The organism is Ramlibacter alkalitolerans (assembly GCF_016722765.1).
Lineage (GTDB): Bacteria > Pseudomonadota > Gammaproteobacteria > Burkholderiales > Burkholderiaceae_C > Ramlibacter > Ramlibacter alkalitolerans.
This window is the reverse complement of sequence record NZ_JAEQND010000009.1, coordinates 165001-277892: the sequence shown is the minus strand read 5'-3', so window position 1 is coordinate 277892 and position 112892 is coordinate 165001. Positions and strand designations below refer to the sequence as shown.

Annotated in this window: 101 protein-coding genes (2 of these 101 only partly in view); 53 read left to right on the top strand and 48 right to left on the bottom strand. The window is 70.2% G+C overall.

Features of this window, described 5'->3' with window-relative positions:
- Nucleotides 1–486, bottom strand: the 5' end (the start) of a protein-coding gene (locus JI746_RS17830) for an LVIVD repeat-containing protein (RefSeq protein ID WP_201691421.1). It extends 759 nt beyond the left edge of the window; only the first 486 of its 1245 coding nucleotides appear in the window; its start codon is at nt 484–486; its stop codon lies off the left edge, out of view.
- A gap of 114 nt (nt 487–600) precedes the next feature.
- Between JI746_RS17830 and JI746_RS17825 the strand changes: the two genes are divergently transcribed.
- Both JI746_RS17825 and JI746_RS28035 read left to right on the top strand, forming a co-directional pair.
- Nucleotides 601–1590 carry a Bug family tripartite tricarboxylate transporter substrate binding protein gene (locus JI746_RS17825; RefSeq protein WP_201691419.1) on the top strand — a complete coding sequence of 330 codons (990 nt, stop codon included), beginning with the start codon at nt 601–603 and terminating at the stop codon, nt 1588–1590.
- Nucleotides 1587–2522: an NAD(P)-dependent oxidoreductase gene (locus JI746_RS28035; RefSeq protein WP_201691417.1), complete on the top strand. Its 936-nt coding sequence runs from the start codon at nt 1587–1589 to the stop codon at nt 2520–2522. The genes JI746_RS17825 and JI746_RS28035 overlap by 4 nt, the downstream gene beginning before the upstream one ends.
- 69 nt (nt 2523–2591) lie before the next feature.
- On the opposite strand, the gene JI746_RS17815 is transcribed toward JI746_RS28035, so the two are convergent.
- Both JI746_RS17815 and JI746_RS17810 read right to left on the bottom strand, forming a co-directional pair.
- On the bottom strand, nt 2592–3395 hold the full coding sequence (locus JI746_RS17815) for an NUDIX hydrolase (protein WP_201691415.1): 804 nt from the start codon (nt 3393–3395) through the stop codon (nt 2592–2594).
- Nucleotides 3395–4378 carry a quinone oxidoreductase family protein gene (locus JI746_RS17810; protein ID WP_201691413.1) on the bottom strand — a complete coding sequence of 328 codons (984 nt, stop codon included), beginning with the start codon at nt 4376–4378 and terminating at the stop codon, nt 3395–3397. The genes JI746_RS17815 and JI746_RS17810 overlap by 1 nt, the downstream gene beginning before the upstream one ends.
- Nucleotides 4379–4490: 112 nt before the next feature.
- On the opposite strand from JI746_RS17810, the gene JI746_RS17805 reads away from it, so the two are divergent.
- Nucleotides 4491–5390: a DMT family transporter gene (locus JI746_RS17805; RefSeq protein ID WP_201691411.1), complete on the top strand. Its 900-nt coding sequence runs from the start codon at nt 4491–4493 to the stop codon at nt 5388–5390.
- A 138-nt stretch (nt 5391–5528) separates the two neighbouring features.
- Here JI746_RS17805 and JI746_RS17800 read toward each other — a convergent pair whose 3' ends face one another.
- The 7 genes from JI746_RS17800 to JI746_RS17770 all read right to left on the bottom strand — a co-directional run bounded on the left by JI746_RS17800 (nt 5529) and on the right by JI746_RS17770 (nt 13166).
- Nucleotides 5529–6326 carry an SDR family oxidoreductase gene (locus JI746_RS17800; RefSeq protein WP_201691409.1) on the bottom strand — a complete coding sequence of 266 codons (798 nt, stop codon included), beginning with the start codon at nt 6324–6326 and terminating at the stop codon, nt 5529–5531.
- 59 nt (nt 6327–6385) lie between these two features.
- Nucleotides 6386–7675 carry a DUF3422 family protein gene (locus JI746_RS17795; protein ID WP_201691407.1) on the bottom strand — a complete coding sequence of 430 codons (1290 nt, stop codon included), beginning with the start codon at nt 7673–7675 and terminating at the stop codon, nt 6386–6388.
- A gap of 62 nt (nt 7676–7737) precedes the next feature.
- The gene (locus JI746_RS17790; RefSeq protein WP_201691406.1) at nt 7738–8193 is read right to left on the bottom strand and encodes a hypothetical protein; all 456 of its coding nucleotides are present in this window, start codon (nt 8191–8193) and stop codon (nt 7738–7740) included.
- 89 nt (nt 8194–8282) lie between these two features.
- Nucleotides 8283–9794, bottom strand: coding sequence for a tripartite tricarboxylate transporter permease (locus JI746_RS17785; protein WP_201691405.1), 1512 nt, complete (start codon nt 9792–9794; stop codon nt 8283–8285).
- 13 nt (nt 9795–9807) lie between these two features.
- Nucleotides 9808–10296, bottom strand: coding sequence for a tripartite tricarboxylate transporter TctB family protein (locus tag JI746_RS17780; protein WP_201691404.1), 489 nt, complete (start codon nt 10294–10296; stop codon nt 9808–9810).
- Between the two features lie 134 nt (nt 10297–10430).
- Nucleotides 10431–12221 carry a GspE/PulE family protein gene (locus JI746_RS17775; protein WP_201691403.1) on the bottom strand — a complete coding sequence of 597 codons (1791 nt, stop codon included), beginning with the start codon at nt 12219–12221 and terminating at the stop codon, nt 10431–10433.
- Between the two features lie 189 nt (nt 12222–12410).
- Nucleotides 12411–13166 (bottom strand): class I SAM-dependent methyltransferase, encoded by a 756-nt coding sequence (locus tag JI746_RS17770; protein WP_201691402.1) that lies wholly within the window; start codon nt 13164–13166, stop codon nt 12411–12413.
- A gap of 193 nt (nt 13167–13359) precedes the next feature.
- Here JI746_RS17770 and JI746_RS17765 point away from each other — a divergent pair, with 193 nt between their 5' ends.
- Nucleotides 13360–14214 carry a hypothetical protein gene (locus JI746_RS17765; RefSeq protein ID WP_201691401.1) on the top strand — a complete coding sequence of 285 codons (855 nt, stop codon included), beginning with the start codon at nt 13360–13362 and terminating at the stop codon, nt 14212–14214.
- On the opposite strand, the gene JI746_RS17760 is transcribed toward JI746_RS17765, so the two are convergent.
- Nucleotides 14211–15041 (bottom strand): TatD family hydrolase, encoded by an 831-nt coding sequence (locus JI746_RS17760; RefSeq protein ID WP_236599934.1) that lies wholly within the window; start codon nt 15039–15041, stop codon nt 14211–14213. The two genes, JI746_RS17765 and JI746_RS17760, sit on opposite strands and share 4 nt — an antisense overlap.
- 136 nt (nt 15042–15177) lie before the next feature.
- Between JI746_RS17760 and JI746_RS17755 the strand changes: the two genes are divergently transcribed.
- The 4 genes from JI746_RS17755 (at nt 15178) to JI746_RS17740 (ending at nt 19305) form a co-directional block, all read left to right on the top strand.
- Nucleotides 15178–16173: a S1C family serine protease gene (locus JI746_RS17755; RefSeq protein ID WP_201691398.1), complete on the top strand. Its 996-nt coding sequence runs from the start codon at nt 15178–15180 to the stop codon at nt 16171–16173.
- Nucleotides 16174–16270: 97 nt separating this feature from the next.
- The gene (locus tag JI746_RS17750; protein WP_201691397.1) at nt 16271–17278 is read left to right on the top strand and encodes an AAA family ATPase; all 1008 of its coding nucleotides are present in this window, start codon (nt 16271–16273) and stop codon (nt 17276–17278) included.
- On the top strand, nt 17259–18248 hold the full coding sequence (locus JI746_RS17745) for a DUF58 domain-containing protein (protein ID WP_201691395.1): 990 nt from the start codon (nt 17259–17261) through the stop codon (nt 18246–18248). The genes JI746_RS17750 and JI746_RS17745 overlap by 20 nt, the downstream gene beginning before the upstream one ends.
- Before the next feature lie 16 nt (nt 18249–18264).
- Nucleotides 18265–19305 carry a VWA domain-containing protein gene (locus JI746_RS17740; protein WP_201691393.1) on the top strand — a complete coding sequence of 347 codons (1041 nt, stop codon included), beginning with the start codon at nt 18265–18267 and terminating at the stop codon, nt 19303–19305.
- 165 nt (nt 19306–19470) lie between these two features.
- On the opposite strand, the gene lolD is transcribed toward JI746_RS17740, so the two are convergent.
- Entirely contained in the window at nt 19471–20199 is a 729-nt protein-coding gene (gene lolD / locus JI746_RS17735) for a lipoprotein-releasing ABC transporter ATP-binding protein LolD (protein ID WP_408004111.1), read from the bottom strand.
- The gene (locus JI746_RS17730; protein ID WP_201691391.1) at nt 20192–21448 is read right to left on the bottom strand and encodes a lipoprotein-releasing ABC transporter permease subunit; all 1257 of its coding nucleotides are present in this window, start codon (nt 21446–21448) and stop codon (nt 20192–20194) included. Before JI746_RS17730 ends, lolD begins: the two co-directional genes overlap by 8 nt.
- A 79-nt stretch (nt 21449–21527) precedes the next feature.
- On the opposite strand from JI746_RS17730, the gene JI746_RS17725 reads away from it, so the two are divergent.
- From JI746_RS17725 to JI746_RS17715, 3 genes are read left to right on the top strand one after another with little or no spacing between them, the layout of a single operon-like run.
- Nucleotides 21528–22466, top strand: coding sequence for a phosphoglycerate mutase (locus JI746_RS17725; protein WP_236599917.1), 939 nt, complete (start codon nt 21528–21530; stop codon nt 22464–22466).
- Nucleotides 22463–24172, top strand: coding sequence for a single-stranded-DNA-specific exonuclease RecJ (recJ, locus tag JI746_RS17720; protein ID WP_201691387.1), 1710 nt, complete (start codon nt 22463–22465; stop codon nt 24170–24172). The genes JI746_RS17725 and recJ overlap by 4 nt, the downstream gene beginning before the upstream one ends.
- A 44-nt stretch (nt 24173–24216) precedes the next feature.
- Entirely contained in the window at nt 24217–25473 is a 1257-nt protein-coding gene (locus tag JI746_RS17715; RefSeq protein WP_201691385.1) for a 6-phosphofructokinase, read from the top strand.
- A 13-nt stretch (nt 25474–25486) separates the two neighbouring features.
- Here the strand turns inward: JI746_RS17715 and JI746_RS17710 are convergent, their stop codons facing one another.
- From JI746_RS17710 to JI746_RS17695, 4 genes are all read right to left on the bottom strand, one after another.
- Nucleotides 25487–25807, bottom strand: coding sequence for a hypothetical protein (locus tag JI746_RS17710; protein WP_201691383.1), 321 nt, complete (start codon nt 25805–25807; stop codon nt 25487–25489).
- Nucleotides 25808–25814: 7 nt separating this feature from the next.
- On the bottom strand, nt 25815–26129 hold the full coding sequence (locus JI746_RS17705; RefSeq protein WP_201691382.1) for a hypothetical protein: 315 nt from the start codon (nt 26127–26129) through the stop codon (nt 25815–25817).
- Between the two features lie 550 nt (nt 26130–26679).
- Nucleotides 26680–27246, bottom strand: a complete 567-nt coding sequence (gene dcd, locus JI746_RS17700) for a dCTP deaminase (protein ID WP_201691380.1) — start codon at nt 27244–27246, stop codon at nt 26680–26682.
- Nucleotides 27247–27335: 89 nt separating this feature from the next.
- Nucleotides 27336–28040: an ArsR/SmtB family transcription factor gene (locus JI746_RS17695; RefSeq protein ID WP_201691378.1), complete on the bottom strand. Its 705-nt coding sequence runs from the start codon at nt 28038–28040 to the stop codon at nt 27336–27338.
- 83 nt (nt 28041–28123) lie between these two features.
- On the opposite strand from JI746_RS17695, the gene JI746_RS17690 reads away from it, so the two are divergent.
- The gene (locus JI746_RS17690) at nt 28124–29017 is read left to right on the top strand and encodes a DMT family transporter (protein ID WP_201691377.1); all 894 of its coding nucleotides are present in this window, start codon (nt 28124–28126) and stop codon (nt 29015–29017) included.
- 3 nt (nt 29018–29020) lie between these two features.
- Here the strand turns inward: JI746_RS17690 and guaD are convergent, their stop codons facing one another.
- From guaD to JI746_RS17670, 4 genes are all read right to left on the bottom strand, one after another.
- Complete coding sequence (gene guaD, locus JI746_RS17685; RefSeq protein WP_201691376.1) at nt 29021–30304, bottom strand: guanine deaminase; 1284 nt, start codon at nt 30302–30304, stop codon at nt 29021–29023.
- A 64-nt stretch (nt 30305–30368) separates the two neighbouring features.
- On the bottom strand, nt 30369–32513 hold the full coding sequence (locus JI746_RS17680; RefSeq protein ID WP_201691375.1) for an nSTAND1 domain-containing NTPase: 2145 nt from the start codon (nt 32511–32513) through the stop codon (nt 30369–30371).
- A complete protein-coding gene (locus tag JI746_RS17675; protein WP_201691374.1) occupies nt 32510–33637 on the bottom strand; it encodes a TIR domain-containing protein in 1128 nt (375 codons plus the stop codon). Before JI746_RS17675 ends, JI746_RS17680 begins: the two co-directional genes overlap by 4 nt.
- A gap of 121 nt (nt 33638–33758) precedes the next feature.
- Nucleotides 33759–34832: a BMP family ABC transporter substrate-binding protein gene (locus tag JI746_RS17670; RefSeq protein WP_201691373.1), complete on the bottom strand. Its 1074-nt coding sequence runs from the start codon at nt 34830–34832 to the stop codon at nt 33759–33761.
- A 211-nt stretch (nt 34833–35043) separates the two neighbouring features.
- Between JI746_RS17670 and JI746_RS17665 the strand changes: the two genes are divergently transcribed.
- Nucleotides 35044–36090: a UDP-glucuronic acid decarboxylase family protein gene (locus tag JI746_RS17665; RefSeq protein WP_201691372.1), complete on the top strand. Its 1047-nt coding sequence runs from the start codon at nt 35044–35046 to the stop codon at nt 36088–36090.
- Nucleotides 36087–37070 (top strand): glycosyltransferase family protein, encoded by a 984-nt coding sequence (locus tag JI746_RS17660; protein WP_201691370.1) that lies wholly within the window; start codon nt 36087–36089, stop codon nt 37068–37070. The genes JI746_RS17665 and JI746_RS17660 overlap by 4 nt, the downstream gene beginning before the upstream one ends.
- A gap of 85 nt (nt 37071–37155) precedes the next feature.
- On the opposite strand, the gene JI746_RS17655 is transcribed toward JI746_RS17660, so the two are convergent.
- Genes JI746_RS17655 through JI746_RS17645 form a run of 3 tightly spaced genes read right to left on the bottom strand, consistent with a single transcriptional unit; the run spans nt 37156 to nt 39852 of the window.
- Nucleotides 37156–37755 carry a histidine phosphatase family protein gene (locus JI746_RS17655; RefSeq protein WP_201691368.1) on the bottom strand — a complete coding sequence of 200 codons (600 nt, stop codon included), beginning with the start codon at nt 37753–37755 and terminating at the stop codon, nt 37156–37158.
- Nucleotides 37752–38687: a glycoside hydrolase 5 family protein gene (locus tag JI746_RS17650; protein ID WP_201691366.1), complete on the bottom strand. Its 936-nt coding sequence runs from the start codon at nt 38685–38687 to the stop codon at nt 37752–37754. Before JI746_RS17650 ends, JI746_RS17655 begins: the two co-directional genes overlap by 4 nt.
- Before the next feature lie 7 nt (nt 38688–38694).
- Nucleotides 38695–39852: an inositol-3-phosphate synthase gene (locus JI746_RS17645; protein ID WP_201691364.1), complete on the bottom strand. Its 1158-nt coding sequence runs from the start codon at nt 39850–39852 to the stop codon at nt 38695–38697.
- A 187-nt stretch (nt 39853–40039) separates the two neighbouring features.
- On the opposite strand from JI746_RS17645, the gene JI746_RS17640 reads away from it, so the two are divergent.
- Genes JI746_RS17640 through JI746_RS17600 form a run of 9 tightly spaced genes read left to right on the top strand, consistent with a single transcriptional unit; the run spans nt 40040 to nt 49483 of the window.
- Nucleotides 40040–41155: an NAD-dependent epimerase/dehydratase family protein gene (locus JI746_RS17640; protein ID WP_201691362.1), complete on the top strand. Its 1116-nt coding sequence runs from the start codon at nt 40040–40042 to the stop codon at nt 41153–41155.
- Nucleotides 41156–41160: 5 nt separating this feature from the next.
- Complete coding sequence (locus tag JI746_RS17635) at nt 41161–42249, top strand: SDR family NAD(P)-dependent oxidoreductase (RefSeq protein WP_201691360.1); 1089 nt, start codon at nt 41161–41163, stop codon at nt 42247–42249.
- Nucleotides 42249–43220 carry an MDR/zinc-dependent alcohol dehydrogenase-like family protein gene (locus JI746_RS17630; protein WP_236599916.1) on the top strand — a complete coding sequence of 324 codons (972 nt, stop codon included), beginning with the start codon at nt 42249–42251 and terminating at the stop codon, nt 43218–43220. Before JI746_RS17635 ends, JI746_RS17630 begins: the two co-directional genes overlap by 1 nt.
- Nucleotides 43217–44227, top strand: a complete 1011-nt coding sequence (locus JI746_RS17625) for a Gfo/Idh/MocA family protein (protein ID WP_201691358.1) — start codon at nt 43217–43219, stop codon at nt 44225–44227. Before JI746_RS17630 ends, JI746_RS17625 begins: the two co-directional genes overlap by 4 nt.
- Nucleotides 44228–44246: 19 nt before the next feature.
- On the top strand, nt 44247–45341 hold the full coding sequence (locus JI746_RS17620) for a glycosyltransferase family 4 protein (RefSeq protein WP_236599915.1): 1095 nt from the start codon (nt 44247–44249) through the stop codon (nt 45339–45341).
- A complete protein-coding gene (locus tag JI746_RS17615) occupies nt 45332–46492 on the top strand; it encodes a CgeB family protein (RefSeq protein WP_201691354.1) in 1161 nt (386 codons plus the stop codon). Before JI746_RS17620 ends, JI746_RS17615 begins: the two co-directional genes overlap by 10 nt.
- The gene (locus JI746_RS17610; protein ID WP_201691352.1) at nt 46489–47583 is read left to right on the top strand and encodes a CgeB family protein; all 1095 of its coding nucleotides are present in this window, start codon (nt 46489–46491) and stop codon (nt 47581–47583) included. The genes JI746_RS17615 and JI746_RS17610 overlap by 4 nt, the downstream gene beginning before the upstream one ends.
- On the top strand, nt 47580–48653 hold the full coding sequence (locus JI746_RS17605) for a CgeB family protein (protein ID WP_201691350.1): 1074 nt from the start codon (nt 47580–47582) through the stop codon (nt 48651–48653). The genes JI746_RS17610 and JI746_RS17605 overlap by 4 nt, the downstream gene beginning before the upstream one ends.
- 17 nt (nt 48654–48670) lie before the next feature.
- Nucleotides 48671–49483, top strand: a complete 813-nt coding sequence (locus JI746_RS17600; RefSeq protein ID WP_201691348.1) for a TIGR04290 family methyltransferase — start codon at nt 48671–48673, stop codon at nt 49481–49483.
- Between the two features lie 45 nt (nt 49484–49528).
- On the opposite strand, the gene JI746_RS17595 is transcribed toward JI746_RS17600, so the two are convergent.
- Entirely contained in the window at nt 49529–50554 is a 1026-nt protein-coding gene (locus JI746_RS17595) for a D-alanyl-D-alanine carboxypeptidase family protein (RefSeq protein ID WP_201691347.1), read from the bottom strand.
- A gap of 159 nt (nt 50555–50713) precedes the next feature.
- Between JI746_RS17595 and JI746_RS17590 the strand changes: the two genes are divergently transcribed.
- Both JI746_RS17590 and JI746_RS17585 read left to right on the top strand, forming a co-directional pair.
- A complete protein-coding gene (locus JI746_RS17590; RefSeq protein ID WP_201691346.1) occupies nt 50714–52408 on the top strand; it encodes a thiamine pyrophosphate-binding protein in 1695 nt (564 codons plus the stop codon).
- Between the two features lie 31 nt (nt 52409–52439).
- Nucleotides 52440–53411, top strand: coding sequence for a Bug family tripartite tricarboxylate transporter substrate binding protein (locus JI746_RS17585; RefSeq protein ID WP_201691345.1), 972 nt, complete (start codon nt 52440–52442; stop codon nt 53409–53411).
- A 105-nt stretch (nt 53412–53516) separates the two neighbouring features.
- Here JI746_RS17585 and JI746_RS17580 read toward each other — a convergent pair whose 3' ends face one another.
- The 5 genes from JI746_RS17580 to JI746_RS17560 form a co-directional block, all read right to left on the bottom strand.
- Nucleotides 53517–54542, bottom strand: a complete 1026-nt coding sequence (locus JI746_RS17580) for an adenosine deaminase (protein ID WP_201691344.1) — start codon at nt 54540–54542, stop codon at nt 53517–53519.
- A 189-nt stretch (nt 54543–54731) separates the two neighbouring features.
- Complete coding sequence (locus JI746_RS17575; RefSeq protein WP_201691343.1) at nt 54732–55901, bottom strand: BMP family ABC transporter substrate-binding protein; 1170 nt, start codon at nt 55899–55901, stop codon at nt 54732–54734.
- A 38-nt stretch (nt 55902–55939) separates the two neighbouring features.
- A complete protein-coding gene (locus JI746_RS17570) occupies nt 55940–56860 on the bottom strand; it encodes an ABC transporter permease (RefSeq protein ID WP_201691342.1) in 921 nt (306 codons plus the stop codon).
- Between the two features lies 1 nt (nt 56861).
- Nucleotides 56862–57935: an ABC transporter permease gene (locus JI746_RS17565; protein WP_201691341.1), complete on the bottom strand. Its 1074-nt coding sequence runs from the start codon at nt 57933–57935 to the stop codon at nt 56862–56864.
- Nucleotides 57928–59514, bottom strand: a complete 1587-nt coding sequence (locus JI746_RS17560) for an ABC transporter ATP-binding protein (RefSeq protein ID WP_201691339.1) — start codon at nt 59512–59514, stop codon at nt 57928–57930. The genes JI746_RS17565 and JI746_RS17560 overlap by 8 nt, the downstream gene beginning before the upstream one ends.
- A 131-nt stretch (nt 59515–59645) precedes the next feature.
- On the opposite strand from JI746_RS17560, the gene xdhA reads away from it, so the two are divergent.
- The 7 genes from xdhA to JI746_RS17525 all read left to right on the top strand — a co-directional run bounded on the left by xdhA (nt 59646) and on the right by JI746_RS17525 (nt 69803).
- Nucleotides 59646–61157 (top strand): xanthine dehydrogenase small subunit, encoded by a 1512-nt coding sequence (gene xdhA / locus JI746_RS17555; RefSeq protein ID WP_201691337.1) that lies wholly within the window; start codon nt 59646–59648, stop codon nt 61155–61157.
- Nucleotides 61154–63463 (top strand): xanthine dehydrogenase molybdopterin binding subunit, encoded by a 2310-nt coding sequence (gene xdhB, locus JI746_RS17550; protein WP_201691335.1) that lies wholly within the window; start codon nt 61154–61156, stop codon nt 63461–63463. The genes xdhA and xdhB overlap by 4 nt, the downstream gene beginning before the upstream one ends.
- A 139-nt stretch (nt 63464–63602) precedes the next feature.
- A complete protein-coding gene (locus JI746_RS17545) occupies nt 63603–66425 on the top strand; it encodes a DUF2339 domain-containing protein (RefSeq protein ID WP_201691333.1) in 2823 nt (940 codons plus the stop codon).
- On the top strand, nt 66422–67816 hold the full coding sequence (locus tag JI746_RS17540) for a DUF3999 family protein (RefSeq protein WP_201691331.1): 1395 nt from the start codon (nt 66422–66424) through the stop codon (nt 67814–67816). Before JI746_RS17545 ends, JI746_RS17540 begins: the two co-directional genes overlap by 4 nt.
- Before the next feature lie 117 nt (nt 67817–67933).
- Nucleotides 67934–68746: a dioxygenase family protein gene (locus JI746_RS17535; protein WP_201691329.1), complete on the top strand. Its 813-nt coding sequence runs from the start codon at nt 67934–67936 to the stop codon at nt 68744–68746.
- A complete protein-coding gene (gene ypfH / locus JI746_RS17530; protein ID WP_201691327.1) occupies nt 68743–69366 on the top strand; it encodes an esterase in 624 nt (207 codons plus the stop codon). The genes JI746_RS17535 and ypfH overlap by 4 nt, the downstream gene beginning before the upstream one ends.
- Nucleotides 69363–69803, top strand: coding sequence for a hypothetical protein (locus JI746_RS17525; RefSeq protein WP_201691325.1), 441 nt, complete (start codon nt 69363–69365; stop codon nt 69801–69803). Before ypfH ends, JI746_RS17525 begins: the two co-directional genes overlap by 4 nt.
- 6 nt (nt 69804–69809) lie before the next feature.
- On the opposite strand, the gene JI746_RS17520 is transcribed toward JI746_RS17525, so the two are convergent.
- Complete coding sequence (locus tag JI746_RS17520) at nt 69810–70112, bottom strand: hypothetical protein (protein WP_201691323.1); 303 nt, start codon at nt 70110–70112, stop codon at nt 69810–69812.
- 56 nt (nt 70113–70168) lie between these two features.
- Nucleotides 70169–71308, bottom strand: coding sequence for an alpha/beta hydrolase (locus JI746_RS17515; RefSeq protein WP_201691322.1), 1140 nt, complete (start codon nt 71306–71308; stop codon nt 70169–70171).
- Between the two features lie 115 nt (nt 71309–71423).
- Here JI746_RS17515 and JI746_RS17510 point away from each other — a divergent pair, with 115 nt between their 5' ends.
- Complete coding sequence (locus JI746_RS17510; RefSeq protein ID WP_201691320.1) at nt 71424–71879, top strand: helix-turn-helix domain-containing protein; 456 nt, start codon at nt 71424–71426, stop codon at nt 71877–71879.
- 79 nt (nt 71880–71958) lie between these two features.
- Nucleotides 71959–72276, top strand: a complete 318-nt coding sequence (locus JI746_RS17505; protein ID WP_201691318.1) for a hypothetical protein — start codon at nt 71959–71961, stop codon at nt 72274–72276.
- Here the strand turns inward: JI746_RS17505 and JI746_RS17500 are convergent.
- Nucleotides 72251–73141, bottom strand: coding sequence for a LysR family transcriptional regulator (locus JI746_RS17500; protein ID WP_201691316.1), 891 nt, complete (start codon nt 73139–73141; stop codon nt 72251–72253). The two genes, JI746_RS17505 and JI746_RS17500, sit on opposite strands and share 26 nt — an antisense overlap.
- A gap of 87 nt (nt 73142–73228) precedes the next feature.
- Between JI746_RS17500 and JI746_RS17495 the strand changes: the two genes are divergently transcribed.
- The 6 genes from JI746_RS17495 to JI746_RS17470 all read left to right on the top strand — a co-directional run bounded on the left by JI746_RS17495 (nt 73229) and on the right by JI746_RS17470 (nt 80461).
- Nucleotides 73229–75382: a thiamine pyrophosphate-dependent enzyme gene (locus JI746_RS17495; RefSeq protein ID WP_201691314.1), complete on the top strand. Its 2154-nt coding sequence runs from the start codon at nt 73229–73231 to the stop codon at nt 75380–75382.
- A gap of 11 nt (nt 75383–75393) precedes the next feature.
- The gene (locus tag JI746_RS17490; RefSeq protein ID WP_201691313.1) at nt 75394–76980 is read left to right on the top strand and encodes an indolepyruvate oxidoreductase subunit beta family protein; all 1587 of its coding nucleotides are present in this window, start codon (nt 75394–75396) and stop codon (nt 76978–76980) included.
- 99 nt (nt 76981–77079) lie between these two features.
- On the top strand, nt 77080–78099 hold the full coding sequence (locus JI746_RS17485) for a TRAP transporter substrate-binding protein (RefSeq protein ID WP_201691312.1): 1020 nt from the start codon (nt 77080–77082) through the stop codon (nt 78097–78099).
- 126 nt (nt 78100–78225) lie between these two features.
- Nucleotides 78226–78744 carry a TRAP transporter small permease gene (locus JI746_RS17480; RefSeq protein WP_201691311.1) on the top strand — a complete coding sequence of 173 codons (519 nt, stop codon included), beginning with the start codon at nt 78226–78228 and terminating at the stop codon, nt 78742–78744.
- Nucleotides 78741–80042, top strand: coding sequence for a TRAP transporter large permease (locus JI746_RS17475; protein ID WP_201691310.1), 1302 nt, complete (start codon nt 78741–78743; stop codon nt 80040–80042). Before JI746_RS17480 ends, JI746_RS17475 begins: the two co-directional genes overlap by 4 nt.
- A 2-nt stretch (nt 80043–80044) precedes the next feature.
- Nucleotides 80045–80461 (top strand): acyl-CoA thioesterase, encoded by a 417-nt coding sequence (locus JI746_RS17470; RefSeq protein ID WP_201691309.1) that lies wholly within the window; start codon nt 80045–80047, stop codon nt 80459–80461.
- 160 nt (nt 80462–80621) lie between these two features.
- Here JI746_RS17470 and JI746_RS17465 read toward each other — a convergent pair whose 3' ends face one another.
- The 5 genes from JI746_RS17465 to JI746_RS17445 all read right to left on the bottom strand — a co-directional run bounded on the left by JI746_RS17465 (nt 80622) and on the right by JI746_RS17445 (nt 85739).
- Nucleotides 80622–81188 (bottom strand): cysteine hydrolase family protein, encoded by a 567-nt coding sequence (locus JI746_RS17465; protein ID WP_201691308.1) that lies wholly within the window; start codon nt 81186–81188, stop codon nt 80622–80624.
- A gap of 70 nt (nt 81189–81258) precedes the next feature.
- Nucleotides 81259–82215 carry a tripartite tricarboxylate transporter substrate binding protein gene (locus tag JI746_RS17460; RefSeq protein WP_201691307.1) on the bottom strand — a complete coding sequence of 319 codons (957 nt, stop codon included), beginning with the start codon at nt 82213–82215 and terminating at the stop codon, nt 81259–81261.
- 52 nt (nt 82216–82267) lie between these two features.
- Complete coding sequence (locus tag JI746_RS17455; RefSeq protein ID WP_201691305.1) at nt 82268–83338, bottom strand: tartrate dehydrogenase; 1071 nt, start codon at nt 83336–83338, stop codon at nt 82268–82270.
- Nucleotides 83339–83360: 22 nt separating this feature from the next.
- Nucleotides 83361–84359 carry a hypothetical protein gene (locus JI746_RS28030; protein WP_201691303.1) on the bottom strand — a complete coding sequence of 333 codons (999 nt, stop codon included), beginning with the start codon at nt 84357–84359 and terminating at the stop codon, nt 83361–83363.
- Between the two features lie 63 nt (nt 84360–84422).
- Nucleotides 84423–85739 carry a glycerate kinase type-2 family protein gene (locus JI746_RS17445; protein WP_201691301.1) on the bottom strand — a complete coding sequence of 439 codons (1317 nt, stop codon included), beginning with the start codon at nt 85737–85739 and terminating at the stop codon, nt 84423–84425.
- A gap of 81 nt (nt 85740–85820) precedes the next feature.
- Between JI746_RS17445 and JI746_RS17440 the strand changes: the two genes are divergently transcribed.
- Together JI746_RS17440 and JI746_RS17435 are read left to right on the top strand one after the other, a co-directional pair.
- The gene (locus tag JI746_RS17440; protein WP_201691299.1) at nt 85821–86123 is read left to right on the top strand and encodes a hypothetical protein; all 303 of its coding nucleotides are present in this window, start codon (nt 85821–85823) and stop codon (nt 86121–86123) included.
- Entirely contained in the window at nt 86120–86749 is a 630-nt protein-coding gene (locus JI746_RS17435; RefSeq protein ID WP_201691297.1) for a 3'-5' exonuclease, read from the top strand. Before JI746_RS17440 ends, JI746_RS17435 begins: the two co-directional genes overlap by 4 nt.
- Nucleotides 86750–86758: 9 nt before the next feature.
- Here JI746_RS17435 and JI746_RS17430 read toward each other — a convergent pair whose 3' ends face one another.
- A complete protein-coding gene (locus tag JI746_RS17430) occupies nt 86759–87952 on the bottom strand; it encodes a urate hydroxylase PuuD (RefSeq protein WP_201691296.1) in 1194 nt (397 codons plus the stop codon).
- A 9-nt stretch (nt 87953–87961) separates the two neighbouring features.
- A complete protein-coding gene (gene xdhC / locus JI746_RS17425) occupies nt 87962–88765 on the bottom strand; it encodes a xanthine dehydrogenase accessory protein XdhC (RefSeq protein ID WP_201691295.1) in 804 nt (267 codons plus the stop codon).
- 125 nt (nt 88766–88890) lie between these two features.
- Between xdhC and JI746_RS17420 the strand changes: the two genes are divergently transcribed.
- A complete protein-coding gene (locus tag JI746_RS17420; protein ID WP_201691294.1) occupies nt 88891–89415 on the top strand; it encodes a hypothetical protein in 525 nt (174 codons plus the stop codon).
- A 158-nt stretch (nt 89416–89573) separates the two neighbouring features.
- Here the strand turns inward: JI746_RS17420 and uraH are convergent, their stop codons facing one another.
- Nucleotides 89574–89930 carry a hydroxyisourate hydrolase gene (gene uraH, locus JI746_RS17415; RefSeq protein ID WP_201691293.1) on the bottom strand — a complete coding sequence of 119 codons (357 nt, stop codon included), beginning with the start codon at nt 89928–89930 and terminating at the stop codon, nt 89574–89576.
- A gap of 77 nt (nt 89931–90007) precedes the next feature.
- On the opposite strand from uraH, the gene JI746_RS17410 reads away from it, so the two are divergent.
- From JI746_RS17410 to JI746_RS17380, 7 genes are all read left to right on the top strand, one after another.
- Nucleotides 90008–90673, top strand: a complete 666-nt coding sequence (locus JI746_RS17410; protein WP_201691292.1) for a GntR family transcriptional regulator — start codon at nt 90008–90010, stop codon at nt 90671–90673.
- Nucleotides 90670–91614: an allantoinase PuuE gene (gene puuE, locus JI746_RS17405; protein ID WP_201691291.1), complete on the top strand. Its 945-nt coding sequence runs from the start codon at nt 90670–90672 to the stop codon at nt 91612–91614. The genes JI746_RS17410 and puuE overlap by 4 nt, the downstream gene beginning before the upstream one ends.
- Nucleotide 91615: 1 nt before the next feature.
- Nucleotides 91616–93424: a 2-oxo-4-hydroxy-4-carboxy-5-ureidoimidazoline decarboxylase gene (uraD, locus tag JI746_RS17400; protein ID WP_201691290.1), complete on the top strand. Its 1809-nt coding sequence runs from the start codon at nt 91616–91618 to the stop codon at nt 93422–93424.
- The gene (locus JI746_RS17395; RefSeq protein WP_201691288.1) at nt 93421–94644 is read left to right on the top strand and encodes a M20 family metallopeptidase; all 1224 of its coding nucleotides are present in this window, start codon (nt 93421–93423) and stop codon (nt 94642–94644) included. The genes uraD and JI746_RS17395 overlap by 4 nt, the downstream gene beginning before the upstream one ends.
- Nucleotides 94645–94728: 84 nt before the next feature.
- Nucleotides 94729–96210: an NCS1 family nucleobase:cation symporter-1 gene (locus JI746_RS17390; RefSeq protein WP_201691286.1), complete on the top strand. Its 1482-nt coding sequence runs from the start codon at nt 94729–94731 to the stop codon at nt 96208–96210.
- A gap of 105 nt (nt 96211–96315) precedes the next feature.
- On the top strand, nt 96316–98277 hold the full coding sequence (locus tag JI746_RS17385; protein ID WP_201691284.1) for a cytochrome c/FTR1 family iron permease: 1962 nt from the start codon (nt 96316–96318) through the stop codon (nt 98275–98277).
- Nucleotides 98278–98495: 218 nt separating this feature from the next.
- Nucleotides 98496–100418: an MDR family MFS transporter gene (locus tag JI746_RS17380; RefSeq protein ID WP_408004110.1), complete on the top strand. Its 1923-nt coding sequence runs from the start codon at nt 98496–98498 to the stop codon at nt 100416–100418.
- Nucleotides 100419–100429: 11 nt separating this feature from the next.
- Here JI746_RS17380 and JI746_RS17375 read toward each other — a convergent pair whose 3' ends face one another.
- From JI746_RS17375 to arfA, 4 genes are all read right to left on the bottom strand, one after another.
- Complete coding sequence (locus tag JI746_RS17375; protein ID WP_330893023.1) at nt 100430–101239, bottom strand: phytanoyl-CoA dioxygenase family protein; 810 nt, start codon at nt 101237–101239, stop codon at nt 100430–100432.
- Nucleotides 101240–101244: 5 nt separating this feature from the next.
- A complete protein-coding gene (locus JI746_RS17370; protein WP_201691282.1) occupies nt 101245–101514 on the bottom strand; it encodes a hypothetical protein in 270 nt (89 codons plus the stop codon).
- A gap of 70 nt (nt 101515–101584) precedes the next feature.
- Nucleotides 101585–102520: an aldose 1-epimerase gene (locus tag JI746_RS17365; protein ID WP_201691281.1), complete on the bottom strand. Its 936-nt coding sequence runs from the start codon at nt 102518–102520 to the stop codon at nt 101585–101587.
- On the bottom strand, nt 102502–104061 hold the full coding sequence (gene arfA, locus JI746_RS17360) for an arabinosylfuranosidase ArfA (protein WP_201691279.1): 1560 nt from the start codon (nt 104059–104061) through the stop codon (nt 102502–102504). Before arfA ends, JI746_RS17365 begins: the two co-directional genes overlap by 19 nt.
- A 140-nt stretch (nt 104062–104201) precedes the next feature.
- On the opposite strand from arfA, the gene JI746_RS17355 reads away from it, so the two are divergent.
- From JI746_RS17355 to JI746_RS17345, 3 genes are all read left to right on the top strand, one after another.
- Nucleotides 104202–105398, top strand: coding sequence for a glycosyltransferase (locus JI746_RS17355; protein WP_201691277.1), 1197 nt, complete (start codon nt 104202–104204; stop codon nt 105396–105398).
- Nucleotides 105399–105464: 66 nt separating this feature from the next.
- Nucleotides 105465–106670 carry a UDP-galactopyranose mutase gene (gene glf / locus JI746_RS17350; RefSeq protein WP_201691275.1) on the top strand — a complete coding sequence of 402 codons (1206 nt, stop codon included), beginning with the start codon at nt 105465–105467 and terminating at the stop codon, nt 106668–106670.
- The gene (locus JI746_RS17345) at nt 106671–108857 is read left to right on the top strand and encodes a sugar nucleotide-binding protein (protein ID WP_201691273.1); all 2187 of its coding nucleotides are present in this window, start codon (nt 106671–106673) and stop codon (nt 108855–108857) included.
- A gap of 158 nt (nt 108858–109015) precedes the next feature.
- Here JI746_RS17345 and galK read toward each other — a convergent pair whose 3' ends face one another.
- The 3 genes in view from galK to JI746_RS17330 are tightly spaced (each overlapping or abutting the next) and all read right to left on the bottom strand, a layout consistent with a single transcriptional unit that may run on beyond the window.
- Nucleotides 109016–110071: a galactokinase gene (gene galK / locus JI746_RS17340; protein ID WP_201691271.1), complete on the bottom strand. Its 1056-nt coding sequence runs from the start codon at nt 110069–110071 to the stop codon at nt 109016–109018.
- The gene (galT, locus tag JI746_RS17335) at nt 110068–111153 is read right to left on the bottom strand and encodes a galactose-1-phosphate uridylyltransferase (RefSeq protein ID WP_201691269.1); all 1086 of its coding nucleotides are present in this window, start codon (nt 111151–111153) and stop codon (nt 110068–110070) included. Before galT ends, galK begins: the two co-directional genes overlap by 4 nt.
- Nucleotides 111153–112892: the 3' portion of a glycoside hydrolase family 2 protein gene (locus JI746_RS17330; RefSeq protein ID WP_201691268.1), read on the bottom strand. It continues 42 nt past the right edge of the window; 1740 of the gene's 1782 nt are visible here — the last part of the coding sequence; the start codon falls outside the window, past its right edge; it ends in the stop codon at nt 111153–111155. Before JI746_RS17330 ends, galT begins: the two co-directional genes overlap by 1 nt.

Here is a 112892-nt window from a genome sequence, read left to right as displayed (position 1 = left end):
ATTGCGCGGCGTGAAGTCGGGTGCGCCGGCCGCCATGTGGATCGTCCTGCCGTCGACGAACCACAGCGCGTGCACGCCGCGCGAATGCGGCCCCGAGCAGTCGAAGTGCGAGATCAGCTTCGGCGCTTCGGGCGTGCAGACGTCGAACAGGTCCACCCCCGCGGGCGTGAGGCCGACCGTGCTGGTCTGGTAGGCCACCGCGAGGATGTCGCCCACGAGGTCGAGCGAATTGGAACGCACCTTGTTGTGCGGCAGCTCGGTCTGCACGACCAGGCGCGGTGCGCGCGGGTCCGTCACGTCGACGCCGGAGAAGTTCTTCGGTGCCGATTCGTGCGCGAGCCACAGGATGCGCCGGCCGTCACGGGTGAGCTGCAGCGCCATGCCTTCGCCGATGCCTCCGTGCCCCTGCAGCTCGTGCTGCGCGAGCAGCTTCATGTTGAAGGAAAGCGTCTGGTCGGCGCGGGCGCCGGGAGCGGAATGCAGCATGCGGGAAAGTACGGGAGTGCAGTGCAGCGATCGATCTTAGAGTGCATCGCGACAGGGCGCCACGCCGTGTTTTCCCCGGGGGCGCACACCGTGTTGCAACAAGGAGTGAATCGGATGAGAGCCCTCTTGCCGTCCCGCCGCCATGCACACCGCCTCCTGCTGGCCCTGGCCTGCGCATGCATCGCACCCGTCGCAGCGCACGCGCAGGCCTTCCCCACCAAGCCCGTGCACCTCGTCGTCACCTATCCCGCCGGCGGCAGCTCCGACCTCATGGCGCGCATCATGGGACAGAAGCTGCAGGAACACTGGGGCCAGCCGGTGGTGATCGAAAGCAAGCCGGGCGCGGCCGGTTCCATCGGCATGGAATACGCGGCGCGCCAGCCGGCGGACGGCCACACCTTCGTGGTCGGCAACCTCGGCCCCGTGGCCGTGAACCCGCTGATCAGCAAGGTGCCCTACAGCATGGAGAAGGACTTCGTCCCGGTGGCGCTCACCGCCACCGGCGCCAACATCCTCGTCGTGCCGGCCAACTCGCCCTACAAGTCGCTGCAGGACATCCTCACCGCCGCGCGCGCGAAGCCGGGGCAGGTGAGCTTCGGCACCAGCGGGCCGGGCAGCATGGCGCACCTCGGTGGGGAGCTGATCATGCGGCAGGCCAAGGTCAGGATGAACGGCATCAACTACAAGGGCGGCGGCCAGGCCGTGAACGACCTGCTGGCCGGGCACATCGACATGATGGTGGCCGATGCGCTGCCCGTGTCGCAGTTCATCAAGACCAGCAAGCTGCGCCCGATCGCCAGCACCGGCGCCGCGCGCTCGAAGATGTTCCCCGAGATCCCGACGTTTGCCGAGGCGGGGCTTTCCGGCATCGTGGCCGAGAACTGGTGGGGCGTGTTCCTGCCGGCGGGCACGCCCAAGGCGATCGTCGACAACTACCACGCGGCGCTGGTCAAGGTCATGGCGGATCCCGAGCTGAAAGCGAAGTTCGCGGACCTGGGCGTGGAAGCGCAGGCCAGCACGCAGGATGAATTCCGCGCCTTCCTGGCGGCGGAGACATCCAAGTACACGAAGCTCGTGGCCGACAACAACATCAAGGGCGAGTGAAGAACAGCAGGAACGGCAAGGCCGCGGCGGGCACCGCCGTCGGCGTGGTGGGGCTCGGCATCATGGGATCGGCGATGTCCGCCAACCTCCTGAAGGCGGGCTTCGCGGTGTTCGGCAGCGATCCGGTGGCGCGCGCGCGGCGCAAGCTCGCGGACGCCGGCGGCACGGCCTTCGCCAGCGCCACGGAGGTCGCGCACGAGGCCCGCTTCATCGTGCTCTCGCTGCCCAGCGAAGCAGCGCTCGAGGCGGTGTGCGGGGAGCTGATCGCCTCGTCCACGAAACGCCTGGTGGTCGCCGAGACCAGCACCCTGCCGGAAAGCGCGAAGCGGCGCGCGCACGACCTGCTGGCGGAGCACGGCATCACGCTGCTGGACTGCCCCTTGTCCGGAACGGGCGCGCAGGCCGTGAATCGCGACCTCGCGGTGTACGCGAGCGGCGAGGCAGCAGCGATCAAGGCCTTCGCGCCGGTGTTCGAGGGCTTCGCGCGGGCCCGCTACGACGTCGGCGCCTTCGGCAACGGCACGCGCATGAAGCTGGTGGCCAATCTGCTGGTGGCGATCCACAACGTCTCCACCGCCGAGGCCATCCTGATGGGCGCGCGCGCCGGGCTCGATCCGGCGCAGATCGTCGAGGTGGTGGCCGACGGCGCCGGCGGCTCGCGCATGTTCCAGGTGCGCGGCCCGGTGATGGTGGACCGCTCGTGGGACAAGGCGACCATGAAGGTCTCGACCTGGCAGAAGGACATGCGCCTGATCAACGAGCTGCTGCAGGGCACCGCCACGCCGGCACCGTTGTTCGCAGCCTGCCTGCCGGTCTACAACGCGGCGATGGCGTTGGGGCACGGAGATGCGGACACGGCCGCGGTGTTCGCGGTGCTGGAGCAGATGGTGGGCGGCGCGCCCGCGACGGGGCGCAAGCGGGCGCGCTCGTAGGTGGCGCGGTTTGGGCTGTCGCGGCCCGTAGGCTGGCGGTGACGCGCGTCAGCGCCGGAACCCCAGCGTTCAGCGCGAAGCGAAAGCCGCCTCCAGCACCAGCGATGCATCGATCGTGAAGCCTTCCGCTTCCAGCCGCCCCTCCACCTCGGCCGGCTCCATGCAGCGAAAACCCGCCACTTCGCCGTCCTGGTTCGCGGGCGCCACGCCGGGGGGCAAGGTGCACGCATACCACTCGATCGCTTCCACGACATAGCCGTGCGCCAGTTCGCGAAACGGCCGGCGCGTCAGCAGCCGGCCGCCGTAGCGCAGGTCGCGCACCTGTTCGAGCCGCAAGCCGGCCTCCTCCCAGGTTTCGCGCGCTAGGGCCTCTTCGACCGAATCCCGCGCCGGGACCATGCCGCCGACCAGCGTGTCCCACAGGCCAGGGTCGGTTGCCTTGTCGAAGGCGCGTTGTTGCACCCAGTGGGCGCCGCCCCGGCCGATGGCCACGAGGTGCACCGCCTGCGTGGCGATGCCCAGCGGCCGCACCACGGCCCGCTCCACCGTACCGAGCACCGCGCCGGCCTCATTGCGCACCGCGAGCTGCTCGTCGCGCCACGCGTGGGCGAGTCCGCGATCACGCAGCGCAAAGGCGATCCAGGCCAGCGACGCGCTCAGCTCGCCGACCACCTCCCACGTGCCCTGCACGTCCCGCCAGCGCAGCAGGGGACTGCCGACCAGGGCCGCGCGCTCGAACAACTCGGGCTCCACCGAGCCGATGCGTTCGCCGCGCCAGGTCAGGGGCACGCGCGGCCGCCGCGGCGGACAATCCGCGGCCGCGTGCAGGTGGGCGCGCCACGCGGGTGCGAGCCGCAGCGCGCCGGCGCGCATCAGACCGTGAGGATGGTGCAACCGGTGGTCTTGCGCGCTTCCAGCGCCTGGTGGGCTTCGCGCACCTGCGCCAGCGGGAAGCGCTGGTCGATGCGGATCTGCACCTTGCCGCTGGTGACGGCCTCGAACAGGTCGTCGGCCATTTCCTGGTTCGCCTCGCGCGTGGCGATGTGCGTGAACAGCGTCTGCCGCGTCACGTACAGCGAACCCTTGTTGCCCAGGAGGCCGGGCGCGAAGGGCGGCACCGGGCCCGACGCATTGCCGAAGCTCGCCATCAGGCCGAAGGGCCGCAGGCAGTCGAGCGACTTGTCCCAGGTGTCCTTGCCGACCGAGTCGTAGACCACCTTCACGCCCTTGCCGCCGGTGATCTCCTTGACGCGCGGCAGGAAGTCTTCCTTGCTGTAGTTGATCATGAACTCGGCGCCCAGCGACTTGGCAAGCTCGCACTTCTCGTCGCTGCCGGCGGTGCCGATCAGGCGCAGGCCCATCGCCTTGGCCCACTGCACGGCGATCAGGCCGACGCCGCCGGCGGCCGCGTGGAACAGCACGAAGTCGCCCGGCTGCAGGCCGCCCTGCGGCTGCGTGCGCTTGAGCAGGTACTGCGCCGTCAGGCCCTTGAGCATCATCGCAGCACCGGTCTCGAAGCTGATCGCATCGGGCAGCTTGCAGACGTTCTTCGCCGGCATCACGCGCACTTCCGAATAGGAACCGGGCGGATGGCTGGCATAGGCCGCGCGGTCGCCGGCCTTCAGGTGCGTGACGCCTTCGCCCACCGCCTCGACGATGCCGGAGCCTTCCATGCCGAGCGTCAGCGGCATCTGCTGCGGGTAGAGGCCCGTGCGCTGGTAGACGTCGATGAAGTTCAGGCCGATGGCCTTGTGCCGGATGCGGATCTGGCCGGGGCCGGGCTGGCCCACCTCGATGTCCACCAGTTCCATCTGCTCGGGGCCGCCATGCTGGCGGATCTGGACTGCCGTGACCATGTGAGAGTCTCCTTGCCTTGGGCTGTGCACGAATGGCGCGCATCGTGCCACGATTTCGTCAGCGCCGCCTCAGCGCGCCGCGCCGGCGCGGGCGTACAGTCCCGGGCTGCCGATGACCCAGCGCCTGACCTTCCCGACCGCCATGCTGCTCACGCTGCCGCCCATGCTGTGGGCGGGCAATGCGGTGGTGGGCCGGGTGGTCGCGCCGCTGGTGCCGCCGCTGGCGCTGAACTTCCTGCGCTGGGGCCTGGCCTTCCTGCTGCTGCTGCCGTTCGCGTGGCGCCTGTTGCGCGCCACCAGCCCGATCTGGCCGCGCATGCGGCGCTATGCGGTGCTGGGGCTGCTGGGGGTGGGCTGCTACAACGCGCTGCAGTACATGGCGGTCAAGACCTCGACGCCGATCAACGTGACGCTGGTGGCTTCGAGCATGCCCTTCTTCATGCTGGGACTGGGGGCGCTGTTCTTCGAGCACCGCATCACGCGCCGCCAGGTGGTGGGCGCGGCGCTGTCGATCGCGGGCGTGCTGGTGGTGCTGTGCCGCGGCGATGCGGCCCATCTGGCCGAAGTGCGATTCGTGCCCGGCGACCTCCTGATGCTGCTGGCCACCGCCGCGTGGTCGGTCTACAGCTGGCTGCTCACGCGCCCGGGCGATCCGCCGGAGGTGCGCTCCGACTGGGCCGGTTTCCTGATGGCGCAATTGGTGCCCGGCGTGGCGTGGTCGGCCTTGTTCGCCGCCGGCGAGGCCGCCGTCACGACGCAGCAGACGCAGTGGGGCTGGCCGCTGGCCGCCGCTCTGGCCTATGTGGCCATCGGCCCGGCGCTGCTGGCCTACCGCTGCTGGGGCCTGGGCGTGCAGCGCGTGGGCCCGAACATCGCGGGCTTCTTCTCGAACCTCACGCCGCTGTTCGCCGCACTGTTCTCGGCCGCCTTCCTGGGCGAACCCCCGCGCCTGTTCCACGCCCTCGCCTTCGCCCTGATCGTGGCCGGCATCGTCATTTCTTCGCGGCGGTGAAGGGAAGGAATCGGACAGCCGAACGCAGAAGCCGCAAAGGTTACGCAAAGACCGCAAAAGGAATCCACTTGGAAGGATGTTCTTTTGCGGCTTTTGCGCAACCTTCGCGGCTTTAGCGTTCGGCTGTCCGCTCCCGATTCAGTACGTCCCCGGGTACGCGCCGCCGTCGATCAGGAAGTTCTGGCCGGTGACGTAGCTGGCCTGGGCGCTGCAGAGGAAGGCGCAGGCGGTGCCGAATTCGTCGGGCGTGCCCAGGCGGCGCGCGGGGATCGCGTTCACGCGCAGCTGGCGCACTTCGTCGACCGACTTGCCCGTTTTCTTCGCGCTGCCTTCCAGCGTCGTCTTGATGCGGTCGGTGTCGAAGGTTCCCGGCAGCAGGTTGTTGATCGTCACGTTGTTCGACGCCAGCTTCGTGGTGCGCGCCACGCCGGCGACGAAGCCGGTCAGGCCGCTGCGCGCGCCGTTCGACAAGCCCAGGATGTCGATCGGCGACTTCACCGAGCTCGACGTGATGTTCACGATGCGGCCGAAGCCGCGCTCCGCCATGCCGTCCACCGTCGCCTTGATCAGCTCGATCGGCGTCAGCATGTTGGCATCCACCGCCTTGATCCACGCCTCGCGGTCCCAGTCGCGGAAGTCACCCGGCGGGGGCCCGCCGGCGTTGGTGACGACGATGTCGTAGTCCTTGCGGAACGCGAACACCTTCGCGCGGCCTTCCGCCGTGGTGATGTCCACCGCGATCGGCTCCACCTGCGTGCCCTGCGGCACTTCGGCGTCCTGGCGCAGCCGCTCGGCGGCGGCCTGCAGCGCCTCGGCGCCGCGCGCCACGATCACGACATGCGCGCCCTCGCGCGCCAGCGCCTGCGCGCAGCCGTAGCCCAGTCCCTTGCTGGCGCCGCAGACCAGCGCCCATTTGCCCGTGATGCCCAGGTTCATGTGATCCTGCCCTTGTGGAATGAAGGCCGCATGATATCGGTGCCGCGCCCGCCCCGCCCTCAGCGGTGCGCCAGCAGGCGGGCGTGCAGCCGCCGCAGCGACAGCCACACGCCGCCGGCCACGATCGGGATCGCGCAGGCTGCCGTCGCCTCCGGGCTGAAGGGCCAGCCGATCGCGCCCGCGCCCTTGGCGACGTAGCTGACCAGGCCCACGATGTAGTAGGTGATCGCCGCCACCGACAGGCCTTCCACCGTGGCCTGCAACTGCAGCTGCAGGTCCTGCCGGCGGTTCATCGTGGCCAGCAGGGCCTGGCTGCTTTGCTGCTGCTCGATCTCCACCCGGGTGCGCAGCAGGTTGCTGATGCGCGAGACGCGCTGCGACAGCGCATCCTGCCGCCGCACCGACCAGGCGCAGGTGGCGCGCGCCGGGGACAGGCGCCGCTCGAAGAATTCGCCCAGCGGCTGCAGGCCCGCGATGCGCTGCTCGTGGATGTCCTGCAGGCGCTGGTCCACCAGCTCGAAATAGGCGGCGCTGGCCGAGAAGCGCGAGTGGGTGGCCGCGTAGTGGCTCTCCACCTGGCCGGCCAGGCGCGTGAGCCGGTCCAGCAACTGGGGCTCCTCGTGGCGGCCGGCCAGGCGGATCGCCTCCGCCAGCGCCGCGAGTTCGCCCTCGGCGACGGCCAGCAGGGCGGACGATTCACGCGCAGCCGGCAGCCCCAGCAGGGCCGCCATCCGGTAGGTGTCGATCTCCAGCAGGCGCTGCACCAGCCGGCCGAGTCGCCGCGGCGCCAGGCCGTCGGCCATCAGCACCATGCGCGACCAGCCGTCGGCATGCAGCGCGAAATCGGTGAACACGCGCGCCTGGCCGTCGGCCACCGCGGAGCCGACCAGCGTCTCCTCGTGCAGCACGTGGCGCGTGAGCGAGAGCTCGCCGGCCTCGGCGTCGCCGGCCAGCACCCACAGGTGCAGGGCCGCCAGCATCTGACCCGGCAGCCCGGCCAGCCAGTCCTGCGGCACCGATTGCACGGCGGCGACGGGCTCGTGCTGGCCGAAGCCCGCGGCATCGAAGGCGCGCGAGAAGGTCCAGGTCACGAATTCGGTGTGCAGCTCCCAGCGGATGCGCACGCCCGCTACCTCGAGCCGCACGTGCGTGCTCTGGGCGTCCGGTTGCGGCAGGTGGTGGTCGCGCAGCAGGGCCGCCAGGTGCGCGCGGCTGGCTTCCCGGTGCGCGGTGTCGCCCACCATGACGATGTGCGACAGCGCCAGCGGCGCGGCCATCGCTTCCGGCGGGCGGGCGTGGATCTCGTTGTGCAGCGCCACCCGTTGCGGGTGGGCGGAAGGCTGGTGCATGGGGGCCGTTCGCGGAGGGACGCGGCCATTGTCGCGGAAAGCCGAGTCGGCCTTCCGCCGCCTCAGTAGTCCGCGGTGCGCCCCGTGGGAACGCCCCAACGGAGCAGCATCCAGCGCCACTTGGAGACGGCGCGGAACGATTGCGTCCGGCCGGTCGCATCGTGCGTGGCCTGCCCGTGCTCCAGCGACAGCGTGATGGTCCGCGGCGCATCGGCGCTGGGCGGGCAGGTCCAGTTGCGGCCGTCCTCGATGCGGCAATCGATGAAGCGGCCGGACGGCTCGTTCTTGCCGGGCGTCCAGAACAGCACTTCCTTGCGCCGCGGCAGCGCGCGGAAGCGGAAGCGGCCGCTCGCCGCGAGCGCGCCGGTGCAGGTGTCGCCGCGCCACTCGCCGTTGTTGCAGGCCACCGTGTAGATGGTCGACTCGCCCTGGATCGTCACGAAGTCGGTCACCCAGGCCCAGGCCCCCAGCAGGACGATGATCGGGGAGAACAGGATGGAAACGGTCGAGGTACGCACGATGGCCCGCATGCTAGCGTCAGCCGGGCCGTCGGGGGAAAAAAAGAACGGCCCTGAAGGGCCGTTCCGTTGCGGTGCGGGGACGCGCGTCAGTCCTCGACGAAGGCTTCCTCGCGCTTGCTCTTGACCGCGGGCAGCGCCACGATGATCACCAGCAGGGCGGCGGCGGCGAGCAGGCCGGCGGACAGCGGGCGCGTGACCAGCACGCTCCAGTCGCCGCGCGACAGCAGCAGGGCGCGCCGCAGGTTCTCCTCCATCATCGGGCCGAGGATGAATCCGAGCAGCAGCGGCGCCGGTTCGCACCCCAGCTTGATGAACATGTAGCCCACCACGCCGAAGATCGCGACCATCCAGATGTCGAACACGTTGTTGTTCGTGGAGTACACGCCGATGGCGCAGAACAGCACGATCGAGGGGAACAGCCAGCGATAGGGCACCGTGAGCAGCTTGATCCACATGCCGATCAGCGGCAGGTTCAGGATCACCAGCATCGCGTTGCCGAGCCACATGGAAGCGATCAGGCCCCAGAACAGCTGCGGGTTGCTGGTCATCACCTGCGGGCCCGGCTGGATGTTGTGGATCGTCATGGCGCCCACCATCAGCGCCATCACCGCGTTGGGCGGGATGCCCAGCGTCAGCAGCGGGATGAAGGAGGTCTGCGAGCCGGCGTTGTTGGCCGATTCGGGCGCCGCGACGCCGCGGATGTTGCCCTTGCCGAAGGGCACTTCGCCCGGGTGCAGCTTGGTCTTCTTTTCCACCGTGTAGGCGGCGAAGGCGGACAGCAGGGCGCCGCCACCGGGCAGGATGCCCAGCGCCGAGCCGAGCGCGGTGCCGCGCAGCACGGCCGGCAGCATGCGCTTGAAGTCCTCCTTGGTGGGCATCAGGCCGTGCACCTTGCTGGTGAAGACCTCGCGATGCTCATCGCTCTTGCCCAGGTTGCTGATGATTTCGCCGTAGCCGAACACGCCCATGGCCAGCGTGATGAAGCCGATGCCGTCGGTGAGTTCGGGGATGTCGAACGAGAAGCGGGCGACGCCGGAGTTCACGTCCGTGCCCACCAGCCCCAGCAGCAGGCCCAGCACGATCATGGCGATGGCCTTGACCAGCGAGCCGGAAGCCAGCACCACGGCGCCGATCAGGCCCAGCACCATCAGCGAGAAGTATTCGGCCGGGCCGAACTTGAAAGCGACTTCGGTCAGCGGCGCGGCGAAGCCGGCCAGGATCAGGGTGCCCACGCAGCCGGCGAAGAAGGAGCCCAGGCCGGCGGCCGCGAGCGCTGGGCCGGCACGCCCCTGGCGCGCCATCTGGTAGCCGTCGATCACGGTCACCACCGAGGACGATTCGCCCGGCAGGTTGACCAGGATGGCGGTGGTGGAGCCGCCGTACTGCGCGCCGTAGTAGATGCCGGCCAGCATGATCAGGGCGGAGACCGGCGGCAGCGCGTAGGTGGCGGGCAGCAGCATGGCGATCGTGGCCACCGGGCCGACGCCGGGCAGCACGCCGATCAGCGTGCCGAGCAGGCAGCCGATGAAGCAGTAGAGGAGGTTGATCGGCGTGAAGGCGACGCCGAAACCGAGCGAGAGGTTGCTAATGAGGTCCATGTTGTTCTTCCTCTCAGCCGCTGATGAAGCTGGGCCAGACCGGGAACTGCAGCTTGAGCAGGACGATGAACGCGAGGTAGCTGCCAACCGCGAGCACCGTGGCGAGCACGGCCACTTCCTTCGTGTTGTGCTCCTCGCCGGCCAGGCTGGAGACGAAGGTGAGCGCGTAGATGGCCACGATCAGGCCCATGGCCGGCAGGCCGATCTTGGGCAGGCCGGCGAGCAGGATGCCGAAGATCAGGTTGGCGCCGATGATGAAGCCCAGAGGCTTCCAGGCCCACTTGCCGATCGGCTCGCCGTCCTCGGTCTCGACCACGAGCGCCTCGAACGTGATGAACACGCCGATCAGCGTGAGCAGGATGCCGAGCACCAGCGGGAAATACCCCGGGCCCATCCGGGCGCCTTCGCCGATCGTGTAGTTCGTGGCGCCCCACGCGAACGCGATGCCGACGCCCATGAACATGAGCCCGGACCAGAAATCCTTTTGGCTCTTGATTCTCATGTTGTCTCCTGAGACTTGGATTTGCGACCGGCGGATTGTGGAGGATCAAACGTGCCCCACTGATGTGGGTATCACCTACAACCCGTTACCCGCGGCCGGGCCTCGCCATCCGGCGAGCGGACGGTGCGCAGCTGTCACTCGAGCGACGGTGTCGCGGCCAGGACTTCCTCGAGCGTCGTCAGGCCCTCGGCCACGCGCAGCGCGCCCGCCAGCCGCAGTGGGCGCATGCCGTCGGCCACCGCTTGCCGGCGCAGCGCATGCATGGAGGGGTCGCGCGTCACCTGCTCCTTGAAGCCTTCGGTCACGGCCAGCAGTTCGTAGAGGCCCATGCGGCCGAGGAAGCCGGTCATGCGGCAGTCGACGCAGCCGACCGGCCGGTACGGCTGCCAGGTGCCGGTGATCTTCCAGGGCTTGACCACCTCGTCCAGCGCGCTGCGGGGTGACTCCGGGTCGGGGCTGCGGCACTGCCTGCACAGGGTGCGCACCAGGCGCTGGGCCAGCACGCCGACCAGCGTGGCGTTGATCAGGTAGGCCGGCACGCCGAGCTCCATCAGCCGGGTGACGGCCGAGGGCGCATCGTTGGTGTGCAGCGTGGAGAACACGAGGTGGCCGGTGAGCGCGGCCTGCACCGCCATGTCGGCCGTGGTGAGGTCGCGGATTTCGCCCACCATGATGATGTCGGGGTCCTGCCGCATCAGCGCACGCAGCCCTTCGGCGAAGCCGAAGTCGATCTGCGTCTGCACCTGCGTCTGGTTGAAGGAGGGCTCGATCATCTCGATCGGGTCCTCCACGGTGCTGACGTTCACCTCCTCGGTGGCGAGGCGCTTGAGCGTCGAATAGAGCGTGGTCGTCTTGCCGGACCCCGTCGGCCCGGTCACCAGCACGATGCCGTGGCCGCGCCGGACCAGCGCTTCCCAGCGCTGCGCGTCGTGCGGCGCGAAGCCCAGCGCGTCGAGGTCCTTCACCGCCGTGTCGGGATCGAAGATGCGCATCACCATCTTCTCGCCGAAGGCCGTGGGCAGCGTCGACAGGCGCATCTCGACCTCGTCGCCGCGCGGGTTGCGGGTCTTGATGCGGCCATCCTGCGGCCGGCGCTTTTCCACCACGTCCATGCGCCCGAGCAGCTTGATGCGGGCCGTCATCGCATTCAGCACCGCCGGCGGCATCTGGTAGACCGGGTGCAGCACGCCGTCGATCCGGAAGCGGATCACGCCCTGCTCGCGCCGCGGCTCCAGGTGGATGTCGCTGGCGCGCTGGTCGAAGGCGTACTGCCACAACCAGTCGACCACCTGGACCACGCCCTGGTCGTTGGCATCGAGCTGCTTGTTGGACTTGCCCAGTTCGACCAGCTGCTCGAAGCTGGCGGCGGTGGCGCTGCTGCCGGCCTTCTGGGCCGCGCGCACCGACTTGGCCAGCGCGAAGAATTCGGCCGTGTAGCGGGTGATCTCCTGCGGGTTGGAGACCACCCGGCGCACGCTGCGGCGCGACTGCCGCTCGACCTCGTCGACCCAGTCGGCGACGAAGGGTTCGGCCGTGGCGACGACGATCTCGTTGCCCGTGACCTGCACCGGCAGCACGCGATGGCGCTCGGCATAGGCGGCGCTCATCGTGTCGGCGACCTTGGCCACGTCCACCTTCAGCGGATCGATGCGCAGGTAGTCCATCTGCGCGCGGGCCGCCAGGTACTGCGTGAGCATCTCCAGGTCCAGCGGCTTGCCATCCGAGGCCCGCGTCATCGCGACCGCGGCCAGCCGCACGAGCGGATGCTGGGCGCTTTCGGCCTGCGAGCAGCGCGCGATGGTGCGCCGTGCTTCCTCGGGCGAGATCACGCCGTCCTCGCTGAGCCACTCCACCATCTGCCGCCACTGCAGCGGCCCGCGCGGCGGCGTGCGGGCGGAGATCTTCAGCTTGGGGTGCGCGCTCATGGGGGTGAATGGTAGCCGTGGGCGGTGGGGGGGGAAGGGCCGGGGAGAGATGAACGCAGAAGCCGCGAAAGCTACGCAAAAGCCGCAAAAGGACATCCCATGATGAATTTCTTTTTTGCGGTTTCTGCGTAGCTTTCGCGGCTTCTGCGTTCGGCTGTCCGGCTGTCCGGCTGTCCCGGCTGTCCGCCTTCATCCAGCCGGCTTGAACACCCGCAGCCATTTCCGCGCCGGCAGCCCCCAGCGGTCCGCGATCGCGTCGGCGCGCAGGGCCAGTTCGCCGCGCCGCGGGTGCACCGGCTCGCGCAGGGCCAGCACCACCGTGTTGCCTTCGCGCGTGGGCCGGAACGCCCACACCGCCTCCGCACCGAAGGCCGACTGGATGCGCGCCAGGCTGCGCTCGTAGCTGGAGGAACGGCCGAACAGGTTGACAGTCATGCAGCCATCCTCGGTCAGCAGGCCGCGGCAGTCGCGGTAGAACGCCTCGCTGTCCAGGACCGGGGCGGCCGCTTCGTGGTCGTACAGGTCCACCTGCAGCGCGTCGACCTGGCCGCGCCAGTGATCGTGCGCCACCACCTGCGCGGCGTCGCCCAGGATCACGGACAGGCGCGTGTCGTCCTTGGGCAGCTTGAACCACAGGCGGCAGGCGGCGACCACCTGCGGGTTCAGCTCGATGGCCGTCGTCTTCATGCGCAGCTTGCGGTGGCAGAACTTGGTGAGCGCGGCGGCGCCCAGCCCCAGCTGCATGGCGTGCCGCTTCGCCACCGACTGCGGCTCCACGAACAGCAGCCAGGCCATCATGCGCTGCACGTAGTCCAGGTCGATGTCGAAGGGCTCGTCCAGCCGCATGGAGCCCTGGATCCATTCGGTCCCGAGATGCAGGTAGCGGACGTCGCCGTGGTCGGAGAAGTTGACTTCGGGAAGTTGCAGGTTCGCTGTTCGGGCCACGGCGGCCGATTATCCGGGCGGCGGAGGCCCTGCCCGGCAACGATCGCGCACCGCCTGCGCGCACCACGGCCCCGGCCGTCGCGCGCAGCGGTCCGGATGCGGCGCGCCCCCGGCTCGCGTGCCGTATGTCACGCAGCCGGCCGCGCCAGGCGCCCCAGAATCCATCGCATCCGGGTTTCCCCTGAGTCCAGCGATGACCGAATACACGATGCCGACGCGCTCCGCCTCCTCGCTCGCGGCCGCCGCCCAGCAGGTGCTGCACGGCCTGGCCGGCCGGCGGGTGCCGCGCCTGGCCAGCGTGCGCGAGCGGTTGCAGGACGCCGAAGCGACCTGGACCCTGGGCGAACTGAACCGGGCCTTGCACGCCCTGCAGGACGCGAGCGCGGCGGTCGACTTCCTGCCCGCCCGCGGCCGCGCCTTCCCGTTCGCCGAGTTCCGGCGCCAGGCCGCGGCGCTCGCTGCGGCGGCGCAGCGGCTCGCCACCCTCGGCCTGCATTTCGTCGGCCGCCATGCCGCGGACGCCGCGCTCACGCGCCTGCTGTGGGCCGAAGTGCAGATGGAGTCCCGCTCCATCGACAAGCGGGCGCGCCAGGGCCTGCTCTGGCTGGGCGGCATGGAACAGGCCCTGGCCACGCGCCGGACGCCGGCGACGGCGGAGGTCTCGCGGCGCGCGCTGCAGGAGCTCGGCCGCCGGGGTGAGGCGCTGCAGGACAGGCTGCACCGGGTGCAGGGGCTGTGCGGCGCCGCGCGGGCCGCACGCAACCTGGGCGACCAGGTCCTGGCGCACCGCACGGCCTTGTGCAAGCTGCTGCACGAGGAGTTGCGCCCGGCGAGCCTGCAGTTGCAGCAGCGGCTGCAGGCGCTGCTGGACGGGGCGGACACGCAGCACCCCGAACCGGCGCAGCTGCTGGCCGCCATCGACGCCCGGCACGAGCTCGAAGTGGCGGCGACGCGCACGGTCGCCGAGCTGCAGCACCTGCAGTGCCTGCAGAACGAGCTTCACACCCAGCTCGCCTGGATGGCGCAGAAGGCCAGGCCGCTGGCCTAGTTTCCTGTCCCGGACGCCAGCAGCGCGGCCAGCCGCGGCAGCGCCTCGCCGGCATTGCGGGTGGTGGCGGCCGCCAGTTCGTCCACCGGCAGGCCGCGCAATTGCGCCAGCACGGCGCCGATGGCGGGGAGTTCGCCCGGCTCGTTGCGGCCCTGCGGCTGGCCAGCGGCGCGCTCCTCCGCCGTCCGGTACAGCCAGCGCGGCGGAATGTCGGGCGCGTCCGTCTCCAGCACCAGGGCCTCCAGCGGCAGTTCGCGCGCCAGCCGGCGGATCTGCAGCGCGCGCTCGTAGGTGACGGTGCCGCCGAAGCCGAGCCGCAAGCCGAGCTTCACGAATTCGTGCGCCTGCTGCAGGCTGCCGTTGAAGGCGTGGGCGATGCCGCCCACCGGCGTGCGCCGCAGCTCGCGCAGCAAGCCGTCGGCCGACCGGCGTACGTGCAGCAGCACCGGCAGCGCGTGCCGGCGCGCCAGCCGCAACTGCTCGCGGTAGAAATATTCCTGCTTCGCCGCATCCAGCCCCGGCACGAAATAGTCGAGGCCGATCTCGCCGACGGCGACCAGGCGCGGGTCGTCCCGGGCCGCCGCCAGGGCCCGGTCGAGCAGCGCCAGGTCCTCCTCGCCGGCCTCCCCCGTGCACAGCGGGTGGATGCCCAGGGCATAGCTGTCGGCATGGCGGTGCGCCAGGGCGCGCACCGCCTCGAAGTTGGCCGGCAGCACCGCCGGCAGCACGCAGTGCAGCACTCCCGCGGCGCGGGCCCGCTGCCGCACCGCATCGGTGTCTCGAGCGAACTCGCCGGCGTCGAGATGGCAGTGCGTATCTATCCACATAGAAGGGGTTTCCACATCCGGGATGATCATCGCGCAGGCCGTGCAGAGCCCCGAAAAGCGTGATACCGTGTGTTCACCGCCAGGGCTGCAACGGCGTGGCCCGCGGAGTCTTCACGGACAAGCCCAAGGATCACGGATGCGCAGGCCAGCCCTTTACAGTTCCAGCCGCCCTGCAAGGCCCGCGGCAGCCGACCATCCCGGTACGCCCGTGGACAACGCCGAGGCCCCGCCGGCGCCCGCGGCGCCCGTGCCCCGGCGCCGATTCGGCCTCGCTCCTTCCAGTCCCGCGCTCCTCTGGAGCGCGATCCTTCTGCTGGGCATCGCACTGGCCATGAGCCTGGCGCTGCGGCCCATGCCGCGCAAGCTCACGCAGGACGACATCAACGCCGCCGTGCTCAAGACGATGGAGACGCAGGTCATGCCGTCGGAGTACGCGCGGGCCTACGAGAACATCCGGCCCTCCGTCGTGCGCGTGGTGAGCTACGTCAAGAAGAGCCGGCTGAAGGATACGGAGGCGAAGCTCGCCGCCAAGACCGCCAAGCCGAAGCCGCTCGGCCCGGCGACCACCGACCAGACCGGCGACAGCGACGAGGTCGAGAACGGCGTGGGCACCGGCGTGGTGATCATCGACAAGGGCGTGATCCTCACCAACCTGCACGTGGTGCACGGCGCCGACCACGTCCGCGTGATCTTCTACGACGGGCTCGAAGCCGATGCCACCATCACCGGCGTGCAGGCCGAGAACGACCTCGCCGTGCTGCAGGCCAGCAAGATCCCCGACGACCTGATCGCCGCCACCATGCGCTCCACCAGCGACCTCGCCCCCGGCGACAAGGTGCTGGCCGTCGGCTTCCCGTTCGGCATCGGGCCCTCGGGTTCCGGCGGCGTGATCTCCGGGCTGGGCCGGGTGTTCCGCTCGCCCGAGGGCAAGCAGGAAATGAAGAACCTGATCCAGTTCGACGCCGCCGCCAACCCGGGCAACTCCGGGGGTCCGCTGGTCACGATGGATGGTGAAGTGGTGGGCATCGTCACCGCCATCCTCAACCCGACTTCCGCGCGCACGTTCATCGGCATCGGCTTCGCCGTGCCGATCGAGAACGCCGCCTCGGCCGCCGGACTGCCGCCCTTCTGAGGAAGGGCATCAACGCCATGACGAAATGCACCCCCGTCCTGTCATTCCGTCATTGGGTCATTCCGTCATTTCGTCATTCCCCAGGATCAGGAGCAGCATGACCGAACTTTCACGCACCGACAGCGCCACCGCGCAACTGATGGAACAGATCCTGTACGAGGTCAAGCGCGTCGTCGTCGGGCAGGACAGGTTCCTCGAACGCGTGATGGTCGCCATGCTGGCGCAGGGGCACCTGCTGGTCGAAGGCGTGCCGGGCCTGGCCAAGACGCTGACCGTGAAGACGCTGGCCAACACCATGCGCGGCCAGTTCAAGCGGATCCAGTTCACGCCCGACCTGGTGCCGGCCGACCTCGTGGGCACCCGCGTCTACAACCAGAAGACCAGCGAGTTCGCCACCTCCCTGGGCCCGGTGTTCGCCAACCTGCTTCTGGCCGACGAAATCAACCGCGCGCCGGCCAAGGTGCAGAGCGCGCTGCTCGAGGTGATGCAGGAACGCCAGGTCACGATCGCCGGCGAGTCGCACAAGGTGCCCAACCCCTTCCTCGTGATGGCGACGCAGAACCCGATCGAGACCGAGGGCACCTACCCGCTGCCCGAGGCCCAGGTCGACCGCTTCATGATGAAGGTGCTGGTGGACTACCCCACCGACGAAGAGGAATTCGTCATCGTGCAGCGCGTCACCGGTCCCTCGGTGGACGTCACGCCCGTCGCCACGACCGAGCAGCTCGCGCAGTTGCAGCGCGAGTGCCGCCAGGTCTACGTCGATCCCTCGCTGGTGCAGTACGCCGTCAAGCTCGTCTCGGCCACGCGCACGCCGGAGCGCCACGGCCTCAAGGAGCTGTCGCGCTTCATCACCTATGGCGCCAGCCCGCGCGCGACCATCAACCTCACCGAAGGCGCCCGCGCGCTCGCCATGCTGCGCGGCCGCGGCTATGCCCTGCCGGAAGACATGGTCGACCTCGTGCCCGACGTGCTGCGCCACCGCGTCGTGCTCTCGTACGAGGCGCTGTCCGAGGGCCTGAGCTCCGACGCCGTGGTGCAGAAGATCATGGCCAAGATCCCCCCGCCGGCCAAGCCGCTGGAACATGAAAAGCTGGTGGCGTAAGGGCCGCGAGGCCGCACCCGAGGCGCCGGCGCCGCTGGCGACGGCCGCGCACCACGCGGAGCACGTGCTGCGCCGCCTCGAGTGGAAGGTGATCCGCCGGCTCGATGGCCTGCTGCAGGGCGACTACCGCACGCTGCTGCGCGGCAGCGGGCTCGACCTGGCCGACCTGCGCGAATACCAGGTCTACGACGACGTCCGCCACATCGACTGGAACGTCACCGCGCGCATGCAGTCGCCCTACGTGCGCGTGTTCACCGAAGACCGCGAGATGTCGGCCTGGTTCCTGATGGACCTGAGCCCCTCGGTCGACTTCGGCTCCAGCGAACTGCGCAAGCACAACGTCTCCGCCGAGTTCGTCGCCGTGCTGGCACGCCTGCTCACGCGCCACGGCAACCGCGTCGGCGCCATGCTCTATGGCAGCGGGGTCGACACGGTGATCCCCACCCGCAGCGGCCGCCGCCACGTGTTGCACCTGCTGCACAAGATGCTGGACCGGCCGCCCCACGTCGAAGGCCAGGTCACGCGCCTGAAGGACCTGCTGGGCTCCGCCGCCAGCCTGATCAAGCGCCGCTCGACGGTCTACGTGGTGTCGGACTTCATCAGCGAGCCGGGGTGGGAACAGCCGCTGGCCCAGCTCGCCCAGCGCCACGAGGTGGTCGCGGTGCGCGTGCTCGATCCACTGGAGCTGGACCTGCCCGACCTCGGCCTGCTCACCCTGCGCGACGCCGAGACCGGCGAGCAGGTGGTGGTGGACACGCACGACGCGGGCTTTCGCAAGCGCTTCGCCCGCATCGCCGCGCAGCGCGAGTCGGAGCTGCGCGACGCGCTCACGCGCAGCAGCGTGGACGCGCTCGAACTGTCCACGGACGCCGACCTGGTCGACGCCATCGTGCGCTTCATCGAAATGCGCAAGCGCCGCAGCCAGCTGGCGGCTGGCAGCCTGCCCGCGCACCTGAAGCGCGTCGCCTGAATCCCGGAGATCCGCCATGCAATTCCTCTGGCCCCAGAACCTCTGGCTGCTGCTCGCCCTGCCGCTGCTGGTGGGCCTGTACGTGCTGCTGATGCGGCGCAAGAAGAAGATGGCGGTGCGCTATGCGTCGCTCACCTTCGTGAAGGAGGCCATGGGGCGCGGCCAGCAGGTGCGCCGGCACATACCGCCCGCGCTGTTCCTGCTGTCCATGGTTGCCCTGGTGCTGGCGGCGGCGCGCCCGGTGGCGGTAGTCACGCTGCCGTCCAACCAGCAGACCATCATCCTCGCCATGGACGTGTCGGGCAGCATGCGCGCCACCGACGTCCAGCCGAACCGGCTGGTCGCCGCGCAGAACGCCGCCAAGGCCTTCATCAACGAGCTGCCGCGTACCGTGAAGGTCGGCATCGTCGCCTTCGCCGGCTCGGCCCAGGTGGCGCAGCTGCCCACCACCAACCGCGAAGACCTGGTCACGGCCATCGACCGTTTCCAGCTCCAGCGCGCCACGGCCACCGGCAATGCCATCGTGATCTCGCTGGCCACGCTGTTCCCCGACCAGGGCATCGACCTCGAGTCGATGCAGAGCGGCCGCGAGCGCCAGCGCGGCCTGTCGCTCGACACCGAGAAGAAGCCGAAGAAGGAGTTCCAGCCGATCGCGCCGGGCTCGTATCCCTCCGCCGCGATCATCATGCTGACCGACGGCCAGCGCACCACCGGCGTCGACCCGCTGGATGCCGCCAAGATGGCGGCCGAACGCGGCGTGCGCGTCTACACGGTGGGCATCGGCACGGTGGATGGCGAGACGATCGGCTTCGAGGGCTGGTCGATGCGGGTGCGGCTGGACGAGGACACGCTCAAGCAGATCGCCAACAAGACCTCCGCCGAGTACTTCTATGCCGGCACCGCCCAGGACCTGCGCAAGGTCTACGAGGCGCTGAGCTCCAAGCTGACGGTGGAGAAGAAGGAAACCGAGATCTCGGCGCTGTTCGCCATGGCAGCGGCCTGCCTGGCGCTGTTGTCGGCGGGGCTGTCGCTGGTGTGGTTCAACCGGATCCTGTAATTGGCACCGCGCGGGGTTTGAGCACGTCTTAACGCAGAAGCCGCAAAAGTACGCAAAAGCCGCAAAAGGAAATCCATTTCCAAGTGGATCCCTTTTGCGGCTTTTGCGTAACTTTTGCGGCTTCTGCGTTCAATCTCTCGGACGGATCGGTTCGGGCCGGCCAGCTTACGCTTCCCCGAGCCGACCCAAGGTCAAGCGCAGCATCCGCCCGCAACGCGCCGCCAGCGCCTGGTCGTGCGTGACCATCACGAAAGCGGTGCCGCGCTCGCGCGCCAGGCGCAGCATCAGCGCGAACACCACGTCGGCCGTGCCGCGATCGAGGTTGCCGGTCGGCTCGTCGGCCAGCACGCAGGCCGGATGCGCGACCAGCGCCCGCGCGATCGCGACCCGCTGGCGCTCGCCGCCGGAGAGTTCGGCCGGGCGGTGCTTCATGCGCTCCTTCAGGCCCACGGCGTTGAGCATCTCGGCGGCCTGCTGGTGCACCTGTTCCACCGGCAGCCGGCGGATGCGCAGCGGCATGCCGACGTTGTCCAGCGCGCTGAACTCCGGCAGCAGGTGATGGAACTGGTAGACGAAGCCCAGGTGCTCGTTGCGCATCCGGCCCTGCGTCGCCGGATCCAGCGTCGACAGCTCCCGCCCCATCAGCTGCACCTTGCCGCTGGTGGGCGCGTCCAGGCCGCCCAGCACGTGCAGCAGCGTGCTCTTGCCCGAGCCCGAAGCGCCGACGATCGCCAGCGTCTCGCCGGCGTGCACCTCGAGGTCGACGCCCTTGAGCACCTCGACATCCAGCCCGCCTTCGGTGAAGCGCTTGGTCAGGCCCTGGCAGGCCAGCACGACGCCCGAGTGCGGCTGCACTTCGGCCAGCGCGGCCTGCGGCATCGCGATGTCATTCATAGCGCAGCGCCTCCGCCGGATTGACGCGGCTGGCGCGCCAGCTCGGATACAGCGTGGCGACGAAGGCCAGCACCAGCGAGATCAGTGCGATCGGCACGATGTCGTTGGCCTGCGGATCGCTCGGCATGCGGCTGATCAGGTAGATGTCCTTGGGCAGGAAGCTGGCGTTGAGCGCGTGTTCGAGCGCCGGCACGATCACGTCGATGTTGGCGGCCACCAGCAGGCCGACCAGCAGCCCCGCCATCGTGCCGATCACGCCCACGGCGGCACCCTGCACCACGAAGATCCCCATGATGCTGCCCGGGCTGGCGCCCAGCGTGCGCAGGATCGCGATGTCGGCGCGCTTGTCGGTCACCGTCATCACCAGCGTGCTCACCAAGTTGAACGCCGCGACGGCGACGATCAGCGTCAGGATGATGAACATCATCCGCTTTTCCAGCTGCACGGCCGCGAACCAGGTACGGTTCTGGCGCGTCCAGTCGCGCACCAGGAAGTCGCCGCTCAGCGAGTTGGAAAGTTCGGCCGCCACCTCGCGGGCGCGATTGAGGTCGCGCAGCTTCAGGCGCACGCCCGTCGGCCCCTCGAGGCGGAAGATGCGCTCGGCGTCCTCGATGTGCAGCAGCACCAGCCCGCTGTCGTATTCGAAATGGCCGGAATCGAAGGTGCCCAGCACGGTCATCTGCTTGAGGCGCGGCACCACGCCGGCCGGCGTGACCTGCCCGCCGGGGGCGATCAGCGTGACGGCATCGCCCGCCTGCACGCCGAGGTTGCGCGCCAGCTCCGCGCCCAGCACGATGCCGAACTGGCCGGGCACCAGCTTGTCGAGCGTGCCCTGCGTGGTGGCGGTCGCCAGGTCCGTGACCTGAGACTCCAGCTTGGGATCGATGCCGCGCACGATGGCGCCGCGCATGTCCTCGCCGCGCGCGATCAGCGACTGCGTGGCGATGAAGGGCGCCGCGCCTATCACCTCCGGGTTGCGCCGCACTTCCGCCAGCGTGCGGTTCACGTCCGGTAGCACGCCGCCGCCGGGGCCGTACACCTCCACGTGCGAGACCACACTGAGCATGCGGTCACGCACTTCCTTCTGGAAGCCGTTCATCACCGACAGCACGATGATCAGCGCCGCCACCCCGAGCGAGATCCCGAGCATGGAGACCCCGGAGATGAAGGAGATGAAGCCGTTGCGCCGCGTGGCGCGGCCGGCGCGCGTGTAGCGCCAGCCCAGCACGAGCTCATAGGGAAGCGCCATGGCGCGCCTTCAGACAAGATATAGCATCGGGCCGGATTGTGGCATCCCCGACAATATGGCTGTGTCAGACGGAGTCCACTTGATCGTTCCCTTCGCCCACTGCCGGGCGGAGCCCTGCCGCGAGGCCCTGCGCGGCCTCGCCTTGCCCAATGTCCGCAAGCTGCTGCGCCGCCTCGTCCTGGAGGCCACCGACGAAGGCGATCCGCACAGCCTGTCGCTGCCGCACGAGCGCGTGCTGGCGCGCGCCCACGGCCTGCAGCCGGTGGACGGGCTGATCCCGCTGGCGGCGCTGCAGGTGCTGCAGTCCGGCGGCGAAGCCGGCACCGAGGGCTGGGCCTGGATCACGCCGGCGCACTGGCGCGTGGGCCAGGACCACATCGACATGGGACACCCGCAGGCGCTGCAACTCGATGGCGACGACTCGCAGGCGCTGCTCGCCGCCATGCAGCCGTACTTCGCCGAAGACGGCATCACGCTCGCGTACGAGGCGCCGCTGCGCTGGCTGGCCCGCGGCGACGCGTTCCGCAACCTGCCGAGCGCATCGCTCGATCGCGTCATCGGCCAGCGCATCGCCAACGCCTGGATGCCCTCTGGCCCCGCCGCGGGCCCGCTGCGGCGGCTGCAGCAGGAAATGCAGATGCTCCTCTACACGCTGCCGCTGAACGACGAGCGCGAGCGCGGCGGGCTGCTGCCGGTCAACTCCTTCTGGATCAGCGGCACCGGCGCGCTGCCGCCGGGCCATCCGCCGCGGCCCGCGAACGGGCTGCAGGTCACGCCCTACCTGCGCGACGCCGCCCTGCACGACGACTGGCACGCCTGGGCCGAAGCCTGGCGCCAGCTCGATGCCCGCGACGGCCCGCGCCTGCTCGCCGAGGCGGAGCACGGCACGCCGGTGCGCCTGACGCTGTGCGGCGACGCCAGCGCGCGCACCTGGAGTTCGGTGGCGGCAGGCCGCTGGCACCGCATGGCCGGCTGGTTCGGCAGCACCACGGTCGCGGACCTGATGGAGGGCCTGTGAAGATCGTCACCCGCGACGTGCCGCCGCGCGCCGCCTGGGCGCTGGAGCAGGCCGGCATCCACCCGCTGCTGGCGCGCCTGTATGCGGCGCGCGGCGTGCTCGCCCGCGAAGAACTGGACAACGGCCTGGGCCGGCTGCTGCCGCCCGAGACACTCAAGGGCGCGACGCAGGCCGCCGTGCTGCTGGCCGATGCGATCGCGGCCGGCCGGCGCATCTGCATCGTCGCCGACTACGACTGCGACGGCGCCACCGCCTGCGCGGTGGGCGTGCGCGGCCTGCGCCTGCTCGGCGCCCGCGACGTGGGCTACCTCGTGCCCGACCGCGTGGTCGATGGCTACGGCCTCACGCCGGCCATCGCGCAGCGCGTGAAAGCCGCCGGCGCCGACCTGCTGCTCACCGTGGACAACGGCATTGCCAGCATCGCCGGCGTGGCCGCCGCGCGCGAACTGGGCCTGCAGGTGCTGGTGACCGACCACCACCTCCCTGGCCCCGTGCTGCCCGAGGGCGCACTGATCGTCAATCCCAACCAGCCGGGCTGCGGCTTCGAGAGCAAGTCCATCGCCGGCGTCGGCGTGATGTTCTACGTGCTGCTGGCGCTGCGGGCGGAACTGCGCGAGCGCGGCGCCTTCGACGCGTCGCAACAGCCCCGGCTCGATGCCCTGCTGCCGCTGGTAGCGCTGGGCACGGTCGCCGACGTGGTGAAGCTCGATGCCAACAATCGGCGGCTGGTGGCGCAGGGCCTGCGCCGCATCCGCGCCGGCGCCCTGCCCTGCGGGCTGGCCAGCCTGTTCGCGGTGACCTCGCGCAAGCCGCAGACGGCCACCACCTTCGACTTCGGCTTCGCCCTCGGGCCGCGCATCAACGCAGCCGGGCGCCTGGCCGACATGACCATCGGCATCGAGTGCCTGCTCAGCGACGATGCCGCGCGCGCCGACGAACTGGCGCGCACCCTGGACACCATCAACCGCGAGCGGCGCGAGATCGAAGGCGACATGCGCGAGCAGGCGATCGCCATGGCGGAGGCGCTGTTCGAGGAAGGCGAGCAGCCGCCGCCGGCCATCTGCGTGTTCGATCCGGATTTCCACGAGGGCGTGGTCGGCATCGTGGCCTCGCGCATCAAGGACAAGTTGCACCGCCCGACCTTCGTGTTCGCCGCCAGCCAGGCACCGGGGCGCGAGCACGAGCTCAAGGGCTCCGGGCGTTCCATCCCGGGCTTCCACCTGCGCGATGCGCTGGACCTGGTGGCCAAGCGGCATCCCGGCGTGCTGCTGCGCTTCGGCGGCCACGCGATGGCCGCGGGCTGCACGATCGCCGAGGAGCACCTCGACGTCTTCGAGCAGGCGCTGGCGCAGGTCGCGCAGGAGTGGCTGGACGCCGCCACGCTGCTGCGCCGCCTGCACACCGACGGCCCGCTGGCGCGCGAATACTGCCGGCCGGACCTGGTCGACGCGCTGCACGGCGAGGTCTGGGGCCAGGGCTTCGCGCCGCCGGTCTTCAGCGAGGAAGTCGAGGTGGTGTCGCAGAAGCTGGTGGCCGAAAAGCACCTGTCGCTCAAGCTGCGCCACCAGGGCCAGCCGGTCGACGCGATCTGGTTCGGCCACACCCAGCCGCTGCCGGCCCGGGTGAAGATCGCCTTCCGGCTGGAGGCCGACGAGTGGCAGGGCGCGCGCCGCGTGCGCTTCCTGGTCGAAGGCGCTGAGCTGTAGGGCGGGCTTCCTTTGCGGCCCGGAAGCCGCGATGATCACGCCCCATGGCCCGCAAGAACGCCTTCTACGCGCAATCCGGCGGCGTCACCGCCGTCATCAACGCATCGGCCTCCGGCGTCATCCAGACCGCCCGCGCCTACCGCAACCAGATCGGCAAGGTGTACGCGGGGCGCGACGGCATCATAGGCGCGCTGACCGAAGACCTGATCGACACCAGCAAGGAATCGACGGCCGCCATCGCGCTGCTGCGCAACACGCCCGGCGGCGCCTTCGGCTCCTGCCGCTACAAGCTCAAGTCGCTGGAGAGCCACCGCCGCGAATACCAGCGCCTGATCGAGGTCTTCGAAGCGCACGACATCGGCTACTTCTTCTACAACGGCGGCGGCGACTCGGCCGATACCTGCCTGAAGGTGAGCCAGCTGGCCGAGGCGATGAACTATCCGATCCAGGCAATCCACGTGCCCAAGACGGTCGACAACGACCTGCCGCTGACCGACTGCTGCCCGGGCTTCGGCTCGGTGGCCAAGTACGTGGCGGTCTCGGCGCTGGAAGCGTCGCTCGACGTGCGCTCCATGGCGCGCACCTCGACCAAGGTGTTCGTGCTGGAAGTGATGGGCCGCCACGCCGGCTGGATCGCCGCCGCCGGCGGGCTGATCGAGGACCACGGCGTGCCGGTGGTGGTGCTGTTCCCCGAGGTTCCCTTCGACGAGCAGAAATTCCTGGCCCGGGTGGAGGAAAGGGTGGCGCGGCACGGCTTCTGCACCGTCGTCGTCTCGGAGGGCGCCCGGCACGAGGACGGGCGCTTCCTCGCGCAGCAGGGGCCGCGCGACGCATTCGGCCACGAGCAACTCGGCGGCGCGGCGCCCGTGGTGGCGCGCATGATCCGCCAGGCCCTGGGGCACAAGTTCCATTGGGCGGTGGCCGACTACCTGCAGCGCGCCGCGCGCCACATCGCCTCCACCACCGACGCGCGGCAGGCCTACGAGGCCGGGGCCGCCGCGGTGAAGCTCGCCATGGAGGGACACAACGCCGTGATGCCCGCCATCGAGCGCATCAGCGACAAGCCCTACCGCTACCGCTTCGGCGTGGCGCCGCTCAGCGAAGTCGCCAACGTCGAGAAGCACATGCCGCGCCACTACATCACGCCCGACGGCTTCGGCATCACCGAGGATTGCAAGCGGTATCTCCGGCCGCTGATCCGCGGCGAGGACTACCCGAAGTACAAGGACGGCGTGCCGGTGTATGCGACGCTGAAGAACGTGCCGGTGGCCCGCAAGCTGGCGACCTTCGACGTGCGCTGAACGCGCGGGGCGCTCAGGCCGTGCCGAGCACGGGGAAGGCGGAGTGCTGCGGGTCGTCGAAGTAGGCGGACAGGCGCGCGGCGATGGCCTCGAGTTCCGGGTCGTCCATCGCCCGCGCGCAGGCCAGCTGCCACAGCGCGTATTCGCGGTCGCCCAGCATCATGTCGGTGTGGACGCAGCGCCCGTGCCCCGCCATCAGCAAGGCGAAGCTCGCCAGCAGGCCGGTCGGGCAGTAGCGCGGGGTGGCTTCGCAGGCGGATTCTTCGTCGCCCGCTTCCGGCGGCGCATCGCTGGCGGGCGCCGGCCCGGCTTCGCGGGGGTACAGGCTGTCCATGGCGTCCTCAGCGATAGCTGAAACTGACCGGCACCGCGCCGGTGGCCGTCGCCGGGGACTGTGCCGCAACCTGCGGCTTCGGGTCCATGCGGCTGGTGCAGCTGGCGATGGTGGAACCGGGGATGTACTGCAGGCAGTCGGCCAGCGCCATCTGCTGCACCACCGACTCGTTCTGCCGCGCTTCGGCCTTGCGCATCTGGTGGCTGCACAGGAGCCAGAAGGCGAACAACTGGCCCATCGCCACGCCCGCGAGGAGCATCCACAACCAGCGACTCCGCGACGGCGTTTGGGTATCGGCGGCGGCGTGGATCAGGGTGGACATGGCGGACTTCCTCGGGTGGATTTCATCCTAGGCCCGGGCTCTCTGCCGCGCCAGAGTCGCTATCGCGAGATGCTGTAGGACAAAATCTTGACGCGGCAGGTGAGCCCTCGCCGTCCATGATGGACCGCCCGCAAGTTAGCGCAAGTGGCTGGTGAGTGAGCTCGCGCAGGACGTCGCAAAGTTGCGACTGGCCGCGCACGAACGCGTTGCGCGCGAGCCACCGCGGTCCGCGCAGGGCGCGCCGGCGGTGTGGCGGTGGGCAGGGTGCGTCGCTGCGCGCGGCGACCGGAAGCGGGCGCTCGCATAGCGCGTCCGGGACGGCGATCTGCCCCGACGGCCGACTGCGGAGGAATTCACGGCCGCTGCGGCGCAGCGGATCGCCACGCGATCGTCGGGTGCGGCGTGCCGGCTTGTCCGCGCCCACCCGGCGTGGGCTCGGCCGTGGCGGCAGAGAAGCGAGCGCCCACGTGGGAGCCTGTCCGCAGGCCCGGATTCGCCTACACGCAGGGCGCGGAAATGCGGCGGGCGGCCCGGCCGGCCGCGCGGCGCATCAGGCCTTCGGCAGCGTCACCCCGTGCTGGCCCTGGTACTTGCCGCCGCGGTCCTTGTAGCTCACGTCGCAGGCCTCGTCGCTCTCGAAGAACAGCACCTGCGCGCAGCCTTCGCCGGCGTAGATCTTCGCGGGCAGGGGCGTGGTGTTGGAGAACTCCAGCGTCACGTAGCCTTCCCATTCGGGCTCGAAGGGGGTGACGTTGACGATGATCCCGCAGCGCGCGTAGGTGCTCTTGCCCAGGCAGATGGTCAGCACGTTGCGCGGGATGCGGAAGTACTCCAGCGTGCGGGCGAGCGCGAAGCTGTTGGGAGGGATGATGCAGACGTCGTCGTGGAAGTCGACGAAGCTCTTCTCGTCGAAGTTCTTCGGGTCCACCACCGTGCTGTGGATGTTGGTGAAGACCTTGAATTCGGGCGCGCAGCGGATGTCGTAGCCGTAGCTCGAAGTGCCGTAGCTGATGACGCGGCGGCCCTCGGCCTCGCGCACCTGGTTCGGCTCGAAGGGTTCGATCAGGCCATGCTGTTCCGCCATGCGGCGGATCCACTTGTCGCTCTTGATGGTCATCGGGGGGGAACTCCTGGGCGGCTATTCTAGGGCGCGCCCCTTTCGCTCCTCCGTCAGACCCGCGCACTGGCACCGGCCGCCGTGCCACCTTACTCCAGTTGCAGGGACGGCAGCACCGCGCGCAGCCCGGCCCGCCCCGGTGGCGTGAGGAGGAGTTGCCGGCCGGCGCCGCGCCGCAGCCAACCGCGTTCGAGCAGGGCCTGGAGCATCGCCGTCGCGCACGGGCCCGCAGCATGGCTGCGCCGCTCGCTCCAGTCCAGGCAGGCACGCACGCCACCGCTGCACGCGCCATGCTCCGGAATCCCCAGGCTCTCGTGCAGCCAGCGCCAGCCTTGCGGCGTGACCTCGGCCCGCGCGGGACCGGTCCACGCATAGAGGCCCTGCTGCAGCATGGCCTCGAACAGCGCCACGCCCAGCCGCCCGGCCAGGTGGTTGTAGCAGCTGCGCGCCGCCCGCAGCGGCTCGGGGGTGGAAGGCACGAAGTGCGGCGCCTGTTCGTCGCTGGCTCGGGCCGCCGCCGTCAAGGCCTCCACCGCGTGCGCGAACTCCGGCGAGGCGAGCCGGTAGTAGCGATGGCGGCCCTGCGGCAGCATGGCCAGCACCCGGGCGTCCAGCATGCGCGCGAGGTGATGGCTGGCCGCCTGCGGCGACAGCGACGCGGCGCGCGCCAGCTCCGTCGCCGTCAAGGCGCGCCCGGTCATGAGCAGGCACAGCATGCGCGCGCGGGCCGGATCCGCCAGCAGGCCGGCGAGCCGGCTGACGTCCGGAATGGTGTCGATCTCCCCAGGCCGCATGCAGCCATTCTGCGGCAGCTGCGCCGCGAACGTTTCAGCACGTGCTGAAACGTCGCTCCCTGCGCATCAAGACACTTGCGGGCATGCCGCCCCGCGCGCCGCTCACCCCCCTGCTGCTGCTGCTGCTGCTCTCCACGCTGTGGGGGGCGTCGTACAGCCTGATCCGCATCAGCGTCGCGACGCTGCCGCCGCTGACCGCCATGGCCGTGCGCACGTCGGTGGCCGCGGCGCTCCTGCTGGCCCTGATGGCGGGCCGCGCCCTGCGCCTGCCGCGCCAGGCTGCGGTGTGGCGGCGGCTCGCCTTCCAGGCCGTGTTGAACAGCGTGCTGCCCTTCACGCTGCTCGCCTGGGCGCAGCAGGAAGTCGAAGCCAGCGTCGCCGCGATCCTGAACTCGTGCGCGCCCCTCATGACCTTCCTGTGGCTCGCGCGCACCGGGCGCGAACCTGCGGGCGCACGCAAGTCGCTGGGCGTGCTGGTCGGCCTGGCCGGCACCGCCCTGGTCCTGGGCGTGGATGCGCTGCACGGGGTGCCGCAGCGGTTCGCCTCCGAGGCGGCGATCCTGCTGGCGACCGCCTGCTATGCCGCGGCCGCGGTCCACGGGCGCAACTTCGATGCGCTGCCGCCCATCGTTCCCGCGGCCGGATCGCTCGCCTGCGCGGCGCTGGTGCTCGTTCCCGCCGCGCTCGTCGTCGACCGCCCGTGGACGCTCTCCCCCTCGTTCGCCTCGGTGGGCGCGCTGCTGGCGCTGGCGGTGTTCTGCACCGCCCTCGCCCTGGTGCTGTACTTCCACCTGCTCGCGACCCTGGGCAGCGTAGGCACCAGCGCGCAGGCCTACCTGCGCGTACCGATCGGCGTGGCGATCGGCGTCATGTTCCTCGGCGAGCGCCTGGCGCCGTTCGCGTGGCTCGGGCTGGCCGGCGTCGTGCTGGGGGTGGCGGCGATGACGCTGCCGCCGCGACGGCAGGGTCCGCGATGACGCTCAGGCGCGGCCGCCGACGAAGACCTGTTGCACGACCCGGTCGTCCCCGAGCACGATCATCGAGAACAGCAGTTCGTCGAGGTCGCGCGCGTGCTGCGTCTTGCGCGCGAGCAGCGGCGTCGCCTGCGGATCGAGCGCGATGAAATCGGCTTCGCAGCCCGGACGCAGGTTGCCGATCACGCCGTCGAGGCCCAGCGCCTGCGCGGCACCGGCCGTGTGCTGCCACCACAGGTTCTGCGGGCGCAGGCTCACCCCCGGCTTGGTCTGGCCCTCGCGAGCGACGCAATACGCCGCCAGCATCGTGTGGAACGGGCTGAAGCTGGTGCCGCCGCCGACATCGCTGGCGAGCCCGTGGCGAAAGCCCACGCGGCGCGCACCTTCGTAGTCGAAGAAGCCGCTGCCCAGGAACAGGTTGCTGGTGGGGCTCACCGCCGCCGCGGCGCCGGTGTCGCGCAGCAGCGCGCGGTCGGCGTCGTCGATGTGGATGCAGTGCGCGTAGATCGCGCGTTCGCGCAGCAGCCCGAACTCCCCGTAGACCGACAGATAGCTGCGCGCGTTCGGGTACAGCTCGCGCACCCAGCGGATCTCGTCGCGGTTCTCCGCCACGTGCGACTGGATCCAGACATCGGGGTAGCGCGCCGCAAGCTCGCCCGCGCCGCGCAGTTGCCGGTCGGTGCAGCTGGGCGCGAAGCGCGGCGTGATCGCGTAGCCGAGGCGGCCGCGTCCGTGCCAGCGGCGGATCAGCGCCTCCGTGTCGACCAGCGACTGCTCCGTCTCGTCGCGCACGCCATCGGGCGAGTGCCGGTCCTGCAGCACCTTGCCGGCGATCATGCGCAGGCCGCGGCGCTCGCTTTCCTCCAGCAGCGCATCGACCGAATGGGGATGCGAGGTGCAGAAGGTCAGCGCGGTCGTCACGCCGTTGCGCCGCAGCTCGTCGAGGAACACATCGGCCATGCCGACCGCATGCGCGTGCTCGGCGAAGCGCGCCTCCTGCGGAAAGGTGTACTCGGCCAGCCAGGGCAGCAGGCCTTCGGCCGGCGAGCCGATCACGTCGGTCTGCGGGAAGTGCACGTGCAGGTCGATGAAGCCCGGCGCCAGGATGCGGCCGGGGAACGCCGTCACCTGCACGCCGGGGTAGTTGCCGGCCAGCGCCGCATGCGCACCGGCGGCGCGGATCACCTGGCGGCCGGTTGCATCCGGCCCGACGACCAGCAGGCCGTCGGGCTCGTAGATCGCCGCACCGTCGTCGGCGAACTGCAGGAGGGCGGCGCGGAAGGCTTGCATGGCGCCATTGTGCGGGCTGGCTGGAGTCGAGGAGTCCGGCGTCAGACTCCCTCCGAAGACCACCCTAGTCCTTCGCCTTGCCGCGCCCCGCCAGCACCACCTCGGTGTTGATCCACAGCTCGTAGTGCCGCGGCCGCACGTTCGGGGCGTTCTCGTATTTCGCGCTTAGGTCCTCGACCTCCAGCCTGGGGCGCACCATCAGCGCGTTGAGCAGGGCGGCCAGGCGCGGCGCCTCGGTGCGGCATTCCTCGGCGTGGAAGCAGCGCAAGGCGTTCTTCCACGGCCCGCTCGCCACCAGCTGGATTCCCGGAACGACCACCGCGGCATCGTCGAGCTTGCGCTGCTCCAGCTCGCGTTCGAGGGCCGCCACCCCGGGCCGCAGTGATTCGTCGCTGATGTGGAAGTACACGCGCGGCGGCACGTTCGGCGCCACTGCCATCTGTGCCTGCGGCACCTGGCGCTGCTCCAGCCGCAGGGCCTGCTGCTGCACCACGCGCAAGGCGGCATCCACCTGCTTTTCCACCACGTTGTAGTCAGGCGTCGGGCGGGCAGCGGCGAGCTTGATCTCTTCCAGCTGGCGGCGCGTGTCGCGCACGTTCGTCTCGGATTCGCGCAGGGCTTCGGTCAGGGCCTGCTGGGAAGCCCTGACCTTCACCTGCTGGTACACGCTGACGGCGAGGAACAGCGTCGGCACGGCCGCGATCCACACCAGCCGCCGGCGCCGGGTCTCCGTGCGGCGCGCCTTCTCGCTTGCCGCCAGCAGCGCCTGGACATCGTCCCAGCGGCCGCCGTAGCGCTGGGCCCAGCCGCGGTTGCGGCGCTGCATCCACTTGCTGCGTTCGGCGAGCGTGGCGGGGCTCAGGACGTTCTCGGGATCGCGCTGGAAGCTGTCGGCCTGCACCAGCAGCGAACGCCACACCAGGCCGTTGCGGAATTCCTTGAGCAGCCAACCGTGTTCGAGATCGGCCAGGCTGTGCCAGCAGCGCAGCAGGGCTTCGTGGCTGATGTCGATCAGCGTCTGCGGCCCGATGGCCTGCGGCGCGTAGGGCCGCAGCAGGTTGGTGCCGTCGGCGCGGAACAGGTCGACGGCCCGGCGCACCGCCTGCTCGCTGCAACCGGTGGCGGCGACCAGTTGCGCGAAGGTGCAGGGATGCCGGATCGCATGGCCCTCGGCGTTCGTCTCGCTCAGGGCGCGCATGAGGTCCTCGACGACGCGCTCCTCGCCCGGGGCCACGCCGCGCAGCACGTCTGCCGTGACGGCATCCGCGTGGCCGGAAAGCTGCAGCGACAAGCGCCCGCGGTCGAGGCAGCGCTGCAGGTCGATGCGCCACGGCGCGCCGGGGCCGGCGGCGAGCACGGCCTCGCGGTGCATCAGCATCAGGCCGTGCTGGATCAGCGGCAGCTGCTCCTGGTTGTCGCCGGCATCCGCGATCATCCACTCGGCCGCCTCGCGCGGCACATGGCCTTCGAACAGCGGCGCCGGCTCGCAGATGGCGCGCACGATGTCTTCGTGGTTCATGCGCGGCAGCAGGTACTGCGCCTCGTTCACCACCTCGGCGAAGCCGCGGAAACGCGCGCACTGGCCCAGGAATTCGGACCGCATCGTGAGCGCCGCATACATGCCGGGCGGTCGCCGCTCGCGCAGACCGGTGAGCAGGTCGATCAGCAGCTGCGCCTCCTCGGGGCCGCAGCGGCGCGCATGGGCGAAGACTTCCTCGAACTGGTCGACGAGGATGCAGACGTGGTCGTTCTCGCGCGGGCACAGCAGCGGCGCCAGGGCCTCCGCGGCGCGCGTGCCGGCATTGAGGATGCGCCGCAGGTGCAGCAGCCGCTCGCCGCCGGGATCGTCGCCATCGAGCCCCGCCAGGGCCGTGGCCAGGTTCAGCAGGGGATCGTTGCCGGGCATGAAGGTGCAGGTGCGCCAGCGGGCCCCGCCGCGCGCATTGCCCTGCTCCAGCCGCGGCAGCACGCCGGCGCGCAGCAGGGAGCTCTTGCCGCAGCCGGAATCGCCGTGGATCACCAGCAGCCGGTCGGCCACCAGCCGCGACACCACCTCGTCGGTCATGCGTTCGCGGCCGAAGAAGATGGTCCACTCGTCCTGCTCGAACGCACGCAGCCCGGGATAGGGCCGCGGCGGCAGCGTCAGGGTGAAGAGGGCGTCGTACTCCTGCGCGGAGACGGTGCCTTGCTCGATCAGGACGGCGCTCACGGCCGGGCCTCCGCGCCGCCTTGCTGCGCCAGCCAGGGCGGCAGCTGCGCGGGCCAGTCGTCCTGCCGGGCGTCGACCCAGTTGGCCTGCAGGATGCGCGCGTTGTTGCGCCGCACGGGGGTGGCGATCACCGGGCCGGCGGTATCCACCACGCCCAGCGGCAGCAGCTTGTTGAAGCGCGAGCGCGCCGAGTGCCGGTCGTGCTTGCCCACGACGGCCAGGTCGGAATCGAGCGCGCGCCCGTCGTCGGTGGCCAGCAGCAGCAGGGCATCGCAGTCGGCGAGATCGCGCACGCGCTGCTCGCGCACCTGCTGTTCCTTCACGGGGTCCTGCAGCACGGGATCCGGCTGGGCCGGCACGACCAGGAAGCCGAAGTCGTTCAGGCGCATCGCTGCGCGCTCCCACGCCGGCGCCTGCTCGGAGCGGCCGTGCAGGTACAAGGTCTGGCCGCCCTCCGCCTGGAGCTTGGCGAGCTGGGCCTGCTCCGCCTGCCAGGCCAGCAGGCGCTCGCGCATCTTGTCGAGGCGGCCCTTGACGTGCGAGACCACGGGCATCAGGGCACGCAGGACGGCCTTGGCGAATTCCTCGTCCTTCAGGCGCCAGCCGAGCGGCCGCTTGATGCCGCCCAGGTCTTCCTCGAAGGGGAAGCCGACCAGGGGCGTGCCGTCGGCATCGGCCAGCGGCGGCGGCCAGGGCGCCTGCGGGTCGCGCATGCGGATCACGGCCACGCGTTCCTGCGGCTTGAAGCCCACCGGGACCTTCAGCGAAGTGGCCAGGTTCGGCTCGTGCTGGTTCGCGGACCACCATTCGCGTTCGCGCTGGCACCAGGAGGACTTGAGGTAGTCCGGCGACATCAGCACCATCAGCAGCGCGGAAGCTTCCACTTCCGCCTTCAGCTGCTCGGGCAGTTCGGCCATCGGATCGACGCCGCGGTCGGGCCGCTGGTCGCGATCGAGGAAGATGCGCAGCGCGTCGCGCAGTTCGGACTCGAAGCGCAGTTCCGCCTCGAGCGCGCGGACGAAGTTCTCGGACCATTCCGCCAGGAAGACGACGCCGTCGGCCGCCGTGCCGTGGCTGTAGCTCACGAAGATGTCGTGCCGGAAGGGCTCTCCCACGTAGGACATCGCTCGCCCCTGCTTCGCAGACTGCCCCTCTCCATCGGGCTTTGTCGTTTGCCGGCCATTCTCGCCTGCGGCACGCAAGCCCCGCAAGGCCCAGAAAGGAGGAGGCCCGCCGCGGGCCGGATCAGCGCGCGATGCGCCCCTGCACGCCCTGCACCAGGTAGTTCATCTCCAGGATCTGCGGATCGCTCAGGCTGCGGCCCGCTGGCACGACCGGCTTGCCCTGGTTGTCCGTGATCGGCCCGGCGAAGGGCTTGAGCCGGCCGGCCGCGATGTCCTGCTGGCGGGCCAGCACCTCCTGCTGCACCGCCTTGGGCACCTTGGGCCCGAAGGAGCCGACACGGATCATCCCTTCCTTCACCCCGCCCCACACGTTGCCGCTCTTCCACGTGCCGTCCAGGACGGCCTTGGTGCGCTGCTTGTAATACTCGCCCCATTGGTGCGTCACCGCCAGCAGCTGCGCCTGCGGCGCGACCTTGCGCATATCGGAGTGGTAGGCGATGGCGAGCTTGCCGCGCTCCTGCGCGGCCGCCATCACCGCGGTGGACGCGGTATGGAAGGAAACGAGATCGGCGCCCTGGTCGAACAGCGCCATGGCGGCATCGCGCTCCCGGCCCGGATCGAACCACGTGTTGAGCCACACGACCCTGACCTGCGCCTGCGGGTTCACGGAACGCATGCCCAGCGTGAACGCGTTGATCCCCTGCAGCACTTCCGGGATCGGGAAGCCCGCCACGTAGCCGGCCACGTTGGTCCGCGTCATGCGGCCGGCCGCGATGCCCGCCAGGTAACGGCCTTCGTAGTAGCGCGCATTCGCCGTCGCCACGTTGGGCGCCGTCTTGTAGCCGGTGATGGATTCGAACTTCACCTCCGGATGCTCCTGCGCCACCTTCAGCGTGGGCTCCATGTAGCCGAAGCTCGGCGTGAAGATCAGCTTGTGGCCGGTGGCGACCAGGTCGCGCAGCACGCGCTCGGCATCGGGGCCTTCCGCCACGTTCTCGACATACGAGGTCTTCACGCGGTTGCCGAAGGCCGCCTGCACGGCCTGCCTTCCTTCCTCGTGCTGGTGGATCCAGCCGGCATCGGTGACAGGCGCGACATAGACGAAGCCGACCTTGAGCGGCTCGACCTTCTGCGCCTGCGCGGGGAGGGAAAAAACGAGTGCCGCCCAGGCCAGGGCGGCGAGGTTTTTGTACATGGTGTTCCTCTACATGGCCCCGGGTTCAAGGCAAAAGAAAAGGCCGCCGGGGCGCGACCTCTCATCCGTTGTGCATTTTACGGCTTCGTCCTACGCAGAGCCGGCCACGGCCCCGCTGCGTGCGCCCACGAACAGCTTGAGTGTGCGTATAAAGAACGCCGAACCGAAGGCGACTTCGATTCGCCAGAATTCATCACGACAGGGAAAAGAAATGCGCAAGTACAACGGCCGCAGCACCGTCCTCGTCATGGGCGGAGCGGGGTTCCTCGGCAGCCATGTGTGCGACCGCCTCATCGCGCAGGGCCACCACGTGATCTGTGCCGACAACTTCTTCACCGGCACCAAGGACAACATCGAACACCTGCTCGACCATCCGCGCTTCGAACTGGTCCGCCACGACGTCTCGCTGCCCCTCTACGTGGAAGTCGACGAGATCTACAACCTGGCCTGCCCGGCCTCGCCGGTGCACTACCAGCACGACCCGGTGCAGACCACCAAGACCAGCGTGATCGGCGCGATCAACATGCTGGGCCTGGCCAAGCGCACGCACGCGCGCATCATGCAGGCGTCGACCAGCGAGGTGTACGGGGACCCGGCATACCACCCGCAGCCCGAAGGCTACTGGGGCAACGTCAACCCGATCGGCCCGCGCAGCTGCTACGACGAAGGCAAGCGCTGCGCCGAGACGCTGTTCTTCGATTACCACCGCCAGTACAACGTCGACATCCGCGTCTGCCGCATCTTCAACACCTACGGGCCGCGGATGCACCCGAACGACGGCCGCGTCGTTTCCAACTTCATCGTGCAGGCCCTCAAGGGCCAGCCCATCACCGTGTACGGCAAGGGCCAGCAGACGCGCAGCTTCTGCTACGTGGACGACCTGGTGGAAGGCTTCGTGCGCTTCATGGCGCTGGAAGGCCCCTGCCCCGGTCCGATCAACCTCGGCAACCCGGGTGAATTCACGATCCTCTCGCTGGCCAGGCAGGTGATCGAGCTGACCGGCTCCAAGTCCCGGATCGTATTTGCCGACCTGCCCGTCGACGACCCGGTGCGGCGCCGCCCGGACATCACGCTGGCGCAGGAAAAGCTGAACTGGGAACCGACGGTGCAGCTCGGCGAAGGCCTGAAGAAGACCATCACCTATTTCGACAAGCTGCTCACGCGCGTGACCGCGACGCACGATGCGCCCAACGTCAAGCCGTCCACGCGCCGAGTCACGCGCAACAACGGCGGGCGGCGGGCGGTGCTGGCGGCTTGAGCGGCGCGGCGACGCCCGACATCGCCGGCGACTGGTTCGCCGCGATGCGGCGCGGCGACTGGGAGGCCGCCTGGCGCGCCACCGACCGCATCGAACTCCCGCGCCGGGTCGCGCAGCGCGCTCCCGGCTTCGTCCGCGGCGAGAACCACCTGCGCTGGGACGGCACGCCGCCGGCGAACCGAACCGTGCTCGTGCGCTGCGAACACGGCCTGGGCGACACGCTGCAGTTCATGCGCTTCCTGCCGCTGCTGCGCGCCGCGCAACTCCACTTCATGGTCCAGCCGCAACTGCTGCGCCTGTTGCAGGGTGTGGCCGGGCTGGGCGACGTGCGCAACTACTGGACCGACGATCCGCTGCCGCCGCACGACGTCGATGTCGAGGTGATGGAACTGCCGTACGCGTTGCGCATGACGCTCGCGCGCCTGCCGCCGCCCCCTGCGCAGCTGCGTGAACGGTTGCCGCGCCCGGCAGGCCTGCCCCTGCGCGACGAGGGCCGGCTGCGCGTCGGCCTGTTGTGGGCGGCCAGCGATTGGGATGCGAGCCGCACCGTGCCGCTGCCAGCGCTCGCGCCGCTGTTCGCGCTGGAGGAAGTGCAGTTCTTCTCGCTGCAGCAAGGCGAGGCCGCGCGGGATCCGCTGCTGCAGCGGCTTCCCATCGCGTGCCTGTCGGCGCAGACCACGCAGGTCGAGGTGGCCGCGGCCGCGATGTGCGCGCTGGATCTCGTGATCAGCGTGGATGGCATGCCGGCCCATCTTGCGGGCACGTTGGGGTGCCCGACCTGGGTGCTGCTCAAGCGCGAGGCGGACTGGCGCTGGATGGAGGCGCGCGAGGACACGCCGTGGTATCCGACGATGCGACTCTTCCGGCAGCCGCGGGCGGGCGATTGGGCGGCGGTGGGGGAGCGGGTGGCGGCGGCCTTGCAGGAGGTGGCAGCTGGCCGCCGGCATCAGGCTTCGCGGCAACAGGTAGGCTGGTGGTGAGGTTTGCGAACCCCAGCGATAGCGAGCGCAGCGAAGCTGGGGTTCCGGCGCTTCGCGCGTCACCGCCAGCCTACGGGATCGCGAATCACGCCACCGGGCCCAACGAATTCAACAACCGCACCTGCCCCCAGTCGCTGCCCATCGCGATGACGCTCACCGAACATGGCGCGATGTCGAAGCTCTCCAGGTTGTCCAGCGACAGCCCCAGCACGTTCGCGACCATCGCCTTGATCACGTCGCCGTGCGACACCACGAGCACGTGCTGGTCCGGATGCGCCTGCACCAGCCTCCGCAATCCCGCCCCCGCACGCCGCGCCACTTCGCGGAAGGGCTCGCCCCCCGGCGGACGGGCGCTGCCGCGATGCGCCAGCCAATCCTTCCAGGCCTGCTGTTCGCGCACCTCTTCGAAGGTGCGCCCCTGCCACTCGCCCAGGTCCACCTCGTCGAAATCCGCTTCGATGCCGATCGGCAGGCCCCGCGCCGTCGCGAGCGGCTGCGCCGTCTGCTGCGTTCGCGGCTGCGGGCTGCAGCAGATCGCGTCGAGCGTGACGCCCGCCAGGCGCTGCACCAGCGCTTCGGCTTCCTGCCGGCCCTGCGCGTTCAGCGCAACCTCCGGCTGCCGGCCGGCGAATCCGCGCCCCAGCCAGTCGTGCGCCGCGTGGCGCACGACGTAGAAGGTCGTCACGCCACCGCGGCCAGCGGGCTCTCCTGCTCCACCGGCGTCGCGCTGCCGCCGACGTAGCGCCGCACCATGCGGCCGCAGAACTCGGCGAATTCCTCGGGCACCTGCGGCGCGCTGGTGTGGTGCGGCTGCAGGCCGCGATGCTCCGGCGTGAAGCAGAAGGTCACGGTCACGTCGAAATCCTCCAGCGCCAGCATCTGCCGGTCGAACCAGGCATCGGCGTCGGGCCGGAAGCTGTCGGCCCACGACAGGCCGGTGCGCAGCTTCTTCACGCCCAGCTTCTTGAGCCAGCGCACGGCATCCTCGAGCCGATGGTCCTCGTAGTGGAACCACTGGCAGATGCCCAGGTCCGGCGTGCAGTCGGCAAAATGCCGGCAGGCGAGCTTGGGCGTTCCGTCCTCGCGCAGCAGTCCCATGTAGTAGTGCCGGTAATAGCTGGAGCCTTCCGCCTCGCGGTGGCGCGTCGTGGCCGGCCAGGCCTTGGGCAGGTCGTACAGCGAATACCAGTGGATGCGCGGCACGCGCCCGCGCAGCAGTTCGGCGGTGCGCTTGAGGCCGAACTCCTGCACTTCCTCGGCGCCGAAGGTCGAGACGCCGACTTCCGTCACCCACACCGGCAGGTGCGTGACGGCCTCGATCTCGGCGATGCGCTCCGGCCAGATGTGGATCTGCCAGTGGTTCCAGTCCAGCGGGAAACCATGCACGGCCACGGCGTCCACCGCTTCGAGCACGCCCTGCCCCGCCAGGTTCTGGATGAAGCCGGGGTCGATCGGCGAGATGCCGCCCAGCACCTTGGTGAGTTGCGAGGATTCGGCCTTCACCGCCGCGCTCGCGAGTTTCACCAGTTCCGCGTACTTCACCCAACCGGGGTCGACTTCCGGATCCCAATGCGACTTGTTGTTCGGTTCGTTCCAGAACTTGACGGCTTCGATCATGTTGGGCTCAAAGGTCCTTCTGCAGGGTGGGCAGCTTCTTGCCGACGGCGGGCGCGCCACCGCCGGCGCGCCGCTTCGGTTTGGCGGCGACTTCCTCGTCGCCGCGGATGAACGCCTCGACCAGCTCGCGCGCTTCGTCGTCGGTGAACTGCAGGGGCGGCGACTTCATGTAATAGCTCGAAGGGCCGTTGAGCGCGCCTCCGATGCCGCGGTCGAGTGCGATCTTCGCGCAGCGGATCGCATCGATCACCACGCCGGCGGAATTGGGGGAATCCCACACTTCCAGTTTCAGCTCGCAACTGAGCGGAACGTTGCCGAACGCAGTGCCTTCCATGCGGATGAAGGCGAACTTGCGGTCGGCAAGCCACGGCACGTAATCGCTCGGGCCGACGTGCACGTCGTTGGACTTCATCGGATGTCCGAGCTGGCTGGTGACGGCCTGCGTCTTTGAGATTTTCTTGGAGGCGAGCCGTTCGCGCTCCAGCATGTTGAGGAAGTCGGTATTGCCGCCGACGTTCAACTGGTAGGTGCGGTCGACGCGCACGCCCCGCTTGCGGAACAGGTCGGTGAGCATGCGGTGGACGATGGTCGCTCCCACCTGCGACTTGATGTCGTCGCCGATGATCGGCAGCCGCCGCTGGGCGAAGCGCTTGTTCCAGTACGGCTGCGAAGCAATGAACACGGGGATGCAGTTCACGAAACCGCAGCCGGCTTCCAGGATCTGCTCGACGTACCACTTGGTCGCCATTTCCGAGCCGACCGGCAGGTAGGAAACGACGACATCGGTCTTCGTCGCCTTCAGGATGCCGATGATGTCGTCGGTGCTGCGGTCCGACTTCGGCACCACATCCTTCAGGTAAGTGCCCAGCCCGTCGTGCGTCATGCCGCGCGAGACCGGCACGCCCAGGTGCGGCACCTCGGCGAAGCGCAGGGTGTTGTTCGGCTCGGCGAAGATCGCTTCGCTCAGGTCGAGCCCGACCTTGTGGGCACTGACGTCGAAGGCTGCGGTGAACTCGATGTCGCCGGGGCGATAGCCAGCCAGGTCCACGTGCATCAGGCCGGGCACGAAATCGTCGGCCTGCGCCTCGCGATAGAACTCGACGCCCTGCACCAGCGACGATGCGCAATTACCCACGCCGATGATGGCGACCCGGATCTTGCCCATGGCTTTTCTCCCTTTTTCGTTGATCCTTATCTGCGGCCGTGGCGAGCGTGGCTCAGCGAGGCGGGAAGGCATCGTACAAACAATCTGCTCAGCCGTGGGTCGTTTTCAAAATTTCGTCCAAAACGGCCCCGTCGGTTGAGCCATCCACCTAACATGTTGAATCCACAACAACGAGGAAAGCCACTCGATGCAGAAAGTACTGATCACGGGAGGCGCTGGTTTCATCGGTTCGCACCTGGCCGACGAGTTGCTGGCGCATGGCTATCACGTCCGGGTCCTGGATGCGCTCGACCCGCAGGTGCACGGCGACAGCCGCCGGCGCCCCGACTACCTCGCGAAGGATGTGGAGCTCGTCGTCGGTGATGTGAACGATCGCGATAAGGTCGATCAGGCGCTGCAGGGCATCGACGCCGTGTACCACTTCGCGGCCGCGGTGGGCGTCGGCCAGAGCATGTACGAAGTCGCACACTACACGCGCGTGAACAACCTGGGTACCGCGGTCCTGCTCGAAGCCCTGGTGAAGAATCCGGTGGAGCGGCTGGTCGTGGCATCGAGCATGAGCCTGTACGGCGAGGGCCTGTACCGCGGTGCGTCCGGCCTGCCGCGCACGGTGGGCGAGCGCACGCTGGAGCAGTTGAAGGCCGGCCAGTGGGAATTCCCCGGTGAAGCCGGCAGCGCGTTGGAGCCGATGCCCACGCCGGAGACGAAGCAGCCTGCGCTGGCCTCCGTGTATGCGCTGTCCAAGTACGACCAGGAACGGCTGTGCCTCATGATCGGCCGTGCCTACAACATCCCCACCGTGGCGCTGCGCTTCTTCAACGCCTACGGGCCGCGGCAGGCGCTGTCGAATCCGTACACCGGCGTGCTCGCCATCTTCGCCGCGCGGCTGTTGAACAACAACCCGCCGGCGATCTTCGAGGACGGGCTGCAGCAGCGCGACTTCGTCAGCGTCTACGACATCGCGCGGGCCTGCCGCCTCGCGCTCGAGACGCCCGAGGCCGCCGGTGAAGTCTTCAACGTCGGCAGCGGCCAGCCGCAGACGGTGCGCGAGATCGCCGCCAAGCTGGCCAAGGTCGTCGGCAAGGAACAGGTCCGGCCCGAGATCCTGGGCAAGTACCGGGTCGGCGACATCCGCCACTGCTATGCCGACATCAGCAAGGCCCAACGGGTCCTCGGCTTCACGCCGCAGGTCCGGCTGGAAGACGGCCTGGTCGAACTGTCCTCCTGGCTGGCCAGCCAGGCCGCCGTCGACCGTGTGGCGCAGGCCAGCGCCGAACTCAGCGCCCGCGGCCTGACGGTGTGAAGACGATGACGACTCCGACGACCCCCACCACCCTGATCACCGGCGGAGCCGGCTTCATCGGCTCCAACCTCGCGCACCGCCTGCTGTCCGCGGGCCGGCGCGTGCGCGTGCTCGACAACCTGTCGCGTCCCGGCGTGGAGCAGAACCTGCAGTGGCTGCGCCAGCAGCACGGCGAGCTGCTGGAGTTCGTGCGTGCCGACGTGCGGGACGCCGCGGCGGTGGCCAAGGCCGTTTGCGGCGTGCAGCAGATCTTCCACTTCGCAGCGCAGGTCGCGGTGACCACCAGCCTGGAGAACCCGCAGGAAGACTTCGCGGTCAACGCCATCGGCACGCTCAACGTGCTGGAGGCAGCGCGGGCGCGCCCGGTCGCACCGGCCATCGTGATGACCTCCACCAACAAGGTCTACGGCGGGCTCGAAGACCTGGAGCTGTCGGTGCAGGGCCAGCGCTACCTGCCGGTGGACGCGGAGGTCACGGCCCGCGGCATCAGCGAGCAGCGGCCGCTCGATTTCCACAGCCCCTACGGCTGCTCCAAGGGCACGGCCGACCAGTACGTCGTCGACTACGCGCGCAGCTACGGAATGACCACGCTGGTGTTCCGCATGAGCTGCATCTACGGCCCGCGCCAGTTCGGCACCGAAGACCAGGGCTGGGTCGCGCATTTCATCCTGCGCGCCCTGCGCGGCGAGCGCATCACGCTGTACGGCGACGGCATGCAGGTGCGCGACGTGCTGTTCGTCGACGACCTGGTCGACGCCTTCCTGCTGGCCGAACAGAACGCGGCGCGCCTGAAGGGCCGCGCCTTCAACATGGGCGGCGGGCCGGGCAACGCCATCAGCCTGCAGGACCTGCTCGATCGCATCGCGCAGCTGCACGGCAAGCGCCCGCCGGTCTCGCTCGACGCCTGGCGCACCGGCGACCAGCGCTACTACGTCTCCGACACGCGCGCGTTCCAGCGCGAGACGGGTTGGCAAGCCAAGGTGGCCGCCGAGGACGGCATAGCGCGCCTGTACGAATGGCTGGCCGCGCGGCTGGCGCAGGAAAAGCGCGGCACGCCGGCGCCGGCGGCGCGCGTGGCGGCAGGAGCGCACTGATGGGGGTGGGTCCCATGCATGCAGGGGTGATCTCCGCCCCGGGGCAGGCGGCCGTCCACAGTGTCGAAGCGCCGGAGCCGGGGCGGGGGCAGGTGCTGGTCCGGCTCGAGGGCTCGGGGGTGTGCGCCTCGAGCCTGCCGCTGTGGGAAGGCCGCGAATGGTTCAACTATCCGCAACCGGCGGGTGCGCCCGGGCATGAAGGCTGGGGCCGCGTCGCCGCGATCGGCGAAGGCGTCGCCGGCCTGAACGAAGGCGACCGCGTCGCCGCCCTCACCTACCGCGCGCATGCGGAGTACGACATCGCCGAAGCCACGGCCGTGATCAGGTTGCCCGAGGCGCTGGCGAACAAGCCCGTGCTCGGCGAGCCGCTCGGCTGCGCGACCAACATCTTCCAGCGCAGCGAGATCCGCGCCGGCCAGACGGTGGCGATCGTCGGCATCGGATTCCTGGGCGCCTTGCTCACGCAGCTCGCCAAGCACGCCGGCGCCCGCGTCATCGCGCTGTCGCGCCGCCCCTTCTCGCTGGAGTTCGCCCGCCAGGCCGGCGCCGACGAGACGCTGCTGCTGGACGACCACTGGAAGATCATCGAGAAGGTCAAGGCGCTCACCGACGGCAGGTTCTGCGAACGCGTGATCGAGTGCACCGGGCTGGAGTGGCCGCTGAACCTGGCCGGGGAGCTCTGCGCCGAACGCGGCCGGCTCGTCATCGCCGGCTACCACCAGGACGGCCTGCGCCAGGTCAACGTGCAACTGTGGAACTGGCGCGGCCTCGACGTCATCAACGCCCACGAACGCGATCCGCAGGCCTACGTGGCGGGCATGAAGCGCGCGGTCGAATGGATGACGCAGGGGATCATGGATCCCGCGCCGCTCTACACGCACCAGCTGCCGCTCGACCGCCTCGGCGAAGCGCTGGAACTCACGCGCACCCGGCCCGACGGATTCATGAAGGCGCTGGTCCTCACGTCATGAGCAACACCCGGAAGAACAACGATTCCCTTCCCCGCCTCGCCTTCCTCGGTCTCGGCTGGATCGGGCAGCACCGCATGCAGGCGCTGCTCGAGGAGCAGGCCTGCCGCGTGGTCGCCGTGGCGGATCCGTCCGAGGCCGTCCGCGCGCGCGCCCGCGAGCTCGTGGCCGATGCGGCGATCGCCACCACGCTGGACGAACTGCTGCAGCACGAACTCGATGGGGTGGTGATCGCCACGCCGAGCGCGCTGCACGCCCAGCAGGCCCTGCAGGTGCTGGAGCGCGGGCTGGCCGTGTTCTGCCAGAAGCCGCTGGCGCGCACGCAGGCCGAGAATGCCGCGATCGTCGAGGCGGCCCGCAAGGCCGACCGGCTGCTGGGCGTCGACCTGTCCTATCGCCACACCGAGGCCATGCGGCGCATCCGCAATGCCGTCGTCGAAGGCGAGCTGGGCCCCGTGTACGCGGCGGACCTGGTGTTCCACAACGCCTACGGGCCGAACAAGGGCTGGGCCCGTACGCCGGCGCTGGCAGGCGGCGGCTGCGCGATCGATCTCGGCATCCATCTCGTCGACCTCGCCCTGTGGACGCTCGGTTTCCCCGAGGTGGAGCGGGTGACCAGCCGGCTCTACGCGAATGGCCAGCTGCTCGCTCCGGGCAGCGAGACCTGCGAGGACTACGCCGTGGCGGAACTCGCGCTCGCCAGCGGGGCGGTCGTGCGCATCGCCTGCTCCTGGAACATCTCGACCGGGCGCGACGCAGTGATCGAGGCGCACTTCCACGGCAGCAAGGGCGGCGCCGCGATGACCAACGTCGACGGCTCCTTCTTCGACTTCGCGGCGGCGCGCTTCGAAGGCACGCGGCGCATCCCGCTGGCCGATCCACCGGACGCCTGGGGCGGCCGCGCCATCGTCGACTGGGCGCGGCGGCTGGCGGGCGGCGCGCGCTACCAGAACGCCATCGAAAGCATCGTGCAGGTGGCATCGGTGCTGGACCGCATCTATGGCCGCTGAGCGTCCGCTGCGGGTCCTGATGACGGCAGACACCGTCGGCGGTGTCTGGACCTATGCCGTCGAACTGGCGCGCGCCCTGGACGCGCGCGGCATCGAGGTCGCGGTGGCCTCGATGGGCGCGCCGCCGACGGCACACCAGCGCCAGGCGCTGTGCGACTTCTCGCGCGTGAAGCTGTTCCCCTCGGCCTACAAGCTCGAATGGATGCAGGACTGCTGGCAGGACGTCGACGCCGCCGGTGCCTGGTTGCTGCGGCTCGAGCGCGAGTTCGATGCCGACCTGGTGCACCTGAACCAGTTCGATTTCGGCGCCCTGCCGTTCCGCGCACCCACGCTGGTCGTCGCGCATTCCTGCGTGCTGTCCTGGTGGCGCGCGGTGCATGGCAGCGCCGCCCCCCCGGAGTGGAACCCCTACCGCACGCGCGTCACGCAGGGCCTGGCCGGCGCGGCGCTGGTCGCGGCGCCCACGCGGGCCATGCTGGCCACGCTGGCCGAGAACTACGGCTTCGACGGTGCCAGGGGCCTGGTCCTGCCGAACGCGGCGGACGCCGAGCGCTTCACACCGGCCAGCAAGCAGCCCTTCGTGCTCGCGGCAGGCCGTTTCTGGGACGCTGCCAAGAACCTGGCGGCACTGGACCAGGTGGCGCCGCAGCTCCCCTGGCCGGTGAAGGTGGCCGGGGCCTGGCAGCATCCGGAGGGCGGCGCGACGGTGGCGCAGCACGTGCAATGCCTGGGCGAACTGCCGCGGGCGCAACTCGCGCACGTGCTGGCGCAGGCGGCCATCTATGCGCTGCCGGCGCGCTACGAACCTTTCGGCCTGTCCGTGCTGGAAGCGGCGCTCAGCGGCTGCGCGCTGGTGCTGGGAGACATCCCCAGCCTGCGCGAGACCTGGGGCGACGCCGCCGTCTACGTGCGCCCGGACGACCACGCCGGCCTGCAGGCCGCGCTGCTGCGCCTGATCCAGCAGCCTTCCGAGCGCGCCCGGCTCGCCGCCGCCGCCCACACGCGCGCCGGCCGCTTCACGCCGGCGCGCCAGTGCGCGGCCTACCTGCAAGCGTATGCGCGGCTGGTCCCGCGCTTCGCCGCGAGCGCCACGGAGGAAGCGGCATGCGCGTGATCGTCTTCTGCCACTCGCTGCAGTCCGACTGGAACCACGGCAACGCGCACTTCCTGCGCGGCGTCTGCGCCGACCTGATCGCGCGCGGGCACTTCGTCGAGGTCTACGAGCCGGCCGATGCGTGGAGCGTGACCCAGCTCGTGGCCGAACACGGCGCGACCCCGCTGAAGGGTTTCGCCCGCGCCTATCCGCAACTCCACAGCAACCGCTACCCGCCCGGGACCCTCGATCTCGATCTCGCCCTGGCCGACGCCGACCTGGTTCTCGTGCACGAGTGGAACGAGCACGCGCTGGTGCAGCGCATCGGCGAGCACCGCAAGGCCAATCCCCACTACCGCCTGCTGTTCCACGACACGCACCACCGCGCCGTGACCGCGCCCGAGAGCATGGCCGCCTACGACCTGCGCCACTACGACGGCGTGCTGGCCTTCGGCAGCGCGATCCGCGACCTCTACCGCGCCAAGGGCTGGGCCGAGCGGGCCTGGACCTGGCACGAAGCCGCCGACCCTCGCGTGTTCCGGCCGCTGCCCGGCGAGCCGCGCGAAGGCGACCTGGTCTGGATCGGCAACTGGGGCGACGAGGAACGCACGGCCGAACTGCACGAGTTCCTGCTGGGGCCCGTGCGCAGCCTGGGCCTGAAGGCGCGCATCCACGGGGTGCGCTATCCGGAGCATGCCTTGCAGGCGCTGGGAGACGCCGGCATCGCCTATGGCGGCTGGCTGCCGAACTACGAGGCACCGCGGGTGTTCGCGCGCTACGGCGTCACCGTGCACGTGCCACGCCGCCCCTACGTGCAGGCCCTGCCGGGCATCCCCACCATTCGCGTCTTCGAGGCGCTGGCCTGCGGCATCCCGCTCGTCTGTGCGCCCTGGGACGACTGCGAGGGCCTGTTCGAGCCGGGCGAGGACTACCTGGTGGCGCGCAACGGCAACGAGATGCGAGGCCACCTGCACGACGTGCTGCACCAGCCGCGGCTGGCGCAGGCCTTGGCCGAACACGGCCGGCGCACCATCCTCGCGCGCCACACCTGCGCCCACCGCGTCGACGAACTGCTGGACATCTATGCGGAGATCGCGCCCGCGCAGTCGCAGGCCGCGCCGCCCGCAGGCGCGCTGAACACAACGAAGCCACAGGGAGAGCCCCAACGATGAAGATCGCGTTCTTCGCCTCCAGCCTGGTGTCGGCCTACTGGAACGGCGCGGCCACCTACTACCGCGGCATCGTGCGCGCGCTGCACGAGCGCGGACACGAGGTGACCTTCTTCGAGCCGGATGCCTACGACCGGCAGAAGCACCGCGACATGGCAGATCCGCCCTGGGCGAAGGTGGTCGTCTACCCGGCGCAGACCGAGGCCGAGGTGCTGACGACGGTGGAACAGGCGCGCGGTGCGGACCTCGTGGTCAAGGCCAGCGGTGTCGGCGTGCACGACGCACTGCTCGAACGCGCGGTGCTGGACCTGCAATCGCCCCGCACCCTGGTCGCGTTCTGGGACGTCGATGCGCCGGCCACGCTGGACCGCGTGCATGGCGACGCGGCCGATCCCTTCCTGCCGCTGATCCCGCGCTACGACCTCGTCCTCACCTATGGCGGCGGCGAGCCGGTGCGCCAGGCCTACCTGGCGCTGGGGGCGCGCGACTGCGTGCCGATCTACAACGCGCTCGACCCGAGCACGCACCATCCGGTGCCGCCCGAGCCGCGCTTCGAGTGCGACCTCGCCTTCCTCGGCAACCGCCTGCCGGATCGCGAAGCGCGGGTCGAGGAGTTCTTCCTGCGCGCCGCCGCGGAACTGCCGGAAAAGCGCATGCTGCTCGGGGGCAGCGGGTGGGGCGACAAGGGGCTGCCGGCCAACGTGCGCTACCTGGGCCACGTCTACACCGCCGACCACAACGCCTTCAACTGCACGCCGCGGGCGGTGCTGAACGTCAGCCGCGAAAGCATGGCCCGCTACGGGTTCTCGCCGGCCACGCGCGTGTTCGAGGCGGCCGGTGCCGCCGCCTGCCTGATCACCGACGCCTGGGAGGGGCTGGAAACCTTCTTCGAGCCCGGGCGCGAAGTGCTCGTGGCGCGCAGCGGCGACGAGGTGGCGCAGCACGTGGCGTCGCTGGATGCACAACGCGCGCGCGCGATCGGCCAGGCCGCGTACCGGCACGTGCTGGCCGAGCACACCTATGCGCATCGCGCAGCGCAGTTCGACGCCGTGCTGCAAGGCTGCCGCACCGCGGCGGTCGCGGAGGCCGCATGAAGATCGTCATCCTCGGCCTGTCGATCACGTCCTCGTGGGGCAACGGCCACGCGACCACTTACCGCGGCCTGGTGCGCGAACTGGCGCGGCGCGGCCACGAGCTCCTGTTCCTGGAACGCGACGTGCCCTGGTACGCGTCGCACCGCGACCTGCCCGAACCGCCGTGGGGCACGACCGTCCTGTACGGCAGCCTCGAGGAACTGCAGGGGCAGCATGTGGAGGCGGTGCGCGACGCCGACCTGGTGATCGTCGGCTCCTACGTTCCCGACGGCGTGCGCGTCGGCGACTGGGTGCAGCAGGAAGCGCGCGGCGTCACCGCCTTCTACGACATCGACACGCCGGTGACGCTCGCCAAGCTGGACCGGGGCGACTTCGAGTACCTGCACCCGCGCCAGATCGCGCACTACGACCTGTACCTGTCCTTCACCGGGGGCCCGACGCTCGAGCGCCTGGAGCGCGAGTTCGGCTCGCCCTGCGCCCGCGTGCTCTATTGCTCCTTCGATCCGGAGCTGTACTTCCCCGAGCCACAGGAGCCTGAATGGGACCTCGGCTACATGGGCACGTACAGCGACGACCGGCAGCCGAGCGTGCAGGCCTTCCTGCTAGCGCCGGCGCGCGCGCGCCCACAGGGCCGCTTCATCGTCGCGGGCCCGCAGTACCCCGAGACCGAACTGTGGCCCGCCAACGTGCAGCACGCGCCGCACCTGCCACCGGCGGAACACCGGCGCTTCTACAACCGCCAGCGCTTCACGCTCAACGTGACGCGCGCCGACATGATCCGCGCCGGCTGGTCGCCCAGCGTGCGCCTGTTCGAGGCCGCGGCCTGCGGCACGCCGATCCTCAGCGACCGCTGGCCGGGCATCGAGTCGCTGCTGGTGCCGCACCAGGAGATCCTGCTGGTGGACCGCACGATCGACGTGCTCGACATCCTGCAGCGCTTCGGCGAGCAGGAGCGGCTGCGCATGGCGGAACGCGCGCGCAAGCGCATCCTGGCGCAGCACACGGCGGCCCACCGCGCCGAGGAACTGGAGGCCCATGCGGCGGCGCTCCTGAGCGGCGTGGCGGCGTAGGCACGAGGGAGGTCTCCATGGCAGAAGAAACGAGCGAACTGCAGCGCCAGGTCGAGGCGCTCGGCCCCTGGTTCCACAACCTGCACCTGCCCGGCGGGCTGCAGACCGTGCCGGACCATTTCCTGGGCGGCGACTTCCCCAGCTTCAAGTGGCAGCAGATCCAGGGCAGCATTCCCCAGGACCTGAAAGGTTGGCGTGTGCTGGATGTCGGTTGCAACGCGGGCTTCTACAGCTTCGAGCTGGCCCGGCGCGGCGCCGCGGTGGTGGCGATCGACATGGAGCCCCTGTACCTCGCGCAGGCCCGCTGGGCCGCGCGCCAGTTCGGGCTGCAGGACCAGGTGGAGTTCCGCGAGCAGCAGGTCTACGAGCTCGCGCGCTCGAACGAGCAGTTCGACCTGGTCTGGTTCATGGGTGTGTTCTACCACCTGCGCTATCCGCTGCTGGCGCTGGACATCCTGTCGCAGCGCACGCGCCGCATGATGGTGTTCCAGACCCTCTCGCTACCCGGCGAGGAGGTCTACCCCGACACCTCGGACCACCCGATCACCGAGCGCGAACCGCTGCTGGCCGCCGGCTGGCCCAAGATGGCCTTCATCGAGCACAAGTTCTCCGGCGACCCTACCAACTGGTGGGTGCCAAACCACGCCGGCATCGAAGCCATGCTGCGCTCCAGCGGCCTGCGCGTCACGGGCCGGCCGGCCGAGGAGATCTACGTCTGCGTGCCGAACCCGGAGACGGCGGCGTGGAAGTGGGACACGCAGCTGAGTGCGGTGACGGGCCAGTCGCAGGCCAGCCCGGTGCACACCGAGCGCGAGCAGGCGACCGCCTGACCCCGGTCTTCCTCCCTCTCCCAGAGGGGGAGGGAGCAGATCGGATCAGACTTCCCCGTGCTGGTGCAGCCAGCGCTTCACGATCTCGGCATCGCGGATGCGCGTGATCTTGCTGGCCGAGTCGAGGAACACCATGATCAGGTTGCGGCCCTTGACCTGCGTCTGCACCAGCAGGCACTGGCCGGCCTCGGAGATGTAGCCCGTCTTCTGCAGGCCGATCTTCCACGCGCCTTCGCGCACCAGGCGGTTGGTGTTCACGTAGGTGAGTTCGCGGCCGTCGGCGGCCTCGATCTCGTAGCCGCGCGAGGTGGAGTACTTGCGCATCAGCGGGTGCGTGTAGGCCGCTTCGGCCAGCACGGCGAGGTCGCGGGCGCTGGACTGGTTGCCGCTCGACAGCCCGGTCGGATCGACGTAGCGGGTCTGCAGCATGCCGAGCTGGCGCGCCTTGTTGTTCATCGCGCTGACGAAGGCGGACAGGCCGCCCGGGTAGCTGCGCCCCAGCGCATGGGCGGCGCGGTTCTCGCTGGACATCAGCGCCAGGTGCAGCGCCTCGCTGCGCGTGAGCACGGTGCCCACCTGCAGCCGCGAGCTGCTGTGCTTGACGCGGTCGACGTCGTCGCTGGTGATGGTGATCTTGTCGTCCATCGGCAGCCGCGCCTCCGAGACGATCAGGCCGGTCATCAGCTTGGTGAGGGAGGCGATCGGCCGCACGTCGTCGTCGTTTTTGCCCAGCAGCACCTCATCGCTCTCGGTGTCGATCACGTAGGCCACGCGCGCCTTCAGGGGCAGCTTGTCCGGATCGACCGGCAGCATCTCGATGCGGACCACGCGGCGCGGCGCCGCGGCCACCTTCTTCCTGGCCCCGGCCTTCACGGACTTGGCGCGCTTCGCCTGGGCCACTTTCCTGGCTTTCGTGACGTGCTTCGCCTTCGATGCGTGGTGGGTCTTCGTGGCTACCACCTTTTTCGCACGCGGCTTCGCCGCAAAGCTTTCGAGCGGGGCGAGGAAGACGAAGAGGGCCAGGAGGGCCACCCACCAGCGGGTGGAAAGGGTGCGTTGCGCAGCGGTCATCCCTCCTAGGGTGCATCTGTCGGAGAAAGTTCCGGCCATCACGAGGCATTCGCCTACAAACCCTGCCAGGTGCATACGAAGGTGTGGCTCCCGGGCGGCCCCGGTGCAGTTTCTGGAGTGCCCTGCCTATACTCGCCCGCTCAGCTTGAAGGACGCGGAATGACCCCCATGAACGGTGCCGAAGCGCTGGTGCGCATGCTGCAGCTGTATGGCGTGAAGCACATCTTCGGCCTGTGCGGCGACACCAGCCTGCCCTTCTACGACGCGCTGGCCCGGCTGGACCACGGCATGGACCACGTGCTCACGCGCGACGAACGCAGCGCCGCCTACATGGCCGACGGTTACGCGCGCGTGACCGGCCGGCCCGGCGTGTGCGAGGGCCCGAGCGGCGGCGGCGCCACCTACCTGCTGCCGGGCATCGTGGAGGCGAACGAGTCGGCCATCCCGGTGCTGGGCATCACCTCGGATGTATCGGTGGGCGCGCGCGGCAAGTTCCCGCTGACCGAACTCGACCAGCTTGCCCTCTACCAGCCGCTGACCAAGTGGAACACGCGCATCGACCGCGTCGACCAGATCCCGCAGGCGGTGCGCAATGCGTTCCGCGCCATGACCACCGGCCGCCCCGGCGCCACGCACATCTGCCTGCCGTACGACCTGCAGAAGCAGGCCATCGCTGCGCAGGAGGTGTGGGCCCAGCCGGGGCACGACCGCTATCCGGCCTACCGCTTCGCGCCCGATCCGGCCGACGTGGAGCGGGCGGCGCAGGCGCTGGTCGCCGCGCGTTCGCCGGTGTTCCTCTGCGGCGGCGGCGTGGTGATCTCGGGCGCCAGCGCGGAACTCGATCGCCTGGCCACGCTGCTCAACGCGCCGGTGTGCACGACCGTCAGCGGCCAGGGCAGCCTGGCGGGCGCGCATCCGCTGCATGCGGGTGTGGTGGGGACCAATGGCGGCGTGGAGGCCACGCGCGCGGTGGTCGCGCAGGCCGACCTCGTGATGTTCATCGGCGCGCGCGCCGGGTCCACCAGCACCGAGCACTGGAACATGCCGGGGCGCGACCGCACGATCCTGCACCTGGACATCGACGCCATGACCCTGGGCACCAACTACCGCACCGACGTGGCGCTGGTCGGCGACGCCCGGCTGGGGCTGGCCGCGCTGGCGGACGCCGTGCAGCGGCGCATCGCGGACCGTCCGGCCGACGCGGCGGACGGCCGCGCCGTGACGGCGCGGGCCCGCGCGGACAAGCACGCATTCTTCGCCGGCCTGGCCGAATCGCAGGACCGCCCGGTCAAGCCCGAGCGCGTGGTCGATGCACTCAACAAGCTGCTGCCGCGCGAGGCCATCGTGGTCGCCGACCCCGGCACGCCCTGCCCCTATTTCTCCGCCTACTTCGATGCGCCGCAGGCGGGCCGCCACTTCATCACCAACCGCGCGCACGGCGCCCTGGGCTTCTCGCTCTCGGCCGCGGTCGGCGCGCAGTTCGGCCGCCCCGACGCGATGGTCGTCTGCGTGATGGGCGACGGCAGCTTCGGCTTCACCTGCGGCGAACTCGAGACCGTGGTGCGGCGCAAGATCCCGCTCAAGATGGTGGTGTTCTCCAACTCCGTCTTCGGCTGGATCAAGGCCAGCCAGAAGACCGGCTACGGGCAACGCTACTTCTCCGTCGATTTCAGCCGCACCGACCATGCTCGCGTCGCCGAGGCCTTCGGCGTGAAGGCGTGGCGCATCGAGGATCCGGCGGACGTGCACGGCGTGCTGAAGGCGGCGCTGGCGCACGACGGCCCGGCGCTGGTCGACGTGATCTCGCAGGAACTGCAGGACACGGCGGTGCCCGTGAGCCAGTGGATGGGTTGAATCTCCCCTTTTCCAGAAGAAAGGCAGAACGATGAGCAGCAGTCCGAACCGGCGCGTGATCCTGGCCGCCATTGCAGCGATGGCCTGGGGCACGGGCGCCTTCGCGCAGGGCGACACCCCCCTGCGCCTGGTGGTCACCTTCCCGCCCGGCGGCAGCACCGACATCGCGGCGCGCATCATCCAGCCCGAGCTCGCCAGGCGCATCGGCCGCCCTGTGGTGGTCGACAACAAGCCGGGCGCGGCCAGCCAGGTCGCCACCAGCTTCGTGGCCAAGGCGCCGCCCGACGGCAACACGCTGCTCGTGAGCTTCGACACGCATGCGATCAACCCGATCGCCAAGCCGAAGCTGCCCTACGACACCTTCAAGGACTTCGCCGGCGTCACGCTGGCGGTGCGCTTTCCGCTCGTGATCGGCGCCTCCGCTTCGGTGACGGCGAAGGACCTGCGCGGCTTCCTGGAGGATGCGCGCCGGCAGCCGGCGAAATTCAGCTATGCGTCAACCGGCGTCGGCTCGATGAACCACCTGGTGATGGAGGACATCAAGCGCCGCGCCAACGTGTTCGTGCTGCACGTCCCCTACAGCGGTGGCGGGCCGGCGGTGCAGGCGGTGCTGGGCGACGTGTCGCAGCTCACGCTCCTCAGCTTCGCGGCGCTCAAGGGCCAGATCGCCGGCGGCAAGATCAAGCCGCTTGCCGTGACCGGCGCCAGGCGCCTGCCCGAACTGCCGGACGTGCCGACGGTGGCCGAATCCGGCTTCCCCGGCTTCGAGGCCTATTCGTGGATCGGCATCTTCGCGCCGGCGGGCACGCCGCCCGAGACGCTGCGCAAGCTCACCGACGAATTCCGTGCGACGCTGAATTCGCCCGAGGTGCATTCGAAGCTGACGCAGGCCGGCTTCGAGGTGATGGCCACCGACGGCCCGGGCGTGGAGCGGCACGCGCGGCAGGAGTACGAGCGCTGGAGCGCGTTCGTGCGCAGCACGGGGTTGAAGCTGGAGGACTGATCCGGCCGGTGGACCGCACGCGCGGTATCGCAGGCTGGCGGTGAGCCGCGCCAGCGCGCGAACCCCAGCGCCGGGGTTCCGGCGCTTGCGCGCGTCACCACCAGCCTACGCGGCGTTGAACTCCACATCCAGCCGCTCGATGTAGCGCCGCTTCGCCGACGCCTGCGCAAAGCTGCCTTCGAAGCTGTTGCGCGCCAGCTGGTAGGCGTGCCGCACATCGAGGCCCGTGGCGGCGAACGTCTGGAGGAAGTTCGCGTTGATGTAGCCGCCGAAGTAGGCCGGATCGTCCGAGTTCACGGTGGCCACCAGGCCGGCATCGAGCAGCGCCCGCAGGTTGTGCTGCGCCAGGTCGGGGAACACGCGCAGCTTCAGGTTCGACAGCGGGCAGACGGTGAGCGGGATGCGGTCCTGCGCCAGCCGCTGCATCAGCGCCGGATCCCTGGCCGATTGCACACCATGGTCGATGCGTTCGACCTTCAGCACGTCGAGCGCGGACCACACGTACTCCGGCGGCCCCTCCTCGCCCGCGTGCGCCACGAGGTGCAGCCCCAACTCGCGGCACCGCGCGAACACGCGCGCGAACTTCTCCGGCGGATGCCCCACTTCGCTCGAGTCCAGGCCCACCCCGATGAAGCGATCGCGCAGCGGCAGCGCCGCCTCCAGCGTCTCGAACGCCTCCTGCTCGCTCAGGTGGCGCAGGAAGCACAGGATCAGTTCGGCGTCGACGCCCAGGTTCTTCGCATCGGTGCAGGCCCGGTGCAGCCCGCCCATCACCGTCTCCATGCTCACGCCGCGCGCCGTGTGCGTCTGCGGATCGAAGAAGATCTCGGCGCGCAGCACGTTGTCGTGCCGCGCGCGCTGCAGGTAGGCCCACGCCATGTCGTGGAAGTCCTGCTCGTGCAGCAGCACGCTGGCGCCGGCGTAGTAGATGTCGAGGAAGCTTTGCAGGTTGCTGAACGCATACGCCTTGCGCAAGTCCTCGACGCTCGCATACGGCAGGGTCACGCCGTTGCGGCGCGCGAGCTGGAACATCAGCTCGGGCTCCAGCGAGCCTTCGATGTGGATGTGCAGTTCGGCCTTGGGCATCGCGGCCAGCAGGGCCGGCAGGTCGGTGGGGACGGATGCATGCATGGTGGGTACAGCATACGGCGGCGCACGCCGATGGGTAGCCGGAAGCCGCGCGGAAGGGAGGACTCGGGCCACGGGCCGCGGCAAACGCTGGGGTTTCGCTTCGCTTCACCGCCAGCCTACGCAGCCCAAGACAGAAAAAAGCCGGAGCGGCTCGCACCGCTCCGGCTCCGATACGAAGACTGCGAGGCCTTACTTGCCCGCCGCGCCCGGCACCTTGCCTTCCACGCCCTTGACGTAGAAGTTGATGCCGCCCAGGAACTTGTCGTCGGCGTTGGTGCCGCTCGCCAGCACTTCCTTGCCGGCGTTGTCCTGCAGCGGGCCCTTCCAGATCACGAGGCTGCCGTCCTTCAGGCCGGCCTTGACCTTCTCGAGCTCCTGCTTGGCGGTGTCCGGCACGTCCGCGGCGACGTTCACGAAATCGATCGCGCCTTCCTTCACGCCCCACCAGCTCTGGCCCGTGGTCCACTTGTTCTCCAGGACGTCACGCACGGCCTTGATGTAGTACGGCCCCCAGTTGATCACCGCGGAACCGAGGTGCGCCTTGGGTCCGTAGTTGCTCATGTCGCTGTCCCAGCCGAAGGCGCGCTTGCCCATCTTCTCGGCCGTCTGCAGCACGGCGGACGAATCGGTGTTCTGCATCAGGACGTCGGCGCCGCCGTTGATCAGCGAGGTGGCCGCTTCCGTTTCCTTCGGCGGATTGAACCAGTCGCCCACCCACACGACGCGCGTCTTGATCTTCGGGTTCACCGACAGGGCGCCCAGCGTGAAGCTGTTGATGTTGCGCACCACCTCCGGGATCGGGATCGAGCCGACCACGCCCAGCGTGTTGGTCTTGGTCATGGCCCCGGCGATCACGCCGGCCATGTAGGCGCCTTCGTAGGTGCGGCTGTCGTAGGTGCGCAGGTTCTCGGCCGTCTTGTAGCCGGTGGCGTGCTCGAACTTCACGTCCTTGTTGTCCGCCGCAACCTTGAGCATCGGCTCCATGTAGCCGAAGGTGGTGCCGAAGATCAGCTTGTTGCCCTGGCTCACCATGTCGCGCATCACGCGCTCTGCATCGGCCGACTCGGGCACCTTCTCGACGAAGCTGGTCTCGACCTTGTCGCCGAATTCCTTCTCCATCGCCTTGCGCCCGTTGTCGTGCGCGAAGGTCCAGCCGCCGTCGCCCACCGGGCCGACGTAGGCGAAGGCGATCTTGAGCTTCTGCGCGGCGGGTGCGGGGGCCGACGCCGGGGCGGCCGCGGTGGTGGCGGGCGCGGGGGCCGGCGCAGGGCTCTCCTGCTTGCTGCAGGCGGCCAGGCCGGCCACGGCGGCGGCCAGGGCCGCGGCCTGGAGCAGGGAGCGCTTCTTCAAATCGGTCATGCCAGTTCCTCTGGGGGACGGTTGGGGTGAAAGACGAATTATGTTCCGGGATAGAAGGGCTTACCAAGGGAGGCCGGCATGTTGACGCGGATCCAGGCGGGATTGCGCGAGATGAGGGCCAGCACCACGATCGTCGCCAGGTAGGGCAGCATGTTCAGGAATTCGCTCGGCACCTCGACGCCCGCACCCTGCAGCTGGAACTGCAGCATGGTCACGCCGCCGAAGAGATAGGCGCCCAGCAGGACACGTGCGGGCCGCCAGGTGGCGAAGGTGGTGAGCGCCAGCGCGATCCAGCCCTTGCCGGCCACCATGCCCTCCACCCACAGCGGCGTGTAGATCACGGAGATGTAGGCCCCCGACAGGCCGCACAGCGCGCCGCCGGCCACCACCGCCATCAGCCGGATGCGCCGCACCGGATAACCGAGCGCGTGCGCCGCTTCGGGCGACTCGCCCACCGAACGCAGCACCAGCCCGGCGCGCGAGCGATCGAGGAACCATACCAGCCAGATCACCAGGCCGATGGCGAGATAGACCATCGGATGCTGGCGGAACAGCGCGGGCCCGAGCACCGGGATGTCGCCCAGCAGCGGCAGCGAGAAGTGCGGCCGCTCGGGCAGTTTCTCCTGCACGTACTGGATGCCGGCGAAGGCGGAGAAGCCGGCGCCGAACAGGCTCAGGGCCAGGCCGGTGGCGTACTGGTTGGTGTTCATCCAGATCACCAGCAGGCCGAAGGCGGCGGCGAGCAGCGCCCCTGCGCCCATGCCGGCGAGGAAGCCGATCCAGTCGTTGCCCGTGTGCACCACGGTCACGAAGCCGGCGATCGCGGCGCACAGCATCATGCCCTCGGCGCCGAGGTTCACGATGCCGGCCTTCTCGTTGATCAACAGGCCCAGGGCGGCGATGGCGAGCACCGTGCCCGCGTTGAGCATCGAGGCGAAGAGGAGTGCGTACTGGTCCATGTCAAGCCTGGGTCGGCGTGGAAGGCAGGAAACGGATGCGATACGCCATCAGCGTGTCGCAGGCGAGCAGCGTGAACAGCAGCAGGCCCTGGAACACGCCGGTCAGCGACTTCGGCAGGCCCAGGCGCGACTGCGCCAGCTCGCCGCCGATGTAGAACATGCTCATGAGGATGGCCGAGAACACCATGCCCACCGGATGCAGCCGGCCGACGAAGGCCACGATGATCGCGGCGAAGCCGTAGCCCGCCGGCACGTAGGGCGTGAGCTGGCCGATCGGCCCCGCCACTTCCAGCGCGCCGGCCAGGCCCGCGGCACCGCCGGACACCAGCAGCGCCGTCCACAGCGCCTTGCGTGAAGAGAAGCCCGCGTAGCGCGCCGCCGCGGGCGCGAGGCCGCCCACCTGCTGGGCGAAGCCGGCGCGCGTGCGGAACAGGAACACCCAGAGGCCGGCCACGCCCGCCAGCGCCAGCAGCACGCCGATGTTCACGCGCGAGCCCTGCATCAGCCGCGGGATCTGCGTCACCGCCTCGAAGGTCTTGGTCTGCGGGAAGTTGTAGCCCTGCGGATCCTTCCAGGGGCCGAACACCATGTAGTTCAGGGTGAGCGTGGCCACGTACACGAGCATCAGGCTCACCAGGATCTCGTTGGCGTTGAACTTGTCGCGCAGCAGCGCGGTGAGGCCCGCCCACGCCATGCCGCCGACCACGCCGGCCAGCAGGATCGCCAGCACGATCAGGCGGCTGGTGTCCTTGCCCGCCAGCAGCGCCACGCCGCCCGCGACGACGGCACCGATCACGAACTGCCCTTCGGCGCCGATGTTCCACACGTTGGAGCGGAAGCACACGGCCAGCCCCAGCGCGATGATCAGCAGCGGCGTCGCCTTGACCATCAGTTCGCCGAGGCGGTAGGCGGAGTTGATCGGCTCCCAGAAGAACACCTGCAAGCCGCGCACCGGGTCCTTGCCCAGCGCCACGAACAGCAGCGTGCCGAGCAGCACCGTGATCACCAGCGCCAGCAGCGGCGAAGCGATGCTCCAGAAACGCGATGCCTCCGGCCGGGGTTCCAGCTTAAACATTGTTCTTGCCCTGCATTTCCTCCCTCTCCCCCTGGGAGAGGGCTGGGGTGAGGGCACTCCCCGCACCCTCCCGCAACGGATGCACCACCCACAAGCCGCTCATCCACTCCCCGATCAGCGTCACCGTCGCCCGCGCCCGCTCGATGCTGGGCGACAGCCGCCCCTTGGCGATCACGTGCAGGCGGTCGCTGATCTCGAACAGTTCCTCCAGTTCCTCGGACACGACCAGCACCGCGCAACCGGCGTCGCGCAGGGCCAGGATCTCCGAGCGGATCTGCGCCGAAGCGCCCACGTCCACGCCCCAGGTCGGCTGCGACAGGATCAGCAGCTTGGGATTGGCATCGATCTCGCGCCCGACGATGAACTTCTGCAGGTTGCCGCCGGACAGCGACTTCGCCGCCGCCTGCGGCCCGCCGGCCTTGACGTTGAACTTGCCGATGATGCGTTGCGCCTGCTGCCGCAGCGCCTTGACGTCGATCCAGCCGCTGCGGTTCACGGCGTCCGTGCGCGTGAGCAGCAGGTTCTGCGCCAGGCTCAGGCCCGGCACGGCGCCGCGGCCCAGGCGTTCTTCCGGCACGAAGTGCATGCCCAGGTCGCGCCGATCGGCGGGGTCGAGCCGGCCGGCATGGACGCCGCTCACCTGGATCGTCTCTGGCGCCGCCCGCTCGTCCTCGCCCGAGAGCGCGAACAGCAATTCGCGCTGGCCGTTGCCGGAGACGCCGGCGATGCCGACCACCTCGCCCGCCCGCACCTCGAAGCTGATGTCGTCGAGGTCGTGCCCGAACTGGTCCTCGCGCGGCAGGCTCAGGCCGCGCACCTGCAGGACCACGGGGCCCGGCTGGCGCTCGTGGTGTTCCAGCTGCGGCGGCTCGGCCCCGATCATCATGCGCGACAGCGACGCATTGGTCTCGCGCCGCGGATCGCAGTCGCCGGTCACCTGGCCGCCCCGCAGCACCGTGCAGGCAGTGCACAGCTCGCGGATCTCGTGCAGCTTGTGCGAGATGTACAGGATGCTGCAGCCCTCGGAGGCGAGCTGCTTGAGCACCACGAACAGCTTCTCCACCGCCTGCGGCGTGAGCACCGAAGTGGGCTCGTCGAGGATCAGGAGCTTGGGGTTGGTGAGCAGCGCGCGGATGATCTCCACCCGCTGCATCTCGCCGACCGACAGGGTGTGCACCGGCCGCGCCGGGTCGACCTCGAGCCCGTATTCGCGTGCCTTGGCGGTGATGCTGTGCGTCACCTGGTGCAGCGTGAGGCTCTTGTCCAGGCCGAGCCAGACGTTCTCCGCCACGGTGAGCGTGTCGAACAGGCTGAAGTGCTGGAACACCATGCTGATGCCCAGCGCCCGCGCTTCCTGCGGGTTGCGGATGTGGACCGGCTGGCCGTCGAACATCACGCTGCCCTCGTCCGGCTTGACGGCGCCGTAGATGATCTTCATCAGCGTGGACTTGCCCGCGCCGTTCTCGCCCAGGACGGCATGCGTCTCGCCCGGTAGGACCTGCAGCGAGACGTCGCTGTTGGCCACGACCGAGGGATAGCGCTTCGTGATGTGCGCGAGCTGCAAGCGCGGAATGCTCACTCGTCCTGTCTCCACGTGATTGCGGTTTCAGCCCAGGGGGGATGCTGCGAGGGCACGCGGGCCACGCCGGTTCCGGCGGCGGTCTATCCTGTCAGAACTGCAGCCGGAATTGACCCATACTCAGTGCAATTATGGAATCCAGGACGATCCGATTCAGCCGCCGGGGCGAACTCGTCAGCTTGACCAATGTACCACCCGAACGCACGCTGCTGCAGGTGCTGCGCGAGGACCTGGGCGCGACCGGCACCAAGGAAGGCTGCGGCGAAGGCGACTGCGGCGCCTGCACCGTGGTCATCGCCGAGCCGGACCAGGGGAGGCTCAGGTACCGAGCCATCAACGCCTGCATCCGGCTGGCCCACTCGATCGACGGCATGGCGCTGTGGACGGTGGAGGACCTCGCCGGCTCCGACGGCGCCCTGCACCCCGCGCAGGAGGCGATGGTGCAGGCGCACGGCTCGCAGTGCGGCTTCTGCACGCCCGGCTTCGTGATGAGCCTGTTCGGCATGTACCAGAACCATGTGCTGCGCGGCGCAACCGTCACGCGCGAACTGGCGCAGGAAGAGCTGTCGGGCAACCTCTGCCGCTGCACGGGCTACCGGCCCATCCTCGATGCGGCGCAATCCATGGCGGCGCTGCCGCGCATCGAACAGGACGAGCAGGCGATCCTGCGCCAGCTCGAAGCGCTGCACGCGCAGCGCGCGTCGGAAGGCGTCCGCGGCGCGAGCGCCTACCTGGCGCCGCTGGGCTTGCCCGAGCTGCTGCGGCTGCGCGCCGCGCATCCGCAGGCGCAGCTGGTCGCCGGTTGCACCGACGTGGGACTGTGGGTCACGAAGATGCACCAGCAGTTCGGGCAGGTCCTCGACGTGACGCAGGTCCAGGAGCTGCAACGCATCGCGCACGACGAGCAGCACCTCACCATCGGCGCCGCCGCCACGCTGACCAGCGCGTCCGAGGCCCTGGCGGCGCAATGGCCGCAGCTCGCAGCCTTCTTCCAGCGCTTCGCCGGCCTGCCGGTGCGCAACGCCGGCACCCTGGGCGGCAACGTGGCCAACGGCTCGCCGATCGGCGACTCCATGCCGCTGCTGATCGCGCTCGGAGCGCGCGTGGTGCTGCTCAGCGTGCGCGGCGAGCGCGAGCTGCCGCTGGAGCAGTTCTACACCGGCTATCGGCAGAACGTGCTGGCGGGCGACGAGGTGGTCGGCTGGATCAAGGTGCCGCGGACAGGCAGCCCTCACCCCGGCGCTCTCCCGCAGGCGGGAGAGGGGGAGGAGTTCCTGCGCGCGTACAAGATCTCGAAGCGCTACGACGACGACATCTCCGCCGTGTGCCTGGCCATTCGCATGCGCCTGCGGGACGGTGTGGTCGAAGAGATCGGCATCGGCGCCGGCGGTGTCGCGGCCACGCCGGCGCGAGCCGTGCAGGCCGAGGCCGCCTTGCGCGGCCAACCCTGGACGGCGCAGGCGGCGCGGCGCGCCGCCGCGGCACTCGGCGCGGAGTTCCGCCCGATCAGCGACATGCGCGCCTCGGCCGCCTATCGCGCCGAGGTGCTGGCCAACCTGGTCCAGCGGTTCTGGCTCGAGACGCAGGGGCACGCCGACGTCAACCTGGAAAGCTTCCGCCTGGCGGAGGCCGCCCTGCCATGAACGCGCCCGAGAAGTTCGTCACCGGGGCGGCGGCCCAGCCCGCCATCGGCCAGTCGCGCATCCACGAGAGCGCCCGCGCGCACGTCGCGGGCGCGGCCACCTACGTCGACGACATCCCCGAGCTGAAGGGGACGCTGCACGCGGCACCGATCCTGTCCAAGGTGGCGCACGGGCGCCTGCTCGCCGTCGACGCCAGCGAGGCGCTGCAGATGGAGGGCGTGCGGGACGTGGTCCTGGCGCGCGACATCCCCGGCGATCCCTTCCTGGCCACCTTCGTGCACGACGAGCCGATCTTCGCCCGCGACACGGTCGAATACGTGGGCCAGGTGATCGGCGTCGTCGTCGCCGAGACCGTCATGCAGGCCCGCCGCGCCGCGCGCCAGGTGAAGGTCCGGATCGAGCCGCTGCCGGCGCTGATCGACGTGCGCGAGGCCGTGAAGCAGCAAAGCTTCGTGCTGCCGCCGGTGACGGTGCGCCGCGGCGAGCCGGAACAGGGCCTCGCGCGCGCGCCGCACCGGCTCGCCGGCACGCTGGATGTCGGCGGCCAGGAGCACTTCTACCTCGAAGGCCAGGTCGGTTATGCGCTGCCGCTGGAACAGGGCCAGTGGATGATCCATTCCAGCACGCAGCACCCGGCGGAGGTGCAGCACTGGATCGCGCATGCGCTGGGCGTGCCCGCCAGTGCGGTGCGCGTCGACTGCCGCCGCATGGGCGGCGGCTTCGGCGGCAAGGAAACGCAGGCCGGCCACATCGCGTTGTGGGCGGCACTCGCGGCGCGCAAGACGGGTCGGCCCGTGAAGCTGCGGCTGGACCGCGACGACGACTTCCTGGTCACCGGCAAGCGCCACCCCTTCGCCTACGACTACGAAGTCGGCTTCGACGACAGCGGCCGCATCCTCGGCCTGAAGCTGGTGCTGGCCGCCAACTGCGGCTGGAGCGCGGACCTGAGCGGCCCCGTGGCCGACCGCGCGGTGTTCCACGTCGACAACGCGTACTTCCTCTCGGACGTGGAGATCGTCTCGTACCGCTGCCGCACCAACGTGCAGAGCCACACGGCGTTCCGCGGCTTCGGCGGGCCGCAGGGCATGATCGTGACCGAAGCCATCCTCGGCGACATCGCCCGCGTGCTGGGCCAGGACCCGCTCGACGTGCGCAAGGCCAACCTGTACGGCATCGAGGAGCGCAACGTCACGCACTACGCCATGCCGGTGGAAGACAACATCCTCGCGCCGCTGATCGCGCGGCTCGAGCAGGAGTCCGGCTACCGGCGCCGGCGTGCGGAGATCGCGCAGTGGAACGCGGCGCACCCGGTGCTCCGGCGCGGCATCGCGATCACGCCGGTGAAGTTCGGCATCTCGTTCACGGCCACCTTCTTCAACCAGGCCGGCGCGCTGGTGCACGTGTACACCGACGGCAGCGTGCAGGTGAACCACGGCGGCACCGAGATGGGCCAGGGCCTGCACACCAAGGTGTGCCAGCTCGTGGCGGACGAACTGGGCGTGCCCTTCGAGCGGGTGCGCATCAGCGCCACCGACACCGGCAAGGTCCCGAACGCGAGCGCCACGGCGGCCTCCAGCGGCACCGACCTCAATGGGCGCGCCGCGCAGTTCGCCGCGCGCCAGATCCGCCAGCGCCTGGCGGAGTACGTCGCCGACAAGCAGAACTGCCGGCCCGAGCAGGTGATCTTCGCGCACGGCCAGGTGAGCGGGCCCGATGCAGTCATGCCCTGGGAACAGCTGGTGGACGACGCCTGGCATTCGCGCGTGCAGCTGTGGAGCGACGGCTTCTACCGCACGCCCAAGATCCACTACGACAAGAACACGCTGACCGGTCGGCCGTTCTACTACTTCGCCTACGGTGCCGCCTGCACGGAGGTCGCCATCGACACCCTGACGGGCGAGAACCGCGTGCTGAAGGTCGACATCCTGCATGACGTCGGCCACTCGATCAATCCGGCGATCGACATGGGCCAGATCGAGGGCGGCTTCATCCAGGGCATGGGCTGGCTCACCACCGAGCAGCTGGTGTGGGACGCGCAGGGGCAGCTCGCCACCCACGCGCCCAGCACCTACAAGATCCCGGCCACCGGCGACGTGCCGGCGCACTTGCGCATCGCGCTGTGGCCCGAGGCGAATCGCGAGGACAACGTCGGCGGCAGCAAGGCCGTCGGCGAGCCGCCCTTCATGCTGGCGATCAGCGTGTGGGAGGCGCTGCGCGATGCGGTGGCCGCCGCGACCGGCCATGCGCGCGTTGCGCTGGACGCGCCGGCGACTGCGGAGAACGTGCTGAAGGCCTTGCACGGCTGACGCGCGTCAAGGCAGGTGCGCCGCCCGGCGGCGCACGGCGCCTCCGCCGGTACCGCTTTCCTATACTCGCCCCGACAAGCCCCGGCACAAGGGGCGGGCCCCGGCATAGTCCCGGCAGGCCGGAACCGGAGTTTGCAGCATGGTGATGTGGGGAGCCGCGTGGGGCGCGTTGCTCGGAGCCCTGTGGGGCGGTGGTGGGGAGTGGGCGTTCCACGTCTTCGCGGGCGCGGTGCTCGGTGCGCTGGCAGCTTGGACACTGCGGCGGGCGCTGCGCGGCGAGATCGAACGCGCGCTGGCGCTTCGGATGAAGGGCGCGCTGCCGGCGGTCACCCGGCCGGCGCCGCGACCGGTCGCGCCGGCGCCCTCGCGCCTCGAGCCGGCGCACGAGCGGGAGCCGCTGGAGATCCCGACCGTGCCCGCTGCGCTGTCCGAAGCGCAGGCGCCAGGGGCGCCGCCGCGTGGGCGCACGAGCGCCGAACCCGATCTGGTGAGCGTGCTCGTGCAGCGTGCGCGCGACTGGCTGCTGGGCGGCAACACCGTCGTCCGCATGGGCGTGGTCGTGCTGTTCATCGGGCTCGCCTTCCTGGCGAAATACGCGGTGGAACACGCGCTGCTGCCGCCCGAACTGCGACTGGCCGCCATCGGTGCCGCAGGCATCGCCCTGTTCGTGCTCGGACTGCGCCTGCGCAGCCGCAGGCCCGATCGCCTCGGCTACGCCACCACGCTGCAGGGCGCGGGCATCGGTGTGCTCTACCTGACCGTGTTCGCCGCATTCCGGCTGTACCAGTTTCTGCCGGCCGGCGCCGCCTTCGTGCTGCTCGGGCTGGTCTGCCTGTTCGGCGCCGTCATCGCGCTGGCGCTGGATGCGCAGGCGCTCGCCTTCATCGCCTTTGCCGGCGGTTTTGCCGCGCCGGTGCTGGTGTCCACCGGCCAGGGCAGCCATGTCGGCCTGTTCGGCTACTACGTGCTGCTCGGGGCCGCCATCGCGGTGATCGCGTGGTTGCGCGCGTGGCGGGCGTTGAACCTGCTCGGCTTCTTCGCCACCTTCGGCATCGCGACGCTGTGGGGCGTGCTGCGCTACCAGCCGCGTGACTTCGGCAGCACCGGGCCTTTCCTGCTCGCCTTCTTCGCGCTGTACCTGCTGGCCAGCCTGTTCTACGCGCTGCGGCACGGGCAGGCCGCGCGCAAGGCCGTCGATGCGACGCTCGTGTTCGGCACGCCGATCGTGGCTTTCGGGCTGCAGGCCGGCCTGGTCAGGGACATGCCTTATGCGATGGCGTTCTCCGCGCTCGCGCTGGGGGGCCTGTACGTGGCGCTGGGCTGGTGGCTGCTGCGCCGCGGGCGCGGCGATCCGACGGTGAACCGCTGGCTCGCCGAATGCTTCGTCGCCCTTGCGCTCGGCTTCCTCACGCTCGCCGTGCCGCTGGCCGTCGATGGCCGCTGGACTTCCGCGGTCTGGGCCGTCGAGGGCGCCGGCGTGTACTGGATGGCCAGGCGCCAGCAGCGCTGGCTGGCACGCGCCTTCGCGCTCGCATTGCAGGTCCTCGCGGCGCTGCTGTTCCTGGACGGCCGGCACGGCATCGAAGCGGCCTGGCCGATCGCGAATCCCGCTTTCCTCGGCGCGACGATGCTGGCGGGCGCGGCCTTCGCGATCGCCTGGTGGTCGCGCGATGCGGCGCCGCAAGGCCCAGGCACTGCGATGGAACGCCAGTTCACCGGCTTGGAGGCGAAGCTGTCGCCGGTGCTGTTCTGGATCGGCTTCCTGTGGTGGCAGGCCGCGCTCGGCTTCGAGATCGACCGCCTCCTGGAGCCCGTGCCCGCGTGGCTGCGGCCGCTGTCCGCGGGCCCGCAGCAGGGCCTGCTGCAGCTGGCGGCCTGGGTGCTCAGTGCGTATGCGCTGCACCAGCTGGCGTGGCCGACGCGGCGCACGCCCTGGCGGGTGGCCGCCACGCCGGCGTGGCTGAACCTGCCGCTGATGCTGCTGGTCGCGCTGGGCGGGATGGCGACCCTGGACCATGTCTTCCAGGGCGCCGGCTGGCTGGTGTGGCCGATGGTGGTCGCAGCGCACCTGGCCTGCCTGCGGCGCATCGACGACGCTGCGCCGCGCGCATTGTGGCCGTGGCAGCACGCCGGCGGCGTCTGGCTGCTCGTCCTGCTGGCGGGCAACCTGCTGGTGTTCGCGGTCGGCCAGGCGCAGCTGTGGCGCACGGCCTGGGCCAGCGTGATCCTGCTCGTCGCCGCTTCGGTGGTCCTGCTGGCGCTGGTGGCGGCCTGCCGCCGGCCGCTGCGGGTGCGCGCCTCGGCCCACTGGCCGCTGGACCGCTTCATCGCGGCCTACGCCTGGCGCGCCGCCGCGCCGGTCGCAGCGGGGCTCACGGTCGGCGCCCTGCTGGTCGCGGTGTCCTCCAGCGGCGAAACGCGGCCGCTGCCCTACCTGCCGCTGCTCAATCCGACCGACCTCGCCGTCGCCCTCGCGCTGGCGGTGTGCGCCCGCTGGCTGCTGATGCTGCGCGCCAGCGCCCTGCACTTGCCGGCCGCGATGCGGGGCCCCGTGCCCGGCGCAGTGCTGGCGGGCGTCGGCTTCGTCGCGATCAACACCGTGTGGCTGCGCATCGCGCACCACTACGCCGGCGTGGCGTGGGACGCGCACAGCCTGTCCTCGTCCTTCCTGGTGCAGGCGGGCTATTCGATCCTGTGGACCGTGATCGCACTGGTACTGATGGTGGCCGCGCATCGCAGGGCGCTGCGCCTGCCGTGGATGCTCGGTGCGGGCCTGCTGGGGCTCACGGTGCTGAAGCTGTTCGTGGTGGACCTGTCCAACCGCGGCGGCTCCGAGCGCATCGTGGTCTTCATCGCCGTCGGCCTGCTGATGCTGGTGGTGGGCTGGTTCGCGCCGCTGCCGCCGGCACCGGGGCGCAAGGGCCTGGCGGCCGAAGGATCGCTGGAGGGCGTGGCGCCATGAAAGGGTCTGCCCTCTTCGCTGGCGCCTTCTGTGCGGCCGCCCTGGCGGCGGCGGATCCGGGCCCGGGCGACTTCGCCTGGCGTGCCACGCTGGACACCTCAGGCCACACGGGCTTGGTGCGCGTGGCTGTGCCCGCTGAAGCACTGGGCCGCCTGCAGTCGCCCGAGCTGGCCGACCTGCGCGTGTTCGATGGCCAGGGCCAGCCCGTTGCCTTCGCGTTCTCCGCGCCGGCCCTGCCGCCCGCAGCGGCCCGCGCGCAGACGCAACTCTTTGCCGCGCTACCGCTCTACGCCGTCGACGGGGGCCCGCCGCCGCTTCCCGGCGCCTTGCAGATGCGCATCGAGCGCAAGGGCGCGCAGCAGTCGGTCTGGGTCGACCTGGCCAGGCCCCCGAGCGAAGCGCAGTCCGCGGCGCGGCGCCTCGATGCGGCCCTGTTCGACACGCGCGCGCAGAAGGAGCCCGTCAGCGCGCTGGTCCTGCGCGCGCACCTGCCTGCCAACACGCCCGTGCACTTCACGGCGCAGACCAGCCCCGATCTGGCCCGCTGGACGCCGCTGGCCGTGCAGGGCCGCCTCTTCCGCTTCGAGGGCGCCGGTGCGCCGGCCAACGACCGGCTCGAACTGGCCGCGCCGGTCTCGCTGCAGGACCGCTACCTGCGCCTGGACTGGTCGGGGCAGGCGGGCGTGGTGGTCGATGCAGTGACCGGACTGCTGGCGGCCAGCCGGCCGGAGCCGGTGCTGCCGGCGCTGACCCTGGGCGCGCCGGTGGCGGACGGTGCCGCGGCCCTGGAGTGGTCGCTCGATTTCGCCACGCCGCTGCGCGGGCTGCAGCTTGCGACGACGCAGCCGGCCACGCTCGTGCCGGTGCGGGTGCTGGGGCGCAAGCAGCCCTCGGATCCGTGGCGGCTGCTGGCCGACACGGTCGTCTACCGCATCGGCGCCGGCGCCGATGAAAGCAGCAACCCGCCGCTGGAGCTGGCGCAGCCTTCGGTGCGCTGGCTGCGCATCGAGGCCACGCACGGCACGCGGCTGCAGGGACTGCCCCTCACCGCGCAGGTGCGGTTCGAGCCGCGGGAGCTGGTGTTCGTGGCCGGTGCCGCCGGCCCTTACCGGCTCGCCGCGGGACGCACGGCGACCCCGCCCGGCGCCCTGCCCCTGGCGACGCTGAGCGCCACGACGTCGACGCGCATGGCGGACCTTCCGCTGGCCCGGATCGTCGCTGTCGAGAGCGCCCCTGCTGCCGAGGCGTCCTGGTGGACGGGCTGGCTGCCGCGCGGCGTGGACGGTAAAACGGCCGGCCTGTGGCTCGTCCTTGGCGCCGGCGTGCTGCTGCTCGGCGGCGTCGCCTGGTCGCTGCTGCGGCAACTCGCTGGGCCGCCCGGCCAGGACTGAGGCCGATTGTTGCTGGCGGCGCAAAAGGGCATTCGCCGCGGGCCTGTTTCAATCGCCACTCCGTGGCCCTAGATTGGGAGGGTGGCCGCGAAGGCGGTCGATCCGAAGGATTTCTCCATGCAACGCACCCCCGTCCTCTTCATCTCGCACGGCGCCCCGACCTTCGCGCTCGAGCCGGGCCGTCTCGGCCCGCAGCTCGTCACCGCCGGGGAAGCGCTGCCGCGGCCCAAGGCCGTGCTGGTCGTCTCGCCGCACTGGATCACGGCCGGCGTGCGCGTGGCCACCACGGCTGCGCCGCAGACGGTGCACGACTTCGGCGGCTTCGACCGCGCGCTGTACCGCATCCAGTACCCCGCCCCCGGCCACCCGCCACTGGCCGCCCGCGCGATCGAGGTGCTGCGCGCCGCCGGCTGGCATGCCGAAGCGGATGCACGGCAGGGCCTGGACCATGGCGCCTGGGTGCCGATCCGCTTCCTCTACCCCGGCGCCGACGTGCCGGTGTTCCAGGTCTCCCTGCCCGCCACGCTGAGCGCCCGGCAGGCCTATGCGCTCGGTGAGGCGCTCGCGCCGCTGCGCGACGAGGGCGTGCTGATCGTGGGCTCCGGCTCGATGACGCACAACCTCTACGAGTTCCGCCTGTCCGGCGACGGCCACGAGGCGCAGTACGCCCGCGAGTTCGCCGACTGGGTGCGCGAGGCCGTGGAGGCGCGCGACGACACGCGGCTGGTCGAGGCGCTGGAGATCGCGCCGCACGCCCAGCGCGCCCATCCGACGCCGGAGCATTTCCTGCCGCTGCTGGTGGCGGCGGGCGCGGCGGCCCGGGACAGCGAGGTCGAGACGCTGCAAGGCGGCATCACCTACGGCGTGCTCTCGATGGACTCCTACCTGTTCGGCGCGCGCATCACGGCCGCGGCGGGAGCACTGCATTGAACGCCGCCCTCGTCATCCAGTCGCCGGCGCAGCAGGCGCAGCATCTCTTCCTGCTGTTCCACGGCGTCGGTGCGACGCCGCAGGACCTGGTGCCGCTCGGCACCCGGCTCGCCCGCGAGTTCCCGCAGGCGGCCGTCGTCAGCATTCCGGGGCCGGATCGCTCGGACCTCGGCGCCGGCTTCCAGTGGTTCTCGGTGCTCGGCGTGACGGAGGAGAACCGCCCGGCGCGCGTGGCCGCGACCGTGGATCGCTTCGTGCAGGCGGTGCACGCCTGGCAGCAGCGCACCGGCGTCGCCCGCGAGGCGACGACGCTGATCGGCTTTTCGCAAGGCGCGATCATGGCGCTGGCCTCGACCCAGGTGACGCAGCCGCCGGCGGCGCGCGTGGTTTCGCTGTCCGGCCGCTATTCCGAGCTGCCGCAAGCGGCGCCGCAAGGCGTGCGGCTGCACTTCATCCACGGCAGCGCCGACCCCGTGATCCCGGTGGCACACGCCCAGGAGGCGGCGCAGCACCTGCAGGGGCTGGCCGCTGGCGTGACGCTCGACGTCGTGCCCGGCCTGCCGCACGGCATCAACCGCGCGGTGGAAGACCTGCTGGTCCAGCGCCTGCGTTCCTCGTGATCACGCTCACGCTGGACGCCCGCAGCGCCCGCTTCGAGGACGGCGCGCGCAGCTTCGGCGACGCGCTTCCGCTCGGCCCGGCGCAGCTGGTGCAGGACTGCCTGCGGCACGACCCGCCCAACGGCGCCGAACTGGAGGCCGCCATCGAAGTCGTCGAGGACCTCGTGATGCCGCTGCACGGCCGCTGGCCGGCGGCCGAGGAGCTGCAGGTCGTGAGCGCGGAAGCTGCCGTGGCGACGCTCGCCGGCCTTGCGTCGGATCGCGTCACCCGCGACCAGCTCGAAGACCTCTTCAACCGCGCGGCCGCGGTGGCGCAAGGCCGCCCGCGCAGCAGCGATGCGCAACTGGCGCAGCCGCAGGTGATGGCCACGGTGCTGGTGCTGCGCGAAGTGATGCACCACCTCGGATTCACGCGCCTGGTGCTGGCGCGCCCCTGAAATCCGCTAACCGATGATCACGACCCGCGCGTTCGGGAAGCGCGCGAACGGGTCGTAGCCCCGCAGCCCTTCGCGCAGCGTCGCTTCGTGCTTCTGCGCCAGCCGCACGCGCAGCGACGGATCGGCCCGCCACATGGCGTCGACCAGCGCCTCGTCGAAGCGCAGCATCACGGGCGCGGCATAGGGATGACGGGCCTCAGGTTCGTCCATGATCGACCAGGAGATCACGATGCTGCCGTTCGGCGTCTGCGCGGCCAGCGAATGCGGCGGGAACAGGTGGCGGTACGCCTGCCAGAAGACCGAACGCACGCTGTCCAGCGCGCCGACACTGTTCGGCGGTTGGGTAGGGGCCCCGATGCGGTTGATCACAGCGCGAGGATCCAGTCTGCCATCGCGTCCGCCACCTCCTGCACCAGCTGCGGCTGGCCGGCGAGGTAGTGGTTGCCGCCCACGATGTCGATGTTGCGCACCCGGCTGCCGCCTGCCGCCAGCCATGCGGCACGCGTGCTCGGGAAGGTGGACTGGTCCGCCGTGTAGGTGCACACCAGCACGGGCACCGAGGTACGCGCCAGGTTGGCGGGCCCGTCGGCGCGGCTGCGCGGCGACCATTGCGAGAGCCAGCCGGTGAGGGAGGTGATCCGGCCCATCTGGCTGGCGGCGTGGTTGACCGCCCGGGCGCCGAGCGCACCCGCGCCCCACACGCTGCCCACGGCGCGATCGTTGGGATCGATGCCCAGGTCGAGGAAGCGCGGGTCCGCGTGCGTGCGATGCACCACGAACACTTCGTCGCGCGCGCTGCCCGGCGCCGCCTGCGCACGCAGCAGCGCGAGCCGCTCGCCCACCCACTGGTCCAGGCGTTCGTAACGGGCCTGCTGCGCGTTGCGGAAGCGCTCCAGGAACGCATGGCTGTAGGGCGGCCCGTGGCGCACGTCGTACATGTCGAGCGCGGCGTCCAGCGACAGCGCATCGCGCTCGTCGGTCACGGAAGGATCGATCCAGTTGCGCATCAGTGTGGAGCGGCCTTCGTGCGCGGCGCACAAGGCGAGCCCCTGCACGGGTGGCAGGTCCTGCGGCGAGAGGCCGGCCGGGTCGCCGTCGGGCATGCATTCGATGTCCAGGTGCTCCGCCTGTGCCTGATAGAACGAAGCCAGCGCCGCTCCGCCCGAATTCCCGATCAGTACCACTTTCTCGTAACCCCGCTGCCGGAGATAGTGAACGCCGGCGCCCAGGTCCTGGATCACGCGCTCCATCAGCAGCAGCGTGTCGTTGCCGGCGTAGCGGGAGTTCAGGCCCATGCAGGCCACCCCGCGCTCGGCCAGCGGCGCGACCAGGTAATGCCCCATGAAGTTGCTCGCGGGGTGCATCACAATGGCAGCAGCCCGCCGGGGGCCCGCGGGCTGGCTCCAGGCGCCGTAGATGCGTGGGCGCAACATCTGCAAGCCGGACTGGCTTTCCAGTGCCGCGCCGGGCTTGACGTCGATGACCGCGAGTTCAGGATCGGTCATGGAAGCCATTGTGCAGTAGCGCGGCCGTGCTGCACGACTATGATGGCTGCGGGAGAGAACAATCCACCGGCAGCGGGGAAAGCTGTACAACCCGTGCCGGCAAACCAACGAGAGCATGCCGAACATCGCAGCCGTCCTGAAAGACGAAATCGCCCGCATCGCGCGCAAGGAAGCGCGCGCGCAGACCGCTGAATTCAAGAAGGCCTCCGCGCAATACCGGACGCACATCGCTGCCTTGCGCCGGCGCATCGAGGACCTCGAACGCCAGGTCAAGCGCACGAGCAAGGCCGTCGCCAAGGGCGATGCGGCTGCGGCACCGGAGGAGGAAGGTGATGATGGCCAGGCGACCAACCGTCGCTTCAGCGCCACACGGCTGGCCGCGCAAAGGCAGAAGCTGGGGCTGTCGGCCGCGGATTTCGCGGCCCTGATCGGCGTTTCGGGACAGTCGGTCTACAAGTGGGAGCATGGCGAGGCGCGGCCCCGCGCGCGCCAGCTCGAGGCGATCGCCGCGCTGCGCGGCATCGGCAAGCGCGAAGCCGCTGCCCGGCTGGCCCAGCTCCAGGGCAGCTGACCCTGCTGCGCACCCGTCCTAAGCCAGGACCCGCCCGCCGCTGACAGGCGCCGGAGTGCGGCGGCGCGAGCCTGCGGGGATGGACACCTCCCGGCTGGAACTCGCCCGCACGGAACTCGATTTCCTGCACCGCCTGCTGCTCGACGTGCAGCGTCGCCTCGCGCCGGGTGCCGACGCCGGCGACCCGCAACTGGTGGCCGCCCTCGAACTCGCGCTGGCGCTGCTGCGGTGGGACGGCGAGACGCCGCCCCCGCTGGACGCGCAAGTCGGCCTCGGGGCCGCGGTGCAGGTGAAGCTCGGGGGCGACGGCATGTGCGCCTACCGGCAATGGCGCAGCGAGCGCCGGCGCCAGCTCTCCGCCTGCCCGCAGCCTATTCGCGGAACAGCTCCTCGATGAGCGCCCGCAGCCAGCGGTTGCCGGGGTCGGCCTCGAAGCGCCGGCTCCAGTGCAGCGAAACCGTGAACTCGCGCTGCGGAAAGGGCGGCTCCACGATCGCGTAGCCCTCGAAGCCGCGCGCGATGTTGCGCGGCAGGATGGCGGCGAGATCGGTCGCATGCACGATCGCCGGCAGCCCCAGGAAGTGCTCGGTCACCAGCCGCAGCCGCTGCTCCAGGCTGCATTGCGCCACGATGCGCAGCGTGTCGGCATGCGAGCGCACCGCCACGAATTCGAGTTCGCCCAGCGCCTTGAGCAGGGCCGCGCCGCTGCGGCGCGTGCGCGCGAAGGGGTGGCCTGGCCGCAGCAGCACGACGTAGCGGTCGTCGAGCAGGCGCACGCGCTGGGTCTCGCGCACCATCGGCAGGAAGCCGATCGCGAAGTCGATCCGGCCGGCATCCAGCGCCTCCGTCACCTGTTCGCGCGGCAGCGGGCGCGTCTCGAGCCGCACGCCGGGCGCCCGCTCGCGCAGCGCCACCATCAGCGCCGGCAGGAAACGGGCTTCGCCGATGTCGCTCAGGTGCAGCTGGAAGGTGCGGGTGGCGCTGGCGGGATCGAAGCCGGCGCTCTCGCCCAGTGCCTGTTCCAGCGTGGCCAGGGCATGCCGCACCGGCTCGGCCAGGCGCTGCGCCTTGGGCGTGGGCTGCACTCCCCCGGCGCTGCGCATGAACAACGGGTCCTGCAGCAGCGTGCGCAGGCGGCTCAGGCCCTGGCTCGCCGCCGGCTGCGTGAGATCGAGCAGTTCGGCCGCGCGGCTGACGTTGCGCGTGCGGTGGACCGCATCGAACAGCCGCAGCAGGTTCAGGTCGACGTCCTTGATATGCATGATCCTGATAATACTTAGTCGCCTCATTGGATTGAGACATGGCCGCGCTTGCCTGACACTCGCCCTCTGCGTTCCGGAGGTGCGGCCTTGGAAGTTTCGTTCAGCAAGGAAATCGAATCGCTGCGCCTCGGCGCCGGCGAGACCTTCCACGGCGAGGGCATCCTCGCCATCACCAAGGCGCTGCTGCAGTCCGGCGTGGCCTACGTCGGCGGCTACCAGGGCGCGCCGGTGTCGCACCTGCTCGACGTGATGGTGCAGGCCAGGCCGTACATGGAGGAACTCGGCGTGCACGTCGAGGCCTGCTCCAACGAGGCCTCGGCGGCGGCGATGCTGGGCGCCTCGATCCACTATCCCCTGCGCGGCGCGGTCACCTGGAAATCGATCGTCGGCACCAACGTCGCGGCCGACGCGCTCTCCAACCTGTCCTCGCCCGGCGTCGTGGGCGGGGCGCTGATCGTGGTGGGGGAGGACTACGGCGAGGGCGCCTCGGTGATCCAGGAACGCACCCACGCGTTCGCGCTCAAGTCCACCATGTGCCTGCTCGACCCGCGGCCGGACCTTTCGGTGATGACGCGCATGGTGGAGGAAGGCTTCCGCCTCTCGGAAGCGTCCAACATGCCCGCCATCCTGGAGCTGCGCATCCGCGCCTGCCACGTGCGCGGCAGCTTCGAGACGCGCGACAACCGGCCGCCGCCGATCTCCACCCGCGCGCTGATGGAGAACCCGGCGGCCTTCGACTACATGCGGCTGGCGCATCCGCCGGTGACCTTCCGGCACGAGAAGCTCAAGGGCGAGCAGCGCATCCCGGCGGCCCGCAAGTACATCCTCGAGAACAACCTGAACGAGGTGTTCGCCGGCGCCCACGAGGACCTGGGAATCGTCGTGCAAGGCGGCCTCTACAACACGCTGGTGCGCAGCCTGCAGCAACTCGGGCTCGCCGATGCCTTCGGCGCCACCGAGCTCCCGCTGCTGGTGCTGAACGTGACCTGCCCGCTGGTGCCGCAGCAGGTGTCGGACTTCTGCAGCGGCAAGCGCGCCGTGCTGGTGGTGGAGGAAGGCCAGCCCGAATTCATCGAGCAGGAGATCGCCACCCTGCTGCGGCGCGGCGACCTGCAGACGAAGCTGCACGGCAAGGACCTGCTGCCCGCCGGGGGCGAGTACACGGTGGAAGTGCTGGCCACCGGGCTCACGCAGTTCGCGGACCGCTACCTGCCCGCCGCCGGCAGCGAAACCGCGCGTGCCTGGCTGGCCGGCAACCAGGCGCGCCGCCAGGCCGCGGCCGCGGCGCTGGACAAGCCGCTGCCCGCGCGGCCGCCGGGCTTTTGCATCGGCTGCCCGGAGCGGCCGGTGTTCTCCGCGCTCAAGCTCGCGCAGCAGCAGATCGGCAACGTGCACATCGCCGCCGACATCGGCTGCCACGCCTTCGGCACCTTCGAACCCTTCTCGATGGGCCATTCGATCCTGGGCTACGGCATGTCGCTGGCCAGCCGCGCCGGCGTCTCGCCCATGATGCAGCGGCGCACGCTGGCGATCATGGGCGACGGCGGCTTCTGGCACAACGGCCTGCTCACCGGCGTGCAGAGCGCGCTGTTCAACCGCGACGACGCCGTGCTCCTGATCTTCAAGAACGGCTACACGTCGGCCACCGGCACCCAGGAGATCCTCTCGACGCCGGCCGAGGACGCGAAATCCGCGGCAGCGGACAAGGGCCGCAGCCTGGTGCACACCAACCGGACGATCGAAGCGGCGCTGCAGGGCCTGGGCGTGCAGTGGCTGCGCACGGTGCACACCTACGAAGTCGAGACGATGCGCGCCACGCTGATCGAGGCTTTCACCAGCCCGTTCGACGGCCTCAAGGTGATCGTCGCCGAAGGCGAATGCCAGCTGGAACGGCAGCGCCGCCTGAAGCCCTGGCTGGCCAGCCTGCTGCGCAAGGGCGAGCGCGTGGTGCGGGTGAAGTACGGCGTGGACGAGGACGTGTGCAACGGCGACCACGCCTGCATCCGCCTGTCCGGCTGCCCGACGCTCACGCTCAAGGACAACCCGGATCCGCTCAAGGTGGACCCGGTCGCCACCGTGATCGACGGCTGCGTCGGCTGCGGCCTGTGCGGCGCCAACGCGCACGCGGCGACGCTGTGCCCCAGCTTCTACCGGGCCGAGGTGGTGCAGAACCCCCGCTGGCACGAACGCCTCCTCCACACCCTGCGCAGCGCCGTCGTCCGCGCGCTCCAGCCCGCATGAACTCCACGCCCATGAGCCCCGTCTCCCTCCTGATCTGTGCGCTCGGCGGCGAAGGCGGCGGCGTGCTGACCGAGTGGCTGGTCGAGACGGCGCGCCACGCCGGCTACGCCGCCCAGGCCAGCTCCATTCCCGGCGTCGCCCAGCGCACCGGCGCGACCACCTACTACCTCGAAGTGTTCCCCGTGCCGATCACCGAACTGGCCGGCCGGCGGCCGGTGTTCAGCCTCAACCCGGTCCCCGGTGCGCTCGACGCCATGATCTCGTCCGAGCTGCTGGAGACGGCGCGCCAGGTCGCCAACGGCATGGCCTCGCCGGAGCGCACGCTGGTGATCACGTCCTCGGCGCGCACGTTCACCACGCAGGAGCGCATGCAACTGGCGGACGGCCGCGCCGATGCCGCCGATCTGCTCAAGCTGGTGGCGCAGTTCAGCCGCGCGCACCAGGTGTTCGACATGAACGCGCTGGCGAAGGAAGCCGGCACGGTGGTGAGCGCCGTGATGCTCGGGGCCATCGCGGGCAGCGGCCTGTTCCCGTTCCGGCGCGAGGACTACGAGGCCGTGGTGGCGGCCGGCGGCGCCGGCGCCCAGGCGAGCCTGCGCGGCTTTGCCAGCGGCTTCGCGCTGGTGGCCCAGGGCAGGACCAAGTCGGACTACCTCGCGCAGGTGCTGGCGCCACCCGCTGCGGCGCCGGCGCCGCCGTCGCAGGCCGCGACGGCGTTTCCTGCGCCGGTGCAGGAGCTGTTCGCCCTCGGCTACCAGCGCCTGGTCGACTACCAGGACCGCGCCTATGCCGATCTCTACGCGCAGCGCCTGCAGCAGGTCCTCGCCGCCGAACGCGAGGCCGACCCGCAGGGAACCCACGGCTTCGCGCTCACCAGGGAAACCGCGCGCTGGCTGGCGCTCTGGATGGCTTTCGACGACATCGTGCGCGTGGCCGACCTGAAAAGCCGCGCGTCGCGCCTGGCGCGCGTGCAGGGCGAGGTCAAGGCCGGCGAACATGACCTGCTGAAGGTCTACGACCATTTCAAGCCGGGGGTGCCCGAATTCGCGGCCTTGCTGCCGCAGGGCTGGGCCCGCAGGCTCACCGCCTGGGACCGCAGGCGCATCGCGCGCGGCCGGCAGCCCTGGGCGATGCCGCTGAAGATCGCGAGCCACGGCATCCTCGGCATGGCCGCCCTGCGCACGCTCGCCGCCCTGAAATGGCTGCGCCCGCACGGCAGCCGCTTCGCCCTGGAGCAGCGGATGATCCAGCAGTGGCTGGACGGCGTCGTGCAGGGCGCGCGGCGCGCCTGGGAGCTGGGGCACGAGATCGCCCTGTGCGGCCGGCTGATCAAGGGCTACGGCTCGACCAACGAGCGCGGCAAGGACAACCTCCTGCACGTGCTGGAACACCTGGCGGCCGGCGGCGTGGCCGGCGATGCGGCGCGGGCGATCCGCGCGGCGCGCGAAGCGGCGCTGGCCGACGACGCCGGCAAGGCGCTGGATGCGGCCCTGGTGCAGCACGGCGCGCCGCCGCGACCGGTCAAGGCGGTGCCGGTGCGCTGGGTGCGCAAGCCGCGCGGCCTGGCCGCCGACGAATCGCCCCTGAAAGCCCGCTGACGCAGCGCGCGCTGCCTCAAGGAAAACCACGATGGCGGGGCCGCGGCTTCGTTATACAAGGAAACGTTCCGAACCCCACCAGCCCCAGGAGAGACATCGATGCGGACCGCATTCACCCTGACGGCCTTCGCCGCGGCGCTGCTGCTGTCCGCCGGCGCCGCCCAAGCCGAGGACAAGCTCGTGACCCTCAAGCTTTCGAGCTGGGTGCCGGCGCAGCATCCCCTCAACCCGAGCCTGCTCGCGTGGGCCGAGAGCCTCAAGAAGGCGAGCAACAACACCATCACGGCCACGCTGTTCCCCTCCGAGCAGCTCGGGAAGGCCTTCGACCACTACGACATGGCGCGGGACGGCATCTCCGACTTCTCGTACGTGAACCCGGGCTACCAGCCGGGCCGCTTCCCCATCATGGCGGGGGCCTCGCTGCCCTTCCTGTTCGCCAACGCCAAGGGCGGCACCGCCGCCATCGACGCCTGGTACCGCGAGTACGCGGCGCAGGAAATGAAGGACGTGAAGTTCTGCTTCGCCTTCGTGCACGACCCCGGCACCTTCCATGCGCGCAAGAAGATCCTGCTGCCCACCGACATCCGCGGCATGAAGATCCGCCCGGCCACCAGCACGATCGGCCAGATGGTGACGGCGCTGGGCGGCACCAACGTGCAGGCCTCGGCCCCCGAGTCGCGCGACATGCTGGAGCGCGGCGTCGCCGACGCGATCACCTTCCCGTGGGGCTCGATCCCGCTGTTCGGCATCGACAAGGTGGTGCGCTTCCACATGGACGTGCCGCTGTACGTCACGCCCTTCGTCTGGGTGATGAACAAGGCGAAGTACGACAGCCTGGCGCCGGGGCAGAAGCGGGCCGTCGACGACCACTGCACCACCGAATGGGCCGAGCGCGTCGCCAGCCCGTGGGCCGATTTCGAGTCGGGCGGGCACACCAAGCTGGCGCAGCCCGGGCACGAGATCTACAAGCTCACCCCCGAGCAGCTCAAGGCCTGGCGCGATGCCACCGCCGGCGGCGAGGCGCAGTGGGCCGAGGCCGTGAAGAAGACCGGCCAGGATCCGAAGAAGGTGATGGAGACGCTCAGGTCCAACCTGGTGAAGTACAAGGCCGCGCTGTGAGCCGGCCCGTCGTAGGCTGGTGGTGACGCGCGAAGCGCCGGAACCCCAGCGATGCGCGGAAGCGCTGGGGTTCGGCCTGCGGCGCTCACCGCCAGCCTACGAAAACCGCGTGCCGGAGCCCGCAAAATGAAAAAGAAGAACTTCGCGGACCGCTTCATCAACGGCATCGAGTGGCTGGCCGCCATCTTCGTCGGCATCGTCGCCCTCAACATCTTCGTCAACGTGCTGCTGCGCAAGTTCTTCAGCACGTCCATCCCCGACTCCTACGACTTCGGCCGGATGCTCCTGGGCATCCTGATCTTCTGGGGCATCGCCGCGACCAGCTATCGCGGCGGCCACATCACGGTGGACCTGGTCTGGTCGGCGGTCAGCAAGCCGCGCCGGCGCGCGATCGATGTCTTCGCCACGCTGGTCCTGCTGTTCGTGGTGATCGTGCAGACCGCCATGCTGTTCGACAAGGTGCGCCTGACCTACATCGACCACGTGCTCACCTACGACCTGAACATCCCGACCTGGCCGTTCTACGCCGTGGCCTGGGTGGGCGACGTCTGCGCCGTGATCCTGATCGCCATCCGCACCTGGCGGCTGGTGTTCAAGCCGGAGGCGCTGCACGACGAGCACTTCGAGCAGAAAGCCGTGGAATGAATACGGACCTGCTCGCCATCGCCGGTTTCGTCGCGCTGTTCGTGCTGATGCTGCTGCGCGTGCCGGTCGGCATGGCCATGGGCCTGGTCGGCATCACGGGCTATGCCTGGATCGCCGGCGCCGGGCCGGCGCTGAAGCTGGTCGGGCAGACCTCGATGCGCACGGTGACGGACTACACCTTCGGCGTGATCCCGATGTTCATGCTGATGGGCGCCCTGGTGTCGGTCTCGGGCGTGAGCCGCGAACTGTTCAAGGCGGCCAACTCGCTGATCGGGCACCTGCGCGGCGGGCTCGGCGTGGCGACGGTGCTGGCCTGCGGCGGCTTCGCGGCGATCTGCGGATCCTCCGTTGCCACGGCGGCCACCTTCTCCAGCGTGGCCTACCCGGAGATGCGGCGCTTCGGCTATCCGCAGTCCTTCTCCACCGGCGTGATCGCCGCCGGCGGCACGCTGGGCGCCATGCTGCCGCCTTCGACGGTGCTGGCGGTGTACGCGATCCTCACGCAGCAGGACATCGGCAAGCTGTTCATGGCCGGCGTCATCCCCGGCCTGTTCGCGATGCTGCTGTACGTGCTCACGGTGATGGTGATCGTCAAGGTCCGGCCCGGCTGGCTGCCGCGCGGCGAGGCGCGGCCCTGGTCCGAGCGGGCCGCCGACCTCAAGGACGTGTGGGCGCCGGTCGTGCTGTTCCTGTTCGTCATCGGCGGCCTGTACGGCGGCCTGTTCACGCCCACGGAGGCGGGCGGCGTGGGCGCCAGCGGCGCCTTCCTCCTGGGGCTGGCGCGCGGCAAGCTCGATCGCGCCAGGATCAAGGAGGCCCTGCTGTCCGCCACGCGCACGGCGGCGGCCGTCTTCACCGTGCTGATCGGCGCGCTGATGTTCGGCTACTTCCTCACCATCACGCAGACGCCGCAGAAGCTCACCGAGTTCCTGACCAACCTCGGCGTGGGCCGCTACGGCGTGCTGGCGCTGATCATGGTGATGTACCTGGTGCTCGGCTGCCTGATGGACGCCATGGCCATGATCATCCTGACCGTGCCCATCATCTTCCCGGTGATCACGCAGCTGGGCTTCGATCCGATCTGGTTCGGCGTGATCATCGTGATGACGGTGGAACTGGGCCTGATCCACCCGCCGGTGGGCATGAACGTGTTCGTGATCAAGAGCGTGGTGCACGACGTGAGCTTCACCACGATCTTCCGCGGCGTGCTGCCCTTCGTGGCGACGGACATCTGCCGGCTGGTGATCCTGATCTCGTTCCCGGTGATCGCGCTGTGGCTCCCGGGCAAAATGGGCTAGCCATGAAGGAAATCATCTATACCGTGCGGGTGGAGTTCGGCGACTGCGATCCGGCGCGCATCGTCTGGTTCCCGAACTTCTTCCGCTGGATCGACGCGTCCTCGCGCAACTTCTTCGTCCGCTGCGGCGTGCCCCCGTGGCACGAGACCGAGGCGGCCACCGGCATGATCGGCACGCCGGTGGTGGACACGCATGCGCGCTTCGTCAAGACCGCCAGCTACGGCGACACGCTGCAGGTCCACACCTGCATCGCCGAATGGCGCGGCAAGAGCTTCGTGCAGCGCCACCGCATCCTGCGCGAGGACGACCTGATCATGGAATGCGACGAGGTGCGGATCTTCGCGGCGCGGCGGGGCGACGACGCGACGGGGATCCGCGCGGTGGCGATCCCGGAGGACATCCGCAGGTTGTGCGAATGAGGTAGCGAGGGGGCGGGCAACCGAACGCAGAAGCCGCAAAGGTTACGCAAAAGCCGCGAAAGGGAAGCAATGAAGGATCAATTTCAAAGGTCTTCTTTTGCGGTCTTTGCGAAACCTTTGCGGCTTTTGCGTTCGGTTGTTCTGCCCTGGTTGTTCTGCCCTACTTCCCCGCCCCCCGGGACGAGCGCACGTCGCACTTGAGGACATCCTTCATGTACTTGAGGCTCGCCGTCTTTGCCTGCGGCGTCTCCGCCGCGGTGCAGTCCGAAGGGACCCACACGCCTTCGTAGCCGCGCAGGAAGGCATCCGCCGCGGTCATCTGCACGCACATGTCGGTGGCCAGGCCGGCGAGGATCAGTTCGCGGGCGCCCATCTCGGTGAGCAGAAGTTCGAGCGCGGAACAGAAGAAGGCCGAATGGCGCGGCTTGAGCAGCGTGATGTCGCGCGGGCGCGGCGCGATCAGGCGCGCGATCTCGCCGCTGATGTCGTCGCGGGCGCAGCACTGCGCGACCAGCGCCTGGAAGTCCGACTGCCACGCACCATAGTTGTCGTTGGCATAGATCACCGCCACCTTCTGCGCCTGCAGCACGTCGCGCAGCCGCACCGTCGCACGCGCCGCCGTGAGCGCCGGCTTGGCGAGCTTTTCCGCGCCGGGGAAATTCAGCGGATTGATGTAGTCGATCAGGATCAGCACGCGCGGGCTGCGCGGCACCTTGGCTGGCTGCATGTCCGGGCCCCAGAAGCAAACGGCGCCCATCGTAGGGCGCCGTCGGCAGCGGGAGTGTAGGAAGCCGGCTTTACTTCTTGCCCAGGCCCATGCGCGTGGCGCCTTCGGTGTACAGCTTCGTCTTGCTGGCCATGAAGGAATCCATTTCCTCCACGCCGACGTTCACCAGCTCGAAGCCGCTCGCCGCCGCCTTTTCCTTCATCTCCGGGTCGTTGTTCAGCGCACGCCAGAGGTCGGACACGCGCTTGCGCGTCTCGGGCGGGGTGGACTTGGGCACGCCGATGCCGCGGTAGGCGCCGTCGACCCAGTCGACGCCCAGTTCCTTGAACGTCGGCACGTCGGGCATGAGCGGATGGCGCTTCTCCATCGCCACGGCGATCGGGCGCACGCCCTTTTCCTTGTTGGCGATCGCGAACGGCGTGTACGTCATCGCGCCGTCGACCTGGCCGCCCAGCACCGAGGACGCGAGGTCGCCGGTGCCCTTGAAGGGCACGTACAGCGTCTTGATGCCGAAGGCGGCGTCGAGGCGCTCGTGCGCGGCGTGGTTGGCGGAGTACTGGCCGGAGCCCGCCAGGCTCAGCGAGCCGGGCTTGGCCTTCGCCGCCTCGATGAACTCCTTGAAATTGTGGATCGGGCTCTTGGCGCTCACGACCAGGATGTCGGGCGTGAAGTGGAACCAGAACACCGGCGTGACGTCCGCCGTCTTGTACTGCACGTCGCCCTGGATCGGCTGGAACACGATGTGCGGCAGGTTGACGCCGACCACGTTGAGGCCGTCGGCGGGCAGCTGGTTCATCTGCGTCCACATCAGCGCGCCGCCGGCACCGGCCTTGTACTGGATGATGGTCTCGACGCTGGGACACTTCTTGTGCAGCACCAGCTGCTGGTGCCGCGCCGACAGGTCGGACTCGCCGCCGGGCGGGAAGGCCTGCCAGTACTGCACGTTCTTGTCGGGACAGGCCACGGACTGGGCCAGCGCAACCGGCGCCAGCAGGGCCAGCGCCAGGGTGGACAGCATGCGCTTCATCGCTCTCGTCTCCTTTCGGTTCTTGGGACCGCAGGAGAGTGTGGGGCAGGTCTCAGCGATTGTTCAACCGGGAAATCACTGCCGCGGTCACATCCGCCGTGCGGGCCTGGCCGCCCAGGTCGCCGGTATGCAACTTCGGATCGGCCGTGATTTCCTCGATGGCGGCCATGAGGCGCGCGGCCGCCTGCGGCTCGCCCAGGTGCTCCAGCAGCATCACGCAGCTCCAGAAGGTGCCCACCGGGTTGGCGAGGCCCTTGCCCATGATGTCGAAGGCCGAGCCGTGGATCGGCTCGAACATGCTGGGATAGCGGCGTTCGGGGTCGATGTTGCCGGTGGGCGCGATGCCCAGGCTGCCGGCCAGCGCCGCGGCGAGGTCGCTCAGGATGTCGGCGTGGAGATTCGTCGCGACCAGCGTGTCGAGCGAGGCAGGACGGTTCACCATCCGCGCCGTGCAGGCGTCGACCAGTTCCTTGTCCCAGCGCACGTCCGGGAACTCCTTGCTCACCGCCACGGCCACCTCGTCCCACATCACCATGCCGTGGCGCTGGGCGTTGGACTTGGTGACGACGGTGAGCTGCTTGCGCGGCCGCGACTGCGCGAGGCGGAAGGCGAAGCGCATGATGCGCTCGACGCCGGCGCGCGTGAGGATGCTCACGTCGGTCGCGACTTCGATCGGATGGCCCTGGTGGGCGCGGCCGCCGACGCCGGCGTACTCGCCCTCGGAGTTCTCGCGCACGATCACCCAGTCCAGGTCCCTGGGGCCGCAGCGCTTGAGCGGCGCGTCGATGCCGGGCAGGATGCGCGTGGGCCGCACGTTCGCGTACTGGTCGAAGCCCTGGCAGATCTTCAGCCGCAGGCCCCACAGCGTGATGTGGTCGGGGATGTGCGGGTCGCCGGCGGAGCCGAACAGGATCGCGTCCATGCCGCGGATCGCCTCCAGGCCGTCGTCCGGCATCATCTTGCCGTGGGCGCGGTACCAGTCGCCGCCCCAGCCGAAGCTGGTGAATTCGAAGCGGAAATCGCTGCCGCCGGCGGCCAGCGCCTGCAGCACCTCCTGCCCCGCGGGGATCACTTCCTTGCCGATGCCGTCGCCGGGAATGCAGGCGATCTTGTACGTCTTCACTCGGTCTCCTTCCAGGCCCGGCTCACAGGGCCTTGTTCATGTCCACGTCGAAGCCGCTCTTCTTCAGCTCGCGGGCCAGCAGGAGCTTCCACAGGCCGCCTTCGTCCAGCGCCTGGTGCGGCAGCCCCGGCAACGCGTCCTGGCCGCTGGCCTGCAGCACGCAGATGCGCGAGCGGCCGAGGGCGCCGAGCAGGAAGCCGATCTCCAGTTGCCGGTCGGCCTGCAGCACGATGGCGAAGCCGACCTGGCGCAAGGCCTCGAGGGCGTCGAGCGAGGACATGTCGGCGCGCGGCGGCTGGGCGATCACAGGCTCGAGCCCGAGCTGCGCGACGAAGCTGGTGACGGCCTCGCCGGAGCTGTCGTCGCGGCAGACGATCGCGATGCGCTGGGAAGCTTCGGTGCTGGTGGCGGCTGGTTTCATCGTGGGCGAACTTGCAAGGGGAGAAGGCGTGGGGGCCGGCGCCGGGGCCGGTGCGGCATACGGGGCCGTGACGTCGATGATCGGCGCGGGAGCGGGCGCCGGCGCCCGGGGCGCCTCGGCCGCCAGGGGCGCGAAGCCCGAGGGCAGCGGGGCGAAGTTGGAAGGGAGCGCGCCGAAATTCGATGCCGGCGCCTCGCCGAGCGGCGCCAGCGTCGAATCGCCGGCCCCGCCGGCCAGCCGCCGGTCCAGGACCTTGGCGGCGGCGTTGAGCCGCATCACGGCCTGGCCGACCGCCTTGCGGACTTCCTCGCGCAGCTCGTCGATCGTGTAGCGGTCGCCGAAGGTGGAATCGAGCGCCGCGTCCAGCGGCCCGATGGCGAGCTGCCGGTATTGGCCGCTGCCCATTCCGACCGCCTCGGCGATCGTCTTGTTCACGTTCTTCTGCACCATCTCCAGCCGCGAATCCCAGCGGTCCCGGATGGTGGAGGCATCGAAGCCCCGCAATTCCTTGATCCGCTTGCCGATGCGTTCCAGCACGGCCTCGATGTCCGCCTTGTCGTGCGGTCCGCCCGATGCCTGCGCATGCTTGCCGTTGCCCATGCAGCTCCTCCAACTCCGCCCGACTGTAGCAGCGCGGCGCGGCGGCCGCCAACAGGGCCCGGCTCAGAGCACGAGCAGGGCGCGGAAGTCGTTCACGTTGGTGTGCGTGGGTCCCGTGACCACCAGGTCGCCCAGGGCGCTGAAGTAGCCGTAGGCGTCGTTGCGCTGCAGGTAGGCATCGACCTTCATCCCCTGGGCGAGGGCCCGCTGCAGCGTGTCGGGCGCGACGAAGGCGCCGGCGTTGTCCTCCACGCCGTCGATGCCGTCGGTGTCGGCGGCAAGCGCCCAGACGCGCTGCTGTCCCTGCAGGGCCTGCGCCAGCCCGAGGCAGAACTCCCCGGCCCGGCCGCCCCGCCCGCGCGGCGTGCCTTCGGGCTGCTTGCGCACCGTCACCGTCGTCTCGCCGCCGGAGAGGATCACGCACGGCGGCGCGAAGGGCTGGCCGCGCTGCGCCACGGCGCGCGCGAGCGCGGCGTGCACCTTGCCGACCTCGCGCGATTCGCCTTCCATCTCGTCGCTCAGGATGTGCGCCTCGAGTCCGGCCGCGCGGGCCGCCGCTGCCGCGGCCTCCAGCGACTGCTGCGGCGTGGCGATCAGGTGCACGGCGTGGCCGGCGAACACCGGGTCGCCGGGCTTGGGCGTCTCGAGCGCGCCCTGCTCCAGGCGCGCGCGGATGGCGCCGGGCACCTCGATCCCGTACCGCTGCAGGATCGCCAGCGCATCCGCGCAGCTGCTCGCGTCGGGCACCGTGGGGCCGCTGGCGATCACCGAGGGATCGTCGCCGGGCACGTCGCTGATCGTGAGCGTGACCACCTTCGCCGGCGCGCAGGCGGCAGCCAGCCGGCCGCCCTTGATGCGCGAGAGGTGCTTGCGCACGCAGTTCATCTCCACGATGTTGGCGCCGGAGTCGAGCAGCTCGCGGTTGATGCGCTGCTTTTCCTCCAGCGAGAGGCCTTCGGCCGGCAGCGTGAGCAGCGCCGAGCCGCCGCCGGAGATCAGGCACAGCACGAGGTCGTCGGCGGTGAGGCCCTGCGCCAGCGACAGGATGCGTTCGGCGGCCTGCAGGCCGGCCGCGTCGGGCACCGGGTGCGCGGCTTCGACCACCTCGATGCGACCGGGCAGGCCCGGCGGCCGCGGCGGCGTGTGGTGGTAGCGCGTCACCACCAGGCCGGAGAGCGCAGCGTCGGCGGGCCACAGCGCCTCGACCGCCTGCGCCATGGCGCCGCCCGCCTTGCCCGCGCCCAGCACGATGGTGCGGCCGCGCGGCGGCGGCGGCAGGAACGCTTCGGTGTTGTGCAGCGGCAGGGCGCGGTGCACCGCCGTGCGGTAAAGATGCTCCAGGAAGGCGCGGGGCTGGTGGCGGGGATCGGGCGCGGTCATTCGGGGTCTCCTGCGAGCGATTACACCTCAGGTCCCCCGACTCGCGCAGGGTGGGCCGGCCGCTGCGCTAGAGTGCCGCCCATGCAATGGTTTCGCTCCCGCATCGCCCGCCATCCGCGGCATGCACTGATCCTCGGCAAGCTCCTGCTCGTCGCCGGCGGAGTCCTGGTCCTGGGGGCCGTGTTCGCGCGGGCGGGGCTGCTCTCCATCAACGCCGACCGGGCGGCAGCGAAGCTGCCCCTCCTGCACACGCTGGCGCAAGCCTATCCGCAGTACCCGACCTGGATCGTGCCGGAGGGGCCGGTCGGCTACACCATCGCCGCCGTGCTGGTCCTGCTCGGGACGGCGCTCACCGCCCTGGCGGAGAAAGCGAAGAAGCGATGAAGCGCATCGGCGTGATCGACTTCGAGACCACCGGCCTGTCGCCGGCGCAGGGCGACCGCGCCACCGAAATCGCCATCGTGGTGCTGGAAGGCTCCCAGGTGGTGGACCGGTTCCAGTCGCTGATGAACGCCGGCGTGCGCATCTCCCCCTTTATCGAGGACTACACGGGCATCAGCAACGACATGATCCGTTGCGCGCCGCCGGCCGGCCAGGTGATGGCCGAGGCCGCGCGCTTCGTCCAGGGCATGCCGCTGGTGGCGCACAACGCCTCCTTCGACCAGCGCTTCTGGGCCGCGGAGCTGGCCAGGCTGGGTACGGGCGCAAGCGAGCTGCCGCCCTTCGCCTGCACCATGCTGCTGTCGCGGCGCCTGTATCCGCAGGCCGGCAGCTATCGCCTGGGCTCGCTGGCCGCCTTCCACGCCCTTCCTCCCGCCGGACGGGCCCACCGGGCGCTGGCCGATGCGGAAGTCACGGCGGCTCTGCTCTCGCGCATCCGCTCGGACATCCGCGCGCAGTTCGACGTGCAGGAGGCGCCGCACGACCTGCTGGTGAAGCTGCAGCGCAGCCCGCGCAAGGCCTTGCCCAAGGCGATCCAGGCCTACTTCGACGCCTTGCGCGACGCCTGAGAGAAGGCCTCAGTCGACCCGCGCGCCGGCCACGAACCAGCGCCCGATCAGGCTGCGTTCTTCTTCCGTGATGTGGGTGGCGTTGTTCAAGGGCATGGTCTTCGCCACCACGGCCTGCTGGTAGACCGCCTGCGCGTGCTGCTTGACGCCCTGCGGCGAATCGAGGCGCACGTTCTTCATCTGCACCTGCGGGCCGTGGCACATGAAGCAGCGCTGCTCCAGCACGTGGCGCACCGCGGCGTAGTCGGCCGGCGCGGCGGCCACGTTGGCGGCGCCCGTGGGCTGCGGCATCAGCCACACCAGCGTGGCGACGATCAGTGCCACGCCGGCGAGCGCGTAGCCGGCCGGATGGCCGTTGCGTCCCAGCTTCCAGCCGTGGCGCATCACGAAGAACTGCCGGATGGCGGCACCGGCGATCATCATCAGGATCAGCACCAGCCAGTTGCGCGGATGCGCGTACAGGAAGCCGTAGTGGTTGGACAGCATCGCGAACAGCACCGGCAGCGTGAAGTAGGTGTTGTGCACGCTGCGCTGCTTGCCGCGCTGGCCATGGACCGGATCGACCGGCTGCCCGTCGCGGATCGCCTGCACCACCTTCTTCTGGCCCGGGATGATCACGAAGAACACGTTCGCGCTCATCGTGGTGGCGATCATGGCGCCGACCAGCAGGAAGGCCGCGCGACCGGCGAACCAGTGGCAGGCCAGCCAGGCCGCGATGCAGACGAGCGCCAGCACCAGCACGCCGACCAGCCCTTCGCGCGTGGTGCCCAGGAAGCGGCAGATCGTGTTGTAGAGGAACCAGAACACGAGCAGGAAGGACAGCGCCACGGCCACCGCTGCAGCGGGCGACCAGTCCATCAGGGACTTGTCGACCAGGAAGGTGCCCGCGTTCCACAGGTAGGTCACCGTGAACAGCGCGAAGCCCGACAGCCAGGTCGAATACGCTTCCCAGAAGAACCAGTGCAGCGTGGACGGCAGCTGCGGCGGCGCCACCGCGTACTTCACCGGGTGGTAGAAGCCGCCGCCGTGCACGGCCCAGAGTTCGCCCGTGGCGCCCTCGCCGCGCAAGTTCGCGTCGGCGGGCGGCGTGAGGCTGCTGTCCAGGAAGACGAAGTAGAAGGAGGAGCCGATCCACGCGATCACCGTGATCACGTGCACCCACCGCAGCAGCAGGTTGGCCCAGTCGAGAAGATAGCTGTCCATGGTTCCCCTTCAGGAAAGCGGCGCCTGCAGCAGCTGCGCCGCGACCGCCACGGCGATCACCTCCGGCTGCTTGCCGGCAATGCCCGGGATGCCGATCGGGCAGGTGACCTGCGCCAGTTCCTGCTTGCGAAAGCCGCGCTCCTCCAGCCGGTGCCGGAAGGTGGCCCACTTGGTCTTGCTGCCGATCAGGCCGACGTACGCCAGGTCGCCGTGCGCGCGCAGCCGCCGCAGGCAGGCCGCCACCACGTCGAGGTCCTCCGCATGGCTGAAACTCATGACCAGCACCTGCGAATGCGGTGCGAGCCCGGCGACGGCCGCCTGCACCGGATCTGAATGTTCGCAGCGCACGTTGTCGGGGACCTGCGGCGGGAAGATCTCGTCGCGGCTGTCGATCCAGGTGACGGCGAAGGGCAGCGTGCCCAGCAGGTTCACCAGCGCCTGGCCGACATGGCCGCCGCCGAACAGCGCCAGCGGCGCCTGCGGGCCACGAAGTTCGCCGGCCAGGGCCGTGCGATCGGCGGCGCCGACGCACCGGTAGCGCAGGTGCACCACGCCACCGCAACATTGGCCCAGCGAAGGGCCCAGCGGATAACGCAGCACCTCGTCGCCCGTCGCTCCAGCGAGCCGCCGGCGCGCCTCCGCGATCGCCTGCAACTCCAGGTGTCCGCCGCCGACCGTGCCGAGCACCGCGTCGGCGAACACGGCCATCCAGGCGCCCGCCTCGCGCGGCACCGAGCCCTGGGTGCTGTCGACGCGGACCAACACGGCGTCCTGCACCGCCAACCTCTGCGTGACTTCTTCGAAGGGCCGCATGCTTTACAAAGAATCCAATGGCAAGGACATGACGGGTTTCGTAACCAAGGTCATCATTGGGCCCCGCGGCCCCGTTGTAATGGCCGCGGTACGCCGCCGGCGTGCCTCTCCCGCCAGGAGCCTCCATGAAGTATCGACCTGCCCTGCGTCCCCTGATCCCCGCGCTGCTCGGCGCTGCCGCCGTGCTCGCTGCCTGCACCGCCACCCCGCTGCCGCCGGACGCGCCGCAAGCCGTCGGGCCGCATTCCGCGGGCAGGACGCCGGCGCCCGCACCGCAGGTCGCAACCACCCCCGGCATGATCATCAAGACCTCGATGGCGACCAACGCGCGCGCCTACCGCCAGGACGCCGCCAGCCACATCTACGGCCAGAACAGCGAGCGGATCTGGAAGGGGCGCATGCCGCCCATGCTGTACGCCATCGGCGTGCTGCAGGTGGAAGTCGACGGCCAGGGCAACGTGCGCAACATGAACTGGCTGCGCGCGCCCAGGCATGCGCCGGAAGTCATCGCCGAGATCGAGCGCACGGTGCGCAAGGCGGCACCCTTCCCCGTTCCCGCGCGCCTGGGCAAGGTGGTCTATACGGACACCTGGCTGTGGCACAAGAGCGGGCACTTCCAGCTGGACACGCTGACGGAGGGGCAGGACTGAACTGAAGCCGTCACCCCCGCGCCGGCGGGGGCCCAGGGAAGCGGCCGGCGGCCGCTTTTCTGTTGGGGAAGCTCTGGATCCCCGCCTCCGCGGGGATGACGGGGGAGGCCGACGCGCGGATGACGGGGGAGGCCGACGCGCGGATGACGCGAGGCCGATCACGAGCCCCGGTACGTCGAATAGCTCCACGGACTCACCAGCAGCGGCACATGGTAGTGCTGGTCCTCGTGGGCGATGCCGAAGTCGAGCGTCACGCGGTCGAGGAAGGGCGGATCGGGCAGCGTCACGCCGCGGCCGCGGAAGTAGGCCGCGACATCGAACACCAGGCGGTAGGTGCCCTTCTTCAGGTTGGCGTTGTCGAACAGCGGACCGTCCGGGTTGCGCCCGTCGGCGCTGAGCACGAAGCGCTTCACCAGGGCCGGGCCGGCGGCGCCGCCGGTCGCGTACAGCTCCGCGGCCATGCCCACGGCCGGCGTGCCGTGCATGGTGTCAAGGACGTGCGTGCTCAGGCCCATTGCGCTCTTCCCCTCTGCAAACGCAGATTGTGGACGGCAGTGTATACACTTTGCCGGTGCGTCGCTATCATGCCGCGATGGAGGCGTCCCCCACCCGCACCATCGTCGATGCGCTGACGCGCGCGGTCGTCGAACATCGGCTGCAGCCCGGCACCAAGCTGGCGGAGCAGAAGCTGGCGAACCACTTCGGCGTCTCGCGCACCCTCGTGCGGCAGGCGCTGTTCCAGCTGGCGCAGAAGCACCTGGTGCGCATGGAGCCGGCGCGCGGCGCCTTCGTGGCGGCGCCCACGGTGGAGGAGGCACGCCAGGTGTTCCAGGTGCGCCGCATCCTGGAAGCGGAGATGGTGCGCGAATTCCTGCGCCAGCCGGCCCCGGCGAAGATCCGCGCCTTGCGCGAGCACATCGCGCAGGAAAAGGCGGCGGTCGAGGGCCGCGACGCCGGCGAACGTTCGCAGCTGCTGGGCGACTTCCACGTCCGCATGGCCGAACTGACGGACAACGCCGTGCTCACGCAGATCATCCGCGACCTGGTCTCGCGCAGCTCGCTCATCGCGCTGATGTACCAGCGCGAGGCGGCCGCGGCGCATTCGCAGCAGGAGCACGTCGAGCTGGTCAAGGCGCTCGCCGCCCGGGACGAGAAGCGCGCCGTCAAGCTGATGGAAGAACACCTGCTCCACGTGGAGGAAAGCCTCGCCTTCGACCGCCCCGTGCCCACCCACGACATCGCCCTCGCACTCGCATGAACGCCCTCTACGACAGCACCGCGCCCTATCCCCGCGACCTCGCCGGCTACGGCCGCAACCCACCCCATGCCCAGTGGCCCGGCCGCGCGCGCATCGCCGTGCAGTTCGTGCTCAATTACGAGGAAGGGGGCGAGAACTGCGTGCTGCACGGCGACGCCGGCTCGGAGCAGTTCCTGTCCGAGATGTTCAACCCGCCCGCCTTCCCCGACCGGCACCTGAGCATGGAGGGCATCTACGAGTACGGTTCGCGCGCCGGCGTCTGGCGCATCCTGCGCGAGTTCGAGCGCCGCGGCCTGCACCTCACCGTGTTCGGCGTCAGCATGGCGCTGGAGCGCTACCCCGAAGTGGCGCACGCCTGCATCGAGCTCGGGCACGAGATCGCCTGCCACGGCTGGAAGTGGATCCACTACCAGAACGTCGACGAGGCGACCGAGCGCGAGCACATGCGCATCGGCATGGAGATCCTGCGCAATCTCACGGGCAAGCGGCCCCTGGGCTGGTACACCGGCCGCGACAGCCCCAACACCCGCCGGCTGGTGGCGGACTACGGCGGCTTCGAATACGACAGCGACTACTACGGCGACGACCTCCCGTTCTGGATGAAGGTGCGCAAGACCGACGGCAGCACGGTGGACCACCTCGTCGTGCCGTACACGCTCGACTGCAACGACATGCGCTTCGCCCTGCCCCAGGGCTACTCGCATGCCGATCCCTTCTTCGAGTACCTGCGCGACACCTTCGACGCGCTCTACGCCGAGGGCGACGCGGCGCCGAAGATGATGAGCGTCGGGATGCATTGCCGGCTGCTCGGGCGACCCGGGCGCATCGTGGCGCTGCAGCGCTTCCTCGACCACATCGCGCGGCACGACCGCGTGTGGGTGTGCCGCCGCATCGATATCGCCCGGCACTGGAAGCAGGTGCACCCCTGCAAGGAGGCCTGAGTTGGCCATCACCCTCGAACAGATCAACGCCGCCGACGGCGCCGAGGCGGCGCGCCTCCTCGACGGCCTCTACGAGCACTCGCCCTGGATCGCGGAGGCGGCCCTGGCCCAGCGGCCCTTCCGCTCGCTCGGGCACCTGAAGCAGGCGATGGCCGACATCGTGCGCGAAGCCGGCATCGAAAGGCAGCTGGCGCTGATCCGCGCCCACCCGGAACTCGCCGGCAAGGCCATGGTGGCGAAGACGCTCACCAGCGAGTCGACCCACGAGCAGGGCAAGGCGGGGCTGAGCGACTGCACGCCGGAGGAATTCGCGCGCATCCAGCAGCTCAATGCGGACTACAACGCGCGCTTCGGCTTTCCCTTCATCCTCGCAGTGCGCGGGCCGCGCGGCACCGGGCTCACGCGCGCGCAGATCATCGAGACCTTCGCGCGGCGGCTGGACAACCACCCGGAGTTCGAGCGCGCCGAGGCGCTGCGCAACATCCACCGGATCGTGGAACTGCGGCTGAACGACAAGTTCGGCGTCGATCCGGCGCTGGGCAACCTGGTGTGGGACTGGCAGGAAAGCCTGGCGCGCCACAGCGATCCGGGCTACGCGGAGAAGGGGCAGCTGACGGTCACGTACCTCACGCCGGCGCATCGGGCGGCGGCGCAGGAGATCGCGGAGACGATGAGGGAATGCGGGTTCGATGAGGTGGCGATCGATGCGGTGGGGAATGTGGTGGGAAGGTATGCACCGGAGCGCCCCCACCCCAGCCCTCCCCCGGAGGGGGAGGGGGCGAGATACCTTCTGACGGGATCGCATTACGACACGGTGCGCAACGGCGGCAAGTACGACGGGCGGCTCGGCATCTTCACGCCGATGGCCTGCGTGCGCGAACTCGCCCGCGCCGACCGGCGGCTGCCCTTCGGGATCGAGGTGGTCGGGTTCGCGGAGGAGGAAGGCCAGCGCTACAAGGCCACCTTCCTGGGGTCCGGTGCGCTGACGGGGCACTTCGATGCACGCTGGCTGGAGCAGAAGGATGCACAGGGCATCACGATGCGCGAGGCCATGCGCGAAGCCGGCCTGCCGGCGAGCACGGAAGCGATATCGGCACTGAAGCGCGACCCGGCACGCTACCTCGGCTTCGTCGAAGTGCACATCGAGCAGGGTCCCGTGCTCAACGAGCTGGACCTGCCGCTCGGCATCGTCACCTCCATCAACGGCGGCGTGCGCTACCTGTGCGAGGTGACCGGCATGGCCAGTCACGCCGGCACGACACCGATGAACCGCCGGCGCGATGCTGCCGTCGCCGTCGGGGAACTGGCCTTCTTCATCGAGCAGCGCGCGGCACGCGACGGCGATTCGGTCGGCACCATCGGCATCCTCGAAGTGCCGAACGGATCGATCAACGTGGTGCCGGGGCGCTGCGTCTTCTCGCTCGACCTGCGCGCGCCGCAGGACCCGCAGCGCGACGCGCTGGTGGCCGACGTGCTCGCGAAGCTGCAGGAGATCTGCGAGCGCCGCGGGCTGCGCTCCAGCGTCGAGGAGACCATGTGCGCCGCCGCGGCGCCGAGCGCAGCGCCCTGGCAGGCCCGCTGGGAAGGCGCGGTGCATTCGCTGGGCCTGCCGCTGCACCGCATGCCCAGCGGCGCCGGCCACGACGCCATGAAGCTGCACGACGTGATGCCGCAGGCGATGCTGTTCGTGCGCGGCCAGAACGCCGGCATCAGCCACAACCCGCTGGAATCCAGCACCAGCGACGACATCGAACTCGGCGTGCGGGCGTTCCAGCACCTGCTCGCGCAGCTCGCGGAAGAAATGCAATGAACGACTACCAACGGCTCGACGCCTGGATCGACGCGCACTTCGACGAGGAAGTGCGCTTCCTGCAGCAGCTGGTGCGCGTGCCCACCGACACGCCCCCCGGCAACAACGCGCCGCATGCCGAGCGCACGGCGGAACTGCTGGAGGAGATCGGCATGGCGGCGGAACGGCACCCGGTGCCGGAAGCCGAAGTGAAGGCGCGCGGCCTGCAGTCCATCACCAACCTGATCGTGCGCCGTCGCTATGGCGCGGGCCGCACCATCGCGCTGAACGCGCACGGCGACGTGGTCGCGCCCGGCGAAGGTTGGACCCACGACCCCTATGGCGGCGATATCCAAGACGGCCGGATCTACGGCCGTGCCGCGGCCGTGAGCAAGAGCGACTTCGCCAGCTACACCTTCGCCGTCTGCGCGCTGGAGGCGCTGCAGGTCCCGCTGAACGGCAGCATCGAACTGCACTTCACCTACGACGAGGAAGTCGGCGGCGAACTCGGCCCGCGCTGGCTGCTCGCGAAGGGACTGACGAAGCCCGACCTCCTGATCGCGGCCGGTTTCAGCTACGAGGTGGTGACGGCGCACAACGGCTGCCTGCAGCTCGAGGTGACCGTCCACGGCCGGATGGCGCACGCGGCGATCCCGGACACCGGCGTCGACGCCCTGCAGGCGGCGGTGAAGATCCTGCACGCGCTCTATGCGCTCAACGCGCAGTACCGGCAACTGCGCTCCGGCGTGCCCGGCATCAACCATCCGTACCTGAACGTCGGACGCATCGAGGGCGGCACCAACACCAACGTCGTGCCCGGCAAGGTGGTCTTCAAGCTGGACCGCCGCATGATCCCGGAAGAGAACCCCCAGCAGGTGGAGGCCGCGGTGCGGCAGGCGATCGCCGACGCGGCGGCGCAGAGCCCCGGCATCACGGTCGACATCAAGCGCCTGCTGCTGGCGAATGCGCTCCAGCCCACGGCCGGCCAGCAGCCGCTGGTGGCGGCCCTGCAGAAGCATGGCAAGGAACTGTTCGGCGTCGACATCGCCGCGATGGGCACGCCGCTGTACACCGACGTGCGCCTGTACGGCGAAGCGGGCATCCCGGGCGTGATCTACGGGGCCGGTCCGCGCACCGTGCTCGAGTCCAACGCCAAGCGCGCCGACGAACACCTGCAACTCGAGGACCTGCGGCGCGCCACCAAGGTGGTCGCGCGCACGCTGCTGGACCTCTTGCGCTGAAGCGGGGATTGCCAGCACACTGCCGGCACGCGAACGCGCCTCCGGGGATGGCGTCGGATTGGGAGATCCACACCAGGAGCATGCATGGAACACCCCGAATGGAACGCGAAGGCCTACAGTCCCGGGCTGACCAACGAGGACCTGGCACCGACCACGCCCGCCCAGCGCAAATGGGGCGCCTTCAGCATCTTCAACGTCTGGACCTCCGACGTCCACAGCCTGTGGGGCTACTACCTCGCCGCGAGCCTCTTCCTGCTGTGCGGGAGTTTCCTCAACTTCGTGCTCGCGATCGGCATCGGCTCGCTCGTCATCTACCTGCTGATGACGCTGGTCGGCCTGGCGGGTGCCCGCACCGGCGTGCCCTACCCGGTGCTGGCGCGCGCCTCCTTCGGCGTGTGGGGCGCGAACTTCCCGGCCATCGTGCGGGCGATCGTCGCCTGCTTCTGGTACGGCGCGCAGACGGCGGCCGCCTCCGGCGCGATCGTGGCGCTGCTCACGCGCTCGCCCGACATGATGGCCTTCCACAAGGACGTGCATTTCCTCGGCCACTCGGGCCTGGAGGTGATCTGCTACGTGGTGGTCTGGGCGCTGCAGCTGCTGATCATCCAGCGCGGGATGGAGACGGTGCGCCGCTTCCAGGACTGGGCCGGCCCGGGCGTCTGGCTTGCGATGCTGGTGCTGGCGATCGGCCTCGTCGTCAAGGCGGGCGGTTTCTCCTTCACCAGCGGCATCCCGCAGGACGTGCTGCTGGAAAAGACGAAGGACGCAGGCGTTCCCGGCACGCCGGGCTCCCTGACCTCGCTGCTGGCCGTGGCGGCGGTCTGGATCACCTACTTCGCGGCCTTGTACCTGAACTTCTGTGACTTCACCCGCTACGCGAAGGACGAGCGGGCGGTGAAGCAGGGCAACCTGTGGGGCCTGCCGGTGAACCTGCTGCTGTTCTCGCTGGTCGCCGGCGTGACGACCATCGCGGCCTTCAAGGTGTATGGCGAGGTGCTGATCCATCCCGACCAGATCTCTGCCCGCTTCGACAGCTGGCTGCTGGCCGCCATCGCTGCCTTGACCTTCTGCGTCGCCACGCTGGGGATCAACGTGGTGGCGAACTTCGTCTCGGCGGCCTTCGACATCTCCAACACCTTCCCGCGTGCGATCAGCTTCAACCGCGGCGGCTACATCGCGGCCCTGATCGCGCTGGTGCTGTATCCCTTCGCGCCCTGGGAAGGCAGCGCCGCCGGCTTCGTGGGCGCCATCGGGTCCACCATGGGGCCGCTGTTCGGGATCATCATGGTGGACTACTACCTCGTCGCGCGCGGCAGGATCCACGTCGACGACCTGTACCGCGAGCACGGCCGCTACCGCTACCAGGGCGGCTGGCACGTGAAGGCACTCGTGGCCGCCGGGGTCGGCATCCTGTTCTCCACCGTGCTGCCGAACTTCAGCAACCTGCTGCCCGCGTGGTGGGGGCTGTACGGCTGGTTCTTCGGCGTGGCGATCGGCGGCGGCGCCTATTGGGCCCTGCGCATGCTGCCGGAAGTGGCAGCCGACGAGATCACGCGCAGCGCCTGAGGTCGCGGCGGAATGACCGGCCATCGTGGCCGGTCTCTCAGATGCGAATAATTCGCATTATGATGCGGTGACGGGGCCGCCGACGGCGGCGCTCCGTCCACCGCCATGAATCCATCCCACAGCGCTCCGCCCCTCCTTGCTGCCTGCCTGCGGCTGCTCGCAGCCCTGCTCCTGGCGTGCATCCTCAGTCCCGCCGTCCACGCCCAGGCCAGCGAGGAACAGGCGCAGACGGTGATCCACATGCTGGACTACGTCAGCGTCGACTATCCGCAAGCGGTGAAGGACGGCAAGGTGGCGGACGAGAGCGAATACCAGGAGCAGCGCGAATTCGTGGCGCGCTCGCTGGCGTTGCTGGCGCAGCTTCCGGCCAAGCCCGAACAGCCGGCGTTGCTGGCCAAGGGCCGCGAGCTGCTGGCGCGCGTCGATGCCAAGGCGGCCGGCCCGGAGGTCGCCGCGCAGGCGCGCACCGTGATGGCGGACCTGGTGCGCATCTACAAGCTGACGACGGCGCCGCGCCAGGCCCCGGACCTGCGCCGGGCGCAGGCCATCTTCCAGGCGCAGTGCACGGCCTGCCACGGCGCCGAAGGCCGCGGCGACGGTCCGGCCGCCAAGGGCATGGAGCCGGCGCCCAGCAACTTCCACGACGCCGCGCGCATGGAGCAGCGCAGCCTCTACGGCCTCTACAACACCATCACCCTCGGCGTGGCGGGCACGCCGATGCGCGCCTTCACCGAGCTGCCGGAGGCGGACCGCTGGGCGCTCGCCTTCCTCGCCGGCACCCTGCGCACGCCGCAGGAAGCGCTGCGCCAGGGTGAAGCCCTGTGGCGCGAGGGCAAGGGCAAGGAGCAGCTCGGCACCTTGCGCGCCCTGGTGACGCAGGCGCCGCGCGACGTCCGCCAGCAGGGCGGCCCGGCGCTGGACACCGTGCGGGCCTGGCTCACGGCGCATCCGGAGGCCCTGCAAGCCGCCCGCCCGGCGCCGCTGGACTTCACCCGCGCGAAACTGCGCGAATCCCTGGCCGCCTACCAGCGCGGCGACGCCGCCGGTGCGCGCCAGCTCGCGATCTCCGCCTACCTCGAAGGCTTCGAGCTGATCGAGGCCAGCCTGGACAACATCGACGCCCCGCTGCGCACCGAGACCGAGCGCGAGATGATGGCCCTGCGCTCCGCCATCGACACCGGCCAGCCGGCGGCAGCGGTGGCGGCGCAGGTGGACCGGATCGAGTCGCTGCTGGCGCGCGCCGGCGAGCGCCTGTCCGGCGACGCGCTATCCACCGAAGCGGCCTTCGTCAGTTCGCTGCTGATCCTGCTGCGCGAGGGCCTGGAGGCGATCCTCGTGCTGGCGGCCATCATCGCCTTCGTCGTCAAGACCGGCCGGCGCGATGCCCTGCCCTACATCCACGCCGGCTGGATAGGCGCCGTGCTGCTGGGGCTGGCCACCTGGGTCGTCGCCAGCTACCTGTGGGAGATCACGGGCGCCAATCGCGAACTCACCGAAGGCATCTCGGCCCTGCTCGCCGCCGCCATGCTGCTGTACGTCGGTTTCTGGCTGCACAAGCGCTCGTACGCGCAGGCCTGGCAGGCCTTCATCCGCGAACACGTCACGGCGGCCCTGGGCAAGCAGACGCTCTGGGCGATGGCCGGCATCTCCTTCCTGGCCGTGTACCGCGAGCTGTTCGAGATCGTGCTGTTCTACCAGACGCTGTGGGCGCAGGCCGGGCCCGAGGGGCACGCGCCCGTGCTCGCCGGCATCGCCGCGGCGATGGCGCTGCTGGGGGCACTGGCGTGGGTGATCCTGAAGTACAGCGCGCGGCTGCCGATCGGCCCCTTCTTCACCGTGACCTCCGCGCTGCTGGTGGTGATGGCGGTCGTCTTCGTCGGCAACGGCGTGGCCGCGCTGCAGGAAGCCGGCATCCTCCAGTCCACGCCGGCGGCCTTCGTTTCCGTCCCCATCCTCGGCATCCACCCCAACGCGCAAGGGCTGGCCGCACAGGCGCTGGTGCTGGTGCTGATCGCGGTGACGGTGCTGGCGAGCCGGCGTGGGGGGGTGCGCTCGCAGGCGCACTGAAGCGCGCTTCGGACTCGGTGGCCTCTGGGCCGCACCAGGACGCGCGGAGCGTTACGAAACGTCGCCAAAAACGTCGCAGAACCTGTTCTTCGCCTGTTGCCGCACACGTCCTACGTCGCAGGCGCATCGGCTCATCTACCCTGCCCCGCGTGGCTACCGCACCTCGAACCCACGCCGGCGCTGCCGAGCCGGCTGCTCCCTCGTCCCCGCGCAATGTGATGCCCGCCATCGGCGGGCTGTTGATCTCCATGCTGCTGGCCGCCCTGGACCAGACCATCGTCGGCACGGCGCTGCCGGTGATCGTCGGCGAACTGGGCGGACTGGAGCGCCTGTCGTGGGTGGTGACGGCCTACCTGCTCGCGCAGACGGTGGTGACGCCCGTGTACGGCAAGCTGGGCGACCTGTTCGGCCGCAAGCGCATGCTGCAGATCTCGGTGGTGATCTTCCTCGTCGGCTCCGCGCTGTGCGGCCTGAGCCGCAACATGACGCAGCTGGTGGTGTTCCGCGCCCTGCAGGGCGTCGGCGGCGGTGGCCTCATGGTGACGGCGATGGCGGTCGTCGCGGACCTGCTGCCGCCGCGCGAGCGCGGGCGCTACCAGGGCCTGTTCGGCGCCGTGTTCGGCCTGGCCAGCGCGGCCGGCCCCGTGATCGGCGGCTACTTCGCCACCCATCTGTCGTGGCGCTGGATCTTCTACCTGAACCTGCCGCTGGGCCTGGTGGCGCTGGGCCTCGTCGCTGCCACGCTGCCCTCCGCTCCGGCCACCGGCAAGCGGCGCATCGACTACGCCGGTGCCGTGCTGCTGGCCGTCGGCCTGGCCGCGGTGGTGCTGGTCGCCGACGTCGGGGCCTCGCGCGAGGCCTGGAACTCCGCCTGGCTGCCGGCGGCCGCAGTGGTCGGCGTGCTCGCGCTGATCGCCTTTCCACTGGTGGAGCGCCGCGCCGCAGAACCGATCCTGCCGCTGCGCCTGTTCCGCCAGCGCGCCTTCCAGGTCGCCTGCGGCGTCGGCCTGGTGGTCGGCTTCGCGATGTTCGGATCGGTCACCTACATCCCGATCTTCCTGCAGGTGGCCAAGGGCGAAACGCCGACCGCGGCGGGGCTGCAGATGCTGCCCCTCATCGCCGGCATGCTGCTGTCGTCGATCGTCTCGGGCCAGTGGATCAGCCGCACCGGACGCTACCGGCACTTCCCGATCATCGGCACCGCGCTCATGACCTGCGCCCTGTTCGCGCTGTCGTTCGTGCGCGCCGATGGCGGGCTGCCCTTCCTGCTGGTGATGGCCCTTCTGCTCGGAATGGGCATCGGGCTGGTGATGCAGGTGCTGGTGATCGCGGTGCAGAACGCGGTGGAGTACCAGGACCTCGGCGTCGCCACCGCCGGCAGCACCCTGTTCCGCTCCATCGGCGGCGCCGTGGGCACCGCGGTGCTGGGGGCGGTGTTCGTGCTGGCGGTGACGCACGGGCTGCCGGCCGGCGCGGACATGCCCAACCTGCAGGAGGTCACGCAGATGCCGGCGGCGGCGCGTGCCGGCTACGCCGAAGTCTTCACGCAGGCCATGGCCCTGGTGTTCCGCGTCGCGGCGGTGATCGCGCTGATCGGTTTCGCCCTCAGCTGGCTGCTCCCCGCACGGCCGCTGCGCGAGACGCTCGCTGCGACCAGTGGCGATGTCGGCGAGGAACTCGGCCAGGCGATGGCCATGCCGCGTGCCACCGAGCCCGACGAGGAACTGCTGCGCGGCCTGGCGACCGTGATGGACCGCGACCTGCGCCGCCACCACGTCGGACTGGTGGTGCAGCGCGCCGGGCTGGCACTGGCGCCCGAGGCCGCCTGGCTGTTGCTGCGCCTGAACGAAGCGCCGCATGCACGGCTGGCGGAGCTGCAGCCGGTCTCACCTTTCTCGCTGGAGGAACTGGAACGCGGCGCGCAGGCGCTGGCCGGCAAGGGCCTGGTGCTGCGCGAGCCCTCCGGCCGCTGGGAGTTGACGCGGGCCGGCTGCGCCAGCCTGGAGAAGGTCGTGCAGGCCCGGCGCAAGCACCTCGAAGCGCTGTTCGCCGAGTGGTCGCCGCAGCACCAGTCCGACCTCGCGGAGCTGCTGCGCCGCGTCGGCCCGCAGCTGCTGCCCGCCGCGCGCCAGGTCGCCTGAGCGGCTCGCGCTCAGGCCTTCGCGCCCATCGCCAAGCCCTCGATCTGGTGCTTCTGCACGATGGGCTCCAGCCGGTCGACCACCCGGCAGACCAGGTGCCGGCGCACGCTCTCGGGCAGCGCCGCATGGAAGTCCGGCGTCACCGTCAGGTCGTGCAGCGCCGCATGGCCGGCGCCGGGCGCATCGACGCCAAGCACGAGCACCGGCCGGGCGACCGGCGAGCCGTGCGCCGTGCCGCGGTGGATCGTCAGCGCCGAGCGGCAACTCACGTCCCCCGCCTGCGGATACTTGCGCACGGCGCGCGCCTCGTAGCGCGGGAATTCGCTGTCCGGCGGGAACATCCCGGCCTGCCAGTCCAGGCCTGCTTCCCACTGCGTGCCGTGCGCCACCTCCAGCGGGCCCATGTCGGGCGTGACGTCGACGCCCGTGAGGTTGAACGCGAGCGACGTGATCCGGTGCTGCTCATAGGACGCTGGCGGCGCCGGGAAGTCGCGGTGCCACGGCTGGTACTGCGCGCCCTGGAAGGGCACGTCCAGGCCGATCTCGACGATCTCGTAGTCGGGGCCGAGCACCGCTTCGCACAGGGCCGTGATCCACGGATGCGTCACCAGGTCGACGAAGCCGCGGAAGGCCTGCGGATGCGCCTCGACATACCAGCGCCGCGGCCCGCGGCCCACCGCACCGCCGGGGCGCTGGATCGCGTCCCAGAAGGCGGTCATCATGTCCTCGCGCAGGTCCTCGACCCAGGCGCGCGGGAAAGCGCCCTTGCACGCCGTGATGCCGTCCTCGACCAGCGCGCGCACGGCTGCGTCCGGCGCCACGTCCTTCAGCCCTCCTTGCCCGTCACCGGCTCGCCGTGGCCGGGTGTCATGCCCGGTCCCTTCGGCTGCCCTTCCTCGCGCTCCGGGTGCAGGGCGCGGCCGGCCGGCGTGCAGCTTTCGGCGACGGCGATCGGGTCGCTGCAGGGGAAGGTGTATTGCACGGCCACGTCGAGGACGTCGTCGTACGAGGGGTGCGGTCCGAGCGGCGCCTGCGCATCGGCCGCGCCGGGCACCGGCGGATGCTCGGTGGTGGGGAAGTTCTTCCAGCGGTCCATCCAGCGATTGGGCGCAGGCCCGCCCCAGCGCGGTGTCGGCTCGCCGCCGACATGCGGGTAGGCCGTGGGCTCAGAGCGAAGGGCGCAAGGTGAAGCGCGCGCCCAGGCTCTCGCGCGGCGGGATGCGCGTGCCACCCAGCACCTGCGCCTCGTAGTGCGCCTGCAGGTTGAGCCAGTCGGTGCACTGGCTCACGGGTTCGGCACAGAAGAACGGATACTGCCGCGGGCAATAGAGGACGAAGTAGTCCAGCGGCGGCTGCGCCTCCATCCACAGGCTGCGCGCCGGCCCGGCGTCATCGGCCGGCCAGTCGATGCGGGTCGTGCGTTCCCAGCCGACGAAGTTGTTGTCCAGGTCCAGCTGCGCGAGCTCGACGCCTTCGCGCAGCAGCGGCACCGGCCCGCCCTCGTCCAGGCCCGTCGGCAGCACCTCGGCATCGGCGCGCCACATGGCGCGCGTCGGGCTGGTGATGCGCGTCCCCGGCGTGTGCGGGAAGTAGGGATGGTGGCCGATGCCCGCCGGCATGGTCGCATGGTCCTCGTTGGCCAGCGTCATCTCCACCTGCAGGCCCTCCGGTTCCAGCTTGTAGACCTGGCGCGCGGAGAAGGCCCAGGGCCAGGCCTCGCTCGCGTCCACCTGCAGGGTGAGCACCGCCTGCCGTTCGCTGGCCGATTCCACCGTCCACGGCCGCAGCCAGCCGATGCCGTGCAGCGGGTGCGGGCTGGGCTCGGCCGGGTGGTTGGGCGGGAAGCGGATCTCGCGGCCCTCGAAGCTCGCGCGCCCGTCGCGGATGCGGTTGCAGAACGGCAGCAAGGGAAAGCTCGCCATGGCCAGTGGGTTGCGCCGCGCGAGGCCCTCTTCGCTGGCCGGGCGCAGCCAGTGCAGTTCGCGTTCGCGCCCGCCCTCGTTCCAGGCCCGGGTGAAGCTGGCGATCGAGCCTCCCGCCGCAGGGGCCAGCACGAGTCGCAGCTCGCCCGCGCGCAGCGCGACTAGGGGATCGGAGGGCATGCGTCGATTGTGCCGGCCTGCGAAGCGGCGTGGGGCGCTTGCAGCACGAAGACGTTCCAGGAGCCGGGCCTCAGCACGGCGCGCAATCCGCCCTCCTCCACGCGCACGCGCACATGGCTGCGCGGCGCGACGGCATCCGGCTGCGCTTGCGTGTTGCACGCCTGCAGGTCCGGATGGTGCAGTTCGAAGGCCGCCGCGAGCGCCCGGTCCGCGGCGAAACCGCGCAGCTCCACCTGCAGCTCCTGTTCCTGCACGAGCTCCCGGTTGAGCGCGAAGATCGCCGTCGCGCCGGTGGCGGGATCGTGCGTGGCGCTGGCCACGAGCAACGGCATGTCGGGGACGGTGCGGCCACTGCGCGCCGGCGCCCGCACGACCGGCCGCAACACCAGCCCGCGCGCATGCCGCGCCGCGAGAGCGAACGGATGGAAGATCGTCTGCCGCCAGGCCGGCCCGCCCGGTTCGGTGCGGATCGCGCCGATCGCGTTGACCAGCTGTGCCAGGCACGCCAGCTTCACCCGGTCGGCGTTGTTCATCAGCACCGAGAGCGCGCCGCCCGCCGCCAGCGCATCCTCGAAGGTGTAGACCTCCTCGATCAGCCGCGGCGCCTCGGGCCAGTCGGGCTGGTGCGCATGGGCGCCGAAGCGCGCCTTGTACCAGGTGTTCCACTCGTCGACGGCGATCATGATGCGACGCTGCGAGCGCCGCCGCGCGGCCACCGCATCCGCGATGGCGGCCACCTCGCGGATGTGCGCGTCCATCCGATCGATGTTGCCCAGGAACTCGGTGCTGTCCCGGTGCGGGTTCTCGAAGTACGCGTGCACCGAGAGGAAGTCGACCTCGTCGAAGCAGGCGTCCAGCACCTCGTGCTCCCAGGCGCCGAAGCTGGGCAGCTCGCGATTGGAGGAACCGCAGGCGGTCAGCCGCAGGCCGGGCGAGACCTGGCGCATCAGCTTGGCCGTCTCCCGCGCCAGCTGCCCGTACGCGTCCGCCGGCTTGCGGCCGATCTGCCAGGGGGCGTCCATCTCGTTGCCCAGGCACCAGAAGCGCACGTCGTGTGGCGCGGCGTGGCCGTGGCGGCGGCGCAGTTCGGACAGTTCAGTGCCACCCGGATGGTTGCAGTACTCCACCAGCCGCCTCGCCGCGTCGGCCGCGCGCGTGCCGAGGTTGACTGCGAGCATCGGTTCGACTTGCGCCGCGCGGCACCAGGCGATGAACTCGTCGGTGCCGAAGCGGTTGGATTCCGTCGACTGCCAAGCGAGATCGAGCCGGCGCGGCCGTTGCCCGGGCGGGCCGACACCGTCTTCCCAGTCGTAGCCGGAAACGAAGTTGCCGCCGGGGTAGCGCACGATGGTCACGCCCAGTTCGCGCGCCAGCGCCAGCACGTCGGTGCGCAGGCCCTGCGCATCAGCATTGGGGTGCCCGGGTTCGTACAGGCCCGTGTAGACGCAGCGGCCGACATGCTCGACCAGCGCGCCGAAGACGCGCCGGTCCAGCTCCGAAATCACGAAGTCGCGGTCGAGGACCAGACGGGTTTGGATCATCGCGCCGGCGATGTTGCCTTCGCGGCTGAGGCTCGCAGCGCTACTGCTCGCCAGAAGCCATTGCGGACCAGCGTAGGACGATACCGTCAGCAGGGTTCCGGGGCCCAAAGGTCGCGCTCTCCTTCTCCACAATGGGCTGCATGAAATCCCTCCTCGTGTTCTCTCACCTCCGCTGGAACTTCGTCTACCAACGTCCGCAGCACGTGCTGTCGCGGGTGGCGCAGCGGTGGCCGGTGATCTTCATCGAGGAACCGGTACCGGGATCCGGGGAAGACCGGATCGAACAGATCGTGGCGGCCCCCGGCGTGGAGGTCTGGCGCCCGCACCTGCGCGGCAGCGAGCATGGATTCCATCCGGCGCACAAGGCGGTGCTGCAGAAGCTGGTGGCGCAGTGCATGGCGAGGCAGCGCATCGACGATTACTGGATCTGGTTCTATACGCCGATGGCGCTGCCCATGGCCGACCACCTGGAGCCGGAAGGGATGATCTTCGACGTGATGGACGAGCTCTCGGCGTTCAAGGGCGCGCCGCCCGAGCTGCTGGACCAGGAGACGGCGCTGCTGCGCGTGGCCGACGTCGTCTTCACCGGCGGGCGCAGCCTCTACAACGCCAAGAAGCACCGCCACGCCAACGTGCACTGCTTCCCGAGCAGCGTCGACGCCCTGCACTTTCGCAGCGGCACCGGCGACCACCCGCTGCAGCAGCAGATCGCGCACCCGCGCCTGGGCTACTGCGGCGTGGTCGACGAACGCATCGACCTGGACCTGATCGCCGGCGTCGCCGACGCGCGCCCCGAGTGGCAGATCGTCATGGTGGGCCCCACGGTCAAGATCGACCCCGACTCGCGCCCGCAGCGACCGAACATCCACTGGCTGGGCCAGCAGTCCTACCAGGACCTGCCCGCCTTCATCAACGGCTGGGATGTCTGCCTGCTGCCCTTCGCGCTGAACGAGTCGACGCGCTTCATCAGCCCGACCAAGACGCTGGAATACATGGCCTGCGGCAAGCCCTCCATCAGTACCGCCATCCGCGACGTGGTGGAGCCGTATGGCCACGTGGTGCCGATCCGCAGCGACGCTGCGGGCTTCGTGGCCGCCTGCGAGGAAATCCTGGCGCGCACGCCGCAGCAGCAGCAGGCCCACGCGAAGGCACTGGCCGACGTGATCAGCCGCACCTCCTGGGACGCGACGGCGGCGGCCATGATCGAGCTGATCGAGCAGGCACAGGCCGCGCGCGAGGCCAACGAACTCCCGGCCGTGGCCAACATCGCGGCCGAACTCGCACGCGCGGCCGGAACCTCGGCCCGCGCCGCCGCCAGCCGCGTCGCCGCCAACTGAATCCCGACGGCCGGGCCGGCGCCTGGCCGGCCTGCGCCGCTCCCGCAGCATCACCGGAGCCTTCCCATGGACAAGATCAGCCAAGACCTGGCCCGCGCCGCCGCCGCCACCGTGCCCGGCCGCGCCGGTTTCGACTACCTCATCGTCGGCGCCGGTTTCGCCGGCAGCGTGCTGGCCGAGCGCCTGGCCAACGTGATGGGCAAGCGCGTGCTGATCGTCGACAAGCGCCCGCACATCGGCGGCAACGCCTACGACCGCTACGACGACCACGGCGTGCTGATCCATCCCTACGGCCCGCACATCTTCCACACCAATTCCGAGGACATCTTCCAGTACCTGTCGCAGTTCACCGAATGGCGGCCCTACCAGCACCGGGTGCTGGCGAGCGTCGACGGGCAACTCGTGCCGATGCCGATCAACCTCGACACCATCAACAAGCTCTATGGCCTGAGCCTCACGTCGTTCGAGGTGGAGAAGTTCTTCGAGTCGGTGGCCGAGAAGAAGGAGGAGATCCGCACCTCCGAGGACGTGGTGGTGAGCAAGGTGGGCCGCGAGCTGTACAACAAGTTCTTCCGCGGCTACACGCGCAAGCAGTGGGACCTCGATCCCTCCGAGCTCGATGCCAGCGTGACCGCCCGCGTGCCGACGCGCACCAACCGCGACGACCGCTACTTCGCCGACAAGTTCCAGGCCATGCCCCGGCACGGCTACACCCGCATGTTCGAGCGCATGCTGGACCACCCGAACATCAAGGTGATGACCAACACGGACTACCGCGAGATCGTCGACGTGGTGCCCTGGACGCACATGATCTACAGCGGCCCGATCGACGCCTACTTCGACTGCAAGTACGGCAAGCTGCCGTACCGCAGCCTGCGCTTCGAGCACGTGAACGTGCCGCAGGAGCAGTTCCAGCCGGTCGGGACGGTCAACTACCCGAACGACTACGGCTACACCCGCATCAGCGAGTTCAAGCACATCACCGGGCAGAAGCACCCCACCACCTCGGTCGTGTACGAGTACCCCTGCGCCGAAGGGGACCCCTACTACCCGGTGCCGCAACCGCAGAACGCGCAGCTGTACAAGCGCTACGAGGCGGAGGCGGAAGCCACGCCCAACGTCACCTTCGTCGGCCGGCTCGCGACCTACCGCTACTACAACATGGACCAGGTCGTAGGGCAGGCGCTCGCGACCTTCAAGCGCCTGCAGCAGGCCGAATGCGAACGCGCGGAAGCCGGGCTGAACCTGTCGGCAGCACCGGTGGGCCGCTGAATGCGGCGAGTCGAACTCTGGGCCGGCGCGGAATGCACCTTCAACCGCGTCGGCGAGCGTTTCCTCGACCAGGTCGCGCGCAGCGGGTTCTCCCAGCGGCTCGATGACCTGGACCGGCTGGCCAGCCTGGGCATCGCGCGCATGCGCTTTCCGCTGGTGTGGGAGCGCACCGAGACGGCGCCAGGCCAGTTCGACTGGAGCTGGAGCGATCCGCGCATCGCGCGGCTGGCGGAGCTGGGCGTGGCGCCCATCGCGGGCCTGCTGCACCACGGCAGCGGGCCGCGCTGGACCGACCTGCTCGACCCGGAATTCCCACGGCAGCTGGCCCGGTACGCGCGCAGCGTGGCCGAACGCTATCCGCAGATCGAGGCCTATACGCCGGTCAACGAGCCCCTGACCACCGCGCGCTTCAGCGGCCTGTACGGCATCTGGTATCCGCACCAGGCCGACGACAGGAGCTTCGTGCGGGCGCTCCTGAACCAGGTGCACGGCACGGTGCTCGCGATGCGTGCGGTGCGCGAAGTGAATCCGCAAGCCCAGCTGGTGCAGACCGAGGACCTGGGCCTCACCACCAGCAGCGCGCACCTTCGCTACCAGGCCGACTTCGAGAACCTGCGCCGCTGGCTCAGTTTCGACCTGCTGGCCGGCCGGGTGACGCCCGGACACGGCATGTGGGGCTACCTGCGCGACTTCGGGGCCAGCGAGCAGGAACTGCGCGCGCTGCTCGAGGAGCCGTGCCCGCCGGACATCGTCGGCATCAACAGCTACGTGACCAGCGAGCGCTTCCTCGACGAGCGCATCGCCCTCTATCCGCCGCACCTGGTCGGCGGCAACGGCCGCGACCGCTACGCCGATGTCGAGACCGTGCGGGTCAGCGGCGCCTTCATCGGCGGCTTCGAGGCCCGGCTGCGCGAAGCCTGCGAGCGTTACGGCCGCCCCACTGCCATCACCGAAGTGCACATCGGTTGCAGCCGGGAGGAGCAGCTCCGGTGGCTGCACCAGGCCTGGGTCGCGGCCGAGAAGCTTCGCGCCGAAGGCCTGCCGGTACGCGCGCTGACCTGCTGGGCCGCCTTCGGCAGCTTCGACTGGAACAGCCTCGTGACCCGTGACGACGGCCACTACGAGCCGGGGCTGTGGGACGTGCGATCGACGCCGCCGCGCCCCACCGCGCTGGTGAAGCTGGCCCGCCAGCTCTCCAGCGGCCGGGCGCCGGACCATCCGGCGCTCGATGCGCCCGGCTGGTGGCAGCGCGAAGTGCGGCTCAAGCACCCCCCGCTGGACGAACTGCGAACGTCCCCGGTGCGCGGACGCCCCTTGCTGATCACCGGCGCCACCGGAACGCTGGGGCAGGCCTTCGCCCGCCTGTGCGAGGCGCGCGGCCTGCCGCACCAGGTGCTCAGGCGCGCCGACCTGGAGATCACGGACGCCGCATCGGTGGAGCGGGCGCTGAAGCACTGGCAGCCCTGGGCGGTGATCAACACGGCGGGTTACGTGCGCGTCGACGAAGCCGAAGGCGACGAGCGCCAGTGGCGCGAGAACGCGGTGGGCCCGGCGCTGCTGGCCGCCGCCTGCGCCCGGCACGGCGCACGGCTGGTGACCTTCTCCAGCGACCTCGTGTTCGATGGCACCAAGGAAACTCCTTACGTGGAGGGCGACGAGGCCCGGCCGCTCAATGCGTACGGGCGCGCCAAGCGAGAGGCCGAACAGCGGGTGCTGACGGTGGCACCGGAATCCCTGGTGGTGCGCACCTCCGCCTTCTTCGGCCCTTGGGACCGCCACAACTTCGTGACCCTGGCGCTGGCGGCCCTGCGGCGTGGCGAGACCTGGGCCGCCGCCGCCGACCAGATCGTGTCGCCGACCTACGTACCGGACCTCGTGCACGCCACGCTGGACCTGCTGATCGACGGCGAGCAGGGCCTCTGGCACCTGGCGAACCAGGGCGCGCTGAGCTGGGCCGAACTGGCCTGCACGGCGGCCGATCTCGCCGGGCTCGACGCGGGCCTGGTGCAGGCGCTGCCGGGCGCGCTGCTGGCGCAGACGGCCAGGCGCCCCGCGTATGCGGCGCTCTCGAGCGAGCGCGGGCTGGTCATGCCCACGCTGGCCCACGCGCTGGCGCGTTACCTGGAAGAGACGGCGCTGCTCGCGCGCACGACGCATGCAAACGTGGAGGCGCCGGTGTTGACGTGAGGATGCTGGATCGCGGCGGTGGCCTGACACCGTCGGCGCGGGTCTGCGTAGGCTGGTGGTGACGCGCGAAGCGCCGGAACCCCAGCGCTGTGGATGGTGATGCGGGAAGCGCTGGGGTTTCGCTGGCGCTCCACCGCCAGCTTACAAATTCCACCGCCTCATGCGGCCGGCACCAGCTGGCGCCCCGCGCCTCGATATCGCTGCAACACCTCGTCCGCCACCTGCTGCACCGCCTCCGCGCGGCACAGAGCCACGCACGCACCGCCGAAGCCGGCGCCCGTGAGCCGCGCGCCGTACACCCCCGCATGCGCCTGCAGCAACGCGACCAGTTCATCGAGCTGGGGCGTCGAGACTTCGTAGTCGTCACGCAGGCTGGCGTGCGACGCGTTCATCAGCTCGCCGAACAACTGTGGATCCGTCGCCCGCGCCGCCTGCAGCACGCGCGCGTTCTCGGTGAACACGTGGCGGGCGCGCCGCTTCAGCAAATCCGGCAGGACCTCGAGCTCCTCCAGCCGTTCGACGTCCCGCAGCGACGCCCTGCCCAATCTCCGCGCCGCTTCCTCGCACTCGCCCCGGCGCTGGTTGTAGCCGCTGGCCGCCAGCGAGCGCGCCACGCCCGAATCGAGCACCAGCACGGCGCTGCCGGCGGGCAGCGGCACGTCCTGGCGCTGCAGCGAGCGGGTGTCGATCAGCAGCGCGCGATCGGTCGCGGCCAGGCTCGACGCCATCTGGTCCATGATGCCGCAGCGCACCTTCGCGTATTCGATCTCGGCCCGCTGCGCCAGTTGCGCGATGCGCACGTCATCGAAGTCCAGGTGCAGCAGCTGGCGCAGGCAGCGCAGCGTCGCGACTTCGAGGGCCGCGCTCGACGACAGGCCGACGCCGATCGGCACCTTCGAACCGACACTGATGTCCAGGCCCGGGATCTCCGCGCCCTGTTCACGCGCCAGCACCAGGCAGCCGTAGACGTAGCTGGCGAAGTGCTCGCCCGGCGGCGCATCGAGGGAGAAACGCACCGAAGCGCCCAGCTCCTCTGCGCGCAGGGTGAACTGCGTGCCGCCGTTGCGCCGCATCGCCACCCGCGTGCGCTGCGCGATCGCCACCGGCAGCACGAAGCCGTCGTTGTAGTCGGTGTGTTCGCCCAGCAGGTTGACGCGCCCGGGCGCCTCCGCCAGCGCCTCGGCAGCTTGCATGGGAGGGTCGGCCGGCTTCATGCGACGTGCACCTCGACCTGCTGCAGTTCGCGCGCCTTTTCCTCCGGCAGCGCGTCCATCGCGAAGAAGCCCGCCGCCAGCTCGGTGCCGGCCAGGTACTTCAGGCGGTCGCGCGTGCGGTAGGGCGGCCAGATCTGCGCATGCAGGTGCGACTCGGGATGGGGCTGGCCGTCGGTGGGCGCCTGGTACCACGCCATCAGGTAGGGCAGCGGCCGCTGCCACAGGGCGTCGAACTTCAGCAGCACGGTCTTGAGCGCCCGGGCGAGGTCGGCCCGGACCGCATCGTCCAGCGAGGCGAAACCTTCCACCGGGCGAATAGGCGCCACCCACACTTCATACGGATAGCGCGCGCACACCGGCACGAAGGCCACCGCGTGCGGACCCTCGTACAGCATGCGCGTGCCCTCGCGCCGCTCGGCCTCGATGTGCTGCTCCAGCACGCCGCGGCCGTGCGCGGCGAAGTGTTCGGCGGCGACCTGTTGCATGCGCGCCGGCACCGGCGGCACGACGGGATAGGCGTAGAGCTGGCCATGCGGGTGGTGCAGCGTCACGCCGACTTCGGCGCCGCGGTTCTCGAACGGCAGCACGTAGTGGATCGAGCCTTCGGCGGCGAGCCGGCGCGTGCGGTCCCCGAGCACCTCGAACAGCAGCGCGATGTGCGACAGCGGCAGGCTGCCCAGCGAGGCCTCGCGGTCCTGCGTGAACACCACCACTTCGCAGCGGCCCTCGGCCGGCGCGGTGGGCACGATCAGCTCCGGCGGCGGTGCGATCACGCCACCGAGCGACGGAAAGCGGTTCTCGAACACGGCGATGTCCCAGGCCCCGGCGGGCACCTCCGTCGGATTCGCCGGATCGGTCGTGGGCGCCAGCGGGTTGTACTCGGGCGGCGGCAGGAAGGTGCGGCCCTGGCGGTGCGCCGCGTAGGTGACCCACTCGCCGCGCAGCACGTGCCAGCGCAGGTGCGCGCCGCCGGTGAGCGGATCGGGGAACGGGCTGGGCGCCTGCAGGCCGGCGTCCAGCGGCGCCCGCGCATACAGGGTCATCCGGCGGCCGTCCGGCTTGGTCAGCTCCAGCGCGTGCATCAGACGCCTCCGGGGATGTAGGTGCGCGAGCGGGAGGTGACGGCGGCGATGCGCTCCAGCGGGATCTTGGGCGTGCGGTCGGCGTAGAGCAGGCCGTTGGCTTCCTGGAAGGTGTCGGCGAACTGCGTGTAGCAGAAGCCGCTGAACAGGGGCGTGTCGATGATGGTGTTCAACAGGTCCTCGTAGAGGCGCGCGAAGGTCTCCGCGTCCTCGACGGCCGTATAGCCCCAGATCTTGCGCACGCCTTCCTCGGCGCGCGCCTGGAAGGAGATGCCGCCGAACTCGCTCAGCATGATCGGCTGGCCCTGGTGCGGATAGCCGTCGAGCGTGAGGATGCGCCCCCCCGGGCGGCGGCGGTCGAACAGCTTCTCGGGCTCGACCTCGGGGCCGTAGCGGTGCCGGATGTGGTCCAGGTTGGAGTCGTAGTCGTGGATGCCGATGATGTCGGTGGCGGAAGACTCCCAGCCGTCGTTGCCGATCACCGCCCGCGTCTGGTCGAGCGTCTTGGTCAGGTGGTACATCGCTTCCACCGCGTGCCGGTGCGCCTGCACCGAGGGCAGTTCCGGTACGCCCCAGGACTCGTTGAAGGGCACCCACACGATGATGCAGGGATGGCTGTAGTCGCGGTCCATCGCCTCGCTCCACTCGCGGATCGTCCGCTTGATGGCCGAGCGGGTGAAGCGGTAGGCCGAGGGCATCTCCTCCCACACTAGCAGGCCCAGCCGGTCGGCCCAGTACAGATAGCGCGGGTCCTCGATCTTCTGGTGCTTGCGCACGCCGTTGAAACCCATCGCCTTGGCCAGTTCCACGTCGCGCCGCAGGGCCTCGTCGCTCGGCGAGGCGAGCAGCGTGTCGGGCCAGTAGCCCTGGTCCAGCACCATGCGCAGCACGTAGGGGCGGCCATTGAGCATGAAGCGGTCGCGCAGCACGTTGGCCGAACGCAGGGCCGTGTACGACTGCACCTCGTCGACGATCTTGCCGTCCAGCCACAGGCGCAGCCGGGCGTCCAGCAGCGTCGGCCGCTCGGGGCTCCACAGCAGCTCGTTGCGGAAGTCGTCGATGCCGGGATCGGACAGCACCACGTAGCGGTCGACCTCGCCGTCGACCACCCGGTAGCGGTCGCGGGCGAGCAAGCGGTCGCCGTGCTTGAGCTCCAGCTCCAGCGACAGGTCCTGGTGCTGCACCCCGCCGATGCGGGCCTCCAGTCCGATGGCGAAGCCCTCGAGCCGCGGCGTCCAGCGGATCTTGTCGATGAAGCTGCGGCCGACGCGCTCCAGCCACACCGTCTGCCAGATGCCGGAAGTGCGCGGATACCAGATCGAGTGCGGCTCCAGCTGCCAGTCCTGCTTGCCGCGCGGCTTGGCCAGGTCGTGCGGGTCGTCCTCGGCGCGCACGGTGACCGTCTGGCGTCCGTCCTCGCGCAGCATGTCGGTGATGTCGGCCCAGAAGGGCGTATGGCCGCCCTCGTGCGTCGCGGCGAGGTGGCCGTTGATCCAGACGCGCGCGGCGTAGTCGACGGCGCCGAAGTGCAGGATCACCCGGTCGGCGGCCGCTTTCACCTCGAAGTCGCACTGATACCAGCAGACCTTGTGGAAGCCGCGGTCACCCAGGCCGCTCGCCCTGGACTCCGGCGGATAGGGCACCTCGATCTCCAGGGGCCAATCGTCGATGTCCGACGGGCTTGCGATGCTCGCGTCGTCGTCGAAGCGGAAGCGCCACTTGCCGTTGAGGCTGGTCCA

Excerpts from the sequence above, each read along its gene's own strand:
- JI746_RS17825 (WP_201691419.1), top strand. The coding sequence starts at position 601 with ATGAGAGCCCTCTTGCCGTCCCGCCGCCATGCACACCGCCTCCTGCTG.
- JI746_RS17620 (WP_236599915.1), top strand. The coding sequence starts at position 44,247 with ATGACGGCAGACACCGTCGGCGGTGTCTGGACCTATGCCGTCGAACTG.
- JI746_RS28030 (WP_201691303.1), bottom strand. The coding sequence starts at position 84,359 with ATGGGCAACGGCAAGCATGCGCAGGCATCGGGCGGACCGCACGACAAG.
- JI746_RS17705 (WP_201691382.1), bottom strand. The coding sequence starts at position 26,129 with ATGTCCACCCTGATCCACGCCGCCGCCGATACCCAAACGCCGTCGCGG.
- JI746_RS17710 (WP_201691383.1), bottom strand. The coding sequence starts at position 25,807 with ATGGACAGCCTGTACCCCCGCGAAGCCGGGCCGGCGCCCGCCAGCGAT.
- JI746_RS17475 (WP_201691310.1), top strand. The coding sequence starts at position 78,741 with ATGAATACGGACCTGCTCGCCATCGCCGGTTTCGTCGCGCTGTTCGTG.
- JI746_RS17765 (WP_201691401.1), top strand. The coding sequence starts at position 13,360 with ATGACCGAATACACGATGCCGACGCGCTCCGCCTCCTCGCTCGCGGCC.
- JI746_RS17730 (WP_201691391.1), bottom strand. The coding sequence starts at position 21,448 with ATGGCGCTTCCCTATGAGCTCGTGCTGGGCTGGCGCTACACGCGCGCC.
- JI746_RS17670 (WP_201691373.1), bottom strand. The coding sequence starts at position 34,832 with ATGTACAAAAACCTCGCCGCCCTGGCCTGGGCGGCACTCGTTTTTTCC.
- lolD (WP_408004111.1), bottom strand. The coding sequence starts at position 20,199 with ATGAATGACATCGCGATGCCGCAGGCCGCGCTGGCCGAAGTGCAGCCG.
- JI746_RS17390 (WP_201691286.1), top strand. The coding sequence starts at position 94,729 with ATGGAACACCCCGAATGGAACGCGAAGGCCTACAGTCCCGGGCTGACC.
- JI746_RS17385 (WP_201691284.1), top strand. The coding sequence starts at position 96,316 with ATGAATCCATCCCACAGCGCTCCGCCCCTCCTTGCTGCCTGCCTGCGG.
- JI746_RS17715 (WP_201691385.1), top strand. The coding sequence starts at position 24,217 with ATGGCCCGCAAGAACGCCTTCTACGCGCAATCCGGCGGCGTCACCGCC.
- JI746_RS17545 (WP_201691333.1), top strand. The coding sequence starts at position 63,603 with ATGGTGATGTGGGGAGCCGCGTGGGGCGCGTTGCTCGGAGCCCTGTGG.
- JI746_RS17345 (WP_201691273.1), top strand. The coding sequence starts at position 106,671 with ATGCGGCGAGTCGAACTCTGGGCCGGCGCGGAATGCACCTTCAACCGC.
- JI746_RS17630 (WP_236599916.1), top strand. The coding sequence starts at position 42,249 with ATGGGGGTGGGTCCCATGCATGCAGGGGTGATCTCCGCCCCGGGGCAG.
- JI746_RS17355 (WP_201691277.1), top strand. The coding sequence starts at position 104,202 with ATGAAATCCCTCCTCGTGTTCTCTCACCTCCGCTGGAACTTCGTCTAC.
- xdhC (WP_201691295.1), bottom strand. The coding sequence starts at position 88,765 with ATGCGGCCCTTCGAAGAAGTCACGCAGAGGTTGGCGGTGCAGGACGCC.
- JI746_RS17665 (WP_201691372.1), top strand. The coding sequence starts at position 35,044 with ATGCGCAAGTACAACGGCCGCAGCACCGTCCTCGTCATGGGCGGAGCG.
- JI746_RS17640 (WP_201691362.1), top strand. The coding sequence starts at position 40,040 with ATGCAGAAAGTACTGATCACGGGAGGCGCTGGTTTCATCGGTTCGCAC.
- JI746_RS17445 (WP_201691301.1), bottom strand. The coding sequence starts at position 85,739 with ATGACCGCGCCCGATCCCCGCCACCAGCCCCGCGCCTTCCTGGAGCAT.
- JI746_RS17815 (WP_201691415.1), bottom strand. The coding sequence starts at position 3,395 with ATGCGCGCCGGCGCGCTGCGGCTCGCACCCGCGTGGCGCGCCCACCTG.
- JI746_RS17785 (WP_201691405.1), bottom strand. The coding sequence starts at position 9,794 with ATGGACCTCATTAGCAACCTCTCGCTCGGTTTCGGCGTCGCCTTCACG.
- JI746_RS17590 (WP_201691346.1), top strand. The coding sequence starts at position 50,714 with ATGACCCCCATGAACGGTGCCGAAGCGCTGGTGCGCATGCTGCAGCTG.
- JI746_RS17780 (WP_201691404.1), bottom strand. The coding sequence starts at position 10,296 with ATGAGAATCAAGAGCCAAAAGGATTTCTGGTCCGGGCTCATGTTCATG.
- JI746_RS17420 (WP_201691294.1), top strand. The coding sequence starts at position 88,891 with ATGAAGTATCGACCTGCCCTGCGTCCCCTGATCCCCGCGCTGCTCGGC.
- JI746_RS17745 (WP_201691395.1), top strand. The coding sequence starts at position 17,259 with ATGAAAAGCTGGTGGCGTAAGGGCCGCGAGGCCGCACCCGAGGCGCCG.
- glf (WP_201691275.1), top strand. The coding sequence starts at position 105,465 with ATGGACAAGATCAGCCAAGACCTGGCCCGCGCCGCCGCCGCCACCGTG.
- JI746_RS17585 (WP_201691345.1), top strand. The coding sequence starts at position 52,440 with ATGAGCAGCAGTCCGAACCGGCGCGTGATCCTGGCCGCCATTGCAGCG.
- JI746_RS17410 (WP_201691292.1), top strand. The coding sequence starts at position 90,008 with ATGGAGGCGTCCCCCACCCGCACCATCGTCGATGCGCTGACGCGCGCG.
- JI746_RS17575 (WP_201691343.1), bottom strand. The coding sequence starts at position 55,901 with ATGACCGATTTGAAGAAGCGCTCCCTGCTCCAGGCCGCGGCCCTGGCC.
- JI746_RS17570 (WP_201691342.1), bottom strand. The coding sequence starts at position 56,860 with ATGGACCAGTACGCACTCCTCTTCGCCTCGATGCTCAACGCGGGCACG.
- JI746_RS17370 (WP_201691282.1), bottom strand. The coding sequence starts at position 101,514 with ATGGACCGCTGGAAGAACTTCCCCACCACCGAGCATCCGCCGGTGCCC.
- puuE (WP_201691291.1), top strand. The coding sequence starts at position 90,670 with ATGAACGCCCTCTACGACAGCACCGCGCCCTATCCCCGCGACCTCGCC.
- JI746_RS17510 (WP_201691320.1), top strand. The coding sequence starts at position 71,424 with ATGCCGAACATCGCAGCCGTCCTGAAAGACGAAATCGCCCGCATCGCG.
- JI746_RS17605 (WP_201691350.1), top strand. The coding sequence starts at position 47,580 with ATGAAGATCGTCATCCTCGGCCTGTCGATCACGTCCTCGTGGGGCAAC.
- JI746_RS17650 (WP_201691366.1), bottom strand. The coding sequence starts at position 38,687 with ATGATCGAAGCCGTCAAGTTCTGGAACGAACCGAACAACAAGTCGCAT.
- JI746_RS17430 (WP_201691296.1), bottom strand. The coding sequence starts at position 87,952 with ATGGACAGCTATCTTCTCGACTGGGCCAACCTGCTGCTGCGGTGGGTG.
- JI746_RS17690 (WP_201691377.1), top strand. The coding sequence starts at position 28,124 with ATGCCGCCCCGCGCGCCGCTCACCCCCCTGCTGCTGCTGCTGCTGCTC.
- JI746_RS17615 (WP_201691354.1), top strand. The coding sequence starts at position 45,332 with ATGCGCGTGATCGTCTTCTGCCACTCGCTGCAGTCCGACTGGAACCAC.
- JI746_RS17755 (WP_201691398.1), top strand. The coding sequence starts at position 15,178 with ATGCGCAGGCCAGCCCTTTACAGTTCCAGCCGCCCTGCAAGGCCCGCG.
- dcd (WP_201691380.1), bottom strand. The coding sequence starts at position 27,246 with ATGACCATCAAGAGCGACAAGTGGATCCGCCGCATGGCGGAACAGCAT.
- JI746_RS17440 (WP_201691299.1), top strand. The coding sequence starts at position 85,821 with ATGCAATGGTTTCGCTCCCGCATCGCCCGCCATCCGCGGCATGCACTG.
- JI746_RS17695 (WP_201691378.1), bottom strand. The coding sequence starts at position 28,040 with ATGCGGCCTGGGGAGATCGACACCATTCCGGACGTCAGCCGGCTCGCC.
- galK (WP_201691271.1), bottom strand. The coding sequence starts at position 110,071 with ATGAAGCCGGCCGACCCTCCCATGCAAGCTGCCGAGGCGCTGGCGGAG.
- JI746_RS17600 (WP_201691348.1), top strand. The coding sequence starts at position 48,671 with ATGGCAGAAGAAACGAGCGAACTGCAGCGCCAGGTCGAGGCGCTCGGC.
- JI746_RS17485 (WP_201691312.1), top strand. The coding sequence starts at position 77,080 with ATGCGGACCGCATTCACCCTGACGGCCTTCGCCGCGGCGCTGCTGCTG.
- JI746_RS17810 (WP_201691413.1), bottom strand. The coding sequence starts at position 4,378 with ATGGTCACGGCAGTCCAGATCCGCCAGCATGGCGGCCCCGAGCAGATG.
- JI746_RS17470 (WP_201691309.1), top strand. The coding sequence starts at position 80,045 with ATGAAGGAAATCATCTATACCGTGCGGGTGGAGTTCGGCGACTGCGAT.
- JI746_RS17565 (WP_201691341.1), bottom strand. The coding sequence starts at position 57,935 with ATGTTTAAGCTGGAACCCCGGCCGGAGGCATCGCGTTTCTGGAGCATC.
- JI746_RS17675 (WP_201691374.1), bottom strand. The coding sequence starts at position 33,637 with ATGTCCTACGTGGGAGAGCCCTTCCGGCACGACATCTTCGTGAGCTAC.
- JI746_RS17805 (WP_201691411.1), top strand. The coding sequence starts at position 4,491 with ATGACCCAGCGCCTGACCTTCCCGACCGCCATGCTGCTCACGCTGCCG.
- JI746_RS17625 (WP_201691358.1), top strand. The coding sequence starts at position 43,217 with ATGAGCAACACCCGGAAGAACAACGATTCCCTTCCCCGCCTCGCCTTC.
- JI746_RS17760 (WP_236599934.1), bottom strand. The coding sequence starts at position 15,041 with ATGTGGATAGATACGCACTGCCATCTCGACGCCGGCGAGTTCGCTCGA.
- JI746_RS17500 (WP_201691316.1), bottom strand. The coding sequence starts at position 73,141 with ATGCATATCAAGGACGTCGACCTGAACCTGCTGCGGCTGTTCGATGCG.
- JI746_RS17365 (WP_201691281.1), bottom strand. The coding sequence starts at position 102,520 with ATGCCCTCCGATCCCCTAGTCGCGCTGCGCGCGGGCGAGCTGCGACTC.
- JI746_RS17610 (WP_201691352.1), top strand. The coding sequence starts at position 46,489 with ATGAAGATCGCGTTCTTCGCCTCCAGCCTGGTGTCGGCCTACTGGAAC.
- JI746_RS17490 (WP_201691313.1), top strand. The coding sequence starts at position 75,394 with ATGAGCCCCGTCTCCCTCCTGATCTGTGCGCTCGGCGGCGAAGGCGGC.
- arfA (WP_201691279.1), bottom strand. The coding sequence starts at position 104,061 with ATGATCCAAACCCGTCTGGTCCTCGACCGCGACTTCGTGATTTCGGAG.
- JI746_RS17595 (WP_201691347.1), bottom strand. The coding sequence starts at position 50,554 with ATGACCGCTGCGCAACGCACCCTTTCCACCCGCTGGTGGGTGGCCCTC.
- JI746_RS17635 (WP_201691360.1), top strand. The coding sequence starts at position 41,161 with ATGACGACTCCGACGACCCCCACCACCCTGATCACCGGCGGAGCCGGC.
- JI746_RS17380 (WP_408004110.1), top strand. The coding sequence starts at position 98,496 with ATGCCCGCCATCGGCGGGCTGTTGATCTCCATGCTGCTGGCCGCCCTG.
- JI746_RS17800 (WP_201691409.1), bottom strand. The coding sequence starts at position 6,326 with ATGAACCTGGGCATCACGGGCAAATGGGCGCTGGTCTGCGGCGCCAGC.
- JI746_RS17740 (WP_201691393.1), top strand. The coding sequence starts at position 18,265 with ATGCAATTCCTCTGGCCCCAGAACCTCTGGCTGCTGCTCGCCCTGCCG.
- JI746_RS17540 (WP_201691331.1), top strand. The coding sequence starts at position 66,422 with ATGAAAGGGTCTGCCCTCTTCGCTGGCGCCTTCTGTGCGGCCGCCCTG.
- xdhB (WP_201691335.1), top strand. The coding sequence starts at position 61,154 with ATGAACGCGCCCGAGAAGTTCGTCACCGGGGCGGCGGCCCAGCCCGCC.
- JI746_RS17395 (WP_201691288.1), top strand. The coding sequence starts at position 93,421 with ATGAACGACTACCAACGGCTCGACGCCTGGATCGACGCGCACTTCGAC.
- JI746_RS17460 (WP_201691307.1), bottom strand. The coding sequence starts at position 82,215 with ATGAAGCGCATGCTGTCCACCCTGGCGCTGGCCCTGCTGGCGCCGGTT.
- JI746_RS17465 (WP_201691308.1), bottom strand. The coding sequence starts at position 81,188 with ATGCAGCCAGCCAAGGTGCCGCGCAGCCCGCGCGTGCTGATCCTGATC.
- galT (WP_201691269.1), bottom strand. The coding sequence starts at position 111,153 with ATGCACGCGCTGGAGCTGACCAAGCCGGACGGCCGCCGGATGACCCTG.
- JI746_RS17505 (WP_201691318.1), top strand. The coding sequence starts at position 71,959 with ATGGACACCTCCCGGCTGGAACTCGCCCGCACGGAACTCGATTTCCTG.
- guaD (WP_201691376.1), bottom strand. The coding sequence starts at position 30,304 with ATGCAAGCCTTCCGCGCCGCCCTCCTGCAGTTCGCCGACGACGGTGCG.
- JI746_RS17795 (WP_201691407.1), bottom strand. The coding sequence starts at position 7,675 with ATGCACCAGCCTTCCGCCCACCCGCAACGGGTGGCGCTGCACAACGAG.
- JI746_RS17750 (WP_201691397.1), top strand. The coding sequence starts at position 16,271 with ATGACCGAACTTTCACGCACCGACAGCGCCACCGCGCAACTGATGGAA.
- uraH (WP_201691293.1), bottom strand. The coding sequence starts at position 89,930 with ATGGGCCTGAGCACGCACGTCCTTGACACCATGCACGGCACGCCGGCC.
- JI746_RS17515 (WP_201691322.1), bottom strand. The coding sequence starts at position 71,308 with ATGACCGATCCTGAACTCGCGGTCATCGACGTCAAGCCCGGCGCGGCA.
- JI746_RS17580 (WP_201691344.1), bottom strand. The coding sequence starts at position 54,542 with ATGCATGCATCCGTCCCCACCGACCTGCCGGCCCTGCTGGCCGCGATG.
- JI746_RS17435 (WP_201691297.1), top strand. The coding sequence starts at position 86,120 with ATGAAGCGCATCGGCGTGATCGACTTCGAGACCACCGGCCTGTCGCCG.
- xdhA (WP_201691337.1), top strand. The coding sequence starts at position 59,646 with ATGGAATCCAGGACGATCCGATTCAGCCGCCGGGGCGAACTCGTCAGC.
- JI746_RS17480 (WP_201691311.1), top strand. The coding sequence starts at position 78,226 with ATGAAAAAGAAGAACTTCGCGGACCGCTTCATCAACGGCATCGAGTGG.
- JI746_RS17535 (WP_201691329.1), top strand. The coding sequence starts at position 67,934 with ATGCAACGCACCCCCGTCCTCTTCATCTCGCACGGCGCCCCGACCTTC.
- JI746_RS17775 (WP_201691403.1), bottom strand. The coding sequence starts at position 12,221 with ATGAGCGCGCACCCCAAGCTGAAGATCTCCGCCCGCACGCCGCCGCGC.
- JI746_RS17645 (WP_201691364.1), bottom strand. The coding sequence starts at position 39,852 with ATGGGCAAGATCCGGGTCGCCATCATCGGCGTGGGTAATTGCGCATCG.